The 115,343-nt window shown below is 58.2% G+C and carries 104 protein-coding genes, 1 tRNA gene and 1 pseudogene (2 of these 106 only partly in view); 46 read left to right on the forward strand and 60 right to left on the reverse strand.

Annotated features, from left to right (window positions below; translation table 11 throughout):
* The 4 genes from HU743_RS05890 to HU743_RS05905 form a co-directional block, all read right to left on the reverse strand.
* On the reverse strand, positions 1–294 hold the 5' portion of the coding sequence (locus tag HU743_RS05890) for a molecular chaperone (protein ID WP_186647550.1). It extends 450 nt beyond the left edge of the window; only the first 294 of its 744 coding nucleotides appear in the window; the start codon lies at positions 292–294; the stop codon falls past the left edge of the window.
* A gap of 44 nt (positions 295–338) precedes the next feature.
* Positions 339–1,553 carry a hypothetical protein gene (locus HU743_RS05895; RefSeq protein WP_186647552.1) on the reverse strand — a complete coding sequence of 405 codons (1,215 nt, stop codon included), beginning with the start codon at positions 1,551–1,553 and terminating at the stop codon, positions 339–341.
* 4 nt (positions 1,554–1,557) lie between these two features.
* A complete protein-coding gene (locus tag HU743_RS05900; RefSeq protein WP_186647554.1) occupies positions 1,558–4,080 on the reverse strand; it encodes a CS1-pili formation C-terminal domain-containing protein in 2,523 nt (840 codons plus the stop codon).
* A gap of 109 nt (positions 4,081–4,189) precedes the next feature.
* Positions 4,190–4,675, reverse strand: a complete 486-nt coding sequence (locus HU743_RS05905) for a CS1 type fimbrial major subunit (protein ID WP_186552379.1) — start codon at positions 4,673–4,675, stop codon at positions 4,190–4,192.
* A gap of 497 nt (positions 4,676–5,172) precedes the next feature.
* Here HU743_RS05905 and HU743_RS05910 point away from each other — a divergent pair, with 497 nt between their 5' ends.
* On the forward strand, positions 5,173–5,757 hold the full coding sequence (locus HU743_RS05910) for a PadR family transcriptional regulator (RefSeq protein ID WP_186647556.1): 585 nt from the start codon (positions 5,173–5,175) through the stop codon (positions 5,755–5,757).
* Entirely contained in the window at positions 5,754–6,539 is a 786-nt protein-coding gene (locus HU743_RS05915) for a siderophore-interacting protein (protein WP_186647558.1), read from the forward strand. Before HU743_RS05910 ends, HU743_RS05915 begins: the two co-directional genes overlap by 4 nt.
* Positions 6,540–6,632: 93 nt before the next feature.
* On the opposite strand, the gene HU743_RS05920 is transcribed toward HU743_RS05915, so the two are convergent.
* Complete coding sequence (locus tag HU743_RS05920) at positions 6,633–7,265, reverse strand: Pr6Pr family membrane protein (protein ID WP_186647560.1); 633 nt, start codon at positions 7,263–7,265, stop codon at positions 6,633–6,635.
* A 1-nt stretch (position 7,266) separates the two neighbouring features.
* On the reverse strand, positions 7,267–7,497 hold the full coding sequence (locus tag HU743_RS05925) for a VF530 family protein (RefSeq protein ID WP_186623668.1): 231 nt from the start codon (positions 7,495–7,497) through the stop codon (positions 7,267–7,269).
* Between the two features lie 334 nt (positions 7,498–7,831).
* Here HU743_RS05925 and HU743_RS05930 point away from each other — a divergent pair, with 334 nt between their 5' ends.
* The 10 genes and pseudogenes from HU743_RS05930 to cmoB all read left to right on the forward strand — a co-directional run bounded on the left by HU743_RS05930 (position 7,832) and on the right by cmoB (position 20,321).
* Positions 7,832–9,193 carry a carbohydrate porin gene (locus HU743_RS05930; RefSeq protein WP_186647562.1) on the forward strand — a complete coding sequence of 454 codons (1,362 nt, stop codon included), beginning with the start codon at positions 7,832–7,834 and terminating at the stop codon, positions 9,191–9,193.
* Positions 9,194–9,416: 223 nt separating this feature from the next.
* Entirely contained in the window at positions 9,417–11,828 is a 2,412-nt protein-coding gene (locus HU743_RS05935) for a glucose/quinate/shikimate family membrane-bound PQQ-dependent dehydrogenase (protein ID WP_186647564.1), read from the forward strand.
* A gap of 324 nt (positions 11,829–12,152) precedes the next feature.
* Complete coding sequence (locus tag HU743_RS05940) at positions 12,153–12,605, forward strand: hypothetical protein (protein ID WP_186647566.1); 453 nt, start codon at positions 12,153–12,155, stop codon at positions 12,603–12,605.
* Positions 12,606–12,958: 353 nt separating this feature from the next.
* Positions 12,959–13,333: a DUF6124 family protein gene (locus HU743_RS05945; RefSeq protein ID WP_186647568.1), complete on the forward strand. Its 375-nt coding sequence runs from the start codon at positions 12,959–12,961 to the stop codon at positions 13,331–13,333.
* A gap of 738 nt (positions 13,334–14,071) precedes the next feature.
* A complete protein-coding gene (gene lon, locus HU743_RS05950; RefSeq protein WP_238351697.1) occupies positions 14,072–16,486 on the forward strand; it encodes an endopeptidase La in 2,415 nt (804 codons plus the stop codon).
* Positions 16,487–17,149: 663 nt separating this feature from the next.
* Positions 17,150–17,542, forward strand: a complete 393-nt coding sequence (locus HU743_RS05955) for a protease inhibitor I42 family protein (protein WP_186647569.1) — start codon at positions 17,150–17,152, stop codon at positions 17,540–17,542.
* 26 nt (positions 17,543–17,568) lie between these two features.
* Positions 17,569–17,806: pseudogene (locus tag HU743_RS05960) on the forward strand (lysoplasmalogenase family protein); the annotation flags it as partial.
* A gap of 175 nt (positions 17,807–17,981) precedes the next feature.
* Positions 17,982–18,476, forward strand: a complete 495-nt coding sequence (locus HU743_RS05965) for a hypothetical protein (protein ID WP_186647571.1) — start codon at positions 17,982–17,984, stop codon at positions 18,474–18,476.
* Positions 18,477–18,588: 112 nt separating this feature from the next.
* Positions 18,589–19,368 (forward strand): carboxy-S-adenosyl-L-methionine synthase CmoA, encoded by a 780-nt coding sequence (gene cmoA / locus HU743_RS05970; RefSeq protein WP_186647572.1) that lies wholly within the window; start codon positions 18,589–18,591, stop codon positions 19,366–19,368.
* Positions 19,365–20,321, forward strand: a complete 957-nt coding sequence (cmoB, locus tag HU743_RS05975) for a tRNA 5-methoxyuridine(34)/uridine 5-oxyacetic acid(34) synthase CmoB (RefSeq protein ID WP_186647574.1) — start codon at positions 19,365–19,367, stop codon at positions 20,319–20,321. The genes cmoA and cmoB overlap by 4 nt, the downstream gene beginning before the upstream one ends.
* A 255-nt stretch (positions 20,322–20,576) precedes the next feature.
* On the opposite strand, the gene tadA is transcribed toward cmoB, so the two are convergent.
* The 7 genes from tadA to treP all read right to left on the reverse strand — a co-directional run bounded on the left by tadA (position 20,577) and on the right by treP (position 29,885).
* On the reverse strand, positions 20,577–21,074 hold the full coding sequence (gene tadA, locus HU743_RS05980; protein WP_186647576.1) for a tRNA adenosine(34) deaminase TadA: 498 nt from the start codon (positions 21,072–21,074) through the stop codon (positions 20,577–20,579).
* Positions 21,074–22,450 (reverse strand): multicopper oxidase family protein, encoded by a 1,377-nt coding sequence (locus HU743_RS05985; RefSeq protein WP_186619892.1) that lies wholly within the window; start codon positions 22,448–22,450, stop codon positions 21,074–21,076. Before HU743_RS05985 ends, tadA begins: the two co-directional genes overlap by 1 nt.
* Before the next feature lie 117 nt (positions 22,451–22,567).
* Positions 22,568–22,858 carry a PTS transporter subunit EIIB gene (locus HU743_RS05990; RefSeq protein WP_186619890.1) on the reverse strand — a complete coding sequence of 97 codons (291 nt, stop codon included), beginning with the start codon at positions 22,856–22,858 and terminating at the stop codon, positions 22,568–22,570.
* A 2-nt stretch (positions 22,859–22,860) separates the two neighbouring features.
* Positions 22,861–25,383 carry a phosphoenolpyruvate--protein phosphotransferase gene (gene ptsP / locus HU743_RS05995; RefSeq protein WP_186647578.1) on the reverse strand — a complete coding sequence of 841 codons (2,523 nt, stop codon included), beginning with the start codon at positions 25,381–25,383 and terminating at the stop codon, positions 22,861–22,863.
* Positions 25,384–25,445: 62 nt separating this feature from the next.
* Complete coding sequence (locus tag HU743_RS06000) at positions 25,446–26,669, reverse strand: carbohydrate porin (protein WP_186647580.1); 1,224 nt, start codon at positions 26,667–26,669, stop codon at positions 25,446–25,448.
* Positions 26,670–26,773: 104 nt separating this feature from the next.
* Positions 26,774–28,420: an alpha,alpha-phosphotrehalase gene (gene treC / locus HU743_RS06005; RefSeq protein WP_186647582.1), complete on the reverse strand. Its 1,647-nt coding sequence runs from the start codon at positions 28,418–28,420 to the stop codon at positions 26,774–26,776.
* 22 nt (positions 28,421–28,442) lie between these two features.
* Positions 28,443–29,885, reverse strand: a complete 1,443-nt coding sequence (gene treP / locus HU743_RS06010; RefSeq protein ID WP_186647584.1) for a PTS system trehalose-specific EIIBC component — start codon at positions 29,883–29,885, stop codon at positions 28,443–28,445.
* 235 nt (positions 29,886–30,120) lie between these two features.
* Here treP and treR point away from each other — a divergent pair, with 235 nt between their 5' ends.
* Together treR and HU743_RS06020 are read left to right on the forward strand one after the other, a co-directional pair.
* Entirely contained in the window at positions 30,121–30,825 is a 705-nt protein-coding gene (treR, locus tag HU743_RS06015) for a trehalose operon repressor (protein ID WP_186647586.1), read from the forward strand.
* Positions 30,826–30,926: 101 nt separating this feature from the next.
* Entirely contained in the window at positions 30,927–34,013 is a 3,087-nt protein-coding gene (locus HU743_RS06020; protein ID WP_186647588.1) for a membrane-targeted effector domain-containing toxin, read from the forward strand.
* An 88-nt stretch (positions 34,014–34,101) separates the two neighbouring features.
* Here HU743_RS06020 and guaA read toward each other — a convergent pair whose 3' ends face one another.
* From guaA to HU743_RS06040, 4 genes are all read right to left on the reverse strand, one after another.
* Positions 34,102–35,679, reverse strand: coding sequence for a glutamine-hydrolyzing GMP synthase (gene guaA, locus HU743_RS06025; RefSeq protein WP_186647589.1), 1,578 nt, complete (start codon positions 35,677–35,679; stop codon positions 34,102–34,104).
* A 125-nt stretch (positions 35,680–35,804) separates the two neighbouring features.
* Complete coding sequence (gene guaB / locus HU743_RS06030) at positions 35,805–37,274, reverse strand: IMP dehydrogenase (protein ID WP_186530299.1); 1,470 nt, start codon at positions 37,272–37,274, stop codon at positions 35,805–35,807.
* A 105-nt stretch (positions 37,275–37,379) separates the two neighbouring features.
* Entirely contained in the window at positions 37,380–37,928 is a 549-nt protein-coding gene (locus HU743_RS06035) for a sugar ABC transporter ATPase (RefSeq protein WP_186619880.1), read from the reverse strand.
* An 86-nt stretch (positions 37,929–38,014) separates the two neighbouring features.
* Positions 38,015–38,782 (reverse strand): sulfite exporter TauE/SafE family protein, encoded by a 768-nt coding sequence (locus HU743_RS06040; RefSeq protein WP_186647590.1) that lies wholly within the window; start codon positions 38,780–38,782, stop codon positions 38,015–38,017.
* A gap of 176 nt (positions 38,783–38,958) precedes the next feature.
* Here HU743_RS06040 and xseA point away from each other — a divergent pair, with 176 nt between their 5' ends.
* The 3 genes from xseA (at position 38,959) to leuA (ending at position 43,321) form a co-directional block, all read left to right on the forward strand.
* The gene (gene xseA, locus HU743_RS06045; RefSeq protein WP_186647591.1) at positions 38,959–40,338 is read left to right on the forward strand and encodes an exodeoxyribonuclease VII large subunit; all 1,380 of its coding nucleotides are present in this window, start codon (positions 38,959–38,961) and stop codon (positions 40,336–40,338) included.
* Positions 40,339–40,341: 3 nt separating this feature from the next.
* On the forward strand, positions 40,342–41,163 hold the full coding sequence (locus HU743_RS06050) for a peptidoglycan DD-metalloendopeptidase family protein (RefSeq protein WP_186647592.1): 822 nt from the start codon (positions 40,342–40,344) through the stop codon (positions 41,161–41,163).
* Between the two features lie 478 nt (positions 41,164–41,641).
* Positions 41,642–43,321: a 2-isopropylmalate synthase gene (gene leuA / locus HU743_RS06055; RefSeq protein WP_186647593.1), complete on the forward strand. Its 1,680-nt coding sequence runs from the start codon at positions 41,642–41,644 to the stop codon at positions 43,319–43,321.
* A gap of 179 nt (positions 43,322–43,500) precedes the next feature.
* Here leuA and HU743_RS06060 read toward each other — a convergent pair whose 3' ends face one another.
* The 21 genes from HU743_RS06060 to trmJ form a co-directional block, all read right to left on the reverse strand.
* Positions 43,501–44,292: an amidohydrolase gene (locus tag HU743_RS06060; RefSeq protein WP_186647594.1), complete on the reverse strand. Its 792-nt coding sequence runs from the start codon at positions 44,290–44,292 to the stop codon at positions 43,501–43,503.
* Positions 44,280–45,428 (reverse strand): pyridoxal phosphate-dependent aminotransferase, encoded by a 1,149-nt coding sequence (locus HU743_RS06065; protein WP_186647596.1) that lies wholly within the window; start codon positions 45,426–45,428, stop codon positions 44,280–44,282. The genes HU743_RS06060 and HU743_RS06065 overlap by 13 nt, the downstream gene beginning before the upstream one ends.
* Before the next feature lie 296 nt (positions 45,429–45,724).
* A complete protein-coding gene (der, locus tag HU743_RS06070) occupies positions 45,725–47,197 on the reverse strand; it encodes a ribosome biogenesis GTPase Der (RefSeq protein ID WP_186619871.1) in 1,473 nt (490 codons plus the stop codon).
* A 135-nt stretch (positions 47,198–47,332) separates the two neighbouring features.
* Complete coding sequence (gene bamB / locus HU743_RS06075; protein WP_186647598.1) at positions 47,333–48,484, reverse strand: outer membrane protein assembly factor BamB; 1,152 nt, start codon at positions 48,482–48,484, stop codon at positions 47,333–47,335.
* Entirely contained in the window at positions 48,477–49,118 is a 642-nt protein-coding gene (locus HU743_RS06080; RefSeq protein WP_186549112.1) for a tetratricopeptide repeat protein, read from the reverse strand. The genes bamB and HU743_RS06080 overlap by 8 nt, the downstream gene beginning before the upstream one ends.
* Before the next feature lie 41 nt (positions 49,119–49,159).
* The gene (hisS, locus tag HU743_RS06085; protein ID WP_186549110.1) at positions 49,160–50,449 is read right to left on the reverse strand and encodes a histidine--tRNA ligase; all 1,290 of its coding nucleotides are present in this window, start codon (positions 50,447–50,449) and stop codon (positions 49,160–49,162) included.
* Between the two features lie 22 nt (positions 50,450–50,471).
* Complete coding sequence (gene ispG / locus HU743_RS06090) at positions 50,472–51,581, reverse strand: flavodoxin-dependent (E)-4-hydroxy-3-methylbut-2-enyl-diphosphate synthase (protein WP_003185136.1); 1,110 nt, start codon at positions 51,579–51,581, stop codon at positions 50,472–50,474.
* A gap of 3 nt (positions 51,582–51,584) precedes the next feature.
* Complete coding sequence (locus HU743_RS06095) at positions 51,585–52,616, reverse strand: RodZ family helix-turn-helix domain-containing protein (RefSeq protein WP_186647599.1); 1,032 nt, start codon at positions 52,614–52,616, stop codon at positions 51,585–51,587.
* Positions 52,616–53,374: a type IV pilus biogenesis/stability protein PilW gene (pilW, locus tag HU743_RS06100; protein ID WP_186549106.1), complete on the reverse strand. Its 759-nt coding sequence runs from the start codon at positions 53,372–53,374 to the stop codon at positions 52,616–52,618. Before pilW ends, HU743_RS06095 begins: the two co-directional genes overlap by 1 nt.
* 12 nt (positions 53,375–53,386) lie before the next feature.
* Positions 53,387–54,535, reverse strand: a complete 1,149-nt coding sequence (rlmN, locus tag HU743_RS06105; RefSeq protein WP_186549103.1) for a 23S rRNA (adenine(2503)-C(2))-methyltransferase RlmN — start codon at positions 54,533–54,535, stop codon at positions 53,387–53,389.
* A 28-nt stretch (positions 54,536–54,563) separates the two neighbouring features.
* Positions 54,564–54,989, reverse strand: coding sequence for a nucleoside-diphosphate kinase (ndk, locus tag HU743_RS06110; protein ID WP_016773329.1), 426 nt, complete (start codon positions 54,987–54,989; stop codon positions 54,564–54,566).
* A gap of 87 nt (positions 54,990–55,076) precedes the next feature.
* A complete protein-coding gene (iscX, locus tag HU743_RS06115) occupies positions 55,077–55,277 on the reverse strand; it encodes a Fe-S cluster assembly protein IscX (protein WP_186549101.1) in 201 nt (66 codons plus the stop codon).
* A gap of 14 nt (positions 55,278–55,291) precedes the next feature.
* The gene (gene fdx, locus HU743_RS06120; protein ID WP_186647601.1) at positions 55,292–55,633 is read right to left on the reverse strand and encodes an ISC system 2Fe-2S type ferredoxin; all 342 of its coding nucleotides are present in this window, start codon (positions 55,631–55,633) and stop codon (positions 55,292–55,294) included.
* Positions 55,633–57,498: a Fe-S protein assembly chaperone HscA gene (gene hscA / locus HU743_RS06125; RefSeq protein WP_024014218.1), complete on the reverse strand. Its 1,866-nt coding sequence runs from the start codon at positions 57,496–57,498 to the stop codon at positions 55,633–55,635. Before hscA ends, fdx begins: the two co-directional genes overlap by 1 nt.
* 51 nt (positions 57,499–57,549) lie before the next feature.
* On the reverse strand, positions 57,550–58,071 hold the full coding sequence (gene hscB / locus HU743_RS06130; RefSeq protein ID WP_186619860.1) for a co-chaperone HscB: 522 nt from the start codon (positions 58,069–58,071) through the stop codon (positions 57,550–57,552).
* A gap of 8 nt (positions 58,072–58,079) precedes the next feature.
* Positions 58,080–58,403, reverse strand: coding sequence for an iron-sulfur cluster assembly protein IscA (iscA, locus tag HU743_RS06135; protein ID WP_186549099.1), 324 nt, complete (start codon positions 58,401–58,403; stop codon positions 58,080–58,082).
* A gap of 23 nt (positions 58,404–58,426) precedes the next feature.
* Positions 58,427–58,813 (reverse strand): Fe-S cluster assembly scaffold IscU, encoded by a 387-nt coding sequence (gene iscU, locus HU743_RS06140; RefSeq protein WP_003227907.1) that lies wholly within the window; start codon positions 58,811–58,813, stop codon positions 58,427–58,429.
* 101 nt (positions 58,814–58,914) lie between these two features.
* Entirely contained in the window at positions 58,915–60,129 is a 1,215-nt protein-coding gene (locus HU743_RS06145; protein ID WP_186549097.1) for an IscS subfamily cysteine desulfurase, read from the reverse strand.
* A 50-nt stretch (positions 60,130–60,179) separates the two neighbouring features.
* A complete protein-coding gene (iscR, locus tag HU743_RS06150) occupies positions 60,180–60,671 on the reverse strand; it encodes a Fe-S cluster assembly transcriptional regulator IscR (RefSeq protein WP_186530338.1) in 492 nt (163 codons plus the stop codon).
* 239 nt (positions 60,672–60,910) lie between these two features.
* Positions 60,911–61,687 (reverse strand): serine O-acetyltransferase, encoded by a 777-nt coding sequence (gene cysE / locus HU743_RS06155; RefSeq protein WP_186549095.1) that lies wholly within the window; start codon positions 61,685–61,687, stop codon positions 60,911–60,913.
* Positions 61,688–61,690: 3 nt separating this feature from the next.
* Positions 61,691–62,461, reverse strand: a complete 771-nt coding sequence (trmJ, locus tag HU743_RS06160) for a tRNA (cytosine(32)/uridine(32)-2'-O)-methyltransferase TrmJ (protein WP_186647604.1) — start codon at positions 62,459–62,461, stop codon at positions 61,691–61,693.
* A gap of 145 nt (positions 62,462–62,606) precedes the next feature.
* On the opposite strand from trmJ, the gene suhB reads away from it, so the two are divergent.
* Entirely contained in the window at positions 62,607–63,425 is an 819-nt protein-coding gene (gene suhB / locus HU743_RS06165) for an inositol-phosphate phosphatase (RefSeq protein WP_016773320.1), read from the forward strand.
* Positions 63,426–63,672: 247 nt separating this feature from the next.
* Here the strand turns inward: suhB and HU743_RS06170 are convergent, their stop codons facing one another.
* The 6 genes from HU743_RS06170 to queA all read right to left on the reverse strand — a co-directional run bounded on the left by HU743_RS06170 (position 63,673) and on the right by queA (position 69,777).
* On the reverse strand, positions 63,673–64,221 hold the full coding sequence (locus tag HU743_RS06170) for a glycine zipper 2TM domain-containing protein (RefSeq protein WP_186647605.1): 549 nt from the start codon (positions 64,219–64,221) through the stop codon (positions 63,673–63,675).
* 121 nt (positions 64,222–64,342) lie between these two features.
* Positions 64,343–65,257, reverse strand: a complete 915-nt coding sequence (secF, locus tag HU743_RS06175) for a protein translocase subunit SecF (protein WP_186647606.1) — start codon at positions 65,255–65,257, stop codon at positions 64,343–64,345.
* 9 nt (positions 65,258–65,266) lie between these two features.
* Positions 65,267–67,135: a protein translocase subunit SecD gene (gene secD / locus HU743_RS06180; protein ID WP_186647607.1), complete on the reverse strand. Its 1,869-nt coding sequence runs from the start codon at positions 67,133–67,135 to the stop codon at positions 65,267–65,269.
* Positions 67,136–67,200: 65 nt separating this feature from the next.
* On the reverse strand, positions 67,201–67,539 hold the full coding sequence (gene yajC / locus HU743_RS06185; protein ID WP_016773317.1) for a preprotein translocase subunit YajC: 339 nt from the start codon (positions 67,537–67,539) through the stop codon (positions 67,201–67,203).
* A 43-nt stretch (positions 67,540–67,582) separates the two neighbouring features.
* A complete protein-coding gene (tgt, locus tag HU743_RS06190; RefSeq protein ID WP_160768392.1) occupies positions 67,583–68,698 on the reverse strand; it encodes a tRNA guanosine(34) transglycosylase Tgt in 1,116 nt (371 codons plus the stop codon).
* 14 nt (positions 68,699–68,712) lie between these two features.
* Entirely contained in the window at positions 68,713–69,777 is a 1,065-nt protein-coding gene (gene queA / locus HU743_RS06195) for a tRNA preQ1(34) S-adenosylmethionine ribosyltransferase-isomerase QueA (protein WP_186647608.1), read from the reverse strand.
* A gap of 108 nt (positions 69,778–69,885) precedes the next feature.
* On the opposite strand from queA, the gene HU743_RS06200 reads away from it, so the two are divergent.
* The 12 genes from HU743_RS06200 to HU743_RS06255 all read left to right on the forward strand — a co-directional run bounded on the left by HU743_RS06200 (position 69,886) and on the right by HU743_RS06255 (position 80,048).
* Positions 69,886–69,970, forward strand: a tRNA-Leu gene (locus HU743_RS06200).
* A gap of 164 nt (positions 69,971–70,134) precedes the next feature.
* A complete protein-coding gene (locus HU743_RS06205) occupies positions 70,135–71,376 on the forward strand; it encodes a tyrosine-type recombinase/integrase (RefSeq protein ID WP_186647609.1) in 1,242 nt (413 codons plus the stop codon).
* Between the two features lie 535 nt (positions 71,377–71,911).
* On the forward strand, positions 71,912–72,163 hold the full coding sequence (locus HU743_RS06210; protein WP_186647610.1) for a helix-turn-helix domain-containing protein: 252 nt from the start codon (positions 71,912–71,914) through the stop codon (positions 72,161–72,163).
* 95 nt (positions 72,164–72,258) lie between these two features.
* Positions 72,259–72,513 (forward strand): AlpA family phage regulatory protein, encoded by a 255-nt coding sequence (locus HU743_RS27125; protein ID WP_346656506.1) that lies wholly within the window; start codon positions 72,259–72,261, stop codon positions 72,511–72,513.
* Positions 72,510–72,815: a hypothetical protein gene (locus HU743_RS06220; RefSeq protein WP_186647611.1), complete on the forward strand. Its 306-nt coding sequence runs from the start codon at positions 72,510–72,512 to the stop codon at positions 72,813–72,815. Before HU743_RS27125 ends, HU743_RS06220 begins: the two co-directional genes overlap by 4 nt.
* A 376-nt stretch (positions 72,816–73,191) precedes the next feature.
* Positions 73,192–73,350, forward strand: coding sequence for a hypothetical protein (locus HU743_RS06225; protein ID WP_177431405.1), 159 nt, complete (start codon positions 73,192–73,194; stop codon positions 73,348–73,350).
* Entirely contained in the window at positions 73,347–73,631 is a 285-nt protein-coding gene (locus HU743_RS06230; RefSeq protein WP_038362940.1) for a hypothetical protein, read from the forward strand. Before HU743_RS06225 ends, HU743_RS06230 begins: the two co-directional genes overlap by 4 nt.
* On the forward strand, positions 73,628–73,900 hold the full coding sequence (locus tag HU743_RS06235; RefSeq protein WP_186647613.1) for a DUF3077 domain-containing protein: 273 nt from the start codon (positions 73,628–73,630) through the stop codon (positions 73,898–73,900). The genes HU743_RS06230 and HU743_RS06235 overlap by 4 nt, the downstream gene beginning before the upstream one ends.
* Positions 73,897–76,803 (forward strand): DUF927 domain-containing protein, encoded by a 2,907-nt coding sequence (locus HU743_RS06240; protein ID WP_186647614.1) that lies wholly within the window; start codon positions 73,897–73,899, stop codon positions 76,801–76,803. Before HU743_RS06235 ends, HU743_RS06240 begins: the two co-directional genes overlap by 4 nt.
* 89 nt (positions 76,804–76,892) lie before the next feature.
* Positions 76,893–77,756 carry a hypothetical protein gene (locus HU743_RS06245; RefSeq protein ID WP_238351698.1) on the forward strand — a complete coding sequence of 288 codons (864 nt, stop codon included), beginning with the start codon at positions 76,893–76,895 and terminating at the stop codon, positions 77,754–77,756.
* 306 nt (positions 77,757–78,062) lie between these two features.
* A complete protein-coding gene (locus tag HU743_RS06250) occupies positions 78,063–78,428 on the forward strand; it encodes a histone-like nucleoid-structuring protein, MvaT/MvaU family (protein ID WP_186647616.1) in 366 nt (121 codons plus the stop codon).
* A gap of 648 nt (positions 78,429–79,076) precedes the next feature.
* Positions 79,077–80,048 (forward strand): hypothetical protein, encoded by a 972-nt coding sequence (locus tag HU743_RS06255; RefSeq protein WP_238351699.1) that lies wholly within the window; start codon positions 79,077–79,079, stop codon positions 80,046–80,048.
* A gap of 311 nt (positions 80,049–80,359) precedes the next feature.
* Here HU743_RS06255 and HU743_RS06260 read toward each other — a convergent pair whose 3' ends face one another.
* The 3 genes from HU743_RS06260 to HU743_RS06270 all read right to left on the reverse strand — a co-directional run bounded on the left by HU743_RS06260 (position 80,360) and on the right by HU743_RS06270 (position 87,269).
* Complete coding sequence (locus HU743_RS06260; RefSeq protein WP_186647620.1) at positions 80,360–83,104, reverse strand: ATP-binding protein; 2,745 nt, start codon at positions 83,102–83,104, stop codon at positions 80,360–80,362.
* Positions 83,105–83,836: 732 nt separating this feature from the next.
* Positions 83,837–85,132 (reverse strand): antiviral reverse transcriptase Drt2, encoded by a 1,296-nt coding sequence (gene drt2, locus HU743_RS06265; RefSeq protein WP_186647622.1) that lies wholly within the window; start codon positions 85,130–85,132, stop codon positions 83,837–83,839.
* A gap of 1,876 nt (positions 85,133–87,008) precedes the next feature.
* Positions 87,009–87,269, reverse strand: coding sequence for a DUF6429 family protein (locus HU743_RS06270; protein ID WP_186647624.1), 261 nt, complete (start codon positions 87,267–87,269; stop codon positions 87,009–87,011).
* 231 nt (positions 87,270–87,500) lie between these two features.
* Here HU743_RS06270 and HU743_RS06275 point away from each other — a divergent pair, with 231 nt between their 5' ends.
* Positions 87,501–87,830 carry a hypothetical protein gene (locus tag HU743_RS06275; protein ID WP_186619834.1) on the forward strand — a complete coding sequence of 110 codons (330 nt, stop codon included), beginning with the start codon at positions 87,501–87,503 and terminating at the stop codon, positions 87,828–87,830.
* Between the two features lie 18 nt (positions 87,831–87,848).
* On the opposite strand, the gene HU743_RS06280 is transcribed toward HU743_RS06275, so the two are convergent.
* Both HU743_RS06280 and HU743_RS06285 read right to left on the reverse strand, forming a co-directional pair.
* On the reverse strand, positions 87,849–88,217 hold the full coding sequence (locus tag HU743_RS06280) for a PH domain-containing protein (RefSeq protein WP_090286060.1): 369 nt from the start codon (positions 88,215–88,217) through the stop codon (positions 87,849–87,851).
* Positions 88,218–88,251: 34 nt separating this feature from the next.
* Positions 88,252–89,007 (reverse strand): hypothetical protein, encoded by a 756-nt coding sequence (locus HU743_RS06285; RefSeq protein ID WP_186647626.1) that lies wholly within the window; start codon positions 89,005–89,007, stop codon positions 88,252–88,254.
* Positions 89,008–89,234: 227 nt separating this feature from the next.
* Here HU743_RS06285 and HU743_RS06290 point away from each other — a divergent pair, with 227 nt between their 5' ends.
* The 3 genes from HU743_RS06290 to HU743_RS06300 all read left to right on the forward strand — a co-directional run bounded on the left by HU743_RS06290 (position 89,235) and on the right by HU743_RS06300 (position 92,301).
* Entirely contained in the window at positions 89,235–89,954 is a 720-nt protein-coding gene (locus HU743_RS06290) for a hypothetical protein (protein ID WP_186647628.1), read from the forward strand.
* Positions 89,955–90,023: 69 nt separating this feature from the next.
* Positions 90,024–91,943: an alkaline phosphatase D family protein gene (locus HU743_RS06295; RefSeq protein ID WP_186647630.1), complete on the forward strand. Its 1,920-nt coding sequence runs from the start codon at positions 90,024–90,026 to the stop codon at positions 91,941–91,943.
* 166 nt (positions 91,944–92,109) lie between these two features.
* Positions 92,110–92,301: a type II toxin-antitoxin system Phd/YefM family antitoxin gene (locus HU743_RS06300; RefSeq protein WP_186647632.1), complete on the forward strand. Its 192-nt coding sequence runs from the start codon at positions 92,110–92,112 to the stop codon at positions 92,299–92,301.
* Here the strand turns inward: HU743_RS06300 and HU743_RS06305 are convergent, their stop codons facing one another.
* Positions 92,302–93,483 carry an aspartate aminotransferase family protein gene (locus tag HU743_RS06305; RefSeq protein ID WP_186647634.1) on the reverse strand — a complete coding sequence of 394 codons (1,182 nt, stop codon included), beginning with the start codon at positions 93,481–93,483 and terminating at the stop codon, positions 92,302–92,304.
* A gap of 102 nt (positions 93,484–93,585) precedes the next feature.
* Here HU743_RS06305 and HU743_RS06310 point away from each other — a divergent pair, with 102 nt between their 5' ends.
* A complete protein-coding gene (locus tag HU743_RS06310; RefSeq protein ID WP_186647635.1) occupies positions 93,586–94,539 on the forward strand; it encodes a LysR family transcriptional regulator in 954 nt (317 codons plus the stop codon).
* 7 nt (positions 94,540–94,546) lie between these two features.
* Positions 94,547–94,957 (forward strand): GNAT family N-acetyltransferase, encoded by a 411-nt coding sequence (locus HU743_RS06315; RefSeq protein ID WP_186647637.1) that lies wholly within the window; start codon positions 94,547–94,549, stop codon positions 94,955–94,957.
* Here the strand turns inward: HU743_RS06315 and HU743_RS06320 are convergent.
* A complete protein-coding gene (locus HU743_RS06320; protein ID WP_186647639.1) occupies positions 94,947–95,795 on the reverse strand; it encodes an exonuclease domain-containing protein in 849 nt (282 codons plus the stop codon). The two genes, HU743_RS06315 and HU743_RS06320, sit on opposite strands and share 11 nt — an antisense overlap.
* A gap of 106 nt (positions 95,796–95,901) precedes the next feature.
* Between HU743_RS06320 and HU743_RS06325 the strand changes: the two genes are divergently transcribed.
* Complete coding sequence (locus tag HU743_RS06325; protein WP_186647641.1) at positions 95,902–96,705, forward strand: HNH endonuclease; 804 nt, start codon at positions 95,902–95,904, stop codon at positions 96,703–96,705.
* 324 nt (positions 96,706–97,029) lie between these two features.
* Complete coding sequence (locus HU743_RS06330; protein WP_016773307.1) at positions 97,030–97,731, forward strand: hypothetical protein; 702 nt, start codon at positions 97,030–97,032, stop codon at positions 97,729–97,731.
* Positions 97,732–97,803: 72 nt separating this feature from the next.
* On the opposite strand, the gene HU743_RS06335 is transcribed toward HU743_RS06330, so the two are convergent.
* The gene (locus tag HU743_RS06335) at positions 97,804–98,295 is read right to left on the reverse strand and encodes a RidA family protein (protein WP_186647643.1); all 492 of its coding nucleotides are present in this window, start codon (positions 98,293–98,295) and stop codon (positions 97,804–97,806) included.
* A gap of 340 nt (positions 98,296–98,635) precedes the next feature.
* On the opposite strand from HU743_RS06335, the gene HU743_RS06340 reads away from it, so the two are divergent.
* The gene (locus HU743_RS06340) at positions 98,636–99,820 is read left to right on the forward strand and encodes an AAA family ATPase (protein WP_186647645.1); all 1,185 of its coding nucleotides are present in this window, start codon (positions 98,636–98,638) and stop codon (positions 99,818–99,820) included.
* 145 nt (positions 99,821–99,965) lie between these two features.
* On the opposite strand, the gene cyoE is transcribed toward HU743_RS06340, so the two are convergent.
* From cyoE to hmpA, 7 genes are all read right to left on the reverse strand, one after another.
* The gene (gene cyoE / locus HU743_RS06345; protein WP_186530385.1) at positions 99,966–100,853 is read right to left on the reverse strand and encodes a heme o synthase; all 888 of its coding nucleotides are present in this window, start codon (positions 100,851–100,853) and stop codon (positions 99,966–99,968) included.
* Positions 100,854–100,863: 10 nt separating this feature from the next.
* Positions 100,864–101,199, reverse strand: coding sequence for a cytochrome o ubiquinol oxidase subunit IV (gene cyoD / locus HU743_RS06350; protein WP_011335842.1), 336 nt, complete (start codon positions 101,197–101,199; stop codon positions 100,864–100,866).
* A complete protein-coding gene (gene cyoC / locus HU743_RS06355) occupies positions 101,199–101,822 on the reverse strand; it encodes a cytochrome o ubiquinol oxidase subunit III (RefSeq protein WP_090286077.1) in 624 nt (207 codons plus the stop codon). Before cyoC ends, cyoD begins: the two co-directional genes overlap by 1 nt.
* 3 nt (positions 101,823–101,825) lie before the next feature.
* Entirely contained in the window at positions 101,826–103,856 is a 2,031-nt protein-coding gene (cyoB, locus tag HU743_RS06360) for a cytochrome o ubiquinol oxidase subunit I (RefSeq protein ID WP_186549050.1), read from the reverse strand.
* Between the two features lie 3 nt (positions 103,857–103,859).
* Positions 103,860–104,801: a ubiquinol oxidase subunit II gene (cyoA, locus tag HU743_RS06365; RefSeq protein ID WP_024014231.1), complete on the reverse strand. Its 942-nt coding sequence runs from the start codon at positions 104,799–104,801 to the stop codon at positions 103,860–103,862.
* An 827-nt stretch (positions 104,802–105,628) separates the two neighbouring features.
* Entirely contained in the window at positions 105,629–106,138 is a 510-nt protein-coding gene (locus HU743_RS06370) for a disulfide bond formation protein B (protein WP_186647647.1), read from the reverse strand.
* A 253-nt stretch (positions 106,139–106,391) separates the two neighbouring features.
* Positions 106,392–107,573, reverse strand: a complete 1,182-nt coding sequence (gene hmpA, locus HU743_RS06375) for an NO-inducible flavohemoprotein (RefSeq protein WP_186647649.1) — start codon at positions 107,571–107,573, stop codon at positions 106,392–106,394.
* Between the two features lie 163 nt (positions 107,574–107,736).
* On the opposite strand from hmpA, the gene norR reads away from it, so the two are divergent.
* From norR to HU743_RS06400, 5 genes are all read left to right on the forward strand, one after another.
* Entirely contained in the window at positions 107,737–109,290 is a 1,554-nt protein-coding gene (norR, locus tag HU743_RS06380; RefSeq protein WP_186647651.1) for a nitric oxide reductase transcriptional regulator NorR, read from the forward strand.
* A gap of 331 nt (positions 109,291–109,621) precedes the next feature.
* A complete protein-coding gene (locus tag HU743_RS06385) occupies positions 109,622–110,524 on the forward strand; it encodes a chemotaxis protein (RefSeq protein ID WP_133338371.1) in 903 nt (300 codons plus the stop codon).
* A 27-nt stretch (positions 110,525–110,551) separates the two neighbouring features.
* Entirely contained in the window at positions 110,552–111,010 is a 459-nt protein-coding gene (locus HU743_RS06390) for a GNAT family N-acetyltransferase (RefSeq protein WP_186647676.1), read from the forward strand.
* A gap of 150 nt (positions 111,011–111,160) precedes the next feature.
* Entirely contained in the window at positions 111,161–111,487 is a 327-nt protein-coding gene (locus tag HU743_RS06395) for a hypothetical protein (protein WP_186647653.1), read from the forward strand.
* Between the two features lie 83 nt (positions 111,488–111,570).
* On the forward strand, positions 111,571–112,320 hold the full coding sequence (locus tag HU743_RS06400) for a YkgJ family cysteine cluster protein (protein WP_186647654.1): 750 nt from the start codon (positions 111,571–111,573) through the stop codon (positions 112,318–112,320).
* Positions 112,321–112,455: 135 nt separating this feature from the next.
* Here the strand turns inward: HU743_RS06400 and HU743_RS06405 are convergent, their stop codons facing one another.
* On the reverse strand, positions 112,456–112,695 hold the full coding sequence (locus HU743_RS06405) for a hypothetical protein (protein WP_186549037.1): 240 nt from the start codon (positions 112,693–112,695) through the stop codon (positions 112,456–112,458).
* 735 nt (positions 112,696–113,430) lie between these two features.
* Between HU743_RS06405 and HU743_RS06410 the strand changes: the two genes are divergently transcribed.
* Positions 113,431–114,591 carry an efflux RND transporter periplasmic adaptor subunit gene (locus tag HU743_RS06410; RefSeq protein WP_186647655.1) on the forward strand — a complete coding sequence of 387 codons (1,161 nt, stop codon included), beginning with the start codon at positions 113,431–113,433 and terminating at the stop codon, positions 114,589–114,591.
* Positions 114,588–115,343, forward strand: the 5' portion of a protein-coding gene (locus HU743_RS06415; RefSeq protein ID WP_186647656.1) for a multidrug efflux RND transporter permease subunit. The gene runs 2,346 nt beyond the window's last position; the window shows 756 of its 3,102 coding nt (coding positions 1–756); its start codon is at positions 114,588–114,590; its stop codon lies beyond the right edge, outside the window. Before HU743_RS06410 ends, HU743_RS06415 begins: the two co-directional genes overlap by 4 nt.

Below are 115,343 nucleotides of genomic sequence, written 5' to 3' on the forward strand. Positions count from 1 at the left end.
GCCCTTGGCCGGCACGATCAGCCGCGCCGGACTGGCCATCACGCCGTTGCGCGAAGCGCCGTCGGCGGCGGTCTCCACCGGAACTTCCTTGGGCTGACCGTCGGCGTCGTAGATGATCTCCAGCACGTTGACCTTGACGAACGCGGTGGCGTCACCGCTATTGAATACGCGCTTGAGGTAGGTGCTTTTATCAGCGTCCAGATAGTCGTACACGGTGCCGACATTGATCTGCGGACCGGCCTGCGCGGGCAGACAAAACACACTGAGCAGGCCCAGCAAAAAAACACGGTTCATCGTTTTCGACTCCACAAGTATTGAAAAGGGCCAGCCGGGAACGCTCACGCTTCCGAGTCCCAGATAATGGTGATATTGCCGCGCAGCTTGTCGTTCATGCCGGGTTTGAGCAGAAAGTTGATAGCAAACGGCGTCATGTAGAAGTTCAGCGAACCGACCTTGCGATCAACGTACAGTCCGGGCTGGAATGGCCCCACCCAGCTGTTGTATTGCAATGGCATCCGGGTGACGTTGTAGCCACCCGAGCCGGTAATGCCCGGCGGTAAGGTGATGGCCACCTGAATGTCGGTCGTGTTGCCCTTGGGGCTGTTCAGCCGGCAGGTGTTGCCCCCAGGGGAATTGCACAGCAACATGACCTTGAAGCGCGACGACGCCGACAGATAGAACGGCTGGTCGCGAAAAATCTCGGTCGGTTTTTTCCCGCTCTCGATCCATGGCGCCCACCCGCCTGCGGGTTCCAGCGAAACTCTATTGCCACCTGGTGGCAGCTCGACTTTCAGGGTGTGCTGCACATCCAGCACGAAGTCCAGGGTGAGGTTGCTGTCATCGGGCGTGAACGATGACCCGAAAGTGAAATCGCCGGCGGGACCGAGGGTGTAATTGATCGACCCGGTGTAGAGTCCGGAAGACATCCCCAGCGGATTAGGGGTGCGCAGTTCATACGCAAAATCCATTGTGTTGAACGTCATCTGCGGAATGGTGAATCGCGCCACCTTGGTGCAGTCTGCCTCAACCGGTGCTTTCCAGAAAAAACGATAGGTTTGGCTGCCGTAGAAACCGACTCCGCTATACCGGCACGGAGCGGGCGCATAGACCCAACTGCTACCCTCCCATAACGCCTGATGCGCGGTGAGATTGTTGGTCTCTCCCGTCAGCTCGGCGGCGGTATGACTGAGGATGAAATTGGACCCGATGCCCGTAATGCGCACCTCGACCACTTCGGTTTCCTGGGTGTCGGCATTGGTAACCGTCAATTGCCGCCAGTTTGCAGGCACCCTGATCGGGATGGCATCCCCCGGCTGCAAGGGAGCCTGGGATGACATCAGAACCGGCAACTGAATGCTGAACATGCTGTTTTGCTCACATTCCCCAGGAAACGACGCGCAATAGCCACTGTTCGGTGTCTTGTTGACGAATACATTTTTGCTCGGTTGGGACGGATCCGGCTGGAACAACGCTCGGATTTCCTGGGTCGCCGCCTCGGCTCTGGGCATCGCCAGCGCCAGGCACACCCCAAGGACTGTCGTGGACAATTTCATCGACTTAACCCGCCTTCTGTTCAGTGGAGGTCACTTCGGCCAGGGTGTCTGCCGTGCAGCGCAAATCGCCGATCATCAACACGTTGTTTTCACGCCGATGGCTGTCGGCGTCGAGGCGGAACTGACACAGCAACTGATTGCCCTGGCGCACTTCCAGGGTCGGCGAGCCGGCGTTCATTTCCATCGAGAAGAATCCGTCGACCTCAGTCACGCCGCGGCTGGCATGGTTGATCACGTGGTGGCCCTTGAGCGGCAGCCCTTGTGCATCGACCAGACGCCCGAGCACCGTCAGGGTTTTCATCACGCGAACCTTGCGATACTCCACCCCGCCCTTGTTCAGGTGATAACGCGTACGTGCCGGTTCGATGGTCGCGGCCGGGACGTTATTGCCCTCGAAATCGAAGCTCACCGAGCTGTTCTGATACGCGGTGATCGGAATGAAATTGCGCCCCGGTTTCAACGCCGCACTGCCGCCGCTGTAATCGTCGGCACGCAGCAGGATGTTGTCGATGTCCGACTCGACATCGACAATCATTCCCGCGCCGCGCACCTCGCTCTGGCTGGTCATGAGCATCTGCTCGCCGCCGATCACCAGCGTGCTGTCGAGGTTGAGGCCACCGGTGAAATTGCCGTTGTAGGACGATCGCTGGACAAAGCCATCGCCACCGACGGTGTCGGTGCGGAAGTTCGCCAGGCTGGACATGCCCACGCCATAGGTGTCGGTGAGCGCGGTGACCGACACGTTCTGCAGCACGTGGTCTTTGAAATCCCTGCGCCAGCCGAGCGAAGCATTGTTGTCGCGCGCGCCGTCACGCGCCGTACGCGAACCGATACTGCCGGTGATCTGCTGGCCAGGTGCGCCGAGCGCCAGGTTGACGCTCAGGTCGACCCCGCGATTGCGCGCATCGCCGCTGCTGTAGCTGCCCGGCCGATCAAAGATCGACAAGCGCCAGCTGGCATCGCTGCCGAACAGCTCGGTGCGCTGGGTCCAGCCCATGTCGACACCGAAGCCCTCGACATTGCCCTCACTGTGCGACACCCGAGCGTTGATTGAACTCTTGCTGTTGACCCGGTGGTTGAGCGCCAGCGACGAATTGCTGGTCTGGCCGATAAACACATTGCGCGGCCGTACCCGGGTGCCATCGGGCAGGGTGTCGTAGGTGTCCGTGGTGTCGAGCCAGCTGCGGTTGTGGCTGATCACGATGCTGCCGGCGCCGTAGTTGTACAAGCTTTGCAGGTCGAGCCCGGTGCCGTAGTCCTCGGTCTTGTAGACGTTGGCGTACAGGCTGATGTGGTTGGCCAGCGTCCAGTCGATGGACGTGCCGTATTGCAGTTTTTCGCGGATCTGCCGCGCCGACATCCCGAGAATCACCCGCGGATGCAGCAGGTAATTGATCGCCGCGCCCGCAGTCGGACTGCCACTGGATTGCGTGTCCCAGTTGCTCAGCAACTTGCTTTCTTCGCCGGCGAACACGTTGTAGCGCCAGCGGTCATCGAGGTTGCGCCAGTTGTTGGGCTTGTACACCAACTCCTGGGTGGTGGAGGTGATCTGGCCGTCTTCGATCAGGCGCACTTCCACTTCATAAATACCGCCCGGCAAGGGACGGGTGTCGAGGGTCTGCAAACCGGCCGGCACTGACTGGGTATTGATCAGCAGGCCATCGCGCCAGATTTCTACTGAACCCTGGCGGTTGGCCGTGACGTAGATCGGGTACACGCTGGGCATCGGCGAGTTGATGGCCAGACTGTCGGAGCTGCCGTACATGATGCCCACGGCGGTATCGGGGCTGGTGCCGAACGTACGCGGTTGGCGCGTCAGCCCTTCGGAATTGGGGGTGAAATAGCCCAGACGGAAAAAACTGCCTTGCAGTTCGCGCTGGGTGTGAAGTTCGTGTACTGCGTGGTAAAGCTTGTCATCCGGGCCGCCGAGGCGCGCCACTTGCAGATTCAGCGTCTGGCTCCAGTTGCCGAGGCTGCCGGTAGCCTCCAGGCCGAAGCGCCCGCCCAGATCCTGTTCCTGGCCGCCGTTGAGGTTGAGCTGGTTACGCACCATCAGGCCACTGCTGCCGCCGTTGGGCTGCTCGTAATAGCGCTTGGCCGAAACGTCGCGCTCGGCGTTTTCGGTGAGGATCGACACCGTCGAGTTTTCCAGGTTGTAGTGCACCGCCAGTAACTGCTCGGGGCAAGCGCTGCTGCACGCCCCCAACGGTACGCCGGGCTTGAGCACACTCGCCCATTTTTCCCGCTCGGAGGGGCCAAAGCGGTTTTCGCTGGTGTCGGTAAATTCGAGCAGGGTGATGCGATCATCGCGCGACAGCACCACCATGGCCTCGCCCAATGGCTGGTGATCGAGTTCGACTCGAACCGCCAGCGGCACATCAAAGAAATGCTCCTCGAAATCCGCCGGCAAGCCCTTGGCCTGCGCCAGCAGACTGCGGGGCGTGGTGCCGGCGGAATTGGAAGCCACGGCTGCGCTGGCACAAAACAACAGCGCAAGCGCAGCCGCGATGGGTGTCATCGGGAACATGAACTCTTACTCTGATTACGAAGGTTGGAAGTCCGACGGGGCAGACATTGCTGTCTGCCCCAATCGGTAAACGCTGACTACCGTCAGGGTTGAAGGCCGAATGGGCCGATCAAGGCCCAGCCGGAGGAACGGCGTCGAAAGTCATCGCAACCACACCGGTGTAATCGCCCGGAGTGAAAGTGTTACCAACGGCGCTGATTTTCAGCGGCGCACGGTAGTTCACGTCGGATTCAGCCTCACCGACGATTTCCTGTGGCGTCAGGGTCAGAACCTTGTTGTTGATCGCCACTTGCAGATCGATGCTGCTCGAACCGGAGATCAACTTCGGCACGCTGTCGAGGCTGGCGTGAACCGAACCGCTGTTGTTGCGCACGTCAAAGAAACCGGTCACGTCACGCATCTTGCCGGTCGCCGGCTGATAGCTCATGTCCTGGTCTTTGTTGACCAGATCAGGGTCGGTTGGAACGATATAGAAACCATTGGTCGGCACGTGAGCGACGAGGCTGATGGAGTGCGCAGCTTCACCGGCGGCGAACGCGCCAGTGGAAGCCATGGCCAGTGCCAGAGGAGCAGCGATTGCGAGTTTCTTGAACATCGGTCAGTACCTGTTTCTGTCTATAAGGGAGTTCATTCAAAGTTCCAACCGACCGTATCTCTAGTTGAGACAAATCAATTCGAACCTTCAACGCCGGGGCATCATCGACTGTTAGCTCTGGAATGTAAGCAGGCAACTTCCGACAACCGCGTAGCCAAACCTCCTTTGATCCCGCCAGAAAAAAGACTGAAAAACAGAGACTTGCAAAAGTAACTGTAAGTTATCCCCTACATACAGTTATCCGGAAAAAACCATGCAGCAACTTTAATCAACAGGCATGCCAACTTAGCACTGTTTAGAATACAAGCTCTACGACAACTAGAGCGTTGACTTTAGCTCTCGGGTTACGCCGCGGAATTATTGACTCGGAAAATAAATTATTGCGTTCAAGCTGGCCAACCGCTCGTCCGGCGCGTTCGGATCAGAGGAAAAAGGCCTTGCGCGAGCTTTAAGATATATCTTAAGTTGTATCTAAACACGACGAGAGAAAGCGAAAAATGAGAGACCCTCATTCCCCCCACCGCGAACACGGTGATGGCCGCGACGGCTTCGAGAAACGCCCCGGCCGCGAACGCGGCGAACGCGGCGGACGCGGTCCACGAGTGTTCGCCCCCGGTGATCTGAAACTGCTGCTGTTGGCGCTGATCGCCGAACAGCCGTGTCACGGCTACGACCTGATCCGCCAGATCGAAGGCATGTTCGATGGCGCCTACAGCCCGAGCCCCGGCGTGATCTACCCGACCCTGACCTTTCTGGAAGAAAGCGACCTGATTGCCGGCGACGCCGAGGGTGGCAAAAAACGCTACCGCGTTACCGACGCCGGTCGTTTGTCGTTAAGCGAACAAGCCGTGGCGCTCGACGGCGTGCGCATGCGCATCGAGGTCAGCAAGCGCTCGCTGCGTGGCCACGACCGCCCGCCGGAAATCCATGAAGCGGTGCATAACCTGCGCCATGCCCTGCAGATGCATCACGGGCGCTGGAGCGCGGCAGAAATCCTGCGTGTACGCGATCTGCTCAACGACACCGCCAAAGCCATCGTCGACGGCCCTGCCGTTCAACCTGCCCCGGAGAAAGCCGAATGACTGCAGTCGATAGCCAAACCATTCACCGCGTGATGCACGAGATCAAACGACGCAAACTGGAAGTGTTGCGCGTCACCGACCTGACCCCGCGCATGCGCCGCATCACCCTCGGCGGGCCGGAACTGGCCGGGTTTATCAGTCTGGGCACGGACGATCACGTCAAACTGCTGTTCCCGCAGAACGCCGTGCAGGCAGCGGCGCTGGAGACCTTGGTACTCGGCGCTGGCAAGGACAACGGGCCGTTGCCCGAGATGCGCGACTATACGCCGCGTCGTTATGATCTGGAAAAAATGGAGCTGGAGATTGATTTTGTCCTGCACGGTGACGGACCTGCCTCGACCTGGGCCGAACAGGCGCAGCCCGGACAGTTTCTGCACATCGGCGGCCCGCGCGGATCGATGATCGTGCCGGACATTTTCGACAGCTATCTGTTGATCGGCGACGAAACCGCCTTGCCCGCCATCGCCCGCCGCCTCGAAGGTCTGGCGGCAAATCGCAAGGCGCTGGTAGTGATCGAAGTGGAAAACGGCGCCGAGCAGCAAAAGCTGGACAGTGCCGCGCAGGTCAACGTGATTTGGGTGCTGCGCGAAGGTGGTCAGGACAACCTGCTGACCACCGTCAGCCAGTTGCAAGTGCCCAAGGGCAATCTGTATGCCTGGGTGGCAACCGAGACCAGGGTTTCGCGGCAGATTCGCCGTGTGCTGATCGATGAGCATGGGCTGGATGAACAGTTCATCAAGGCTGTCGGTTACTGGCGCGCCGAGGGCTCTGACGAAGAGTAATGCTCCACCTGTAGGAGTGAGCCTGCTCGCGATAGCGCTCTATCAGTTGATGCAACTGTGAATGACAGACCGCTATCGCGAGCAGGCTCACTCCTACAATGATTTTCGGCGATCCAGACCTATCACCAGCAGGCCCACCAGCACAAACCCCACCAATATCCCCCCGGCATTCGCCAGCACCTGTGGATAACCCAACACCGCCACATCAATGAACGGATACGCATACGCGCCAAGCAAATGCCCGCGCAGCAAGGCGTAGACGAAATACAGCAATGGATAAATCAGCCACACCGGCAAGTGCCACAGGCGCAACGTGCCTTTGGGGACGCACCACCACCAATAGCCCAGAAACAGCAACGGCATGACGTCGTGGAGCAATTCATCAGAGACAAACTGCCAACCTTCGGGGTGCCATAAATGCCGCAGCAGCAGGCTGTAGGCCAGTCCAACCACTGTGATGCTCACGGCAATTCCACTGCTCACCCAAGGCTTTAGAAACCAGCGCCGCACGGCGGATTCGCGATCAGTCACGGCACAGGTCAGCACCGTCGCCACCAGCGTGTTGGTCAATATGGTGAAGTAGCTGAAGAAGCTCACCAGCCCGCCCAGCAGGCTGGCGCCGACGCTCAATCGTGCAAAGAAAATCAGGTACAGCTGAATCGTCAGTCCTGCCCAGCCCAACACGGCCAGGCAGGTGATCAAGCGTCGCCGCCTCGCGCTGTCCATGTCAGAGCGGTCGTTTGGTGCGCATCAGCTTCACGTACAGACGCTCGACTTTCTCCCGTGCCCACGGGGTTTTACGCAGAAAGGTCAGGCTCGACTTGATGCTCGGATCGCTCTTGAAGCAACGGATGTCGATACGCTCGGCCAGCCCCGACCACTCATAGTGAGTCACCAGTGCGTTGAGGATCTGTTCGAGGGTTACGCCATGCAGCGGATCGGGGGTGTGGTCGTTCATGCCAGGCCTTTGGGCGAAGTGGAAGTGCTTGAAGCCGCGCACCTTAGCCGAGGGGCTGATCGGGTGGAAGCGCTTCCTTCAAATGTAGGTCAAGGTCAAAAGATCGCAGCGTTCCGCAGCTCCTACAGGTTGTACGCAATACAAGGTAGGAGCTGCCGAAGGCTGCGATCTTTTCGCACTGTTACCAAATCCGAAAGGATGCATGTTTATAAAAGGCCTTTGTCTTTTTGTAACAGATCATTATCCTGCCGCCCTTCTGCTTAAACGCTTCACTGCCTGCGTCATATTGAAGCGCCGCAATCGCACCCGAAAAACACCAAAAAAAGACTTATTCATGCCCGATTTTTCCTTCTCCCGAGACAGCGCTACCTCACTTCTGCGCACCCTGGCCGGCTGCACCGCTCTGGGCCTCGCCACCTGCACCCAAGCCGCTCCGGCCTTCGACAGTGAATCACCGTGGATGCTCGGTGACTGGAACGGCACGCGCACAGAACTTTCGGAAAAAGGCTACGACTTCAAGCTCGATTACACCGGCGAAATGGGTAGCAACCTGCACGGCGGCTATGACCACGACCGCACCGCGCGCTACAGCGATCAGTTCGGCCTCGGCACGCATCTTGACCTGCAAAAAATTCTCGGCTGGGACGACGCCGAGTTTCAACTGACCCTCACCAAACGCAGCGGCAACAACATCAGCAACGACCGCATCAACGACCCGCGCGTCGGCGGCTTCACCTCGGCGCAGGAAGTCTGGGGCCGTGGCCAGACCACGCGCCTGACGCAAATGTGGTACCAGCAGAAATTCCTCGACCAGAAGCTCGACATCAAGGTTGGCCGTTTCGGCGAAGGCGAGGATTTCAACAGCTTCCCCTGCGACTTTCAGAACCTGGCCTTCTGCGGTTCGCAGGTCGGTAACTGGGTCGGCGGCATCTGGTACAACTGGCCGGTCAGCCAATGGGCGCTGCGGGTCAAATACCACCTGACGCCGGAGCTGTACGCGCAGGTCGGCGCCTATGAGCAGAATCCGTCGAACCTGGATCGCGGCAACGGTTTCAAACTCAGCGGCAGCGGCACTCAAGGCGCAATCCTGCCGATCGAGCTGGTGTGGACGCCGAAGCTCAACGGCCTGCCAGGCGAATACCGCGCCGGCTACTACTACAGCAACGCCAAGGCCTCTGACGTTTATAAAGACCAGAACGGCCAGCCGGCGGCCCTCAGCGGCGAAGCCTACCGCAGCGCGTCGAGCAAGCATGGCGTGTGGCTGGGCGTGCAGCAGCAGATCACCAGCGTCGCCAGCGACAACTCGCGTGGCTTGAGCCTGTTCGCCAACGCGACGATGCACGACAAGAAAACCAACGCCATCGACAACTACGTGCAGGCCGGCCTGACCTACAAAGGCCCGTTTGATGCCCGCGCCAAGGACGACATCGGCTTCGCCCTCGCCCGCGTGCACGTCAACCCGGCCTATCGCAAAAACGCCGAAATGAGCAACCGCGCCAATGCCGTCTACGACTACGACGATCCGTCCTTCCTGCCACCGCAGGACACCGAATACAGCGCCGAGCTGTATTACGGCGTGCACGTGACGAACTGGCTGACCGTACGCCCGAACCTGCAATACATCCGCCACCCCGGTGGCGTGAACGACGTCGACGACGCCCTGATTGGCGGAATCAAGATCCAGTCGTCGTTCTAAAACACGCTACAAGGCCCTGTGGGAGCTGGCTTGCCAGCGATAGCAATCTGTCTGGCGATTTTAGTGTTGGATGTGCAATCGCCATCGCTGGCAAGCCAGCTCCCACAGGAATCCATGAAATTCGTTAGCCGAACAAGTTTTTCAACTGAACCATGCCCACGCCAAATCGTCATCTAAAGTGACTACAGCGCGGGACTACATAAACGTCACGGAGAATCACACTATGAGCACCGAAAGTGCTTCGAGTCGGGGCCGTCTGCTACCGGGCCTGCTCGGCATCCTGCTGTTACTGATGGGCCTGGCCATGCTGGCCGGGGGAATCAAGCTGAGCACGCTCGGCGGTTCGCTGTACTACCTGCTGGCCGGTATCGGCATTGCCCTGACCGGCATTCTGCTGCTGATGCGCCGACGCGCGGCGCTGGGCCTGTACGCCATCGTACTGTTTGCCAGCACCGTGTGGGCGTTGTGGGAAGTCGGTCTGGACTGGTGGCAACTGGTGCCGCGTCTGGCGCTGTGGTTTGTCCTCGGCTTCGTGATGCTCTTGCCATGGTTCCGTCGTCCGCTGCTGCTCAACGGCCCGGCGAAAATCGGCACCGGCGGTCTGACCGTCGCGGTGATCCTGGCCGGTGTGACCGCGTTGGCCAGCCTGTTCACCCACCCGGGCGAAACCTTCGGCGAACTGGGCCGCGACACCGCAGACATGACCAGCACCGCACCGGCCATGCCGGATGGCGACTGGCAGGCTTACGGTCGCACCGAATTCGGTGACCGCTACTCGCCGCTCAAGCAGATCACCCCGCAAAACGTCGGCAAGCTGCAAGAAGCCTGGCGCATCCAGACCGGCGACCTGCCGACCGCGGATGACCCGGTCGAGCTGACCAACGAAAACACCCCGCTCAAAGCCAACGGCATGGTTTACGCCTGCACCGCGCACAGCAAAGTGCTGGCACTGGACCCGGACACCGGCAAGGAAATCTGGCGCTTCGACCCGCAGATCAAGAGCCCGGTCGGCTTCAAAGGCTTTGCCCACATGACCTGCCGTGGCGTGTCGTACTACGACGAAGCGGCTTACGCCAAGTCTGAAAACGCCGGCTCTGCGGTGATTTCCGAAGCTGGCAAAGCCGTTGCTCAGGCCTGCCCGCGTCGTCTGTACCTGCCCACCGCTGATGCCCGCCTGATCGCCCTGAATGCCGACACCGGCAAAATCTGCGAAGGCTTCGGCAACAACGGCGTGGTCGACCTGACTCAGGGCATCGGCCCGTTCACCGCCGGCGGCTACTACTCCACTTCGCCCGCGGCGATTACCCGTGATCTGGTGATCATGGGCGGTCACGTCACCGACAACGAATCGACCAACGAGCCATCGGGCGTGATCCGCGCTTTCGACGTGCGCGACGGACACCTGGTCTGGAACTGGGACAGCGACAAGCCAGACGCCACCGAGCCTCTGGCCCCGGGCGAAACCTACAGCCGCAACTCGGCGAACATGTGGTCGCTGGCCAGTGTCGACGAAAAACTCGGCATGGTTTACCTGCCACTGGGCAACCAGACCCCGGACCAGTGGGGCGGCAACCGCACCCCGGGCGCCGAGAAATTCAGCGCAGGTATCGTCGCGCTGGACCTGGCCACCGGTAAAGTGCGCTGGAACTACCAGTTCACCCACCACGACCTGTGGGACATGGACGTCGGCAGCCAGCCAACCCTGCTCGACATGAAAACCGCCGACGGCGTGAAACCTGCGCTGATCGCTCCGACCAAGCAGGGCAGCCTCTACGTCCTCGACCGTCGTGACGGCACGCCGATCATCCCGATCAAGGAAATCCCGGTTCCGCAAGGCGCCGTGAAAGGCGACCACACCGCCCCGACCCAGGCCCGTTCGGACCTCAACCTGCTGGCCCCGGAACTGACCGAAAAAGCCATGTGGGGCGCCAGCCCGTTCGACCAGATGCTGTGCCGCATCCAGTTCAAGGAACTGCGTTATGAGGGCCAGTACACCCCGCCATCGGAACAGGGCAGCCTGATCTATCCGGGCAACGTCGGCGTGTTCAACTGGGGTGGCGTCTCGGTCGACCCGGTTCGCCAGATGCTGTTCACCAGCCCGAACTACATGGCCTTCGTGTCGAAAATGGTGCCGCGCGCCGAAGTCGCCGCCGACAGCAAGCGCGAAAGCGAAACCGCTGGCGTGCAGCCCAACACAGGCGCGCCATACGCGGTGATCATGCATCCGTTCATGTCGCCTCTCGGCGTACCGTGCCAGGCCCCGGCCTGGGGCTACGTCGCCGGCATCGACCTGACCACCGGCAAAGTCGTGTGGAAACGCAAGAACGGCACCAGCCGCGACAGCTCGCCGATCCCGATCGGCTTCACCCTCGGTGTGCCGAGCATGGGCGGCTCGATCGTCACCGCCGGCGGCGTCGGCTTCCTCAGCGGCACCCTCGACCAGTACCTGCGCGCCTATGACGTGAATACCGGCAAAGAGCTGTGGAAATCGCGTCTGCCAGCAGGTGGCCAGGCAACTCCGATGACCTACACCGGCAAGGACGGCAAGCAATACGTGCTGCTCGTTGTCGGCGGCCACGGCTCGCTGGGCACCAAGATGGGTGACTACATCATTGCGTACAAACTGCCGGAATAAGCGTTAGCTGCTGGTAATGAAAAGGCGATGTCCCGCAGGGGGCATCGCCTTTTTTTGTGAGCCTGATTTTCAGGCAGAACTCAAACCCTGTGGGAGCGAGCTTGCTCGCGAAAGCGTCGGAACATCCAATATTGAGCGGGACTGACACAGCGCCTTCGCGAGCAGGGCCACCCATACCCTGATCAACCCTGCCCCCGCTATAACCCATATCAACGGGTTTCATCGCGAACAAGTATAAAAGCCTGTCAGATATGACAGTTCACCGCTTTGAGCGCCCCCCGCAGACTTCCAGGTCTCAAGACATCAATCACAAGGAACCACGCAATGACAAATCCAAACGCATCCCCGGCAGTCTGGGTAAGAGGTACGCTTAACGTTGCTGTAAAAGGCATCATTGGCGGCACGCCGGTCGATCTGGCAAGCTTTCTGACGAGCAGAATTTCGGCATCTTTCAACCCGCTTGGCGATTACAGTTTCACTTTCGAAGATAACCACGGTTCATCGAGCGAACGAAAACTCTCTATCTCGCTTCGCACCCTGCTGGATCCGTCAATCTCTGGCTACTTAGAATATGTTGTTACCGAACGGGGTGCCCAGCCTTATGACTACGAAGTGACATCCTGTTCCAGCATTGCTGTAACTCAGCTCAATCCCAGCCTGTATCGCTACTCCCTCGATAACTTTCAACTTTCCGGCAAGGCACGCCACGGTGATGAAACGCGTGAACTCACCGGCGGCGGATGGTTTCTTGTCCAAGAGCTGACTTACCCCATTTAGCAAGCAGGCCAGGTTCAGTCATTGGGTTATTTCGGACTGTGGGAAAGGTGCTTGTCCTACAGATCTGGTGGTTGCGCGGAGTTTTCCGACAGGTCGCGTCGGTTGTGCTTGGGAAATGCGCTGGATAGGCTCGTAGGGTCGCTGCCAATTCAGCGACCGGGCGTCGCGGCCCGGGTTATGAGGCATAATCGCCGCCACTCAACAGCTGCTTGCAGTTATTCATGGTGGCTGTACGCGGGATACCTTCGGGTATGCCGAATGCCTCAGGTCGGTCCGCGAACCTGCGTACAGCTGCCACCCTCAGATTGCGTCGCGGCAATTTTGAGAAGTGGCCCCTAACCTGAGGCGTCACCATGTCCAAACCCACACCCAATCCCCCCGAAACCGAAAGCACCTCCCCGTATCAATCCCCCGAATCCAAAAAACTCCACGAAGCCGCCGAGCGCGCGCTGGACCACTACCTGAAGCCACCCGCCAGCCCTGACAAATCCCACAAACCCAGCACCATGTTCCAGGTCACCCCGGATCAGGACAACGAAAGCCTGCTGGCCCACGCGTGCGAATCCCTCGCGTCGGCGAGTGTGATGGCCAGTGACATTGCGGCCTATGTGGACAGCCCTCAGCGGCATACCATTCTGGCAATCCAGCAAGTAATCATGCTGGCCGAACTGGCTGTCAATCGCGTGCTGGACAACTACGAAATCCCCCAATCCCCGACACACAGCTAAATCCCTGCTCGCGAAGGCGTCGGCACATTCAGTCGTTATGGTGCCTGATACACCGCATTCGCGAGCAGGCTCACTCCTACAATGAAACCGAGTGCGTCCGGTAGACATTGGTCGGCTGCCAGGCCGCCATCGCTGGCAAGCCAGACTCCCACAGAGAATGAGTACAACCGATAGACATCGGTCGGCTGTCAGGCCACCTTCGCGAGCAGGCTCACTCCCACAGAAAAGCCAAAGCAGCGCAGCTGCCCGCGGCGAAGCCGCCCCACTCAACAATGAGCGCAAGCTCGAGTACCGCTCTTGATCTTGATCCACGGGCGACTTCGGAAGGCTGAGCGGAGGGATTGATCCGGGCGTGGGAGCGCAGCGACCGTTTGGCGCAGCCAGACACAGCGGAAGGAGGTGCAGCGAAGCAAACCGGAAACGCTGCGCCCGGATCGATCCCGCAGCGAAGGAACCCGAGCCTGCGAGGGCCGAACGCAGGAGCAAGCCTTTTCGGTTACCTTTTCGGCGTCTGGAAAAGGTGACTCGCCGTAAGGGCGAAACCGCCAGCCGCAACACCCAAAAAAACGGATATTCACCCAAAACCCCAAGAACCTGGCCGGCCCAAAGGCCGCCAAGGTCAGCCAAAGTCAAAAACTGTCCAAACCCTGAACACACAAGCAGAAACACAGGCCCCCCATTGAAACCACCCCACCCCTGCCCCATCTAAGACCCCATACCCCATTGCGCAGGTGCCCCATGACCGACCAGCAAGATCGCCCGGACAACCACGACGACTACGAAACCGATAACATCGAACACACCTCCTCCGGCACCGGCCTGGCGCTGCCCGGGCAAAACCTGCCGGACAAGGTCTACATCATCCCGATCCACAACCGCCCGTTCTTCCCGGCGCAGGTCCTGCCGGTCATCGTCAACGAAGAACCATGGGCCGAAACCCTCGAACTGGTCAGCAAATCCGAACACCACTCCCTGGCCCTGTTCTTCATGGACACCCCCCAGGAAGACCCGCGCCACTTCGACACCGGCGCCCTCCCCGAATACGGCACGCTGGTCAAGGTCCACCACGCCAGCCGCGAGAACGGCAAACTGCAGTTCGTTGCCCAAGGCCTGAGCCGTGTACGCATCAAAACCTGGCTCAAGCACCACCGCCCACCGTATCTGGTCGAAGTCGAATACCCGCACCAGCCCACCGAGCCTACCGACGAGGTCAAGGCCTACGGCATGGCGCTGATCAACGCGATCAAGGAACTGTTGCCGCTCAACCCGCTGTACAGCGAAGAGCTGAAGAACTACCTCAACCGCTTCAGCCCCAACGATCCATCGCCGCTGACCGATTTTGCCGCCGCGCTGACCTCGGCCACCGGCCCCGAGTTGCAGGAAGTGCTCGACTGCGTGCCGATGCTCAAGCGCATGGAAAAAGTCCTGCCGATGCTGCGCAAGGAAGTCGAAGTCGCGCGCCTGCAGAAAGAGATTTCGGCCGAAGTTAACCGCAAGATCGGCGAGCATCAGCGCGAATTCTTCCTCAAGGAACAACTCAAGGTCATCCAGCAGGAACTCGGCCTGACCAAGGACGACCGCAGCGCCGACCTCGAACAGTTCCAGCAGCGTCTGGAAGGCAAAGTGCTGCCGGCGCAGGTGCAGAAACGCCTCGAAGAAGAAACCCACAAACTGTCGATTCTCGAAACCGGCTCGCCGGAATACGCGGTCACGCGCAATTATCTGGACTGGGCCACCTCGGTGCCGTGGGGCGTCTATGGCGAGGACAAACTCGACCTCAAGCACGCGCGCAAAATCCTCGACAAGCACCACGCAGGCCTGGACGACATCAAGGATCGCATCCTCGAATTCCTCGCCGTCGGTGCCTATAAAGGCGAAATCAGCGGCTCGATCGTGCTGCTGGTCGGACCGCCAGGCGTGGGCAAGACCAGCGTCGGCAAATCCATCGCCGAATCCCTCGGCCGACCGTTCTACCGTTTCAGCCTCGGCGGCATGCGCGACGAAGCCGAGATCAAGGGCCACCGCCGCACCTACATCGGCGCGCAGCCGGGCAAACTGGTGCAGGCGTTGAAAGACGTCGAAGTGATGAACCCGGTGATCATGCTCGACGAGATCGACAAGATGGGCCAGAGCTATCAGGGCGACCCGGCCTCGGCACTGCTGGAAACCCTCGATCCGGAACAGAACGTCGAATTCCTCGACCACTACCTCGACCTGCGCATGGACCTGTCAAAAGTCCTCTTCGTCTGCACCGCCAACACCCTCGATTCGATCCCAGGACCGTTGCTCGACCGCATGGAAGTGATTCGTCTGTCGGGCTATATCACCGAAGAAAAAGTCGCCATCGCCAAGCGTCACCTGTGGCCGAAATTGCTCGAAAAGGCCGGCGTGTCCAAGGGCAGCCTGAGCATCAGCGACACCGCGCTCAAAGCCTTGATCGACGGTTACGCCCGTGAAGCCGGGGTGCGCCAGCTGGAAAAGCAGATGGGCAAACTGGTGCGCAAAGCGGTGATGAAACTGATCGACGACCCGAAAGCAGTGATCAAGCTCGGGCCGAAAGACCTTGAAGCCTCGCTGGGCCACCCGGTGTTCCGCAACGAACAGGTGCTGTCCGGCACTGGCGTGATTACCGGCCTGGCCTGGACCAGCATGGGCGGCGCGACGTTACCGATCGAAGCCACCCGCATTCACACGCTCAACCGTGGGTTCAAGCTCACCGGGCAATTGGGCGATGTGATGAAAGAGTCTGCGGAAATCGCCTACAGCTACGTCAGTTCGCATCTGAAGCAGTTCGGCGGTGATGCAAAATTCTTCGACGAAGCCTTCGTCCACCTGCACGTACCGGAAGGCGCGACACCGAAGGACGGTCCGAGCGCCGGCGTGACCATGGCCAGTGCGTTGCTCTCGCTCGCACGCAATCAACCGCCGAAGAAAGGCGTGGCGATGACTGGCGAACTGACGCTGACGGGGCATGTGCTGCCGATTGGCGGGGTGCGCGAGAAAGTGATCGCGGCGCGGCGACAGAAGATTTTCGAGCTGATTCTGCCGGAGCCGAACCGGGGTAACTTCGAGGAATTGCCGGATTATCTGAAGGAAGGGATTACCGTGCACTTCGCGAAGAAGTTTGCGGATGTGGCGAAAATCTTGTTCTAACCCGATGCAAACAGGGCAGCGCCTCTTGGCAATGCCCTGTTATCTCTATAACCAGATGCGAAAAAGCCTATCGCAAAAAACAATAAAAACCTGTCAAGTCTACCAGTAGCGCCTCGTCAGACCGCCCCTCAAACTTCCCTCTCGAAGCGACTCATTGAGGGAACTCATTATGCCAAGGCGATCACGTCTTCCCGGTTATTTCAGAGCAACTAAAAAGGGTGTACTGCTCTTCGAGGTCGACCGCATAGCGACAACGCACGGCCAGTCCATAACCATCGAAGGTTCTAAAGAAGGGGGGTTTCCAAATCAACACATAATCCGCCTTACCATTGACTCGTTAACGCCTAACGGTGATCACGTATTCGAGATAGGTAAGTATTTACAACAAGTGTTCTACCTCAACATAGGTGGAACCCAGTACGCCCAGCGGGGAACTTTCACTTCCTACCTGGACATCCCTAACAGGAAATATCAAATCAACTGTGATCTTGATTTTCCTGGCCATACTGATCCTATAAAGATCGAACTCGCCGTTAGCGGATAGGCGCCCTCCGACCAGGTGAAACGAGACCGCGTAGCCTCAGCCTGCGCGGGCTTGGTCACATTCTGTCTCATCTTCAGTTATGCTCGCCGTTCGTCGATACCGCCGGAGCTGCTGATCTTATGCCCCCCACTCGCCTGTTTCTCCCCCTCGCCCTTTCCTTGCTGGCCGCCTGCGCCACGCAACCGAAACACAACGTGACCGTGGAAAAACAAAGCGAATGCCCCGTGCGGCTCAGCACCGGGCAAAACCTGATCATTACGCTGCCGAGCAACCCGACCACCGGCTACCGCTGGGCGATTCAGGATTCGGCGGGCGGCGTGTTGCGCGCGCTCAGTCCCGAGGTTTACAGCAATCCGGAAGATGCCGGCGTGGTCGGTGCGGCGGGCGTTTCGACCTGGCGCTTCCAGGCCTTCGCGGCCGGCACCGGGCGTTTGCGCCTGACCTCGCAACAACCGTGGGCGCCGGAAGTGCTGCCGGTGGAAACCTTTGACTGCGCCATTTCGGTGAACTGATCGTAGGCTGGCTGATTCTGGCGTTGATGGGGGCGGTCGCGTTTCTCTACGGTGTCAGTACCCATGCGGCCTTGCTCTGCCTGTTGGTCAAACCCCTGCCGGCGTTGGCGCTGCTCGGCTGGCTGCATGATGCGCCACCCGGCGAATATCGGGGCTGAATCAGTCTGGTTCTGATTTTTTCGTTGCCTGGGTGATGTGCTGCTGGCATGGCCGGGCGACCTGTTTGTATTAAGCCTCGGCGCGTTTCTGGTCGCGCATCTGGCATTGCAGCCGCGGCATTCACCAGCCATGACAATCCCCGCCAGACATCATACTGCCACTAAAATTATTTCGAAAAGTTATAAAAAACTGTCAACTATGACAGTACCCCTCACGTGTGGCTCTCCCTACTATTATCTGGCGTTACTCAACCAACCATGTAAATACAAGGAAGAATCCAATGAGTTTTTTCAAAGGTAAAAATCCAGTCACTGCCAACGCTGTAGACCCCTATATTACTGTTAGTGCAGAAACAATCGCCACGGTGTCTGGCAGGGTGCGATTCGAGAGCCAGATTGTCGCGTACGAAACAGATCCCGACAGCAATACAATCGCGCTGGTAACTCGTGCGAATGCGTCGGACTATTCACGAGGAAGTAAAAAAGGCCTGGTCCTTGTATTCGACAAGAACATTAAACCCGGCGCCTATTCCGTCACCGATTCCAACTTTCCTTTCGATGATGTTTATTACTTTGAAACGGGTACTACCCCCGGTTTTGTCCAATCGTACAATTACCGCGCCAAAAGCGGAAACTTCAAGGTAGAAGTCGTTGAGGTGACAGCCGAGAAACTGCATTACAAAATAGATTTTGATTTCAAAGGTGTCGATCTCCGTAATCAGGAACTCACCATTGCCGGCAAATCCTCTTACCTCGTACTAGTGCAGTCCGAGTAACCCGCGAGCGCTAATGGAAGGCCAGGCTTACCCTCCGAGCCTGGCCCTACAATCTTCGACCCTTCCACGCTTTATCAGACAACCCAAGCATCTACGTCCCACTTTGGCTAAAATGCCGGCCTTTTCCACCGACACCGCCGGAACCGCCGTGAGCAAAGAACCCGATCGCCTTTTCGCCCAGCCCTTGGCCCAAGTGCCTGACTTCGCCTTCAACGAAGACGTGGTGCGGGTGTTCCCGGACATGATCAAGCGCTCGGTGCCGGGTTACCCGACCATCGTCGAAAACCTCGGCGTGCTCGCCGCGCAATTCGCCCAGCCGAACAGCATGCTCTATGATCTCGGCTCGTCGCTGGGTGCAGTGACCCAGGCCCTACGCCGCCATGTGCGCACCGACGGGTGTCGGGTGATTGCTGTGGATAACTCGGCGGCGATGGTCGAACGCTGCCGCGAATACCTCAACGGTCAGGATTCGATGTTTCAGGAATTGCTGCCGGTTGAAGTGGTTGAGGGCGATATCCTCGCATTGGAGTTCCAGCCATCCTCGGTAGTGGCGCTGAACTTCACCCTGCAGTTCATCGCCCCGGATCAGCGCACCGCGTTGCTCTCGCGCATTCGCCAATCGTTGTTGCCCGGCGGCGCGCTGATTCTTTCGGAGAAACTGCGTTTCAACGATGCCGAAGAGCACGCGCTGCTGACCGACCTGCACGTGGCGTTCAAACGCGCCAACGGCTACAGCGAACTGGAAATCGCCCAGAAGCGCAGCGCCATCGAAAACGTCATGAAGCCCGACAGCCTCGAAGAACACCGCGAACGCCTGCTGGCCGCCGGGTTCTCGAAAGTCGTGCCGTGGTTCCAGTGTCTTAACTTTGCCTCGTTGATTGCCTTGCCATGATTGATCTGTCCCCCCTCGCCCGCCGTCTGGCCGGTACACCGCTGGCCGAATGGGCCAACACTTTGCAGGCACAACTCGACCAGAAAATGGAGAAAGGCCACGGCGATCTGGAGCGCTGGCAGAGTGCGCTGGATGCCTTGCCGAAGATTCAGCCAAGCGAAATCGACTTGCTCAACGGCCTGAAGCTCGACACCGATTGCGACGACGAGACGCGCGCGCAGATGCGCACCGCGCTGATGGGCCTGTCACCGTGGCGCAAGGGACCGTTCGATCTGTTCGGCGTGCATGTCGACACCGAGTGGCGCTCGGACTGGAAATGGTCGCGGGTCGCCCCGCATCTGGACCTCAAAGGCAAGCGCATCCTCGATGTCGGTTGCGGCAATGGCTATTACATGTGGCGCATGCTCGGTGCCGGCGCCGACAGCGTGATTGGTGTTGACCCGAACTGGCTGTTCTTCTGCCAGTTCCAGGCGGTGCAACGCTATCTGTCCGAGCCAAACGCCTGGCATCTGCCGTTCCCGTTCGAAGACCTGCCGCCGAACCTTGAAGGCTTCGACACGGTGTTTTCCATGGGCGTGTTCTATCACCGTCGCTCACCGATCGAGCATTTGCTGGCGCTCAAGGATTGCCTGGTCAAGGGCGGCGAACTGGTGCTGGAAACCCTGGTGGTCGAAGGCGACAAGCATCAAGTGCTGGTGCCGGAAGATCGCTACGCACAAATGCGCAACGTGTGGTTCCTGCCGTCGGTGCCGGCGCTGGAGTTGTGGCTGCGCCGGGCCGGGTTCACCGAGATTCGTTGCGTGGATGTCAGCACCACGACGGTGGAGGAACAACGCGGCACCGAGTGGATGAAGTATCAGTCGCTGAGTGATTTTCTTGATCCTGAGGATCACAGCAAAACCATTGAAGGACTGCCGGCGCCGATGCGGGCAGTGATCGTCGCCAAGAAATAACCCAATCTCCCGAACAATGGAGATCCCCTGGTGGGAGCGGGCTTGCTCGCGAAAGCGATGTCTCAGTCACTATCCATTCTGAATGTACCGACGCTTTCGCGAGCAAGCCCGCTCCCACATTCAAGCGCATTACTACCGTTGAAATGCGGCCCTGTGTAGGAGTGAGCCTGCTCGCGAAGGCGGTGTGTCAGTCACCACCGATGTTGAAATTGCTGACGCTTTCGCGAGCAGGCTCACTCCTACCGGGGGCGGTGTTTATTTAGCGGGTTTCGCTCGGCGGGCGCGGAAGAACTCGGTCAACACCGCGCCACATTCTTCAGCCAGCACCCCGCCCTCATACAGCACCCGGTGATTCAAAAAGCCCTGGGTAAAAAACTGACCCTGACTCTGCACAATCCCGGCCTTCGGCTCCAGCGCGCCGTACACCACTCGCGCCACTCGCGAATGCACGATCAGTCCGGCGCACATGCTGCACGGTTCCAGCGTCACATACAGGGTGCTGCCCGGCAGGCGATAGTTATCCACTGCCTGCGCGGCGGCGCGGATCGCGACCATTTCGGCGTGGGCACTCGGGTCGCTGGTGCTGATCGGGCAGTTAAAACCGCGACCAATGATGGCGCCGTCCTGCACCAGCACCGCGCCCACCGGCACTTCGCCAAGCGCAGCGCCCTGTTCGGCGAGGATCAGGGCTTCGCGCATGAAGTCGCGGTCGCGGCTGCGGTCGATGATCGCCGCCGGGCGAATCTGGCGCATCACTTCACCTCGATCGCGGCCATCAGGCCGGTTTCCATGTGGTCGATGACATGGCAGTGGAACATCCATACCCCCGGGTTATCCGCCACCAGCGCCACTTGCGCGCGCTCGTTCTTGCCCAGCAGATAGGTGTCGGTGAAGTACGGAACGACCTTGTGCCGGTTCGACGCAATCACCTTGAAGCTCATGCCGTGCAGGTGGATCGGGTGCTGGTACTGCGTCATGTTCTTCAGTTCGAAAATGTAACTCTGGCCGAGCTTGAGGCTGGCGATCGGTCGATCGGCGCAGGTCTTGTCGGTGATGTCCCAGGCCTTGCCGTTGATCTGCCACAGACTCGGCGGCTTGCCGTTTTCGGTGTTCACCGACACCGAGCCGACCCATTCGAAATTGAAGTTGAGTTTCTCCGCATTGGCCAGATCCGGCTCGGCCACCGGGTTGGCCGGCAGGGCTTTCGGCCAGTCAGTCGGCGCATCGGTGTTGGTGACTGAACGCAGCGTGCCCAGACGCACTGGGCCGTTGCGCAGCGACAGTTCTTCACCGGCCGCCGGTGCCTTGATCGCCAGACAAATACGCATGCCGGGGCCGAGCCAGTATTCCTTACCCAGCGGGCGCGGCTCGACCGGGTTGCCGTCCAGCGCGTAGATCTTCGCTTCGACGCCGGGAATGTTGATGCGGTAGGTCAGTGTGTTATCAAGATTGAGCAAACGCACCCGAGTGATCTGCCCGGCCGGCAGATCGATCACCGGCAACGGCACGCCATTGATTGTCGACAGACGCCCGGCGGTACCGCCACGGGCCGCTTCGCGCGGGATGCTGAATTCTACGAACTGACCTTGCTCATCGACGTGCCAGTTCTTCAGGCTCAGGGTCTTCTCGTACTTGAAACCGGTCGGCTCGCGCTCCTCGATGATCAGCGGCCCGACCAGGCCACGGCCGAGTTCCTCGCTGCTGCTGACGTGCGGGTGATACCAGTAGCTGCCGGCATCCGGCACGCGAAACTTGTAATCGAAATACTCGCCCGGCAGCACCGGCAGTTGCGAGACGTAGGGCACGCCGTCCATTTCCAGCGGCAGGCGGATGCCGTGCCAGTGAATCGTCGTCGCCACCGGCAGGTGATTGATGAAACGCACCCGCAGCCATTCGCCCTGACGTACGCGCAGCTCGGTGCCCGGCGCCGACGGACCGAACGCCCAGGCTTGGGTCTTGTGGCCCGGCACCAGCTCCACATCCAGCGGCGCGGCGATCAGCTCATAGTCGTGACCGGCCTCGGCGTCGGCCATTTTGCCCAGCCAGTACCGCGATGCGCCCCCCGCGCCAACGCCAACGACAACAAGACCGGCCAGGCCACCGAGGATTTGGCGACGGGTAAAGGACATGAACTCAACTACCTCACGTATCAGCGACAGGCCCCGGGGGGCCCGTAAAAGGCGAATACGATACACCCGCAGTTGAGAAACAGTAAGGGCGACCTGGGGCCGCACGCCTGCTTTGGCCTATTCCCGCAGGCCGGTAATCAGGTGCAAAACGCCGCCCGCAAGCGCCATGACCCCGGCGACACCGGCAAGGCTCAATGCCTCACGATCAACGCAGGCGACGTCTGCCAGCTCCACCCGTACCCGCGTCAGCGCCACCGCCTGCTGCGACTTGAGGTTATCCACACCGCCCAATGCCGCGACGATTTCAGCACTCAAGCCGACGACCGGCTCCGTCGGCGTTTTCGGCTCGTCTGCCACCAGATCCGGCGTCAGCGCTTTCCAGAATGCCTGCTGCAACTTATCGAACATCATCAGTTCTCCAGAATCGGTGTGGTGTCGGCAATCGCTTCGCTGTGCAGGCGTAATGCCTCGCGCACCTGCTCGGCACTTTCCAGGTCGAGTACCTGCCGGGCGATGGTTTGACACTCGGGCAGATTCAGCTCGCGCACGGTTGATTTGATCGCTGGAATCAACGGCACGCTCACCGACAGTTCATCCACACCCAAGCCCAACAGCAGCGGCACCGCCAGACGCTCGGAAGCCATGGCGCCGCAGACCCCGACCCATTTGCCGTGGGCATGTGCCGCTTGCACGGTCGTGGCAATCAGGCGCAGCACCGCGGGATGGTAGCTGTCCGCCTGACTGGCCAGGCGCGGATGATCGCGATCCATGGCCAAGGTGTATTGCGTCAGATCGTTGGTGCCGATGGAGAAAAAGTCGACATGCGGGGCAAACCGATCGGCCATCAGCGCCGCCGCTGGCACTTCGATCATGACCCCCAGTTTCGGCATTTCAGCCAGGCCCAGCGCCTGCGCTTCTTGCTCGAGCATCTGCCGCGCCAGCCGCAGCTCCGACAGCTGCGTGACCATCGGCAGCATGATGTGCAAGCGCGTCAGCTGACTGCAGGCCAGCACCGCACGCAATTGCTCACGCAACAGTTGCGGGCGCTCCAGACACAGACGTATACCGCGCAAGCCGAGGAAGGGATTGCTCTCTGCGTCCATCGGCACATAGGCCAATGGCTTGTCGCCGCCGACGTCGAGGGTGCGCACCACCAGATTGTGCGACGGACCGACGCTGCGAGCGATGGCACTGTAGGTGGACACTTGCTCGTCATGGCTGGGCGCCTGATGGCGGTCCAGGTAGAGAAACTCCGAACGCAACAGCCCGACGCCGCCCGCGCCAAGGTCCATGGCCTGGGCGGTTTCGCTCAGCGACGCCACGTTGGCGGTCACCTCGATGTGCTGCCCGTCGCGGGTGCACGCGGCGAGCGTTGCCTGCGCCAGTTCATGCTGATGGCGTTGGCGTTGCCGTTCATGCCGGGCGCGCAACTGATCAATGGACTCCGCGTTCGGGTTGAGCTGCAACTCGCCCTTGTCTGCGTCCAGCAGCACCTGGGTGCCGTCGGCCAGTGCGAGCATCTGCACCGGCATCGCGCAAATTGCCGGCAAGCCACAGGCCCGCGCAAGAATCGCCACGTGGCTGGTGGCACCGCCGCCGACCGTGGCAAATCCCAGCACTTTATCTGTGTTCAGCCCGGCGGTCTGTGACGGGGTCAATTGATCGGCAATCAGGATGGCGTCGTCCGGCAACACCAGCGTCTGTTCGCGCACACCCAGAAGCAATTTCAAGACTCGCTGGCCGCCGTCGACCAGATCCGCCGCCCGCTCGGCCAACAAAGCACTGCCCAGCGACCGGAACATCGCCGCTGTCGCTTCGGTGCTGGTGTTCCAGGCAAACGCCGCGCTTTTGCCCTCATCGATCAGGGCCTGGGCTTGATCCAGAAGGCTGGGGTCCGCCAATAACTCCTGATGCGCCTTGAAGATTTCGGCCTGCGCTTCACCACTGGCCGTGTCGCACAGGTGCTGCAAAGCCATGTCGGCCTCCACCAGGGCATCGGTCAGCCGCGCCAGTTCAACGGCGGGCTCGGCACCGAACTCGTTGACGGTGAGCGTCGGCTCCACGATCTGCACCACCTGCCCCAACGCCGAACCGGGCGAAGCACACACCCCACGCAGCACATTGGGCAGTTCCGGTTCGCTGGTTGCGACCGGCACCGGCACGTTTTCGCCGCAGCCTTCGGCCAGCAGCCGGGTCAGCGTGTCGAGGGCGGCTTCGGCATCCTCCCCCTGCGCGCTCACCTGCACGCTGTCGCCGGGGCCAGTCTGCAACGCCATGATCGCCACCAGCGACTTGGCATTGGCTTGCGCCTGCAACCGGTGCAGATGGATCGTCGCCGTAAAGCGCTTGGCCGCCTGGGCGAGCACCGCCGCCGGTCGCGCATGCAGTCCATTGGGGTTGGGCAGGCTGATCGGTGGGGAGAACAGCGCCTCACCTTTTGGCATGTCCGGCGTCACGCTGGCCGTTCCGGCGCTGCCGACACTCAGCACTGGCTGGCCGCTTTGCACTACCCCTGTCGTCCCGACCAGCGAAGTAAACGGTTCACCACTGACCACCAGCATCAGGGTCAGCAGACTGCGTGCATGCAGGGCAATGTAATCGGCATCGAAGTCGATCAGCGCCTGCCCGGCCTCGACCCGCTGGCCCGCTTCGACGCGCGGAGTGAAACCCGCGCCGGCGAGGTTCACCGTGTCCAGGCCGATGTGCATCAGCACCTGCACACCTTCATCACTGGTCACGGTAACGGCGTGCCCGCTGGCCTGTATGTCGCTCACAACCCCGGCCAGCGGAGCACACAGCGTCGACGAGGTTGGATCGATGCACAGCCCATCGCCGATCACCCGACCGGCGAACACCGGATCGGGCACCTGATCCAGCGCCATCAGCACGCCGGACAACGGCGCCAGCAGTTGCAATTGTTGGGGTACGGCCATGACATCACCTGCTTGTTCGTTCTTTGAAGGGCCGACGGTGCGCGAAACACCGTCGGCATCGCTTACTTCCACCAGTATTCGACCTGCAAGCCGATGTTGGAGCCGTGCCGCGCGCGACCGAAGGCACCGGTGTCGGACAACGCCGAACCTTTGGCCAGTTGGTTGGCCGCACGCTTGGCGGCTTCGTTCCAGCTCGCATAGGTGTAATACAGCCGCACCTCGGGGCGGGCCCAGAATTCCGGGCCTTTGGGTGACCAGGTCGGGGCGAACGTGAACTTGCTCAGTTTGCGCGTGCCTCCCGGCGCGTCGACCTGATCATGGCCCAGTTCGCTCACCAGTTTGAACTGCTCGGTCAGCGCATAGGTCGGGCGCACGCCCAGGGAGATCCAGTTCTGGTCGGCACCGTCCGCACGAATGTCTTTCTGATACACCGCCGCGACCTGTCCACCGAAACGCGGTGTCAGCTGCCAGTCGAAAAACTCGACGATGCGATAACTTTTGTTGCGGTCGTCGAGCATCACGTCGCCGGTGTAGCCCAGCCCGGTGCCGGGGCCTTCACCGTATTGCAAAGCCAGTTTGTTCTTGCCGCCGAGAAAATCCTGCTGCACATGTTGCGTGGTAATGGCCCAGCCGCGGTGCGCATCGCGGCGGTCGGGCTTGTCGATGTAACTCAGGCCGAACTCCAGTTCGCCGCCCGGGTTGCTGTTGAAACCGCCAACGTTGAAGTCATGCCGGTTGATGTAATCCTTCTGATAAAGATTGTCCTTGCGCGAGAAGGCGTAACTGTATTTCAGGCCGTCGATCAGCACGTCTTCGATACCACCGCCGGTGGCGCTCTGGTTCCAGTAGTAAAAATCGGAAATATGGATGTCGTTACGTTTGTAGTAGCGGCGTCCGGCCCACAGCGAGCCGCCGTTGAGCGCGGGCATGGCCGACCATTGCGCGTAAGCCTGCGGCAAGCGAATCGAGCCGTTGTCCTCCTTGAACGTCAGGCTGCGGTCGTAGCGGTTATACAGCGACGCCATGCCGTCGACGCTTAACACCGAGCCATCGTCGAGGGTATACAGGTCCTGGCGCAGCTCCAGTTCGCCGTATTGCTCGCATTCATTGCCCAAGCGGTATTTGGTTTGCGCACCGGGTAGCTGGAAACACGATTGGCCGCTGCTGTTGAGCGACGTACCGACCCCGCTGCGCAAGTAGCCGCCGAACTCCAGTGCGTGCGAAGAAGTGGGTATTGCCAGACAAAAACCGGCAACGACCAGGCTGTGATTTATTGTTGTTTTCATATGCCACCCGTTGTTTTTATTGTGTGGTTGCAGGAATTCGGCGCGCAAAAGTCCCCCGCGCAGTGTTCTGCGTGTTTAAAAAAGGTTGTTTTTTCAGTTATCGATCAGGGATCGGTCAGGTGCACCACGAACGATTCATAAGGTCGCAAGCGCAGATGTCGCGTGCGCAGCGGGCAGTCCGGGTAGTTGCTGATCAACAGTCGCTGCGCCTGCGTTTCGTCGATCACCGGCGGTAACTCGACGTCACACGGGCCGCCATAAAAGTTGTTCACCACCAACAGGCGTTCGCCCTCCCCCTCGCGCAGGTATGCCCAGATTTGTGGATGCTCGGGCAGCAACTGGCGATAGACGCCGTCGCAGATCAGCGCTTCGCTGCGGCGCAAGGCGATCAGCCGTCGATAGTGATGCAGTACCGAGTCCGGGTCGTGCAGCTGATGCGCGACGTTGATCTGCGCGGCATTGGCCGGCACGCCGATCCACGGTTCGCCGCGACTGAAACCGGCGTTGTGGCCGGCGTGCCAGTGCATCGGCGTACGCCCGTTGTCGCGGGACTTCTGCATGATCGCCGCCATGTTGTCGACGTCGTTGATCCCCGCTTCACGCTTGAGGCGAAAGATATTCAGGGTCTCGACGTCGCGATACTGCTCGATGCTCTCGAACCCCGGATTGGTCATGCCCAGCTCCTCGCCCTGATACACAAACGGCGTGCCCTGCAAAAAGTGCAGCGCGGTGCCGAGCATCTTCGCCGAGAGCTCGCGGTATTCGCCGTCATGGCCGAATCGCGAGACCACCCGCGGCTGGTCGTGGTTACACCAGAACAACGCATTCCAGCCGCCGTCCGTCTGCATGCCGGTCTGCCAGTCCGAGAGGATCTGCTTGAGCTGAAGGAAATCGAAGTCAGCGCGGACCCACTTCTGCAGGTTCGGATAATCGACCTTCAAATGATGGAAATTGAAAGTCATCGACAGCTCTTTCGATCGCGGGTTCGAGTAGCGGATACAGTGCTCGAGACGCGTCGAGGACATCTCGCCGACGTTGATCAGGTCATGACCTTCGAAGACCTCGCGGTGCATCTGCTGAAGATAGGCATGCACATTCGGCCCGTCGGTGTAGAAACGCCGACCGTCGCTGTCGTCCTCGGGGAAGTCGGCAGGTTTGGAGATCAGGTTGATCACATCCAGACGAAAGCCGCCGACGCCCTTGTCGCGCCAGAAGCGCATCATCTTGAACACTTCGTCCCTGACCTTCGGGTTGTCCCAATTGAGGTCAGCCTGGGTGTGGTCGAACAGGTGCAGATAATATTGCCCGGTCTGCGCTTCGTACTCCCAGGCCGAACCGCCGAACTTGGATTCCCAGTTGTTCGGCTGATCGCGCCAGATATAGAAGTCACGGTAAGGGTTATCGAGGCTGCTGCGCGCCTGCTGGAACCAGACGTGTTCGATCGAAGTGTGATTGACCACGATATCGAGCATCAGCTTGATGCCGCGCTTGCCCGCTTCGGCAATCAGCAATTCACAATCGGCCATGCTGCCGTAGCTCGGATCGACGGCGTAGTAGTCGCTGATGTCGTAACCGTTGTCCCGTTGCGGCGAACGCAAAAACGGCGTGATCCACAAATAATCGACTCCCAGCCATTGCAGGTAATCGAGCTTGGCGACGATACCGAGCAGATCGCCGGTCGCGTTGCCGGCGTGGCTGTGGAAGCTTTTCGGGTAGATCTGGTAGATCACCGAACGTTGCCAGTCTTGCATGACGCAATTCCTTGGTTGGATTTCAGGCGACCCGGTAGCCCGGCCGGACAATCTTCATGCTCAGCACGCAGGTCAGGGCAAACGGAACCAGCATGGCGATCAGCATCCCGATGACAAACATCGGAATGAACTGCGGAATGATCGAGATAAATCCGGGCAGGCCGCCAACGCCGATGGCCGAGGCCTGGATCTTGTTCAGCGACAGGAACATGCAGCCCAGCGCCGAGCCGGCCAGCGCGGCGTAGAACGGAAACTTGTAGCGCAGATTGACGCCGAACATCGCCGGCTCGGTGATACCGAAATAGGCGGAAATCGCCGAGGTCGACGCCATGCTTTTATCCCGCGCGTTGCGCGTCATCCAGAACACCGCCAGCGCGGCACTGCCCTGGGCGAGGTTGGACATGACGATCATCGGCCAGATGAAGGTGCCGCCCTGGGTCGAGATCAGTTGCAGATCGACCGCGAGGAACATGTGGTGCATGCCGGTGATCACCAGCGGCGCATACAGCAGGCCGAAAATCGCCCCGCCTACCAGGGGTGCCAGATCGAACAGCATCACCAGCCCTTCAGTGATGAAGATACCGATATGCCGGGTTACCGGGCCGATGATCGCCAGCGCCAGCACGCCGGTAACAACGATGGTAGTGATCGGCACCACCAGCAATTGCACCGCATTGGGCACTCGCGCCCGCAGCCATTTTTCGATCGTGCTCATCACATAGGCCGCCAGCAGGATCGGCAGAATCTGCCCCTGATAGCCGACCTTTTCCACCTGGAACAGGCCGAGGATGTCGAAGTACGGCAGTTGTTGCCCGTCGAGACCGGCCACAGCCTTGCCGTAGTTCCAGGCGTTGAGCAGGTCCGGGTGCACCAGCATCAGGCCGAGGACAATGCCGAGGATTTCGCTGCCGCCGAAACGCTTGGCCGCCGACCAGCCCACCAGCGCCGGCAGAAACACGAACGAAGTGTTGGCCATCAGATTGATCAGGCTCCACAGCCCGTCGAGATTCGGGTAGGCATCCAGCAGGGTTTGCCCCTCGATGAACATGCCCTTGGCGCCGAGCAGGTTGTTGATGCCCATCAACAGGCCGGCGATGATCAGCGCCGGCAGAATCGGCATGAACACGTCGGAAAACACCCGCACCAGACGCTGCATGGCGTTTATCTTCTCGGCGCTTTTCTGTTTAACGTCCGCAATGGTCGAAGCGGCCAGACCGGTCTGTTTACGCAATTCGGCGTAGACCTTTTCCACTTCCCCCGGCCCGATCACCACCTGATACAGCCCGCCGGTGAAGAACGAGCCCTTGACCAGATCAATCACGTTGAGCGCGGCAGCGTCGACCAGCGCGGGGTTCTTCAGCGCCAGGCGCAACCGCGTCACGCAATGGGCAGCCTGTTCGAGGTTGTCGCTGCCACCGAGGCTTTTCAGCAGCTCCCGGGCAATGTTGGGGTAATCGTGGCTCATGCTCGTTCTTCCGTCGTGGATTGTTGTTATTGGCAGCACGCAGAAGCGAAAAATACTCGTCTGTACGAGTTTATGCAACAACTCGTCTGTACGAGTTTGTGTTTGCCGATAAACGTCGGATCAGCGACGATTTTTCCTACTTTGACCTAAGATGATTTCCGTCATTCACATGGACAAACCCCTACCCTGCCCTTAAGGTTCGACGTTTGAGTAGTGCCAGCAAAGAGCCCACCCAATGAGCAAATACAACCAGATCTACAGCGATTTGCTTGCCAGCATCACCACTGAACGCCTGGAACGCGGCGCACGGCTGCCTTCGGAAACCGAACTGATGGGCACTTATCAGGCCAGCCGTGGCACCGTGCGCAAAGCCATCGAGTTGCTGCAGGAACGCGGTTTCGCCCAGAAAATTCACGGCAAAGGCGCGTTCGTGCTGTCGACCAATCCGATCGAATTCCAGCTCGGCGGCATCGTCAGCTTCCAGGAGACCTACCCGCGCCTGGGCAACGATGTCAGCACCGAAGTGGTCGAGATGTGCCAGGTCCCGCTGGACGGTGCGCTGCTCGACCACATCCATGCCGAACCCGGCAGCCCGATCACCCGCATCAAGCGCGTGCGGCGCATCGATGGCAAACGGGTCATCCTCGACATCAACCATTTTGTCAGCGCCGTGATTCCCGACCTGACTGCAGACATCGCCGCACACTCGATCTACGCCCACATCGAACAAACCCTGCAACTGCAGATCGCCTACGCCCAGCGCACCATCGAAGCGGTGCCGTGCAGCAAGGACGACCAACAGCATCTGGACCTCGACGGGCAGAGCCATGTCATCGTGGTCAGCAACCAGACCTTCCTGCAGGACGGCCGGCAATTCGAGTACACCGAATCGCGGCATACGCTGGATAAATTTTATTTTTCGGATGTGGCGCGGCGCTGACCCCCGCACATTTCGACCGGCCATCTGCGGTACATAGTTAACGCACCCTCGGCGGGTGAATCGGACATGCTCAGGCTTCATTTCTCAAGGATGGAGAAAGCATGAACGTCACCGCACCGCGCCCCTTGCCCAACGCAACCGACAAAGCCGCCCTCGAGGCAATTGCTGCTTCGGTCGTGCAGGCCTGCCCCGGCCTGCACGATGCAGCGCAGCAAGTCGCCCGCCAGTTACTGCAAGACCAAGGCTTGCCCGAACACGACCCGGACCGTGTTTACTTTCACCGTTTCAAGACTGCCCAAAGCAGCACCCGGTCGTTTACCGGCTGGGAACACAGCCTTGAAAAGCCCTACGAATCGACGACTCTCACGCAACTGGTGATTCATCGCTTTCGTGCCACCGACCAGGACAACGCCGACCTTCTGGACTTGTATGGCGGCTTCTACAGCGAAGGGCCGGACGCCGAAAACTTCAGCGAGCGCAACGAGGTGCGCCTGCATGGCAGTGAAGTATTAAAGGCGTTCTGGAGCCTCGATTTCAGCGCTCATTACCGCGATGAACTGAGTTCTTTCTGGGACAGCCACGCCGATAACTTCCGCACCTTGGCCAAGTGCAATTTCCTCATCCAGGCAGTACAGGCGCTGGAACGTGAACGCATCAGCCACAGCGACTTTCAATGGCTGACCGGTTCTGTGATCGGCAAGCTGAGCTGGCCCGTCACCCTGAACATGCTGCAGACCGCCCACACGACAACAGGCGACGTCCGTGCCTTCGATGTTGACGGCTCTGTGGCAACTCAAGTGCTACGCATCGTCGCCCCCGACGGCCGGCAGATCCTGTATGTGCCAGGCGCCACCGAAGCGTTCGTCGTCAAGGCGACGCCTTCAGCGTTGCACTGGTGGGTGCTCGAACAGATGAACGACGCAACCCGCCGAGGATCCTTCCTGAACCATTTCTCCCTCGCTGATCGTCAACAACTGACCGAGAACCTGACCGTTCTGATGAATCGGCTGGTCAGCACTTGGGGGCGTGCCGATCATCATCTGATCAATCGGAAAAACCTTGTGCTTGCCGGCGATGCGTTCACCTGGCTGCGCGATAGCACCCGCCTCGCGATGTTCGCTGAAGCCGACCTGACCCTGACGTCCAACGCCGATCTGCGCAAGAAACTCTGGATCGGTTACCTGAGCGCAGGCCTCAAGGTTTTTGGTCCGATGGCCGTCATCGGCTGGCCGGTGGCGCTGCCGGTGATTGGCGCGACAGTTGCCAGCATGGGCCTGAATATCGACCAGGCGGAAAATGGCAAGAGCGAGGCGGAGCGCAAGTCGGGCGTGCTGGGCGCAGTGGTAAGTGGTATCAACCTGTTGTTTAACCTTCCGTTGCTCGCTGGAACTGGCCCGATGCTGGAAGTGGGGGCGCAGGTTGAAGCGGCCGAAGCCGCGGAAATGGCCGAGATGAGCGACGCGCTGAATACGTCCGGCACCACGGTTGAGCAGGCACAAATCCGCGCGCCGGAAGACCTCGACACACCTTTGCCGATCGTCGAACAAACCCCGCCCGCACCGGCAACGAGCGAAACACCGGCGCCTGTGCCCGAACGCTACCAATGCAACGAGCTGCTTGATGGCACGGCACCCGGTGAAGAAGCCGGAAAATTCGCCGGCATCTACCGTCTCGACAGCGATCCGCCCTACGCCATCCTGATGAATGACACACCGTATTACGTGCGCTGGTTCGCCGATTCAAGCGGTGCTGGCGACTGGGCTATTGTCGACCCGGCAAGGCCCAACCAACTCGTTCACGCATTGCCGGTTCGCCTTAATGGCGAAGGTTTGTGGGAGCGCATGCCTGCACTGGGCCTCAAGGGCGGCGGTCAATGCGTCGGCAAGCCGTGCGCGCCAGACATCGAACTCGACACCCTTGAGCTCGTCCCGCCCGAAGTCGAAGCCCCATCGGCGGAACCATCGTCATCCACGGAACTGCGTCCGCCACGGGTCGTGCGGTCTTCCTACGACGTCGATCCAACGGTGCGCCGATCACTCAAAGCCTGGGCGATGAATCTGGAGCAAACCCATGTTGTCATGCAGCCCGACGGCGCTGGCGGTATGGATATGGAAGATCCGTTTGAGTCCTATGCGGCTGATAAGCGTCAGCTACTGCAAACCTCGGCCATAAAGTTTTTCCAGAACATGCCCAGAACGATCGAACCGGAGCGCCCGGCCCTACCGGATGTCAGCCGGTTGATGTCAAATGCCGAGCTTGTCGATCAGGTCTATGAGGCCGCCTCAGGGCTGGTGATCGGGCAAACCCTCGATCGCATCGCCAGCCTGCGCTGGCTGATCGAAAGCATGCCGTCACTCGCGCGGCACGCAAAAACGCTTTACATGCGCGGCTTGCTCAGCGACTTCGCGCAGGTGGAACTGAATCGCTATTTCACCAGTGGCGAAATGTCCGAAGACCTTGAGGAGTACCTGCGCAGCCTGGGCACCGATCCTGAAGGACGTTTCACGCCATTGGAACTGGTCAGAACCGCCAAGGCGAACGGGATCAGGGTGCAGGCCATCGATTGCGCAGCCAGTTACAAAATGAAGACGCCCCTGCCCCCGACCGATGAGCAAATCATCGGCACCTACCTGGCCAGCGACATCATGACCGGCGACGCCCTGCTCAATGCGCCGCAAAAATGGATCGTACTGACCGATGCACAAAACACCAATGCGTTCCGGGGTGTGCCGGGACTCAGCGAAATCAAACGAGGGATCGGCCTGCGAATCGAGGAAGCGGGACTTGGTGAGGATCTGGGCATCGAGGCCGACCCGGGCATCGAAGTACCTCAAGGCACCTCTACCGGTGGCACAGTCCGTCAGGGCGGTCCGGACCTGCTACGTGCCGATTTGCGTCTGCGGGTACCAGCACATCAGGTGAACTGGACCGAGCAGTCGCTGGAAAACCTGCTGCACCGACGCGGCATGTACCTGTTCAAGAAAACCGGCGACAGCTACACCCTTGTGCACCGCAGCAAGCAAGGCATGATCCAGCGCACCCCGGTGACGCAATTGAGCGGCGGCCGAGTGTCTCTTCACCGACCGTCCTGGCCACGGGTGAATAACATCGTCTTTAGCAGCCTGAAGGATTTGTCTAACCGCTTGTCCGAGACCGGACTGACGCTGCAGAGCCGGCTTCCTGACTGAGCCAAATCGCAATAAAAAAGGCCGCGTGAAACAGAGTTTCACGCGGCCTTTGTGTGCCTGCATTCACGCCATCAGGACGTGTGCGGGATCACTCCCACTCAATCGTCGCCGGCGGCTTGCTCGACACGTCGTAGGTAACGCGCGAGATGCCTTCGATTTCGTTGATGATGCGGCCGGACACGGTTTCCAGCAGTTCGTAAGGCAGGTGCGCCCAACGTGCGGTCATGAAGTCGATAGTCTCTACGGCACGCAGGGCCACAACCCAGGCGTAACGACGGCCATCACCGACCACGCCCACCGATTTGACTGGCTGGAACACCACGAACGCCTGGCTGACCTTGTGGTACCAGTCGGCCTTGCGCAGCTCTTCGATGAAGATGTGGTCGGCACGACGCAGCAGGTCGGCGTATTCCTTTTTCACTTCACCGAGGATGCGCACGCCCAGGCCCGGGCCCGGGAACGGGTGACGGTAGACCATGTCGTACGGCAGGCCCAGTTCCAGGCCGAGACGACGGACTTCGTCCTTGAACAGTTCGCGCAGTGGCTCGACCAGTTTCAGGTTCATTTCTTCCGGCAGGCCGCCCACGTTGTGGTGCGACTTGATCACGTGGGCCTTGCCGCTTTTCGCGCCAGCCGATTCGATCACGTCCGGGTAGATGGTGCCTTGCGCCAGGTACTTGATGTTTTCCAGTTTGTTGGACTGGGCATCGAATACGTCGATGAAGGTGCGGCCGATGATCTTGCGCTTCTTCTCCGGATCGGCTTCGCCGGCCAGGTTGTTGAGAAACTGCTCTTCAGCGTTGGCGCGGATCACCTTGACGCCCATGTTTTCGGCGAACATGGCCATCACTTGCTCGCCTTCGTGCAGACGCAGCAGGCCGTTGTCGACGAAGACGCAGGTCAGTTGGTCGCCGATGGCTTTGTGCAGCAGGGCCGCCACAACGGAGGAGTCAACGCCGCCGGACAGACCCAGCAGGACGTTGTCGGTGCCAACCTGGGCACGGATGTTGGCGATGGCGTCTTCAGCGATCTTCGACGGCGTCCACAGGGCTTCACAGCCACAGATGTCGAGAACGAAGCGCGACAGGATGCGACCGCCCTGCTTGGTGTGGGTCACTTCCGGGTGAAACTGCACGCCGTAGTAAGCACGCTCGTCGTTGAACATACCGGCGATCGGGCAGCTCGGGGTGCTGGCGAGGATATGGAAGTCTTCCGGCATTTTGGTGACTTTGTCACCGTGGCTCATCCATACGTCGAGACCGAACAGGCCGTCGGCGTCGATATGGTCTTCGATGCCGTCGAGCAGGCGGCTGTTGCCGACCACGTCAACGCGGGCATAGCCGAACTCGCGCAATTCGGAACCTTCAACCTTGCCGCCCAGTTGCTCGGCCATGGTCTGCATGCCGTAGCAGATACCAAAGACCGGAACGCCCAGGTCGAATACCGCTTGCGGGCAGCGCGGGCTGTTGGCTTCGTGCACGGACTCCGGGCCACCGGCGAGGATGACGCCTTTAGGGGCGAATTCGCGGATCGCATCTTCGTCCATGTCGAACGGGTGCAGTTCGCAGTACACGCCGATCTCGCGCACGCGGCGGGCAATCAGTTGGGTGTATTGCGAGCCGAAGTCGAGGATCAGGATGCGGTGAGCGTGAATGTCGAGGGCCATGAAAGAAACTCTGAAAAGCAGTTGCAAGCTTCAAGCTGCAAGCTGCAAGTAATCGGAAGCCGAGCGGCCCTGCACTGATGCAGCACCGCTTGCAGCTTGTAACTTGTGGCTTAGAGCTGTCGGCGTCAGCCGACCCGGTAGTTTGGCGCTTCCTTGGTGATCTGCACGTCGTGTACGTGGGATTCGGCCATGCCGGCGCCGGTGATCCGCACGAACTCAGGCTTGGTGCGCATTTCTTCGATGTCGGCGCTGCCGGTGTAACCCATCGAGGAACGCAGACCGCCCATCAACTGGTGGATGATCGCACTCAGGGTGCCTTTGTATGGCACGCGGCCTTCGATGCCTTCCGGAACCAGTTTCTCGGCACCGGCCGAGGAATCCTGGAAGTAGCGGTCGGACGAGCCCTGGGCCTGGGACATGGCACCCAGCGAACCCATGCCGCGATACGCCTTGTACGAACGGCCCTGGAACAGCTCGATCTCACCCGGCGCTTCTTCGGTACCGGCGAACATCGAGCCCATCATCACGCAGGACGCACCGGCCACGATGGCCTTGGACAGGTCACCGGAGAAACGGATACCGCCGTCGGCGATCAACGGCACGCCGGTGCCTTCAAGGGCGGCGGCGACGTTGGCGATGGCACTGATTTGCGGCACGCCGACACCGGCGACGATACGGGTGGTGCAGATCGAGCCCGGGCCGATACCGACTTTGACTGCGTCGGCGCCCGCTTCGGCCAGAGCCTTGGCGGCGGCGCCGGTGGCGATGTTGCCGCCGATCACCTGCACTTCAGGGAAGTTTTCTTTGACCCAGCGTACGCGGTCGATCACGCCTTTGGAGTGACCGTGCGCGGTGTCGACCACCACCACGTCCACGCCGGCATTGACCAATGCGGTCACGCGGTCGCCGGTATCTTTACCGGTGCCGACCGCAGCGCCGACGCGCAGACGACCTTGATCGTCCTTGCTGGCCAGCGGGTAGGCTTTGGCTTTTTCGATGTCGTTGACGGTCATCATGCCCTTGAGGGCGAATTTGTCGTCGACGATCAGCACGCGCTCGATGCGGTGCTTGTGCAGCAGTTCGCGCACGTCGTTCTTGTCGGCGCCTTCCTTGACCGTGACCAGACGCTCTTTAGGCGTCATCACTTCGCGGACAGTGGCTTCCAGACGGTTTTCGAAACGTACGTCGCGGGAAGTGACGATGCCGACCAGGTCGCCATCGTGCAGCACCGGAACGCCGGAAATATTGTGCAGACGGGTCAGTTCGAACAGATCACGCACCGTGGCATCGGCCTCGATGGTGATGGGATCCTTGACCACACCGGCTTCGAACTTCTTGACCTTGCGCACTTCGGCAGCTTGCTGCTCGATGGTCATGTTCTTGTGGATAATGCCGATGCCACCTTCCTGAGCCATGGCGATTGCCAGACGGGCCTCAGTCACGGTGTCCATTGCAGCAGAAACCAGAGGAATATTCAGTTCGATGCCACGGGTAAGACGGGTCTTGAGACTGACTTCGTTAGGAAGCACCTCGGAATAACCGGGCACTAGGAGAATGTCGTCGAATGTCAGAGCTTCTTGGCTGATACGCAGCATCGCGGGGGCTCCCGAGCGGGAAAATGGAAGCGCGCCATTATAGTCAGACACCCCCTGCTGTTCAATGTAAAACTCAGCTTAATTGATGTACGGAAAAGCCCGGCCCTACAGCTCCACCTTGACCCACGAGACAGGTTGATCGAGCCAGTCGGCGAACTCGTCGATAAAGCTCTGCTTGAACCCCGCCTCCAGCCAATTATTGAAGATAAAGCCGAGGTTGGAAAACGCGCATTCCTGCAAGAACAGGAAACCGTTGATGTCGTCTTCATGTCCGCATTCGGGGCAGGTGAAATTGTCGGTGCGCCCCGGCATCCACTCTTCGAGACTTTCAAACAAGGCTTCGCCGACTTCGCGACGACACTCGGCGCAACCCGCTTCTTCGAGAAAACCCTTCGCCGGGGTATAGATGCAGCGCTTGGTGACGATCTCCAGGCCATTGATCGGCTCGCCGAACGGCAGCGCTTCAGGATGCAGGACCACGGCACGGGCGCCATCGGCGATCGCATGGGCCATGCGGTTGCCGGTGCGACCGCAGGTGGTCAACTGTTCCTCAATGATGTTCTTGCGCACCAGCCAGCGCACGATCGCCCGCGCCCGGGGTTCGTGGACCGGCAGGGTGGAGATTTTCGGGACGATGATGCTTTGCGTGTTCATGGTGAAGCCTGCTGAAAATACCCGTATACCCCCTGTAGGCCTACAAGGGAATGGCGGCCGGCAGCTTAATCCCTGAAGAAATCCGGTCAAGTACTGAAATAGCGCACGATCAACGCAATCCCGCTGGCCAGCACCAGCCACGTCACCAGACGCACAAACGCCTCGCGCGACAATTTCATGGTCAGCCGCCGACCAATCCACAAGCCCAGTGCCATGGCCGGCAACAGACACAGCGCCAACATCAACAAGGGTAGCTCGGCGTAGACGCCGGCAATGACGAACAGGCTCAATCGCACCACCGTGCTGCAACTGATCAAGGCACTTTGCGTGGCCCGCGCCGCTTCCTTCGGCAGACGGCTGTTCAGATAGATCGCATAAAGAAAGCCGCCACTGCCAAACAACGCGCCGAACAAACCGCCCACGGTGCCCATCGGCACTGCCCACGCAGCGGACAACTGCGCCGGTCGCGCTTTGACCCACAGGCTGTAAACCGCATAGGCGCTGATAAACAGCCCCATCAACAACAGCAGCAGATCGGATTTCAGATTGAGCAGAAAGATCACCCCCAACGTGCAGCCGACCGCCATGCACGGCAATAGCCTGAGCAATTCGGGCTTGGCGACGTCGCGCCGTGATGGCAACAGATTGCCGAACGCCGCAACGAAATCCAGCAGTACCAGCAGCGGCACGATTTTCGACAACGGCATGAACAGAATCAGAATCGGCCCCGCGACCAGCGCCGTGCCGAAACCGGCGATGCCGAACACGATGTAGGCCATTGCGATAGCCAATCCGACCACTGCCCAGCCACCAGCCCCCCACGACCACGCCCCCAACAGCTCCATCACACTCATCTGTCCGCATCCTTTAAGACTGGGCTGACTGTAACATCCCCTGTAGGAGTGAGCCTGCTCGCGATAGCGGTGGGTCAGACACATCAATGTTTGCTGACCCACCGCTATCGCGAGCAGGCTCACTCCCACGGGGGATCGGTGGTGATCCGACGGCAAATGCCTTTAAACTGCGCCCCATGATTAAAGATCCCTTTGCAAGACTTGGCCTGGACCGTGAAGTCCTGACCGTCAGCCAGCTCAACGGCCGCGCGCGGGTGTTGCTCGAAGACGTGTTCAGCAACATCTGGGTCGAAGGCGAAATCTCCAACCTCGCCCGCCCGGCGTCCGGCCACATTTACTTCACCCTCAAGGACAGCGGCGCGCAGGTGCGTTGCGCGCTGTTCCGGCAGAACGCCGCGCGGGTGCGCCAGGCGTTGAAGGACGGTCTGGCGGTCAAGGTGCGCGGCAAGGTTTCGCTGTTCGAAGGCCGCGGCGACTATCAGCTGATTCTCGACACCGTGGAGCCGGCCGGTGACGGTGCGCTGCGTCTGGCCTTCGATGCGCTGAAGGAAAAGCTCAGCGCCGAGGGCCTGTTCAGTGCCGAACGCAAAGTGCCGCTGCCGGCCCATCCGCAACGCATCGGCATCATCAGTTCGCCGACCGGCGCTGTGATTCGCGACATCATCAGCGTATTCCGCCGCCGCGCGCCGCAGGTGCAACTGACGTTGATTCCGACCGCCGTGCAGGGCCGCGAGGCCATCGCGCAAATCGTCCGCGCCTTGAAAATGGCTGACGCCCGCGGCTTCGATGCGTTGATCCTCGCCCGCGGCGGCGGCTCGCTGGAAGACCTCTGGTGCTTCAACGAAGAAGCCGTGGCCCGCGCGGTCGATGCCTGCGTGACGCCGATTGTCAGCGCGGTCGGCCATGAAACCGACGTGTCGATCAGCGACTTTGTGGCCGACGTGCGCGCACCGACGCCCTCGGCGGCGGCCGAATTGCTTGCCCCGGATTCCAGCCACCTGATCCGTCAGGTTGAAAGCCTGCATCGCCGCCTGGTCATGCGCATGCGTGATCGCTTGATGCGCGATCGCCTGCGTCTGGAAGGCATGGCGCGACGCCTGCGACATCCCGGCGAACGTCTGCGCCAGCAAGCGCAACGCCTGGATGATCTGGACATGCGCATGCGCCGGGCTTTCGAGCGCAGCCTCAACACCCGTCGCGAACGCTTGATCCGTCTGGAAACCCGCCTGGCCGGGCAACACCCGGGGCGGCAACTGGCGATGCTCCGCCAGCGCCTCGAAAGCCTCGCCGACCGCTTGCCCCGAGCCATGCGCGAAGGTCTGAAAAACCGTCGTCAGCAATTGCACAGCCAGATGCAGACGCTGCACGTAGTCAGCCCGCTGGCGACTCTCGGTCGTGGTTACAGCATCTTGCTCGACGAGCGCGGCCATGCGATCCGCAACGCCGCCCAGACCCACACCGGCCAGCGCCTGAAAGCCAAACTGGGCGAAGGCGAACTGCAAGTGCGCGTCGAGGACAATCACCTGACGCCCGTCACCCTCTCTTTACTGGACTGATCCATGCCGCGTTTTCTCGCACCACTGCTTGCGCTCTGTTTGTCTTTCAACGCCCACGCCGACAGTTACATCACCCGACTGCTGAACAAGCCGGTGCCCGGCGGTGTTGCGGTGGTCGATCTGGGCACGGCGGCGCAGGCCCCGAAGGCGACTTATCAGGGCAGACCGGTACTGGTGGTGAAAGAGCAGAACAACTGGCTGGCGATCGTCGGCGTCCCTTTGACAGTCAAACCGGGCGCCCAGCAAATCAATAGCGCTGGCCGCACGCTGCCGTTCACCGTCGGCAGCAAGAAATACCCGGAACAGCACATCACCCTGAAGAACAAACAACAGGTCAATCCAGACGCCAACAACCTCAAGCGCATCGAGGGTGAACTGGCCGAGCAGATCAAGGCTTACCGCAGTTTCAGCCCGAACACGCCGAGCAACCTGCTGCTGGACAAACCGGTCAACGGCCCGCTGTCGAGCAAGTTCGGTGTACGTCGTTTCTTCAATGGCGAAGAGCGCAATCCCCATGCCGGGCTTGATTTCGCGGTACCGGCCGGGACGCCAATCAAGACGCCGGCGGCGGGCAAAGTGATTCTGATCGGCAACTACTTCTTCAATGGCAACACTGTGTTTGTTGACCATGGCCAAGGCTTTATCAGCATGTTCTGCCATATGTCGAAGATCGACGTGAAGAACGGCCAGCAACTGGCCCGAGGCGCGGTGGTGGGCAGGGTTGGCGCCACAGGGCGGGCGACCGGGCCGCATATGCACTGGAACGTCAGCCTGAATGATGCGCGGGTGGATCCGGCGATATTCATTGGTGCGTTCCAACCATAATCGTTGTGTCGAGGCTGCTGGCCTCTTCGCGGGCAAGCCCGCTCCCACAGTGTCCGTGTCGTACACAAATTTTATGTACACCCGACTAACCTGTGGGAGCGGGCTTGCCCGCGAAGGCGTCCTGACCAACACCACAAGGCCCCATGACACACCGCCCGCTCAATTGCGCCCCAATCAAACCCCACGCAAAAATAACGACAATCCCCGCCATCAAGCACAATAAAATCGCGCAAAAAACCGCTTTTCGGGTATTCCTCTCAATTTTTTTCGACTGCTTGCCATCCTTCCCCCTCAAGGTTAGGGTTGAAGCCATGAAAACCTCTCACACCCTCATTCAGCTTCGCCAGCACCGCAGCCTGTGCCTCGTCAGTGCACGACTGCCAGGCTGAATCGCTGCGCCTCGTCCCACGCTTTTCCAAGAACATACGTTCAACCGGCAGGCCGCCTCTTTTCGGCCCAGACAACAAGGAATTTCCCGATGAGCATGCTCAAAGACCCGTCTTCGAAATACCGCGCGTTTCCCGTCATCAACCTGCCGGACCGCACCTGGCCGTCGAAAACCATCGACGCCGCGCCGATCTGGTGCAGCTCCGACCTGCGTGACGGCAACCAGTCGCTGATCGAGCCGATGGACGCGGCGAAGAAGCTGCGCTTCTGGAAAACCCTGGTGCAGGTGGGCGTGAAAGAAATCGAGGCGTCGTTCCCGGCCGCTTCGCAAACCGATTTTGACTTCGTGCGTACCCTGATCGAAGAAGGCCACATCCCGGACGACACTACCATTCAGGTGCTGACCCAGGGCCGCGAAGATTTGATCGAGCGCACCTTCGAATCCCTGCGCGGGGCGAAGAAAGCCATCGTGCACCTGTACAACGCCACCTCGCCTTCTTTCCGTCGCATCGTCTTCAACCAGGACAAGGACGGCATCAAGGCCATCGCGGTCAATGCGGCCAAGCTGTTCGTCAAGTACGCAGCCATGCAGCCAGAAACCGAGTGGACCTTCGAATACTCGCCGGAAACCTTCAGCGCCACCGAGCTGGAATTCGCCAAGGAAGTCTGTGACGCCGTGATCGAGGTGTGGAACCCGACACCTGAACACAAGATGATCCTCAATCTGCCGGCCACCGTTGAATGCGCAACGCCGAACGTTTACGCCGACCAGATCGAGTGGTTCGGTCGTAACATCAACCGCCGTGACAGCGTGATCATCAGCCTGCACACCCACAACGACCGTGGCACTGGCGTGGCCGCCACCGAGCTGGGCCTGATGGCCGGCGCCGACCGTGTCGAAGGCTGCCTGTTCGGCAACGGCGAGCGTACCGGTAACGTCGACCTCGTCACCGTCGCGCTGAACATGTACACCCAGGGCGTCAACCCTGAGCTGGACTTCTCCGACATCGATGGCGTGCGCAAAGTCGTCGAAGAGTGCAACCAGATCCAGGTGCATCCGCGTCACCCGTACGTTGGCGATCTGGTGCACACCGCGTTCTCCGGCTCGCACCAGGACGCGATCCGCAAAGGTTTCGCCCAGCAGAAACCGGACACCCTGTGGGAAGTGCCGTACCTGCCGATCGACCCAGCCGACATCGGCCGCAGCTACGAGGCAGTGATCCGCGTCAACAGCCAGTCGGGCAAGGGCGGCATCGCTTATTTGCTGGAGCAGGAATACGGCATCAGCTTGCCGCGTCGCATGCAGATCGAATTCAGCCAGGTCGTGCAGCGTGAAACCGATCGCCTGGGCCTGGAGATGACCGCCAAGCAGATTCACTCGCTGTTGATCAGTGAATATCTGCAAGCCAACACCCCGTACGCGCTGGTCAGCCATCGCCTGCAGGAAGAGAACGGCAACAGCGCCGTCGAAGTGGAAGTGGCCAGCCAGGGTCAGGGCGAAACCAACCTGCACTGGCGCGGCAAGGGCAACGGCGCGCTGGAAGCACTGGTCGCCGGCCTGCCGATTCCAGTGGAGATCATGGACTACAACGAACATGCGATCGGCGCGGGCACCAACGCCAAAGCGGCGGCGTACATCGAGCTGCGTGTGAATGGTGAGCGTGCGGTGCACGGCGTGGGCATCGATGAAAATATCACCACGGCGAGTTTCAAGGCGCTGTTCAGCGCACTGAACCGCTCGCTGAGCCAGCCTGAGGCGAAAGCGGCGTAATCGATCGCAGAAATGCGAAAGGCCCCGGAGTGTGAGCTCCGGGGCCTTTCTTTTTGCCTGACGTTTTTGTGCCGTATTCACCGGCCCCTTCGCGAGCAGGCTCGCTCCCACAATTTGGAATGCGTGCCCCTGTGGGAGCGAGCCTGCTCGCGAAGGGGCCAGCGCAGGCGATGAAAGGCTTAAGTGAATTCGAAAGTATCGGCATCCAGATTCGCCGGAAAGCGCTCACGGTAAGCCGCCAACGGCGCCGCCTCCAGCACCACCTTGAACACGCCATCCGCCTCCCCCGCCGCCAGCAAGGTCTCGCCCTGAAAGTCCAGGACCTGGCTGTCACCGGTGTAAGCGAAACCCTTTCCATCGCTGCCGATGCGATTTACCGCCGCCACGTAGCAGAGATTTTCAATCGCTCGTGCCGGCAACAGACGATTCCAGTGCAAGCGCCGTGCGCCCGGCCAGTTGGCGGTGTACAGCAGCAGATCGGTGTCCTGCGCATCGCGGCTCCACACCGGGAAGCGCAGGTCGTAGCAGATCAACGGACGAATCCGCCAGCCCTTGAGTTCGAACTGCACCTGACGCTCGCCGGGGGTGTAGTGGTTGTGTTCGCCGGCCATGCGGAACAGGTGACGCTTGTCGTAGTGCAGCACTTCACCGTCCGGCCGTGCCCACAGCAAGCGGTTGCGATGGCTACCGTCGGCCGCCTGAATGATCACGCTGCCGGTGATCACTGCGTCGAACTTCGCCGCCTGCGCCCGCAGCCATTTGCTGGTCGGACCGTTTTCGGCTTCGGCGAGGGTTTCCGATTCCATGGAAAAGCCGGTGGTGAACATCTCTGGCAGAACAATCAGGTCGGCGCCACGGGCCTGCTCCAGCAACAGCTCGAAATGCTCAAGGTTGGCTTGGCGGTCATGCCAGGCCAGGCTGGTCTGGATCAGCGCCAGGGTCAGATCGGGCAACGCACTCAGATCACGCATAGTTTCGCCGCCGCTTCACGCAGCGTCTCCTCGCGTTTGGCAAAGCACAGGCGCACCAGGCGCTGGCCTTGCGGTGGATTCTGGTAAAACACCGACACCGGAATGCTCGCCACGCCGTGTTCACGGGTCATCCACATGGCCATGTCGACATCATTCAGATCAGGACGGATCCGCGAATAATCGACTAACTGGAAATAGGTGCCGGCGACGCGGGTGAAGCTGAACCGCGAAGGCGCCAGCAGATCGCAGAACAGATCGCGCTTGGCCTGATAGAAATCCGGCAGTTCTTCGACGTGTTCGGGGTGCTCGGCCATGTAATCGGCCAGCGCGTATTGCAGTGGTGTGACGCCACAGAAACTCACGTACTGATGCACCTTGCGCAACTCGGCGGTCAGCGCTAGCGGTGCGACGACGTAGCCGGTTTTCCAGCCGGTGACGTGGTAAGTCTTGCCGAACGAACTGACCACGAACGCGCGCTGATACAGTTCTTCATGGGCCAGCACGCTGACATGCGCCACACCGTCGAAGACCAGGTGTTCGTAAACTTCGTCGCTGATCACATAGATGTCGCGATCACGGATCAACGCCGCCAGTTGATCCAGCTCGGCGCGGCTGATCAGCGCACCGCTCGGGTTGTGCGGGGTGTTGAGGATGATCATCCGCGTGCGCGGGGTGAGCGCAGCGCTGAGTTGATCGAAATCGATAGAGAAATCCTGCAGCCCCAGTTGCACATGCACACAACGGCCGCCGGCCAATTCCACCGCGGGTTCGTAGCTGTCATAGGCCGGATCGAAGACGATGACTTCGTCACCGCTGTGGATAACCGCCTGAATCGCACAAAAAATCGCCTGGGTCGCGCCCGGCGTCACCGTCACTTCATGGTCGGCATCGACATTCACGCCATAGCTGCGCGCGATCTTGGCGGCAATCTGCTGACGCAACGCCGGCAAGCCGGTCATCGGCGAATACTGGTTGTGGCCGCTGGCGATGTGCCGACCCACCGCGTCGCGCAACGATTGCGGACCATCGAAATCAGGAAAACCCTGGGACAGGTTGATCGCGCCGGTCTGCGCGGCGAGCTGAGACATCTGCGTGAAAATAGTGATGCCGACATTCGGCAGCTTGCTGGTGATCATCGGGGGTTCTCTGCTCAACACCCGGCTCTGACGACGGCGCGGGAGAGCCCGAGGATAGCCCATCCGGCGTCCATAAAAAAAGGGCGCCAGACGGCGCCCTTCTTCTTTGCAATCACACCGAACCCTGTGGCGAGGGAGCTTGTCGAATCGTCGCACCGTCCCGCTCGGCTGCGCAGCAGTCGCAAAGCAACCCCATGCGTTCTGTCTGAACGATTACGGTTGCAGGTTTCGGGATCGCTCCGCGATCCAGCGGGAGCAAGCTCCCTCGCCACAAAAGCCCCACACCAATCAGTGAATCACTTCTTGTCGCGGCGCTTCTTGCTGGCTTTCTTGTTGTGCGACATCAAGCGACGCTTCTTGTTGACCTGGCGGTCGGTCAGCGTGTTCTTGTTGCCTTCGTACGGGTTCTCGCCGCCCTTGAACTCGATGCGGATCGGCGTACCGACCAGCTTCAGCACACGACGGTAAGTGTTCTCCAGATAGCGCACATACGACTTCGGCACTTTCTCGATCTGGTTACCGTGGATCACGATGATCGGCGGGTTAGCGCCACCCAGGTGAGCGTAACGCAGCTTGATCCGGCGATTGTTGACCATCGGTGGCGCGTGCTCGCCGACCGCATCTTCCAGAATCTGGGTCAGGCGGTTGGTCGGCCAGCGGGTGACTGCCGACTTGAAGGAGTTCTGCACCGAGGCGTAGAGGTTGCCCACGCCCGTACCGTGCAGTGCCGAGATAAAGTGGATGTCAGCGTAGTCAACGAAGAACAGGCGACGTTGCAGCTCGACCTTGACGAAGTCGCGCTCGCTCGGCGTCATGCCATCCCACTTGTTGATGGCGATAACCAGTGCACGACCGGATTCGATCGCGAAGCCCAGGAGGTTGAGGTCGTGATCGACCACACCTTCGCGGGCGTCCATGACGAAGATCACCACGTTGGCGTCTTTGATCGCCTGCAGGGTTTTGACCACGGAGAACTTTTCGACTTCTTCGTGGATCTTGCCGCGCTTGCGCACACCGGCGGTGTCGATCAGGGTGTACTTTTCTTCGTTGCGTTCGAACGGGATGTAGATACTGTCGCGGGTGGTGCCGGGCTGGTCATAAACAATTACCCGGTCTTCACCGAGCATGCGGTTGACCAGGGTCGACTTGCCGACGTTCGGACGGCCGATGATGGCGATCTTGATCCCGTCTTTTTCGCTCGGGCCAGGAATGCGCTTGGCTTCCTCGCCTTCGGCAACGACCTCTTCCTCTTCACCTTCAGCCAGCTCGTCATCATCGCGCGGGAAATCGCCAAGGGCGGCTTCCAGCAATTGCGTGATGCCACGGCCATGGGCACCAGCGATCGGGATCGCGTGACCCATGCCCAGCGGGGCGAATTCGGCGCGGGCCATTTCCGGGTCGATGTTGTCGACCTTGTTGGCAACCACGTGGGAACGCTTGTTACGTTTGCGCAAATGCTCGGCGATCATCTGGTCGGCAGCGGTAAAGCCGGCCTTGGCATCTACCAGAAACAGCACCACATCGGCTTCTTCGATGGCCAGCAGCGACTGCTCGGCCATTTTTTCGTCCATACCATGCTCGTCACCGGAGATACCGCCGGTGTCGATCAGAATGTAGGAACGCCCTTGCCACTTGGCCTCACCGTACTGGCGATCACGGGTCAGACCGGACAAGTCGCCGACAATGGCGTCGCGAGTCCGAGTCAGGCGGTTGAACAAGGTGGACTTGCCGACGTTCGGTCGGCCCACCAGGGCGATTACGGGAACCATGCGGCTCTCCACTGCGTTATTTCAGAAAATACAAAAGCCGCTGCGAGGCAGCGGCTGGTGCTCGGGGCAACACCCGGGGGCGCTGCAAACCCTGCTGATGCAGGGCCGCTTGGGGATCAACCCCAAGCATAGTTGTTACTTGATGGTCAGGGCTTCCAGTTTGCCGCTGTTGCCATACACATAAATCGTGTCGCCCACCACCAGCGGACGGGCACGCAGGCCGTCGCTGTCGATGCGCTCGCGGCCGACGAAACGACCGTCGACCTGACTCAGCAGGTGCAGATAACCTTCCAGGTCACCCACAGCTACGTAGCTGGAGAACACTTCCGGAGCCGACAGTTGACGGCGGGCCAACGCATCGTTGCTCCACAGCGCGGTGGTGGAACGCTCGTCAACACCTTCAACGGTGCCCGAGGACAGGCTCACGTAGACGCTGCCGAAACCCTGAGCAATACCGGCGTAGCTCGAGGCATCGCGCTGCCAGAGTTGACGACCGCTTTCCACGTCCAGCGCCGCGACGCGGCCCTGATAGCTGGCAACGTACAGAGTGCCACCGGACAGCAGCAGGCCGCCGTCGATGTCGACCACGCGCTCCAGTTCCGAACGGCCCTGCGGAATGGCGATGCGCTGTTCCCACACCGGCACACCGTTGGAGATGTCCAGCGCGACCACTTTACCGGTCGACAGGCCGGCCAGCGCGAGGCGGTTGGTGACCACCGGCGCACTGGTGCCACGCAGGGTCAGTACCGCCGGGGTGCTGTCATACACCCAGCGCTGGTTGCCGGTGGCCGCATCCAGACCGATCAGACGATCGTCCTGGGTCTGCACCACCACCACGTCGCCGTTGTTGGCTGGCGGCGCGAGGACTTCACTGTTGACGCGGGCACGCCACTTCTCTTCACCGTTGCTGGTGTCCAGAGCGACGACTTCGCCACGCAGCGTACCGATCAGTACGAGGCCGTAACCAACGCCCACGGCGCCGGAGACAGGCAGTTCCAGATCCTGGTCCCACTTCACGTCGCCGTTGCTGCGATCCATGGCCATCACCACGCCCGTCACATCGGCCGCGTAGATGGTGTCACCGTCGATCGCCGGCACCAGCATGTTGTAGGTTTCGCCCTGACCGTCACCGATCGAACGACTCCACTGCTTCTGCAGAACGACTTCTTCTTTGAAGTCGGTCAGTTCGGCCGGTGGCAATTCTTTCTTGCTGTTGCTGCTGCAACCCGCGGCCAGAAGGGCCAGAGCCAGCAATGCTGCATGCTTCCAACGGATCACGTCACGCATCCCCTTTGGCCAGGTCGTCGAGCTTGATTTGAAGGCCACCGACCGCCGCTTCATCCGACAGTGCTGCCTTGGCTTTTTGATACGCCTTGTTCGCGTCATCGGTCCGGCCCAAGCGCACCAGCAGGTCGCCCTTGAGTTCTTCGCGAGTGGCGAGGAACGCCTGGTCGGCGTCGCCATCGAGCAGTTTCAGGGCGTCTTCGGCCTTGTCCTGCGCGCCGAGTACCTGCGCCAGACGCTGACGGGCAATTTCGCCCAGCGCCGGGTTGGCCGGTTTGTCGACGATGGCTTTGAGTTCGGTCGCCGCGTCGTCCAGCTTGCCACTGTCGACCGCCACTTTCGCGACGAACAGGCTGCCGTACTGCGCATAGGCAGTGCCGCCGAATTCGCTGTTGAGCTTGCCGGCCAGATCCGCAACGCGGGCGGCATCAGGCTTGCCGTCAGGCGTCAGTGTGGTTTCCAGCAGTTGCTGATAGAGCACCGAAGCGCCTTGCGACTGGTTGCCCTGATATTTGTGATAAGCCTGCCAGCCGAACACGATGACCAGCGCCAACAGGCCGCCGGTGACCAGAGGTTTGCCGTTGCGTGTCCACCAGTCCTTCAAATCCGCCAACTGTTCGTCTTCGGTACTCGACACCCCAATACTCCTTAATCGCTAAATCGGCTGTTAAGACAGCTTCAACCCTGCACGACGCAGGTGGCCAGGTGAGCGGCGAGCGCATCCCAGGCAATGCTTTGTTGTTCGCCCTGGCCACGCAGGGGTTTGAAACCTACCACTTGCCCGGCCATTTCGTCGTCACCGAGGATCAGCGCGTACAGCGCACCGCTCTTGTCGGCCTTCTTGAACTGACTCTTGAAGCTGCCAGCGCCGGCATTGACTTGCAGGCGCAGGTTTGGAAGTTGGTCGCGAACCCGTTCGGCCAGCGCCAGACCGGCCAGTTCGGCCTCTTCACCGAAGGCGCAGAGGTAAACGTCGACCTGACGGGAAATTTCCGCCGGGATCTGCTCCAGGGTTTCGAGCATCAAGACCAGACGTTCGATGCCCATGGCGAAACCCACGCCCGGGGTCGGCTTGCCGCCCATCTGCTCGACCAGACCGTCGTAACGGCCGCCCGCGCAGACGGTGCCCTGGGCGCCGAGCTTGTCGGTGACCCATTCGAATACGGTTTTGCTGTAGTAATCGAGGCCGCGCACCAGTTTCGGGTTGAGTACGTAAGGAATGCCAACGGCATCCAGACGCGCCTTCAAACCTTCGAAGTGGGCACGGGACTCGTCGTCCAGGTAGTCGGCCATTTTCGGCGCATCGACCAGCACGGCCTGGGTGTCGGCATTTTTCGTGTCGAGCACACGCAGCGGGTTGGTCTTCAGGCGACGTTGACTGTCTTCGTCGAGCTTGTCGTGGTGCGCCGAGAGGTACTCGACCAGCGCTTCACGATAACGGCCGCGGGACTCGCTGGTGCCGAGGCTGTTGAGTTCGAGCTTGACCGCATCACGGATACCCAGCTCGCCCCACAGGCGCCAGGTCATGATGATCAGCTCGGCGTCGATGTCCGGACCGTCGAGGTTGAACACTTCCAGACCGATCTGGTGAAACTGGCGATAACGGCCTTTCTGCGGACGCTCGTGGCGGAACATCGGGCCGATGTACCAGAGTTTCTGCACCTGGCCACCACCGGTAATACCGTGTTCAAGCACGGCACGCACGCACGCCGCGGTGCCTTCCGGACGCAGGGTCAGGGAGTCACCGTTGCGGTCTTCGAACGTGTACATCTCTTTTTCGACGATATCGGTCACTTCACCGATCGAGCGCTTGAACAGCTCGGTGAACTCGACGATCGGCATGCGGATCTGCTTGTAACCGTAGTTATCCAGCAGACGCGCGACAGTGCTCTCGAAATAACGCCACAGCGGGGTCTGTTCGGGCAGGATGTCGTTCATGCCACGAATGGCTTGCAGAGACTTGCTCACAAAGATTCCTTAATTCGTTCGATCAGCCACGCGCGATAACCGCAGCGTCAGCTTCGACCTTTTCGGCCGCTTTCTGGCGGATCAGCCTTTCCAGCTCGTCCACCAGATTGTCATTCGTCAGTTTCTGCGACGGCTTGCCGTCGATGTAAATCAGGTTTGGCGTGCCGCCGGTCAAGCCGATATGGGCTTCCTTGGCCTCGCCGGGGCCGTTGACCACGCAACCGATCACCGCGACATCCAGCGGCACCAGCAGGTCTTCAAGGCGCCCTTCCAGCTCGTTCATGGTTTTCACCACATCAAAGTTCTGCCGCGAGCAGCTCGGGCAGGCAATGAAATTGATGCCACGGGAACGCAGATGCAAAGACTTGAGAATGTCGTAACCGACTTTCACTTCCTCGACCGGGTCAGCCGCCAGCGAGATGCGGATAGTATCGCCAATCCCTTCGGCGAGCAGCATACCTAGGCCCACGGCGGATTTCACTGTGCCCGAACGCAAACCACCGGCTTCGGTGATACCCAGGTGCAGCGGCTGGACGATTTCCTTGGCCAGCAGGCGGTAGGCTTCGACGGCCATGAATACGTCGGAGGCCTTTACGCTGACCTTGAAGTCCTGGAAATTCAGGCGTTCGAGGTGCTCGACGTGACGCAAGGCGGATTCGACCAGCGCGGCCGGGGTTGGCTCGCCGTATTTTTTTTGCAGGTCTTTTTCCAGCGAGCCGGCGTTGACGCCGATGCGGATCGGGATGCCACGGTCGCGGGCGGCATCGACCACGGCACGCACGCGGTCTTCACGACCGATGTTGCCCGGGTTGATGCGCAGGCAATCCACACCGAGTTCGGCGACACGCAGGGCGATCCGGTAATCGAAGTGGATGTCGGCAACCAGCGGCACCTTGACCAGTTGCTTGATCTTGCCGAACGCCTCGGCGGCGTCCATGTCCGGCACCGAGACACGCACGATGTCGACGCCGGCGGCTTCCAGACGGTTGATCTGCGCAACGGTGGCGGCCACGTCATTGGTGTCGCTGTTGGTCATGCTCTGCACAGCGATCGGCGCATCGCCGCCCACCGGTACGTTACCGACCCAGATCTTGCGCGATTCGCGACGTTTGATTGGAGATTCGCCGTGCATGACTTATTGACCCAACTTCAGGCGAGCAGTCTCGCCACTGGTGAACGGAGCGACATCGACCGCCTGGCCGTTGTAGCTGACCTGTGCGCCACGGGCATAGCCCAGGCGAACGGCGAAAGGCGGCTTGCCGGCAACGGACAGGCTGTCGCCTTTACGCTTGAGACCACTGAACAGGACTTTACCGCTGCCATCGGTGACTTGCGTCCAGCAGTCGGCGACAAATTGCACCGCAACCTGGCCCTGGCCGGCGACCGGCGCCGCGGCAGGCGCGGGAGCCACCGGGGCGGTCACGGCGGGCGCAGGCGCGTTCGGCACCGCAGGCGCCGGGGCGGCAGGCGTCGCAGGTGCGGCGACAACAGGAGCGGCTGGGGTTGCGGCTGGAGCAGACGGTGCGGCCGGTGCAGGCGTCGCGGCGCCGGTTGCCGGTGCGGCAGGCTCGGCGCCCGTCGATTCGGCGCTGGTTTCCGACTGCGGCAGCGCGAGAGCGGTGGAGCCGTCGGCCTGATTCTCGGCGACGGCCTGGTCTTCCGGCTCGTCAATCGGATGAATCTGGGTGGTGCCGTCCGCGCCTTCGACTTCGACGTGTTCAGGCGCCAGCGTCGTCAGGTCCTTGCTTCTCAGCGACGTCTGATCCTGCCACCAGACGAAACCGCCGCCGATGACCGCCACCAGCAGCAGAAGGCTGACAATGCGCAAAATGGTGTGCGAAACCCGCACCGGCTCTTCGATGCGGCCGAGAGCATGAACGTTGCTGCCCTGGGAATCGGTGCCGGTGGACTGGTCGAATTGCTGAACCAGAACGGTCTGGTCCATGCCGAGCAATTTGGCATAGGCGCGAATGTAACCGCGAGCGAAGGTATGCCCCGGCAGCTTGTCGAACGCGCCGGTTTCAAGATTGCTCAGGGAGGTCACGGTGAGGTTGAGCTTGAGGGCCACTTCGGCCAGCGACCAGCCATTGCTTTCGCGGGCCTGGCGCAGAGTCTCACCGGGGTTAACGCGATTCGCTGCTACAACTTCGGGATGCGCCGCTTTCATCATTGCTCCGACAGGTATTGCTGATATTCCGGCGTACCGGGATAGAGTCGTTTTAATTGCAGGCCGTAACTGGCGGCCTTGTCGCGATCTTCAAACACTTTTGCCAGCCGAACGCCGAGCAACAGGCTACGTGCATTTTGTTCGGTCAGCTGGCTGAAACGGTCGTAATAGTCACGCGCGGGCACATAATGCCTGTCTTCGAACGACAACTCAGCCATTTCCAGCAATGCGCGCGGTTGTTGGCGATTAAGACGCAGGGCTTTTTCCAGCTGTTGCTGTGCCAGATCACGCTGGCCAAGCTTGGCGGCGGTCATGCCGAGGTTTTCGAACACCCGTGAACGCTCAGGATACAGGGTATCGGCGGCCGCTTGTTCAAAACGCTCGTAGGCTTCCTTGTAGCGCTGCTGTTCGTAGAGAAAACTGCCGTAGTTGTTGAGGATGCGCGCATCGGCGGGACGTGAGGACAAGGCCTTGCGAAAGTGCTCGTCGGCCAGTGCAGGCTCCATTTCGGCCTGAAACACCAGGCCCAGGGCCGCATTGGCGTCCGGGTCCGAACTGTCCAGATCGAGCGCCTTCTTCAACGGCACCTTGGCCCGCTCGGTCATGCCCTGCTGCAGGTATCCCAGCCCCAGCTGCACGTAGGCGGCCCGCGCTTCATCGCGGCCCTTGCTGGTCTTCATCGGGTTGTAGTCACCCGACAGGACACAACCAGCACACAGGCTGGCCAGCAGCAACAGCAGCGCAAAGCGCAGGGACATAGAGATCCTCTCTTAGTTAGTGTTCGCGGCGTTCTGTGCCAGATCGCTGTCGGCGCTCAACTCGCGCACGGCGATATAACGTTCGCTGCGACGGGTGCGATCCAGCACCTGCCCTACCAATTGACCACATGCGGCGTCGATGTCTTCACCACGGGTGGTGCGGACAGTGACGTTGAAACCGGCCTGATGCAACTGATCCTGGAAACGACGGATCGCGTTGTTGCTTGGCCGCTCGTACCCGGAATGCGGGAACGGGTTGAACGGAATCAGGTTGATCTTGCATGGAATGTTCTTCAACAGCTCGATCATTTCAACGGCGTGTTCAACCTTGTCGTTGATGTCCTTGAGCAAGGTGTACTCGATGGTCAGCACACGTTTTTCGCCAAGGGCGGACATGTAGCGCTGGCACGACTCGAGCAGCATCTTAAGCGGATATTTCTTGTTGATCGGCACCAATTGGTTACGCAATGCGTCATTCGGTGCGTGCAGGGACAACGCCAGGGATACGTCGATGTGCTTGGCCAGCTCATCGATCATCGGCACCACGCCCGAGGTGGACAGGGTCACGCGGCGCTTGGAAATCCCGTAGCCGAGGTCATCCATCATCAGATGCATGGCGGCGACGACATTGTCGAAGTTCAGCAACGGCTCGCCCATGCCCATCATCACCACGTTGGTGATGGCGCGGTCGACGGTGGCCGGGACGCTGCCGAAAGATTTGTTGGCAATCCACACCTGACCGATGACTTCGGCGGCGGTGAGGTTGCTGTTGAAGCCTTGCTTGCCGGTGGAGCAGAAACTGCAATCCAGGGCACAGCCTGCCTGGGACGAAACGCACAACGTGCCGCGTTTGCCCTGGGGAATGTACACGGTCTCGACGCAGCTGCCGGACGCCACGCGCACCACCCATTTACGGGTGCCGTCGCTGGAGATGTCCTCGCTGACCACTTCCGGACCACGCACTTCAGCAATAGCCTTGAGCTTGTCGCGCAAGGCCTTGCTGACGTTCGTCATGGCGTCGAAGTCATCGACGCCAAAGTGGTGAATCCATTTCATTACCTGACCGGCACGGAAACGCTTCTCCCCGATTGAGTCGAAGAATTTTTCCATTTCCGGCTGGGTCAGACCCAGCAGGTTTGTTTTAACAGTCGATGTCGTCATGGATTCACCTTCACTCTTTAAGCAATGCTTAGCGAGTGGTTACTTCAGTAGCTGCGAAGAAGTAAGCGATTTCGCGAGCGGCAGCAGCTTCGGAGTCCGAACCGTGAACGGCGTTGGCGTCGATCGATTCAGCGAAGTCAGCGCGGATGGTGCCTGGAGCAGCTTCTTTAGGGTTGGTAGCGCCCATCAGCTCACGGTTGCGAGCGATAGCGTTTTCGCCTTCCAGAACCTGAACGACAACCGGGCCGGAAGTCATGAAAGCAACCAGGTCACCGAAGAAACCGCGCTCGCTGTGCTCAGCGTAGAAGCCTTCGGCTTCGGCTTTGGACAGTTGCTTCAGTTTCGAAGCTACAACGCGCAGGCCAGCGTCTTCGAAGCGAGTGGTGATCTTGCCGATCACGTTTTTAGCAACGGCGTCAGGCTTGATGATGGAGAAAGTACGTTGAACAGCCATGGTGTAACTCCAGAAACGGTAATTTGCGAAAAATTAAACCCGCGAATTATACGCGGGTTCTTGGGTATTGCCTAACCTGCGAGACGATCAGTCCAATTCTGCGGCCCAAAGCTCCTGAACCGCTTCGAGCACCTTCTCGCCGACACGGCCAGAAGTGCTATCGAAGTCTGGCAGTTCAAGAATCATCTGCTGCAGACGGACGAAACCTACCGAGTACGGATCGAGCCCCGCGTGGGCCTCGGCCAGCTCTTCGGCAATGCGTTGAACATCATTCCAACCGTAGCTCATGACAGTCTTACCAGTCAGTGCGGCGCTTCGGCCGCATGGTTAAGCGAATATTTCGGAATCTCGACGGTGAGGTCTTCTTCACCGACGATGGCCTGACAGGCCAGACGCGATTGCGGCTCAAGACCCCAGGCCCGATCAAGGAAGTCCTCTTCCAGCTCGTCAGCTTCTTCCAGCGAGTCGAAACCCTCGCGGATGATGCAGTGGCAGGTGGTGCAGGCGCAGACGCCGCCGCAGGCACTTTCCATCTCGATGTGGTGTTCGTGGGCCAGTTCGAGAATCGATGTGCCGGGCGCAGCCTCGACCACCATGCCTTCAGGGCAGAACTTCTCGTGGGGCAGAAAAATGACCTGCGGCATCAGATATCCTCGATTTCATTCAGGTTGCGCCCCGACAGAGCGGCTTTCACCGTCAAATCCATGCGGCGGGCGGCAAAAGCATCGGTCACTTGCGACAGACGTTTGGTCTGCTGCTCGATGGCGTAACCATCGGTACCTTTCATCAGTTCGGCCAGTTCCTGCATTTGCAGTTCAATGACCATGCGCTCTTCGGCGTCGAGCAAACGCTCGCCATCGGCATCCAGAGCACCCTGCACGGCTTCGAGCAGGCGCTGGGCATCGACTTGCTGCTCGCGCAGTACGCGGGCGACCTTATCGTCATTGGCGTGCTGGAACGAATCCTTGAGCATTTTAGCGATTTCGCCGTCGGTCAGACCGTAGGACGGCTTGACCTGTATGCTCGCTTCAACGCCCGAGCCCAACTCACGGGCAGACACGCTGAGCAGACCGTCGGCATCAACCTGGAAGGTCACGCGGATTTTCGCTGCACCGGCCACCATCGCCGGGATGCCGCGCAATTCGAAGCGTGCCAGGGAGCGGCAGTCGCTGATCAGCTCGCGCTCGCCCTGCAAGACGTGGATGGCCATGGCCGACTGGCCGTCTTTATAGGTGGTGAAGTCCTGGGCGCGAGCGACGGGGATGGTGGTGTTGCGCGGAATCACCTTCTCCATCAGGCCGCCCATGGTTTCCAGCCCAAGGGACAGCGGGATCACGTCGAGCAGCAGCAATTCGCCACCGTCGCGCTTGTTGCCGGCCAGGGTATCAGCCTGGATCGCGGCCCCAATGGCCACCACTTGATCCGGGTCGATTTCCGTCAATGGCTGACGACCGAAGGCTTCGGCAACCGCTTCGCGAACGCGTGGCACACGGGTCGAACCGCCGACCATGACCACGGCGTGGACGTCTTCCAGCTCAATGCCGGAATCACGCACGGCGCGGCGGCAGGCTTTCAGGCTGCGCGCGACCATCGGCTCGATCAGCGCATCGAAGGCTTCACGGGTCAGTTGCGCTTTCCAGTCGCCGTAAGCCACTTCAACGCTGGCCGCATCGGTCAGGGCTTCTTTGGCCGCGCAAGCGGTTTGCAGCAGATTGCGTTGTGCACCTGGGTCGAGATCGGCGGACAGGCCGGCGCTCTCGATGATCCAGCCGGCAATCGCGTGGTCGAAGTCATCGCCGCCCAGCGCGCTGTCGCCACCAGTGGCCAGAACTTCAAACACGCCGCCAGTCAGACGCAGAATCGAAATATCGAAAGTGCCGCCGCCCAAATCGTAGATTGCCACCAGACCTTCGGCGTGCTGATCCAGACCGTAAGCCACGGCTGCGGCGGTCGGCTCGTTGAGCAGACGCAATACGTTCAAACCGGCGAGTTTGGCCGCGTCTTTGGTGGCTTGGCGCTGAGCATCGTCAAAATAGGCAGGAACGGTGATTACCGCGCCAACCAGTTCGCCACCCAAAGTCGCTTCAGCACGCTGACGCAGGACCTTGAGGATATCGGCGGAGACTTCGACCGGGCTTTTCGGGCCTTGCACAGTGTCGATGAACGGCATGTGCGATTCGCCACCAACGAAGCGATACGGCAATTGTTCGCCCAGTTGCTTGACGTCGGACAGACCACGACCCATCAAGCGCTTGACCGACAGCACGGTGTTCAGAGGATCGGAGGCTGCGGCCAGCTTGGCCGACTCGCCGACTTCAACGCGGTCGGCGTGATAACGCACGGCGGACGGCAGGATGACCTGCCCGTTGGCGTCGGCCAGCGGCTCGGACAGACCACTGCGCAGCGCAGCGACCAGCGAATTGGTAGTACCCAAGTCGATCCCCACAGCCAGACGGCGCTGGTGCGGTTGAGGACTTTGGCCGGGTTCGGCGATCTGCAGTAGAGCCATGGTGATCAGGTCTTATCTGTCTGTCAGGCGTGCAATCAGGGCAGCACTGGGTTAATCGTCGAGGCGCTCTTCTAGCTGGCGCACTTCGTAGGTGAGCTTGTCGAGGAATTGCATGCGCCGCATCAGGCGTTCGGCCTGCTCGCGTTGTGCCGCATCATCCCAACAGGCTGCGAAGCTTTCGTTGAGTTGTTCCTGAGCTGCTTTCAAGCGACGCTTGAACACCGCGACACCTTCGAGGTCGGCACTGTCCTGCAGATCTTCGAGTTCTTCGCGCCATTGCATCTGCTGCAGAAGAAACTCGGGATCATGGACCGTGACTTCCATCGGCACTTCATGTCCGCTGATTTTCAGCAGATAGCGTGCACGCTGGGCCGGGCTCTTTAGCGTCTGATAGGCGTCGTTGAGCCGCGCCGATTGCTCGAGCGCCGAGCGCTGCTCACGCTCGGAAGCGTCGGCAAAGCGGTCAGGATGAACGCCGCGCGCCAACTCACGATAGCGCGTGGCCAACTGCTCGAGATCCAGGCGGAAGCTCGGTTGCAGCTCGAATAAAGCGAAATGACAAGGAATACCCACGACCAGCCTCAGATGTTGAAGCTTTCGCCGCAGCCACATTCACCGCGCACGTTGGGGTTGTTGAACTTGAAGCCTTCGTTCAACCCTTCCTTGACGAAATCGAGCTCGGTGCCGTCCAGGTAGGCCAGGCTTTTCGGGTCGATGATCACTTTCTGACCATGACTTTCAAACACCTGATCCTCTTCACCCACTTCGTCGACGAATTCCAGTACATAGGCGAGACCGGAACAGCCCGTGGTGCGAACACCCAGGCGGATACCCTCGCCCTTACCGCGCCCTGCTAAAGAACGCTGAATATGCTGAGCAGCCGCTTCTGTCATCTGGATAGCCATGGAAACTCCTTACCTAACGCGGATCAGATCAAGCCTTTCTTCTGCTTGTAATCGCGAACAGCCGCCTTGATAGCGTCTTCAGCGAGTACCGAGCAGTGGATTTTCACTGGCGGCAGGGCCAGTTCTTCGGCCAGCTGAGTGTTCTTGATGGTTTCGGCTTCGTCCAGGGTCTTGCCCTTCATCCACTCGGTGGCGAGGGAGCTGGAGGCGATTGCCGAACCGCAACCGTAGGTCTTGAACTTGGCGTCTTCGATAACGCCCTGATCGTTGACCTTGATCTGCAGACGCATCACGTCGCCGCACGCCGGCGCGCCGACCATGCCGGTGCCGACATCAGGATCTTCCGCGTTCATCTTGCCGACGTTGCGCGGGTTTTCGTAGTGGTCGATGACCTTTTCGCTGTAAGCCATGATTCTCAATCCTCACTCATCAGGGCCGCTCTTGAGGCCCTGCAACTGCGCTGCGTAAATCGCCGCGTCGCTACAGGGTCTGTATCCGGCGGCTTCTATAGTTAGTGTGCCGCCCACTCGATCTTCGAGATATCGACGCCGTCTTTGTACATGTCCCACAGCGGCGACAAAGCGCGCAGCTTGGTAACGGCCTCGCAGACTTTCTGCGCGGCGTAGTCGATTTCTTCTTCGGTGGTGAAACGGCCGAAGGTGAAGCGGATCGAGCTGTGTGCCAGTTCGTCGTTGCGGCCCAGGGCGCGCAGTACGTACGAAGGCTCCAGCGACGCCGAAGTGCAGGCCGAACCGGACGATACCGCCAGATCCTTGAGCGCCATGATCAGCGACTCGCCTTCAACGTAGTTGAAGCTCAGGTTCAGGTTGTGCGGAACGCGGGCGGTCAGGCTGCCGTTGACGTACAGCTCTTCCAGGTGCTCGACCTGCTTGTAGAAGCGGTCGCTCAAGGCTTTGATGCGCACGTTCTCGGCGGCCATGTCTTCTTTGGCCACGCGGAACGCTTCGCCCATGCCGACGATCTGGTGGGTCGCCAGGGTACCGGAACGCATGCCGCGCTCGTGACCGCCGCCGTGCATGGTCGCTTCGATGCGCACACGCGGTTTACGGCTGACGTACAGCGCGCCGATGCCTTTAGGGCCATAAGTCTTGTGGGCGGAAAACGACATCATGTCGACTTTCAGTTTCTGCAGATCGATCTCGACCTTGCCAGTGGACTGAGCGGCGTCGACGTGGAACAGCACGCCTTTGGCGCGCAGCATCTCGCCGATGGCGGCGATGTCGTTGACGGTGCCGATTTCGTTGTTGACGTGCATCACCGACACCAGAATGGTGTCTTCGCGCAGTGCCGCGTCGATCATTGCAGGGGTGATCAGACCGTCTTCGGTAGGCTCGAGGTAGGTCACTTCGAAACCTTCACGCTCCAGCTGGCGCATGGTGTCGAGGACAGCCTTGTGCTCAATCTTGCTGGTGATCAGGTGCTTGCCCTTGGAGGCATAGAAATGTGCCGCGCCCTTGATAGCCAGGTTGTCGGACTCGGTCGCACCGGAGGTCCAGACGATTTCGCGCGGGTCGGCATTGACCAGATCGGCCACCTGACGGCGAGCGTTTTCGACGGACTCTTCAGCCTTCCAGCCGAACACGTGGGAACGGGACGCCGGGTTACCGAAGTTTCCGTCGACCAGCAGGCATTCACTCATTTTCTGCGCAACACGCGGATCAACCGGGGTGGTTGCAGAGTAATCAAGGTAAATCGGCAATTTCATGGACTATCTCCTAAATCAGGGCTGGCGTGCCGCGGGTAGCTCTTCGGCTGTCATTCGACGGCGGACGCTTCAATCTTGTCCAGGCGTGGCGCCTTGCTGCTGCAACGGCGCTGGTCCTGACGCTGGGCCACTTCTTGTACCTCACGGCGAGTCACAAGGTCGGCCAAGCTGATACCGCTCAGAAATTCGTGAATCTGCAGGCTCAAGTCGCACCACAGATGATGGGTCAGGCAGGTGTCACCGGAATGGCAATCGCCCTGGCCCTGGCACTTGGTCGCATCGACCGATTCGTTCACCGCATCGATCACCTGGGCGACCTGAATGCCCTGCATCTCGCGGGACAATTGGTAGCCACCACCCGGACCGCGAACGCTGGAAACCAGGTTGCTGCGGCGCAGCTTGGCGAACAGCTGTTCGAGGTAGGACAGGGAGATGCCTTGGCGCTCGGAGATATCGGCCAGAGACACCGGCCCGTGCTGCGCGTGCAACGCCAGGTCAAGCATGGCGGTCACGGCGTATCGGCCTTTTGTAGTCAGTCGCATGGACAGTTACCACGGAGTTCGGAATGGGCGGGAGTATGCAATTCCCGAGCATTTAAGTCAACTATAAGACCTAGTGCTTTAGTCGGGTTTACCCGCAAAAGAGCGCGCGCACTATAGCAAAGACGGGTTGCGGACAGCCAGTGATACCGAGCCATCGTTCATCGCGAGCAGGCTCACTCCTACATTTGAAATACGCTCCCCTGTAGGAGTGAGCCTGCTCGCGATAGCAACGGCTCGGTTTAACTGGCCTGACTCTGATCCTTGCCCTTCACACTGGCGAAGTCTTCTTCGCGCAGCTCAGGCAGATCTTTCGCACAGTAATTGCTGCCCAGATCTTTCAGCGCGCCGCACATCCCTTCCAACCGACCGTCCACCGCTTGCAGGTGATCGAGCAACTGGCCGATGGCGCGGGCCACCGGATCGGGCATGTCTTCACTGACACCGTAGGCATCGAAACCAATCTTTTCCGCCATGGCCTTGCGCTTGGCGTCCTGCTCTTCATCGGTCTTGACGATGATCCGCCCCGGAATCCCCACCACGGTGGCGCCCGGCGGCACTTCTTTGGTCACTACGGCGTTGGAGCCGACCTTGGCGCCGGCACCCACCGTGAATGGCCCCAACACCTTGGCACCAGCACCGACTACCACGCCATCACCCAGCGTCGGATGGCGCTTGCCTTTGTTCCAACTGGTGCCACCCAGAGTCACGCCTTGATAGATAGTCACGTCGTCGCCGATCTCGGCGGTCTCGCCAATGACAATGCCCATGCCGTGATCGATGAAGAAACGCCGCCCGACTTTCGCACCGGGATGGATCTCGATCCCGGTCAGCCAGCGACCGAAGTTCGACACCAGTCGCGCCAACCATTTCAGCTCGTTGCGCCAGAGCATGCCGGCCAGACGATGAATCCAGATTGCATGCATGCCGGGATAGCAGGTCAGGACTTCAAAAGCGTTACGCGCCGCCGGGTCTCGATGGAATACGCTCTGGATATCTTCACGCAAACGCTCAAACATCATTTAGTCCTTCCGCTTCAGAAGCTCGCCACGGGCCGCTTTTTGGGTTTCCGTGAGGATGCCACGCAAAATATTCATTTCCGCCCGGCTGACCGAGCTGCGTCCGTACAACCGGCGCAGGCGCGCCATCAAGTGTCGCGGTTTCTCCGGATCGAGGAATTCGATGGCGACCAGCGTCTGCTCCAGATGCTCATAGAATCGCTCCAGCTCATCCATGGTCGCCAGCTCGGCACTTTTCACCGAAGCCACTTCTTCTTTCTCGACCTTGCTCGGCTGACCTTGTGCCGCCAGCCAGGCCATGCGCACTTCATAACTCAACACCTGCACCGCCGCCCCAAGATTCAGCGAACTGAACGTCGGGTCAGATGGGATGTGTACGTGAAAGTGACATCGCTGCAGCTCTTCGTTGGTCAGACCAGAATCTTCGCGGCCGAACACCAGGGCAATTTCTGCGCCCTGCCCGGCTTCCTCGACCACTTTGCTGCCGCATTCGCGCGGATCGAGCAGCGGCCAGGGAATACGCCGGTCACGGGCGCTGGTGCCAAGCACCAGATTGCAGCCGACCAGGGCATCTTCCAAGGTGGCGACGACTTGCGCGCTTTCAAGGATATCCCCCGCACCGGAGGCGCGGGCATCGGCCTCGTGGTGCGGGAAGAGCCGCGGTTCGACCAGCACCAGTCGCGACAGACCCATGTTTTTCATGGCGCGCGCGGCCCCGCCGATGTTGCCGGGGTGACTGGTGTTGACCAGGACGACACGAATGTTCTGCAGCAAGGGAGGCGCTCTCGGACACAGGAAAGGGGGGCAAATCTTACAGAACAGCCTACCGTTAAGCTATGAAAGCGAACAGCGTCCTTCACCTGAAGAAAAGTTCTGATAGAATGCGCGGCTTTCTTTAACAACCTTAGGTGACACATCCATGCAGCCCATGCTGAATATCGCGCTGCGCGCCGCCCGCAGCGCCAGTGAACTGATCTTCCGCTCCATCGAGCGCCTGGATACCATCAAGGTCGACGAAAAAGACGCCAAGGATTATGTATCCGAGGTCGATCGCGCCGCTGAACAGAAAATCATCGATGCCCTGCGCAAGGCTTACCCGAATCACTCGATCCAGGGTGAAGAGACCGGCCTGCACGCCGGCACCGGCATCGAAGGCGAAGAGTACCTGTGGATCATCGATCCACTGGACGGCACTACCAACTTCCTGCGCGGCATTCCTCACTTCGCCGTCAGCATCGCCTGCAAATACCGTGGTCGCCTGGAACACGCTGTGGTTCTGGATCCGGTTCGCCAGGAAGAATTCACCGCCAGCCGTGGTCGCGGCGCTCAACTGAACGGTCGCCGCCTGCGCGTCAGCGGTCGCACCAGCCTCGACGGCGCCCTGCTCGGCACTGGCTTCCCGTTCCGTGACGACCAGATGGACAACCTCGACAACTACCTGGGCATGTTCCGCGCCCTGGTTGGCCAGACTGCCGGCATCCGCCGCGCCGGTTCGGCGAGCCTGGACCTGGCTTATGTAGCTGCCGGTCGTTTCGATGCGTTCTGGGAATCGGGCCTGTCCGAGTGGGACATGGCGGCAGGCGCTCTGCTGATTCAGGAAGCCGGCGGCTTGGTGAGCGACTTCACCGGCGGCCACGACTTCCTGGAAAAAGGCCACATCGTTGCCGGCAACACCAAATGCTTCAAGGCAGTCCTGACGGCGATCCAGCCGCACCTGCCAGCTTCGCTGAAGCGCTAAGCTTTTCGCGGAACCACAAAAGCACCTTTCGGGGTGCTTTTTTTATGCCTGCAATTTGCCTGAACACACCACAAACCCAATGTAGGAGTGAGCCTGCTCGCGATAGCGGTGTTTCAGCCACCACTTGTTTTGAATGATAAATAGCTATCGCGAGCAGGCTCACTCCTACAAGGGGATTGCGGTGTTGCTTGAATCGCGAGCACAAAAAAAGCACCCCGCGGGGTGCTTCTTGTAAAACAGTCGGTCGTTACTGACCCGGTTCGTTCTGCGACAGGACCAGCTTGCCTTCCTTGTCGACCGGAATCTGGTTGCCCGGATCGCGATCCATCCGCACTTTGCCTTCCTTGCCATCGATCGAGTAACGCACGTCATAACCGACGACCTTGTCGCTGATGTCATTGACCGTGTTGCAGCGGGTTTGCGTGGTGGTGTAGGTGTCACGCTCCTGCATGCCCTCCTGCACCTTGTTACCGGCGTAACCGCCACCGACCGCACCGGCTACCGTGGCAATTTTCTTGCCGGTGCCGCCGCCGATCTGATTGCCCAGCAGACCGCCTGCCAGTGCACCGACCACCGTACCGGCGATCTGATGCTGATCCTTCACAGGCGCCTGACGAGTGACCGTCACGTCCTTGCACACTTCACGTGGAGTCTTGATCTGTGTCTTGACCGGTTCCACGGCCAGTACCTGCGCATACTCAGGGCCGCTTTTAACCAGGCTGTAGGTGGCAACAGCACCCCCGGCAGTCACACCGACAGCACCCAATACCGCACCAACCAGCATCGACTTGTTCACATGAACCTCCTGACCATCACATACGGGACAAGCCCGCGCTTCTCCCAGCCTTGGAGCATAAAAAAAGGCGCGAGTTCAACTCGCGCCTTTCTTGGGCTGACAGCCGGGAAAACGATCGCCGTTATGGACGGTCGTCGACTTCCTTTTCGTTGTTGGCCGGAGGAATCAGATCCTCGGTGGTCAGGTTCAGCCAGATCAGCACCACGTTGGCGATGTAGATCGACGAGTAGGTACCCGCCAGTACACCGATGAACAGCGCGATGGAGAAGCCGAACAGGTTGTCACCGCCGAAGAACAACAGCGCCGCGATCGCCAGCAGGGTGGAGATCGATGTCGCCATGGTGCGCAGCAGGGTCTGGGTGGTCGAGATGTTGATGTTCTCGATCAGCGTCGCCTTGCGCAGTACACGAAAGTTCTCACGCACCCGGTCGAACACGACGATGGTGTCGTTCAGCGAGTAACCGATGATCGCCAGGACCGCCGCCAGCACCGTCAGGTCGAAGGTGATCTGGAAGAACGACAGAATACCGATGGTCACGATCACGTCGTGAATCAGCGAAACAATGGCGCCGACCGCAAATTTCCACTGAAAGCGGAAGGCCAGGTAGATCAGGATGCCGCCGAGCGCCAGCAACATGCCGAGGCCGCCCTGGTCGCGCAGCTCTTCGCCAACCTGCGGGCCGACGAACTCGACGCGCTTGACGGTCGCCGGGTTGTCGCCGCCGACTTTCAGCAGCGCCTCCGCTACCTGATGACCCAACTGCGGATCTTCGCCCGGCATACGCACCAGCAGATCGGTGGTCGCACCGAAGTTCTGCACGACGGCGTCGTGGTAGCCGGAAGTCGCCAGTTGCTCGCGCACCTTGGTGACATCCGCCGGACGCTCGTAGGTCAGCTCGATGAGCGTACCGCCGGTGAAGTCCAGGCCCCAGTTCATGCCCTTGGTGGCGACGCTGAACAAGGCCAGCAATGTCAGAAAAACCGTGACGCCGAACGCGAAGTTGCGAACGCCCATGAAGTTGATTGTACGTAACATGGCAGCCCCTTAAATCCACAACTTCTTGAAGTCACGTCCGCCAAAGATCAGGTTGACCATTGCGCGGGTCACCATGATGGCCGTGAACATCGAGGTAAAGATCCCGAGGGACATGGTCACTGCGAAGCCCTTCACCGGGCCGGTGCCCATGGCGAAGAGAATGCCGCCGACCAACAGCGTGGTCAGGTTGGCGTCGAGAATCGCAGTGAATGCCCGGCCGAAGCCTTCGTTGATTGCCCGCTGCACAGTCATGCCAGCGGCGATCTCTTCACGAATCCGCGAGAAGATCAGTACGTTGGCGTCGACGGCCATGCCCATGGTCAACACGATACCGGCGATACCCGGCAGGGTCAGCGTGGCGCCGAGCAGCGACATCAAGGCCAGCAGCAGCACCATGTTCACCGCCAGCGCGACGGTGGCGATGACGCCGAAGAAGCGGTAGATGGCGATGATGAACAGCGACACGAACAGCATGCCCCACAGCGACGCATCGATACCTTTGGTGATGTTGTCAGCACCCAGGCTCGGGCCGATGGTGCGCTCTTCAGCGAAGTACATCGGTGCGGCCAGACCACCGGCACGCAGCAGCAGCGCCAGCTCAGACGACTCGCCTTGGCCGTTCAGGCCGGTGATGCGGAATTGCGCACCCAGCGGCGACTGAATGGTCGCCAGGCTGATGATTTTCTTCTCTTCCTTGAACGTCTGCACCGCGACGTCTTTCTCGACGCCGTTGACCATTTGTTTGGTGTAAGTGGTGACCGGACGCTGCTCGATGAAGATCACCGCCATGCTGCGACCGACGTTGGAACGGGTCGCGCGGCTCATCAACTCGCCACCGTGGCCATCCAGACGGATGTTCACTTCAGGCGTGCCGTGCTCGCCGAAACCGGCCTTGGCGTCAGTGACCTGGTCACCGGTGATGATCAGACCACGTTCGATCTGCGCCGCAGGACGGTTGCCTTCACGGAATTCGAACGATTCGGAAGTGGCTTTCGAAGCGCCCGGCTCTGCAGCCAGTCGGAACTCGAGGTTGGCCGTCTTGCCGAGGATACGCTTGGCTTCGGCCGTGTCCTGCACGCCCGGCAGCTCAACCACAATGCGGTTGGCGCCCTGACGCTGAACGATCGGTTCGGCAACACCCAGCTCGTTGACGCGGTTACGTACCGTGGTCAAGTTCTGCTTGATGGAGTATTCACGGATTTCCGCCAGCTTGGCCGGGGTCATCGCCAGACGCAGCACCGGTTGACCGTTGAGGTCGGCCGGAACAATGTCGAAATCGTTGAAGTTCTTGCGGATCAGCGCACGGGCCTGTTCGCGGGAGTCTTCATCGCTGAAGCCCAACTGAATGGCACCGCCCAGTTGCGGCAGGCTGCGATAGCGCAGCTTCTCTTTGCGCAGCAGGCTCTTGACGTCGCCTTCGTAGACTTTCAGGCGAGCATCGAGGGCTTTGTCCATGTCCACTTCAAGCAGGAAGTGCACACCACCGGACAAGTCCAGACCCAGCTTCATCGGGTGCGCACCCAGATTGCGCAGCCATTGCGGAGTGGTTTGCGCCAGGTTCAGCGCGACGACGTAGTCATCACCCAATGCCTTGCGCACAACATCTTTGGCCGGCAGTTGGTCTTCAGCCTTGCTCAGACGGATCAGCCCGCCCTTGCCGTTGGCCGCCAGCGTCGCAGCCTTGACGTTGATGCCGGATTCCTTGAGCGCCGTGCTCACACGATCCAGATCAGCCTGATTGACTTGCAGCGCAGTGCTTGCACCGCTGACCTGGATGGCCGGGTCATCAGGATAAAGATTGGGAGCGGAATAAATCAGACCGACCGCCAGCACCGCCAGGATCAGAATGTATTTCCACAGAGGGTATTTGTTCAGCATCACGCCGCCCGTTATGAACGCGGGGCGCCTTGCGCGCCCCGTCGATTGAGTAGAAGTTGTTGCTCTTAGATCGCTTTCAGCGTGCCTTTTGGCAGCGTGGCGGCGATGGCGCCTTTCTGGAACTTCATTTCAACGGTGTCGGACACTTCCAGCACCACGAAGTCATCGGCAACCTTGGTGATCTTGCCGGCGATGCCGCCAGTGGTCACAACTTCGTCACCCTTTTGCAGGCTGCTCAGCAGGTTCTTCTGCTCTTTGGCGCGCTTGGCCTGTGGACGCCAGATCATCAGGTAGAAGATGACCAGGAAGCCGACCAGGAAAATCCACTCGAAGCCGCCGCCCATTGGGCTTGCAGCAGCCGGTGCAGCTGCGTCAGCCATGGCGTTAGAGATAAAAAAGCTCATTTAGCACTCCAGTTGCAAATGTTGAATCTTGGGGTCAGAAAACTCAGTCCAAAGGCGGGACGGGAAGTCCGCGTTTGGCGTAAAAGGCATCGACAAAGGCGGCCAATGTACCCTGTTGAATAGCCTCGCGCAAACCAGCCATCAGCACCTGATAATGGCGCAAGTTATGGATGGTATTGAGCATGCTGCCGAGCATTTCGCCGCACTTGTCCAAGTGATGCAGATAAGCACGCGAGAAGTTCTGGCAGGTATAGCAATCGCAGGTCGGATCCAGCGGCGATTCATCATGGCGATGAAACGCGTTACGGATCTTCAGCACACCGGTATCGATGAACAGATGCCCATTGCGGGCATTACGGGTTGGCATCACGCAATCGAACATGTCCACCCCGCGGCGCACACCCTCAACCAGATCTTCCGGTTTGCCAACGCCCATAAGGTAACGAGGTTTGTCAGCCGGCATCTGGCCCGGCAGATAATCCAGTACCTTGATCATTTCATGCTTCGGTTCGCCCACCGACAGACCGCCGATGGCGAGGCCGTCGAAGCCGATCTTGTCGAGGCCTTCGAGCGAGCGCATGCGCAGATTTTCATGCATGCCGCCCTGAACGATGCCGAACAGCGCCGCGGTGTTGTCGCCATGGGCATTCTTCGAACGCTGGGCCCAGCGCAACGACAGCTCCATCGACACGCGCGCGACGTCTTCGTCAGCCGGGTACGGCGTGCACTCGTCGAAGATCATCACGATGTCGGAGCCTAAATCGCGCTGCACCTGCATCGACTCTTCCGGGCCCATGAACACTTTGGCGCCGTCGACCGGAGAAGCGAAGGTCACACCTTCCTCCTTGATCTTGCGCATCGCGCCGAGGCTGAACACCTGGAAGCCGCCGGAGTCGGTAAGAATCGGGCCTTTCCACTGCATGAAATCGTGCAGGTCGCCGTGCTCCTTGATCACCTGAGTGCCAGGACGCAGCCACAGGTGGAAGGTGTTGCCCAGAATGATCTCCGCGCCAGTGGCGACGATGTCACGCGGCAACATGCCCTTGACCGTGCCGTAGGTGCCAACCGGCATGAACGCCGGGGTCTCGACGGTGCCACGGGGGAACGTCAGGCGACCACGGCGGGCCTTGCCATCGGTGGCCAGGAGCTCAAAGGACATTCGACATTCGCGACTCATTGTGTTTCCTCTGGGCCTGATTGTTCAGGGGCAGTTGGAGCGGGATTGCGGGTGATGAACATCGCATCACCGTAGCTGAAAAAGCGGTAACCGTTATCGACGGCGGCCTTGTAGGCGGCCATTGTTTCCGGATAACCGGCAAACGCGGAAACCAGCATCAACAGCGTGGATTCCGGCAAATGGAAATTGGTCACCAGGGCATCAACCACATGAAACGGTCGGCCCGGGTAGATAAAGATGTCGGTGTCGCCACTGAACGGCTTGAGCACACCATCGCGCGCCGCACTCTCCAGCGAACGCACACTGGTCGTGCCCACAGCAATCACCCGACCGCCCCGCGCACGGCACGCGGCAACGGCGTCGACCACGTCCTGGCCGACTTCCAGCCACTCGCTGTGCATGTGGTGATCTTCGATCTTCTCGACACGCACCGGCTGGAACGTCCCCGCGCCGACGTGCAGCGTAACGAATGCAGTCTCGACGCCCTTGGCGGCAATCGCCTGCATCAACGGCTCATCGAAATGCAGCCCCGCCGTCGGCGCCGCCACCGCCCCCAGACGCTGGGCGTACACGGTCTGATAACGCTCGCGATCCGCGCCTTCATCCGGGCGGTCTATATAAGGAGGCAACGGCATGTGCCCGACGCGGTCGAGCAGCGGCAACACTTCCTCGGCAAAACCCAGCTCGAACAACGCATCGTGACGCGCGAGCATCTCGGCTTCGCCACCGCCATCGATAAGGATCTTCGAACCCGGCTTCGGCGACTTGCTGGAACGCACATGAGCCAGCACGCGGTGCGCATCGAGCACGCGTTCGACGAGAATTTCCAGCTTGCCGCCGGACGCTTTCTGCCCGAACAGCCGCGCCGGAATCACCCGGGTATTGTTGAACACCATCAAATCGCCCGAGCGCAAATGCTCAAGCAAATCAGTGAACTGACGGTGTGCCAGGGCGCCGCTCGGCCCATCAAGGGTCAGCAGGCGACTACCGCGACGCTCGGCCAACGGGTGGCGGGCGATCAGCGAATCAGGAAGCTCGAAAGTAAAGTCAGCAACGCGCATGATGGGGTTCGTCTAGCAGGGCCGGAAAGTCTAGCGGAAATATCGAAAATTGACCATGAAACGTGATTGACCAACGGTAATCACCTCTCTATACTTCGCCGCCATTGAGCCCTGATGGCGGAATTGGTAGACGCGGCGGATTCAAAATCCGTTTTCGAAAGGAGTGGGAGTTCGAGTCTCCCTCGGGGCACCACATAGCAGTATCTGAGAGTCTCTACCAGTCTCTCAGACCCAAAAAAACCGGCCACTTGGCCGGTTTTTTTGTGCCTGGCTGTTTACCCCTGTCTCCCCCTATCCGTTGTATCCCTGTATCCCTCCTTGTATCCTGAGGAAATTACCTAACTTTGGGATACAAGGATGAAGCGCGCAGACATCAAGCGCCGCCCTCTCGCTGACACGACACTCGCGGGGCTGGAGCCGGAATCAAAGGAATACCGCGAGCTGGACGGAAACGGCCTCTACTTCAGGGTAAAACCTGATGGCGGGAAGTCCTGGCAACTTCGCTACAAACGATCGGCGGGCAACTGGGCATGGATGGGGCTCGGGGGTTACCCTGAAGTAAGTGGTGCGCTGGCACGAGACAAAGCTGCTGATTTACGTAAAGTAGTGAGCAGTGGTGTAGATCCCCTTGAACAGAAGCGCTCTGCTAAGGCTGCGATTGTTTTAGCCAAGACACGGACTTTTCGAGCAGCTGCCGATGCTTGGCTCAAGGCTAAGGAGGAGAAGGGGCTAGCGCCCTCCACCCTCAACAAAATACGTACATATCTCGATAAAGACATTCTTCCCGCGCTCGGCGACAAGCCACTGGACGAAATTACTCGTACCGATTGCGCAGAACTTCAAGCATCCATCGAAGCAAGAGACGCTCACAACGTTGCGGAAAAATGCCGCACCTGGATCAATCAGATTTTTGGTCGAGCCATTGGCCTAGGCCTGACTGAGAACGATCCCGGAAGCCGTCTTCGAGACATTGCCGCCCAAGCACCGAAGACTCAGCAGCACCCTCATTTACTGGAGCATGAGCTAGGTGACTTTTTAATCGCTCTCCAGAACACGCCAAGCAGGCTGACGGCTCGAACTGCTGCGTGGCTCTGCCTTTGGACAGCGTCTAGGCCGGGTATGGTTCGCTTAGCCGAATGGAAAGAGTTCGACCTTCACAAAGCTATTTGGACAACACCTGCCGCGAAAATGAAAATGCGCAGGGATTTCGTATGCCCATTACCTAAGCAAGCGATATCAGCTTTGAAAGAGCTTCACAGCCTCACTGGGCGCAGTCGATGGTTATTCCCCGGAGTCGGCGCGAAGAATCCAACTATCAGTGAAAACACTATCAACAAAGTGTTCGCAACGGTCGGCTACAAAGGGAGGCTCGTGGGTCACGGCACACGCCATACTGCTAGCACACTGCTCAGGGAGCACGGCTGGCCAAAGGAGCATGTCGAAGCTCAACTAGCTCATAAGGAAGAGGGCATTTCTGGCATTTACAATAAAGCTCAATACTTCGAGCATCGGGTAAAGATGATGCAGTGGTACGCGGATTACCTAGATCAGTTGGCAGCAGGAAATGTCATTCACGGACATTTCGGCGAGGCGGTCTGAGCGCAGACTTCCAACCCCTTCGTAAATCCATGTAACGCGTGTAACTCGTGTAACGACCTCGACCAAACGCCCAAATTCATTGGCTCTCCCGTGAGTTACACGCTTGAACGGAATCGCGTACACCCGGTGTAACGATGCCTAACCGTGTAACGCCGGATAGCAGTACTTCACTGATAGGCACATGTGGCTGGGACTTGGATATCTTTCGCTGGAGACGACAGAAAGCATGGGGCGGGGGGTTGAATTTCGGAATTTGAGGAACTGCGAAGCAAGCGTCTAGAGTCTGCAATAAAGTAACACTTATGTAAAAAGTTGTAAAAAGCGCGTTTTGCTTTTCATTTTTTCTACTGTATAGAAAACCAGTGGGACATGGTGGGACGGCCCGGCAAAAAATGAAAACTTTGTAGCGAACGTGCTGACTTTACTTGCCACTAAACGGAACACTGCTTCGAAGTAGACGAAAAATAAAGCTTTCAAAAATTAATTATTAGTTTACATAGCTGGGGCCTGTAAGAACTACGACAGGTAACCTGCTATGACTATCCACGACGCCGCAACCCCATGTGCAACCATCCAGCCTGCTACAGAGCTCCTCACCACTGATCAAGTAGCGAGCGCCTTGGGCTTGTCCAGCCGAACACTCGCTGCATGGCGCAGCTCACGCACTCATTCACTACCCTATGTCAAAACCGGTTCACGGGTGCGTTATCGCTCTGGGGACGTCGCGGCCTGGCTTGAAAGCCGGGTTTGCTCTACCGCTGCCAATGCGGGAGGACGAACCGAGTGACCTCTTCCATTCCAGTCAAGAAAACCACGAAGCGCTCTGCATCCGCCACGTCGATCACTGACCAACGTGACAGCGCCAACTCGCCACAATCACAAATCAACGCTTTTGATTGGGATCTGTCCCGGTACGACCCCGCTGCCACGTTGATCCGTATCAATCAAGTCATGGCCCTTACTGGCATCGGCCGCGCAACCGTTTACAAGCTTATGAACCAGTCCGAGAGCGGATTCCCACAGGCAGTGAAACTCACCAATAGCAACGCACGCGGCGCGCCGGTGGCGTGGGTTTTAGCCGAGGTTTTGAATTGGAATCGTGCACTCATCGCGGCCCGTAAAGAGGTGGCCGCATGAAATCCAAGATCGCGAGCAACGCGGTGATGCATCCGTTTTCGGTGTTGCGCCGAATCGGTTTCTCTTCCCAAACCATGCAGCGTTTTGAACGCTTTCGCAGCCGAGAAGAAAAAAAGGGGCGAGTGGTCAGCATCCTCAGATGGGCCGACGGCACCTGGTGCATTCTCGCTCTCCGCTGCGAAAAAATTGGATTTGTGGTCGTCGATGAAGGCCAGCAGATCGATGCCTACGAAGACGCCAAATCCTTAATCGACGGCGACTTCCTGCCCCTGCTCTCCCTGCGCTGGGAAGCTCACGCCTGAAACGAAAACGCCCCCGGGGGCGATCCGGAGGCGTTGAGGTCAATCTACATGCCAGAACAATTTATGCCGCACCAGAACAAACCGCAAGCCACCAGCGCAGTTGCACTTTCGAAAAACGCACGTTACTCTCTGGCCGTCGCTGCAAATTCAGCGACCGACCTTGGCGGGTCGAACGATTTCAGGCGCAACAGCGCCATATACTCAATTGCAGGCGCTTTTTTTGTGCCCGCGATTACGCGTTATGGCGAGTTGCGCAGGAGCACCTTCGGGTGCGCCGGGTTCCTGAATCACCGGTCCGCCAATCTTGCGCAATTCGCCACCCATTCCTGCTTGGCGGCAGGCTGTGGTGGCTCCTCTGATTCGGGAGCTACATCTAATGATCACTATCGATCCGTCCAAAATTCGCGCCGCTGCACACCGTGCAATGGCTCTCGCCGCTTTACACGCCAACTCCAGCCTCGCTACACGTCTGTCCCGTTACAACGCTCACATGGCCAAAGCCCGCGCACTCGAAACCGCAGGCGGTGCCCAATGAATAACGCCCTGAGTTTCTCTCTGCCTGAAGACCTGCTTTGCGTGAATCCGACCGCAGAAGCAGGTGTGCCCATCGACGCTATTACCTGCGCGATTGACCGTGCCGATTCAGTGCTGACATTGCTCGAGGATCACTTTGAAAATGAATCCTCGCGCCTCGCCAATCACGTTATCGCGGCCGTCCTTTGGGATGTACGCGGCACCCTCGGTCTGATCAAAACACTGGCCATGCACGGCGATAACACGTCGACGCCTGCCATGCAGAAAGGCGGTGCTCTATGACCGCTTCCACCACGCTCGGCCACGCCACTTTTACTCGCGTGAATGCCACCGATTTAAAGTTATTTCGGGTCAATGCCGGTGTCCCGGTCGAGGATGCACTGGAGATGGTTTCTCTTCTCCAGCATCACGCTAACCAGCTCAACTTCGACGCTGCCATGAGCGACAGCGGCGAGCGTTTCAGTTGGCCTGCCCTGTACCTTGGCGAGATGGCCAAAGCGCTGATCGATGACATCAACGACGCGCTGTTTCTGCCGAGGGCTGACACATGAGCCAGCGCCCGAACATCACCACAAAACGTCCAAGCTTTGCCGACGTGAAAATCGCCGCGCTGAAAGACATTGATCGTGTCCTGTCGCACTGGCTGCCCAACGGCAAGCGTGTAGACGGCGGCAAGGAATATACCGCTCCGAATCCAACCCGCAGCGACAAGCGTGCCGGTTCGCTGAAGATCAATTTAAGCAAGGGCACTTGGGCCGACTTTGCCACCGGAGACAAAGGCGGAGATCTCATCGATCTGGTGCGCTATTTGGAAGGCGGCTCTGACGTCGAGGCTTGCAACAAGCTGGCCGACTTATTGGACGTTGCGCCCGGTGCTGCCCAGACGAAAGCTGCACCGAGCAAGCCCAAAGCAACGACGTGGAATGCTATTCAGCCGATCCCGACCGAGGCCATGAACAAGTGCCCAACCAAACATCGCAATCATGGTGTGCCGTCCAAGGTTTGGGTCTATCGCGACGCAAAGGGTCAGCCTCTCATGGCGCTCTACCGCTTCGACCTCGGCCCCGATGAAGACGGCAAGCCGAAGAAGGTCTTCGCGCCACTGACGTGGTGCCAGCGCGCCGATGGCCAATCCACACAATGGCGCTGGCAGGGTCTGCCAGATCCGCGTCCCTTGCTTCGCCTTGATGAACTGGCTCAGCGCAGTGACGCACCGGTGATTCTGTGCGAAGGCGAGAAAGCTGCCGATGCCGCCGCCGAACTGCTGCCCAACCACGTCGCCACCTGCTGGCCGAACGGTTCCAACTCTTGGCACAAAGCCGACCTGGCACCCCTCAAAGGTCGGGACGTGTGGTTGTGGCCGGACAACGACGACAGCGGCAAAGGCTGCATGAGAGTCGTTGCCGAGAAGCTGCACGAAATCGGCGCTGCCTCGGTCCGACTCATCGCATTGGATGTGTTCAAACGCAAGCCGATGAGAAAGAATGAACGTGCCGCGTTTGCCAAAGGTGGGCAATGGAACGACGGCGACGATGCCGCCGATGCAATCGCCAAAGGCTGGACCGTCGACCACTTCGTCGAGCTGGAAAGCAGTGGTGAACTGTTCGCGGCGATCGAGGAAAAAGCGGTTGTCGCACACGTTGAACCAGAACCCGAGCAGAAGCCTAAAGCAGCGCCCAAACGCCCAACCAAATCGAAAAACGACCTAATGCCGGGAGGCTTTCGCCTGACGTCCGAAGGCGTGTTTTACGCCGGTGACGACGGCGAGGCGCGTCCGGTATGTTCGCCTCTGGCGATCCTCGCCCGGACGCGTGATGACAAGGGCCAGAACTGGGGTCTGCTGGTCGAGTTCGACGATCCAGACGGCACCAAAAAACGCTGGAACATTCCGGCACGCACAATGACTGGCGACTTCGGAAAGGACGTACTTGGGCCGCTGGTAGACATGGGCCTGCGCCTCGCCGGTAGCCGCTCGGGACGCAACGCACGCAATGACTTGCAGAGTTATCTCGGTGGGTTTGACAGCGCCGAACGGGCACGACTGGTAACCCGCTTGGGATGGCACGACAACGCCTTTTTGTTGCCCGAGCAGCAGGTTGGGACGCACAGCGAGCACCTGCATTTCTATGAAGCCGGCGCACAGCTTCCACCGATCAGCGAATCAGGCACGCTCGAGCAATGGCAACAGCAGATCGGCGCATTGTGCATCGGCAATCATCGCCTAGCATTTGTCGTCGGCGTGGCCTTTGCCGGTCCCCTGCTGCACATGCTCGGCAATGAGTCGGGCGGCTTCCACCTGTACGGCGACAGCTCCGGCGGCAAGACCACTCATCTGCAAGTTGCCGCCTCGATCTACGGCGGACCGCGCTTGGTGCGTTCGTGGCGCTCGACCGACAACGCGCTGGAATCTATCGCTGCCGCGCATTCAGACGGCCTATTGGTGCTGGATGAAATCGGCATGTGCGATCCACGCATCATTGGAGAAACGGTCTACATGCTCGGCAATGGCACCGGGAAGGCTCGCGCCAATGACCGAGGCCAAGCAGGCCGACAGGTACAAGAGTGGCGCCTGCTGTTCCTCTCCACAGGCGAGAAGACCTTGGCCCAGCACATGGCCGAAGCCAACAAGGAACTGAAAGCGGGCATGGAGGTGCGCATGCTCGCCGTTCCGGCCGATGCCAGCAAAGGCCTCGGCATGTTCGACACGCTCAACGGTTTCGAGGATGCAGCTGCGCTTTCCGATGCGCTCAAAGCGCGCGTAGCGAAATACTACGGCACCCCGCTCACTGCATTTCTGACGGCGCTGTGCGAGCCCGGCAAACGCCACGGCTGGGCGGTCATCCTGCGCCGCACGCTGGAAGGCTTCGTCGCTAAATCGCTTCCTGTATCCGCTAGTGGGCAGGCGCACCGTGCTGCCGCTCGCTTCGGTCTAGCGGCAGCCGCAGGCGAGCTGGCCACCGCGATGGGTATCACCGGCTGGCCGGACGGGACCGCCACCACAGCCGCTCGCGTGTGTCTCAACGCATGGATGAACGAGCGCGGCGGTGCAGGCAACTTCGAGGGCGATGCAATCTTGGCGCGGCTACGCCAGGTCATCGAGCGATTCGGTGAAAGTCGCTTCACACGCTGGGAATCGGCGGCGGCAAAAATCGATGAACACGGCCCACGCACCATAGACCGGCTCGGCTTTCGCAAGACGCTTGAACATGGCCTCGGAGACTCTCTGCATACCACCAACACCTATTACGTGCTGACCGAGGCTTGGCGCTCGGAGATCTTCCGGGGCATGAACCTTACCGCAGTAAACAAGGAACTCTTGCAACGCGGTGTTCTGGAGCCGAGCAGCGACGGCAAGGCATCAAGTCTGGTGCGATTGCCCGGCTTAGGCCAACAGCGCTGCTACATCGTGAAAGCAATTCCGGGAACGGATGACAGCGAGGCTCGGGCTGCCTGAGGGCATCTCAGCTGATCGAGGTAACGCCGGCTCACTCCCGGCCTCGCCAGCCAAACCAATGAAATCAAAACTCATCAAGGACCACGAATATGAAAATGAATGAATTGAAAAGGCAACGAGCCACTCTTATCGCTGAGCGCGAAACCATCGAAAACAGTATTCCCGTTCTGGAGGCCGAGTGGCGTAACGCCCCCAGCAACTACAGCCCAAACGGCAACATGATAGGAAGCCCTGAAGGGCGTGAAGCAATGGAGCGGCTATCGTCCGCCAACAGCCGCTTGCGAGCTATTCCATACGAGCTTGAACGCACTGAAACAAAGATCGCGTATTTGGAACGCATGGAGCAGGTAGAGGAGATCAAATCGCGGTCGATCCAAACCATGTCCGAAACTGCTGCTGAGCTCGAAGCGTTGGAACGGACACAGTCGCACTTGAATGAGCGTCTTCTGACGATTCAGACAGATGCTGAGCAATCCCTGGAAAAAGCACAGCAAGCAGAACGAGATGCTGCAAGTCTGTATGCCAGAAGTCTCGCCAGTGGCGACAGCGAAGGCGAAAAAGCTGCCAACGGCGAAATTCAGAAGGCAGCCAAGCAACTCGCAACCACAGATGAGCACGTAAGAAGGCAGGAGCTCATCCTCGTGGCTTTACAGGCGGAACTTGACTCCCTTGCAACGCAAATCTCAAACGCCAAGCAACGAGCAGACGACGCCAAAAATGCGGCTCTGAGCGCAGTAGGGCTTACGTTAGACGAAGAGTGGAATGCCGTTACAGATCAACTCATAGCTATAGGCGCACGGATAATTGCCGTGAGCTACCAAAAGGGGGGCTCGGGATACGGTTTCTCCAAGCTGGATGTGCCTCGATTCGGCCCTTTTCTTTCGGACCTTAGTAACTCAGAACTGTCCGCTGCCGCCCGTGACATTTCATTGGAAGATCTGCTGGCAGCGTGAATCCGAAATAGCCCGCCGATGCGGGCCATTTAGAATCGCATGGATGAAAAAATCATGACCACTCCAATACAAAGCAGCGCTAGCTGGACTGACACTTTGAAAGCGCGCAGAAGTCATTTGACCGCCCTGATGAAGGTCGTGGATATCAAAACCGGAAAGACCTCTAAGGTCCAGACACTAACGGTTAACTTGATCAAGAACGAAATGAGCCTCATCGAAAGCCAGTTAAAAGGTCGAAAGTAACCTGAACTCTATGCTGTAATGCTATTCAGGTAGATACCTTCAAAACTATATCAGGAAGCACTAATGTCAAAACTTGCCGAATACCGTCAGCTGGAAAAACACTTGGCCGAACAGCTTCAGGCGCTGGAAGCTCTGAAGAGCGACGGTGCACTGAAAAAAGAAATCGAATTTGAAACCAAGCTTCGTGAACTGCTCTCCCAGTACGGTTTCAGCCTCAAGCACATCGTCAATCTACTAGACCCACAGAGCAGCGCACGCGGCAAAGCGCCTGTTCAGGCGCCAGGCACGCGTAAACCTCGCGAGTTGAAAACGTATAAAAACCCTCACACTGGCGAAGTGGTCGAAACCAAAGGCGGTAATCACAAGATACTAAAAGAGTGGAAAACCCAACACGGTTCCGAAGTGGTTGAAAGCTGGTTGAAAAAGTAAGATCGCTTTACCTGAAAAAGGGCCCAAATGGGCCCTTTTTGTCATTTTAGTAGTCCTGATTTACCTACAGACTCACCGTCCTCTTGGAAAGCAGCGCTATGGGGCGCCGCCGCATCATCACACCTGACGCACCACCACCGGCCACGCCACCAATGAAGCTACCGCCCTCGGTGTATTTGATATTTTAATGGGCTTCTATGTTTCCTGCTGCCCAGACTTCTTGAACCTTCTTAGGATGCCCCCCCTAAGGCCGCGTCGATCCAGCCTACGTATTTCACAACCGTTACAGCCTTGGCGACGCCCTCCGCATGACTGCATAACCTGGCGTTTGACTCGAAGCACAGTTCAGCTGATAACAGCCCTTCCCTAACGTCTTCTATCGGCCAAAAGCTGCCTCTCGTGAACAGCTTCAATCGACCGGTGCATAAATGCTGGAATCAATAAGTAAACAAGACGAAGGCAGCTCACAAGCATGGCTAAAAGTAAGAGCGAGTAGAAATAATGGCTTTGTAGGAATCTTCTGCCTAAGATCAACCATAAAGGTAAGCGGAGGAAATTATCATGAGATCATTGAGACGACACCGTGAACGCCTACCTATATTGGGTTGCTGGCCACAACCATGTGTCAAGCATGATGCCGTCTGGCATATGCTTGAGCTACAGCTGAAGCCGGACGGAGATTTTGATTGGTATCTTCGTCGCGACGACGTCGCTCATGGCGGCTATGGCTCGATTACTTATCGAGATTACGACACTGCTGTCACGGAGGCCAAATCCACAAATCTACTGCTTGAACAAGCTGTAAAGAATCTTGCCTTACCGTCCCAACAGGCCGAGTCGATGCGTTTGAAAGTGCAAAAAGCGCTGACAGCTGAAGAACGCTTGATGAGCGAGGAAAGACTCATGTTGATGGAAGCTATCAAGCTTCACGGAGCGGACCCTCGACCTCGACTGGAAGATCTAATTGTCTTGAATGGTAATGATGTCCTAAGAGCAGAGCTTCATAGATGCCTACTACAATATCCATATGTTCAGCTGGTTTTCTTGGCGCAGTACGGCATGCTTCTTGAGTGCGAAGGAAATTTCACTTGGCGCGGCATTGGAGCTAATAGTCACAAGGTGGCCCTATACGCTTACCGCGAGAAAATCGCGAGAGGCTTTGGGATGAGTGGTACTGGCCACTGGGGCCAGACTAAAGCTGCAATTCGGGATGCACTTCTTCCTCGTGCAAATAAACTACTACAACTTGCGAGCGTGAAACTATTGCTCGCAGATGCTTTGCATCGAGGGCAGCAGGTTTTGATCGTGGGTAGCTTTGTGTTTTGGTATGAGAGTGGCAATGTCCCGCAGTGGGTAGTGAAGCAGGTAGGTGCTCCAGGTAAGTCGGAGACTGGAGAAGCGATGTGGCTTGAGGGTACGATTTTATCCAAGAACCATGGCCGAATCGTTGTGCTGCCTTATATCAAAGAGAACGGGGAGCAAGTGCAGGGACATACTAAAAATGCACCTCACGATGGTAAAGCTCTGCCGCGTCACCGGAATGACTACGTCGAACTTCCATTTGAGGTTCTGAAAGGGGATCTAATGTACAGTCTATTCGGTGAATTGAAGTACGAATAATAAATTTTTCAGGAAAAATGATGCGAAGGTGACCATTAATAAATCAAGAATATGTCGCTATTGGCCGAAAGCGGTCTGCCCGAGTGTCAGCTCCTGGCCAAGCGGACAGCCCATTCGGTCAGTGAAATCAGCGAGCTTGGCATCAAATATTTTTTGATTGATCACTTACCGACTCGTAACCGATATGTATTTGGTGACAAAAAATTCTCTCTAAAGATCAGATTAATTTTATTTAGGGAAAAAACCACTATTGGCTTGATAGGAGTGCGATGCGCATTAATGATAATGCGCATCGCAATTTTTTTAAAAAACTAGTGGGATTCTACAATATAGACATCACTTACTTCAGTCGTTCGCCCGGTGGTAGAGGTTCTATCAGGTAAAACAGCGAGTTTGTCCCCTATTCCTATATTGATCCACTCGCTCCAACCACCATTCCTCAGTTGATCGTGTCGAAGGAAGTACTCTTCACCGCTATCGTCAACCGAGAAAATATAGGTGGTTTGACCATTGCGCCCTCTCGGCGTGCCACTTACAGAAGTCAGTGTCAATCCTCTTGACTCCACATCACCTAAATCGAGGCCTTCCACATCTTTACGCTGGAATATTCGCGACCAAAACTTCCCTTTAAAGGGGTTGGGGGAAACATCTAACTTTGCAAGTCTTTCGACCAACGACAATACAGCGTCGTCAGTAGCGTAATTGACTTGCTCGGCAGTATTTGCAAGGTGTGAATCGATAAAATTAAGTGCAGTATTGGCAAATTCTGAAGACGATGTGTAAGTCTTGCTATTCAAACAGTACGTTATTTCGCTGAAGAGGTTTTTGGCTTGAACACATGCCGGCTTGATATACCCATCCTTGGTGAATACATCATCAAGTATCTTCATTGCGCTAGTAAGATACTTCATAGTAAGTACAGGATCAGTGTTTACTATAGCTTCAGCCTTTCGCTTCCAAGCAGAAGCTCTGTACGAACCGATTAAGCCTCTATAGGTTACAGATTCCTTCCACTGCTTGGTGTAATCCAATATATCGTCATATTTATGATCGTAAAGTAGCGACAGATAGAAGCCGTTAACCACAAAGAATGCAATACTCGTATCGCCATCTTTTTCTTTATCCCAACCCTCTTGAGTCAGCGCCATATATACTTCATGCGCTGATTCATACGACCCGCATTTATGCAACAGCATCGCCATACAGACCCTATTGCTTGGATCTTGCGGGTTTTGCTCTTGAGCTTTCTTATATCTCAACATGGCTAACTCATTTGCTTTTAGCGCTTCGAGTATGCGGCCATAGCCTCTGTTGAATACGCTAATATGATCATAAAGATGCTCAGACTCTTTGAATAGTTTATGGAGTCCGACGGCTTTGTCATTTCGTATTTGCAGTTTGCGAGAAGACTTATTGAGTTCGACAAGTAGAATCTTAAGATTTGCGTTAATTTCTTTGGGGATATACTCCCAATGATACTCGGGGATACTTTGATTAATTTGGTTTGCTTCAATTTGCTTGGAGAGCGTAATCCTTCTAGTGATTTGCGCTTGTATTTCAGCGCGCACGAGGATATTCCTAGTATTCACGAGGACAAGCTCACGAATAGAGTCGCTTAGCGTATAGACCTCACCACTGTCAGTAGTTTTCCTAGCTATCAGACTAGTGTTGCTAAGCTCTGAGATCCCTTGGGCAACTTCTTCAGTTGATAGAGAAAGTATTTCACATAATGTATTTCGGTCGGAATCTATAGCGACAAATAAAGCCTCCAATATTTTTACTGACTCCTGAGTAAGATTGTCGATCAAGTTCGTAAAAGAAAAGCTAGCAATCTCTTTATTCGCCACATTAATGGAGCTAGGTATTTCTTTGCCAGAAACATACAAATCAATAGTTAATCGTATAGCTAGCGGATTATAGTGGCATTTTTTCGCCAGCTCAGTCAGCGTAGCTTCATCAAGCAAATCTCCACCTCTTCGGTTGATATAGCTTCGGGCCAAATGCACTGCTGACTTGGGTTTGAGGGGTTCCAGCGAAGTGATGCTAGCATTATTGATAGTTACTCGACTTGTTACTAACAAACGCCACGCTGCAGGCAGACTATTATTGAAATCGTGAAACTCTGACTGCGAGTCAATAAGAAGTGTTTCGAGATTATCTACAAATACTAATACCCTTTCCTTTTCTTTGTCTTTGCAAAGACTTTCAAAGCTATCATACCTCTGTTCATAAATACGCTCAGCTTCGGTCCTAATCAAAGCCTTTAGCTCATCCAGTGTCTCAATCGAATTTAACTTGACAACCCCATTAGAAGTAAGCCTCTCTGTTTTAAGAGTCGCGTACAAGCAGCTATCAAAATACTCTTTGGTTTCAGGTAATTTGACCTGAGAAGAAAGCAAGTCAAGTACAAGCGCAGTTTTACCAATACCGCCAGGCGCTACTATCGCGATATTGTTGATCCGAGGATTTTTAATCAATGCAAGCAGTTCGCTCGCTTCTTTTTGACGTCCAACCAAGCCAGTGATTGCATGCTCAAAATTTTCTGGTAGATTATTGGGAACCTCCCAGATTATTTTTTTAACCCAGTCTTCAGGAGGATCAATTATCCTACCTTCTTCAGCAGATGCTAAAGACTTCTTAACTTGATGCATACCGAGAATATCTATAATTGGATCAGATGCGAGCGCCGCCACCCTATACCAATAAGTATCTATAAATTGTCGATTTGGATGAGATACTATATTCCTGATATCGTAAATTTCATATATTATAAAATATTGTCGCAACCTTTCAATATACTTATTTGCAGAGGTATCTTTAGTTATTTCAAGTAAGATTTGAAAAAGCTCATCGAGATAGGTTGCTTCAATTACATCTCTCGGCTTTGTTGTATCTAAACTTCGATCTTTTTCCTGCTCTCTTCGAGCTATATACTTTATTATCTCTTCAGGAAAATTTTCCGTTTGGATTTCCGTATCCAAAATGAAGTTCCCAAGCGATGTTTCAAGGTCATGCAACACCATTGTAGCTTTTCGTTTGTTATAATTAGTATCCACTAACTAAGTCCTTTTATAAAAGTACGTTATCTCTCGTCTAGAAATACGAGGCCATTCTGGCATATTGCCATCATTTTTTTTTTGCTCAACCCAACGACGAGTAAAGTTAAGTGCGCGCTTACTAAAATCAGAAATTTCTTGCCACGCTAGTGATTGAAATTTCGCGCAGAAACGTGGTTAGTAATCAGGCATTTGAAACCTGTCGCGTTCAAAGGAACGCTTTAGATCGGCCCTTGGCGAACGCTGCCCCTCTTGAAGGGCGACAGCTGGGCCATTCACCTGACGCGAAGGGAAGAGCGCTGGGAGAATAAAGCGTTTCGCTAGGTTGCCCCCAGCATACCCATCTCACGCTGGGTACATCTGCCTTAACTGTCTTTTCCAAACGCTGGATTGAAGGGCGATCAAATAATTTATTTGATGCTACTCGGTCGATTGTCAGCTTCCCATCTGATTGCTCCAATGCTCCTTCGTCTCTGAAACAGCCTGCATACACACCGGTACGAACATTAAGCTGCTCGAGGCTCGTTTCGAACTTCGCTAATTCCGTACTCATGGAATGGCAGCTTTTGGGGGATAGCTGTCTGTCCCCAACGACCGCTATTGGTCGAACTGTGCCATTCGTAGAGGGCAGAAAACGGACAGAAGCGGACGTTTTTTGGCGATGTGTATCGACCCGATAGAAGTCAGGTGCTATATCGACTCTCTTACCAATCTCGGAATCATACAAGCTTTTCATTGACCACTTGATCTAGCATCAGCCAACAACTTGTTTAGCTTTCTCCAATGGGAACGCAGTTGTTTCCTAATTGACTGAGAATCCATAATATTCGCAGCCCTGAATCCATATGAAATAAAGTTCCTGCGCCCAAGGTAACTATAGCCTTTATAAATAGTCTGAAGGAAAAGCTCTCTCGGAGGCTCCCCCCTTCCAGCCCGAAGTTCGTTGCAACGATCCATTGCCTTCTTACTTACCCAGATACGCTTACGAAGCTTTTTATAGTATCTCGTTATAGAGGATGAGCGAATATGCTCACGTTGCCCATCAAACGAAAAACCAAGGTAATGCACCGGTTTATCAGAGCGAAGTTTACCTGCAGCGTCAAACGCAAATTGTCTAATTTCCGTTTTCTTCTCTTGCAAATTCAACCCCAGCTTTCTAATTTCATCATTCACATACTCATAAATCTCATCTTCCTTTTCCGAATCACATATGACGAGTATGTCGTCGCAATAGCGATAGAATACTGACTCTGTCAAAGACAACTTTGAAAGCAAAGCGAGATCAAACTCTAACATATAGATGTTGGACAGGAGCGCACTTATTGGAGATCCTTGCGGAATGCCTCGTGAATCGGGGTTGGTAGCAAGAAGCCCTCCGCCCCTTATATCATCACGAAATCGCTTGGCCGAGCAGAGACGCTTATCTTCAACTCGTGGATTATGGATAGACACTCCAAGCTTGTTATAGAGGGCGATCTTATCGACGCGCGTGCTCTTCGTGATCGACTTGAAAACCGCAAAATGGTCAGCTGGAAGTTGCTCGGCTCCTAGCAACTTCGCCCAAGCTGCCTTCAATCGTGAGTGATCAAGACGATCAAAGAATTTTTCAACGTCGAATGCAAGAACGCAGCACTCTCCCTTAGCTTTGATCTCACAGAACGCATCGTGTGCAAAATGAATATTGCTTTTTCCGTCAATGGAACGAAAAGCCAGCACCGACGTATTCAAACCACGCCGCACTAACTCCTTTTCATACAGTTGACTTAAGAGGAAGCAGTAATAAGCATATATATGTGAGTCCAAGTGAGCCGAGTAACTGATTGGCCTAGGCTTGGGGTTCTTGATGAATACGCCACGATCATTATCTAACCGATACTTCAGAACCACTGATGTGTAGGTAATAAAAGGATAAAATGAATGAGCTGCGACTTTCTGCGGAGATGAAACATAATCCAGTGCAGCTTTCTGACCAACAGGACGATCAAAGTGAAGATACTTTCTAGGCTTGTACCATAGCAATTCGTCCATGCTCACACCTTGATAAGCCAACCGGTGGGACTAGGATGGCGGCAATCCCTAAACCGCCCCACCGGCTAAACTTAATGCTCTAAACATTATCCATCTTTTCAGACTAGGCCGCGTATTGCTAGAGTTGACGTATAGTGTCAGTATCACGATTACATCTGGAGGTTCTCAATGAAGAGATTCCGTATGCTGTTGTTCGCCATGTGTGTCCCGCTGATAAATAATCATGGGTGGCTTGACAACTTGTGATCCACCTCGGGGCCTAATGCCACAAGCATACTGAATCTAGCACAGGGAATGTGATCACGCCTAGGGAGCGAATCATATTTTTCACCCCTAGCCCCGCTCCAAAAAAACCAACCCGCCTTCCAAATATTTTCGTTTTACACCAAAAAATTCAAATTCGGCGCACTCAGGTGTTTATGCCTGAGGTGTTTAGCTGTGTGCAACTGGTGTCGTCGTGAATCCAATGTTCGAATTGCCCTAATTTCCTGGACTCATCCGAACGTTTTCTTCTGGCCGAAAGCAGTCTTTTGCGACTGCCTGCAAATTGCTGACACAACTGACGGCCTGAGCCAATGATTACCGACGGCTAACCATTAGTAACGGGCGCTCAACCAGTTAGAGCGCCCTGTCTTCATCTGAAACTGTTACACGACTTGACTCAGTTACACGCTGGAAAATCGGTGTGCCAGATCGGTGTAACTCCGAAAAATATCAATAAACACAATAGCTTATCTATTTTCGTTACACCAGTTACACGAGTTACACCGCAGTTTGAACAGATACGAGCCCCGCTCCCCGGTAGCACCAATCCCTCCAGCGAAATTCAGGTGCATCCCGCACGGTCTACCGTGGGCCCCTGAGCTTTTCATTGAGGCACGGGGTCGGAAACCCGCAGGACCTTGTTAGCAGACAGGAGCCCAGCTTAGTGAACTGGTGAACCGGGTGAACCCGCAGTCCACCAGTGCAATTGCACAAAGTGTTGAGACGTCGCCGGGGGACCCTGAGCAATTCTCAAAGGCACGGGGCACAAAACCCGTGCGATCTTGGTAGTGGCTGATTTTTTTACATTGTTTGACAGGTTGACTCGGTTGACGATCGGAGGTGTCCATAATCATCAACACAAAAGGGTATCGTTACTGATGCGGTAATGATGCCCTTTTTTCAGCGGAATTCTTTCGATTTCAATGACTGAAATTTCAGTAACTTTGAAATCCTTCTACTAACGCAGTCCCGCGGGTTTCCGACCCCGTGTCCTTCAGATAGTCCCAGGGTCCCCGGCGGCTTTCTGGCGTCTGATTGCTTTCTGCCATCCTGCGGCTAATCTCCATCCCTGCTAGCCATCGCGGTTTCCGCCCGTACGGCACACATGGTTAGAACTCTTGAGTCATTACCGATCCGACACACGGAAGCGAGGACTAGCAAATGCCATCATTTATCGTGAATAGAAACGTTCAAGCAAATGGCGACTACGAAGTGCACAACACGACGACTGGCTGTCGGTTCATGCCATTGCCTGCCAATCAGGCATCACTGGGAAATCACCTGTCGTGCACTGGTGCTGTGAGCGCCGCTCGAGTGGCAAACCCGAACCTACGGATTAATGGTTGTTACTACTGCTGCAATCCTTGCCACACCAGTTAGGTTCTCGACTACCGAAAGGGCATTTATGCCTAGATCTGGGATTGTGCAATCATAGGGCTAAGCAAGCTGTATCCCCACGTGTATCCCGAACCGTGAAATCTGGCTGTAGGCCACGGATTACATGGAAGACTCCAGTCTCCCTCGGGCACCAACATAGAGAAAAAGGTCTTGCGAAAGCAGGGCCTTTTTTTCGTCTGGAAGAAAGTGTTTTTTGCCGTGCGGGCTTTCCAGGTCAGCTCTCAGAGTCTGATGCCTTTCCCGCCTCCGCCTTAACTCCAAACATCCGCTCAGCTATCTCCCGCCCCCGCTCCAGCCCTTCTTCCGTCAGCCAGATCGACTTGTTCCTGTTAACCGGATCACTGATCAAACCCTGCTCGTGCAAGCGGTTCATGATTTCGAAGTCATACCCTTTCCAGGCATTGCCGCTGGCGGAGCTGCAAGCTGCCAAGAGGGCAAGGACGGCGTCGTCAATCAGTTTTGTGTCGTATTCCATGATGGTCTCCGCTGATGTTCAGGCCTTTGTCATCAAAGCGCCGTATCAAAGTGGATGTCAATGCTGCGCCAGCGGCTGTGAGTGTAGATCCCGCAACCACGCAAGCTGACCGATTGCTCGTTGCCCTGAATGCATTCACCGCCCGTATAATCGCGCTCGTACGGCAGACCTCCACCGGTCTTCCGTAAGTGCATTGGTTCCAAGTCCTCCACTTCACACGACAAGACACCCATGGAAACCTCACTGGAAACCGTCGCCCTTTTCTCGCTCAAACTCGCCTATGAAGAAGAGGGCCTGAGCCCGATCCTGCGCGATGACATGGTCATGGGCGACTACCAGAAGGACGTGTTCGAGTTGTTGGTCAAACGCGGCGATGTCCAGACCATTCAGTTCAAGCTGAACCAATGCCTGAACCTGGCGATGGATGCGCTGGGCGGGGTCGAGAAGCCGTTGGGGCGGGAGTTGCACAAGTTGTCGGCGGAGTTTGGTCAGGCGCGCTCGCTGGAGCAACTGGGTCAGCCGCTACTCGCGCTGAAGGGGTATTTGCGCGACATTCTTTGAGTGCCGCGCGGTGGGTTCTTAGAGTAGATAGCTGGAAATGTACTTCGAGATTTCCACCATCGAGGTCTTGCCGGTGAATTCGAATTTCACTTTCCCCAGCGACGAGAAGTAGATCTCCAGTTCCGAATCCAGATCGAACGTGCCTGAGGTTTCTACCGAGTAGGCGACGATGTTCTTGTAGGGCAGCGAGGTGAAATCCTTTTTGCTGCCGGTGATGCCCTGGACGTTGACGGCGATGATGCGTTTGTTGGTGAACACCACGCCGTCGCGCATGGCTTTGTAGGCGTCGATGACTTGTTCTCCTTCCAGTAGCAGTGCGGTTACACGCTCGGCGTACTCATCGTTCTGCTTGAGTTTGAAGAAGCCTTTGTTGTTGAAGTCGATCATCTGTCCGTCCTCTGGCTGAATAAAAACCTGCGGATTACTTGCGCATTTTGACGACGCGGATGTCGAGCGGAAACCCGCCCGGCCCGGTCAGTTTTTTCCACCCCACGTACTGGAAAATAGCGTCGCGATCGATGGTCTCGCCTTGCTCCACCGTGTCTGCGCCCAGCACCGCGACCTCCTTATAGACTGCGCAGCTCCCCTCATCGGGATGGGCGGTGTAGATCACGTAGGGTTTGACGTATCGCACGGCGCGAAAATGTCGGCCGCATCCCCAATCGACCGTGATCATCAGTGTCTTCAGATACGCTTCGCCATCCGTTTCCGAATCCTCGGCGAGCTCTTTGAGCTTGCCGAGTCCGCCGACGTCGCTAAAGCCGAGAGCGCGAGCGCGCTGGTATTCCGGTGACTTTACGTGCTCGGCCTGAGCCTCGAAGTATCGCTGTTGAATCTCTTTGTCCTGGACGTCATGTTCCCTGTTCCAGATTTCGGTCGCTTGAGCAATGACGTTTTCGCAACGGGCATAATCGGGAGAGTCGAGGCTTGCCTGAGCGAGTTGATCGCGATGGACGAAAACAGTGCGGTTCAAGCTATCGATTCGGATCATCGCGTCCCTGGCAGTCATGGCCCCGTTTTGAACCTTGTTCAACGCGTCCTGATAATTGTGACAATCGGAGAGGTAGCCCTTCCAGGCGACTTCGGGAGTTTCTTCCCAGTAGGCAAAAGCCGGGGTGGTAAGGGCAGAGAAGATGATCGCGCAAATCAGACGCGAGACTGACGAGAACGTGTGCATGTGTAGTCCGTTACGCAGGTGAAGAAAGTGGCGCGACGCTACTATTTTGCTATCGTGCCGTCCACTCATTGCCGCCGGGATGGTCACGTTGATGTTTCTGGCAGCGAATTATTTTCCGCAACCGTAACCGGACGACGCGTCCGTTTTGCTATCTTGCCGCGCATCGTCGGCGCTCATTGTTCATCTAGCATCGCGCCTGGATTGTTGAAAGGTAAGGAAAGGATCAAATGGAGTTTCTGCGTTTTCTGGCGTTCGTCGCTGTCTGGGGTTTCATGTGGCGCTGGGTGGTGAAGAACCGCGGTAGCTGGAATATTTTCTACGGCAATATCGTTGGCGCGGCAGGTGGTTTCATTGTGGGTCTGGTGGTGCTGTCGATCACGCTGTCGCTGTTTCCCTCCGCCTATAAAGACGAGCTGCCCGAGAGCGCTGTGGCGCAAAACGTCGAGCCGACTTCTCTGCTGCCTGAAAGCGAATCGAGCGCCGCTCAACTTGCTGTCGCGCCGACTTTTTCGCCTATCGAGCCTGATAATCAACCGTCGCCTCCCGAGTCAGCCCTGCTACCGAATTACGCCAGCCGTGCGCCGAAGTCGATCACGGAGCAAACCGTGCTGGAGCAAAGTGATGCCGAGGGTCGCAAAGCGCTTACCGCGCTGAGTAAAAAGCTCGGCCACGATGCGGACAGCGACAAGTCGATGCTCGCCTATGTCATGTGCAGCCCGCTGGTTACCAGCACTTTGCGCTTCCCGGCCTCGGCGCGTTTCGCTGACAGCCAGTTGCTGACTACCAGGCGCTTCAAGGATCAGGTCTACAGCTTCAGCAACAGCGTGACCGCGCGCAACATGAATGGCGACGATGTCACCTACCGTTTCGACTGCTCGGTGCAGGAGCAAGCGTCGTCAGGCGAGTGGCGATTGTTGGCGTTGAATCTGCAGAAAACCTCGACTTAAGCCTCGCTTAAGCGTTCCGGGCGCCGGCTGCGTTATCATCGCCGGCTGTGCGCCCTGAGCTTGAAGCGGATGTCCCGAACACTTGATGACTTGACCCCATTGCCCGCCATTGTCGCCGGCCCGCTGCTGCGGCGACTGGAGCCGACGCGCGTGGTGCTGTGGCTGGTGGGCACGCGTGAATTGTCGCTGACCTTGCGCCTGCAAGGTGTAGGAGATATTCCGCTCGATGCGCAGAATTGCACGGTCATTCCCGTAGGACGTCATGCGCTCGTGCATTTGATCGACGTTCAACTGGAAAGCGCCCTGCCCTGCGACACTCTTATCGACTACGACCTGCTGATCGACGGCAGCATCGGCATCGCGGAATGGGCGCCGCATCTGCTTTACGCCGGCGCCACCTCAGCCAACCTTGTGGTGCGTTCGCGGATCGATCAACTGCTGCACGGCTCCTGCCGCAAGCCGCATCACCCGGCCACCGATGGTTTGCTCTGCGTCGATCAACTGTTGGCCGATGAAACCGACGCGCAACAACGTCCGGCGCTGTTGATGATGAGCGGCGATCAGGTCTACGCCGACGATGTCGCCGGGCCGATGTTGCGGGCGATTCATGCCTTGATCGAGCGTCTCGGTCTGTTCGACGAGCACCTTGAGGGTGCCGTGGTCAGCGACAGCGCCAAGCTCTACGAACACCCGGCCAGTTACTACCACCGTGCGGATTTGTTACCGGCGCTGGAAAGCAACGAGACTTTGCGCGAGCGATTTTTCGGCGGCGCGCGTAAGCCGATTTTCACCAGCAGCAGCGCCGACAACCACTTGGTGACGTTCGCCGAAGTCATGGCGATGTACATGCTGGTCTGGTCGCCGACACCCTGGTCGCTAATCAACCCGACCGCGCCGGTGCTGACACCCGAACGCCTGAAGCGTTACACCCTCGAACAGACGCGCATCGATGCTTTCAAGGCTGGCCTTGGCAACGTCGCGCGGGCACTGGCGCATCTGCCGAGCCTGATGATTTTCGACGATCACGACATCACCGATGACTGGAATCTGTCCGCCCAGTGGGAAGAAACGGCCTACGGCCATCCGTTCTCCAAACGCATCATCGGCAATGCGCTGATTGCTTATTTGTTGTGTCAGGGCTGGGGCAATAACCCGGATGCTTTCAAGGATGTATTGGCGCAGACCGCGCAGCTGAGCGCCAGCGGTGACGACGGCTATCTGGACATGCCGGTGCAGGACGAGCTGACTGATCAGTTGCTGCGCTTTCAGCAGTGGCATTTCGTGCTGCCGAGCAGTCCGGCATTGGTGGTGATTGACACGCGCACCCGGCGCTGGCGCAGCGAAATGGCCCTCAAGCAACCGTCGGGCCTGCTCGACTGGGAAGCCTTGAGCGAATTGCAGCAGGAATTGCTCGATCACCCGTCGGCGATCATTGTTTCCCCGGCGCCGATCTTTGGTGTGAAGCTGATTGAAACCGTGCAAAAGGTGTTCAGCTGGTGCGGTTATCCACTGCTGGTCGACGCGGAAAACTGGATGGCCCATCGCGGCGCCGCGCAGGTAATCCTGAACATTTTCCGACACTCGCGTACACCCGGGAACTACGTGGTGCTGTCAGGCGATGTGCACTATTCCTTCGTCTACGAAGTCCTGATCCGACACCGCAAGGCCGGCCCGCGAATCTGGCAGATCACCAGCAGCGGCATCAAGAATGAGTTTCCACCGACGCTGCTGGAATGGTTCGACCGCCTCAACCGCTGGCTCTACTCACCGCGTTCACCGTTGAACTGGTTCACCAAGCGCCGGCTGATGCGCATCGTGCCGTACACCCCGGAACATGCCGAGGCCGGGGAACGGCTGTGGAATTCGGCGGGGATTGGTCAGGTGTTTTTCAATGAACAGGGGCAGCCGAGCGAGATTGTCCAGCACAACTCGAATGGAGCGTTAAAGACGAGGATGCTGGCGCCGGAGCTGGGGGATGAGCGGGATTGATGCCACGTTCCGGGCATAGGTGGGGTGCCTGACAACGGGCACTCCACCTGCTGACAATTACAGCTGATAAGGATTACATGTCTCTCGGAAACGTCTCCGAAGTGCTTGAGTGATACTGGGCGCAATCACAGTCGACCTCACTGTGTACCAACCGCAGACCTACATCATGCAAACCACCACCTTCAGCAAAGCCAAAACCCGCCTGACAACATCGATGGACCAAGTAACCAATGATCGCGAACCGTTGCTGATTACCAGGCGCAGCGCCGAACCGGTTGTGATGATAGGTCTGGCTGATTATGAGTCACTTTTGCAGGCGGCCAACTCGCTGCACTTACCAGACACTCCGCAGCAGTGATTACACAGATGGGGCTGACGACAACGCCCGCCCAACCCCTCTGACAATCATCCCCACCTCCCGCTCATCAATGGTCAACGGTGGCAGCAACCGTATCGTCTTGCCCCGAGTCACATTAATCAGCAAGCCATGATCCCGCGCCGCAATCAGCGTCAGGTCGCGTACCGGTTGTTTCAGCTCGACGCCGATCATCAATCCCTGCCCACGAGTCGCCAGCACATTCGGATTGTCCGCCAGTTCCGCGCGCAGGCGTTCCAACAGCCGCTCGCCCTGTACCCGCGCATTCTCCAGCAGACCTTGTTCTTCAATGATATCCAGCACCGTGCAACCGACCCGGCAAGCCAGTGGGTTACCGCCGAAAGTGCTGCCGTGGCTGCCTGGGGTGAACAGATCCGCCGCGTGGCCGCGTGCCAGACAGGCGCCGATCGGCACGCCGTTGCCCAGGCCTTTGGCCAGGGTCATGACATCGGGAATGATGCCTTCGTGTTGAAAGGCAAACCACCGCCCGGTGCGGCCAATGCCGGTCTGAATTTCGTCGAGCATCAGCAGCCACGCGTGGCGATTGCACAGTTCACGCAAGGCTTTGAGGTAGCCGGGCGGTGCGATTTGTACGCCGCTTTCGCCCTGGATCGGTTCGACCAGAATCGCCACGATGCGCGCCCCGTGTTTGCGCTGTACTTGCTCCAGCGCCGCGAGATCGCCGAACGGCACTTTGACGAAATCCCCCGGCAAGTCACTGAAACCCAGGCGCACCGCCGGGCCATCACTGGCGGATAAAGTGCCGAGGGTGCGGCCATGAAAAGCGTTGGCCATGACCACCACCAGCGGCTGTTCGATGCCTTTGCGCCAGCCGCACAGACGCGCCAGTTTCAGTGCCGTCTCGTTCGCTTCGGCGCCGGAATTGTTGAAGAACGCCCGCTGCATGCCCGACAACGCCGTCAGCCGTTTGGCCAGTTGTTGCTGCCAGTCGATGCTGTACAGATTTGAGGTGTGCAGCAGCAATCCCGCCTGCTCGCTGATCGCCGAAACAATGCGCGGATGCGAGTGGCCGACGTTGGTCACGGCAACACCGGCCACCGCATCCAGATATTCACGCCCCGCCTGATCCCACAGGCGCGTGCCCAGGCCTTTGGTAAAACTCAGGGCCAGGGGTTGGTAGGTGTTCATCAGGGCGGCGGTCATGACGCGAAACTCCAGTGCAGGTCGGTGTGTTTGCAGTATGGTTAGCCACCTGAGCTGGATAAACTCACAAAAACTTCAATCATTTAAAAGCTGAGCTTGATAATGGACCTGTTCCAGTCGATGGGCGTCTACGTCAAAGTGGTCGAAACCGGGAGCATGACGGCAGCCGCCTCGGAGTGCGAAATGTCGACAACGATGGTCGGAAATCACCTGCGCGCGCTGGAGCAACGGCTCGGCGTACAACTGTTGCAACGCACCACCCGCCGCCAGCGGCTGACCGAATTCGGCAGCGTCTATTATCAACGTTGTCTGGAAGTGCTTGGCTTGGTGGCCGACTCCGAACGCCTTGCCGAACAAGCGCTGGACGAGCCGCGCGGCTTGCTGCGTATTGCCGCGCCACTGACCTTTGGCGTCGAACGACTGACCCCGGCCCTCAGCGAATATGCCTTGCTGTATCCGCAAGTGAAACTGGACGTGGTGTTGACCAACCGCCGCCCGGATCTGCTGGAGAACGGCCTCGATGTCGCGTTCCGGTTGGGCAATTTCGACCAATCCAACCTGATCGCCCGGCCCTTGATCGACTACACCCTGACGGTCTGCGCCTCCCCGCAGTACATCGCGCGACGCGGCATGCCGCACACGCCACAGGACTTGCAGCAACACGATTGTCTGTCCTTCGCCTACCCTGCCGGCGACGATTGGCAATCGGTGGAAAAACGCTGGCGCCTCAGCGGCCCGGAAGGCGAAGTCCTCGTCGACGTGAGTGGGCCGATGCTGATCAACAGCTCTGCCGGCTTGCACCAGGCAGCGCGCAATGGCATGGGGATCATGATGTTGCCCGACGCGCTGGTGGAACAGGATCTGCGCGACGGCAAACTGGTCAAGGTCATGGCGGATTACCAACCACCGAGCCGGCCGATGCACCTGCTGTATGCGCAGGATCGCTATCGACTGCCGAAGCTGAGACGGTTTGTCGAGTTTGCGATGCGCACATGGGGCAAGCCTGACGTCGGTCCGGCTGTAACACTGCTTGATGGATCACAGAAAAGGACTTGAACACCCCATGAACGACACTCTCACCGTACGCGACTTGCATCCCAGCGAAATAGAGTCAGCGAGGCTGTTTCTCGGCCAGCGTGGATGGGGCCATCGCATTGGTGATGCCAACACTTTCGCTCTTTTGATTCAAAACTCGCAACGCACGGCTATTGCCATGCTGGGCGAGCAGATTGTTGGTTTCGCGCGTGGCATTACCGACGAATTGTCCAACGGTTACCTGTCGATAGTGGTTGTCGATGGCCAGCAGCGGCGCAAGGGAGTCGGCCGCGCATTGGTCAAGCACGTCATGGGCGACAACCCGGATATCACTTGGGTACTACGCGCTGGACGCGAGGGTGCTGAAGCGTTTTTTGCCAGTCTGGGTTTTGAGACGTCAGTGATTGCCATGGAGCGTCCGCGCCGACCTACTGAGTGAAGTGTCCCACCAAGGCAATAAAATCACTTTCTTTCAGGAGTCGTATTTTTTGACCCTTCAAGATGAGCAACTCTGCTTTCAAATGTTTCGCGCTTTTTTCTTTGCCCGCCAAGCGAGCTAAATCCTGATCTCCGACGACGAGAAGCGTGGTCTTTTGCGTAACCCCGCTACCCACCGCACATCCCTGACCAAGCGCCATCGCCTCAGCCTCTGCTCGAGTCAGACTCATACCTCCTGTAAAGCAAATAACCTCCCCTATCAGAATGCCATCTAGGTTCTGTGTTGCTTCAATCGCAATGTGCAGCGGTTGGCGTATACGCTGGACCCAATCAGAAATACTAATACCAGTGACCTGCACCGCTGCAAGAAGGATGTAACCCGCCGCTTTAGCATCTTCAAGCGCATCGTGGTGTTTGAAAGAGTACCCAATGTGCGCTGCCACGCTAGCCAAGCCGTAGCCCCTCTTTGAGAACTGATGCCAGCTTCTGCGGGCAACTTTCGCCGAATCCAGCCAGTTAATGTCAATCCTCGGTAGGTTGTATTTACTGAAGGCTCGATCCAGCGAGATTCGATCAAAGTGCGTATGACATACACAAACAACTCCTTCCAAATAACCAGTCAGCTGCTCGACAATATCGACAAACTTAGGTGCGCCCTTAACGTCGATTTCATCGATGCCATGAATACCGATGTTGATTTCGCTGAAGTAATCTTCTGGGTCAACCAGCGTTTGCCATTGGCTTATGAGCGCGCCGTTCTCGAAAAAAGCAATACCGATCTGACATATTGAGGCCATATCCGAATTAGCCGTTTCTACATCTATAGCCACAAAATGCATGAGAAGATCTCCCTATCGTGCGCCCAACGTACGCTGGGCGAATACTCCAAACAAGGCCAATATGCCATCATGCGAACTCAAAAGTAAAAACACAGGGAGTGACCAGATGAAGATCAACCAAGAAGAACGCGCGGCACGGGCATGGCCGATTTTGATAAAGCATGCGATTCAGGGGACCACACTTACTTACGGTGAGCTGGGGGAGCTGCTCGGTATCCATCACCGAGCATGTCGATACGTATTGCTGGAAATTCAAGCGTACTGCCTGGAAAATGAATTCCCGCCCTTGACGATGGTTGTAGTGAACAGTAGTACGAGGACTCCCGGGCAAGGTTGCGTCGTAAATGACCCTCGTCTGATTGCGCAGCAAAAGTCAGAGGTTCAAGTATTTCCTTGGACTGCTCAGGAGAATCCATTCGGATACGCGGCGATGGGCTTTACAGGGGAGCAACTAGCCAATGAGCTTTTGCAAGGTCCCTCCAGCGCCGGGGAGATCTACGCAATGGTGAAGGTAAGAGGAAAAATTCAACGTCTATTTAGAACCGCCCTCCTCAAAGCATATGGATACCAGTGCGCGATAACCGATACGACTTTTACACCAGTCCTGGAGGCGTGCCACATATTGCCTTGGAGCCAAAGCACCGAAGCGGAAAGGCTCGACGTCAGAAACGGCATTTTAATGAACTGCAATCATCACAGGCTATTTGATCGCGGACTCATCACTTTTGGCTTGGATTTAAAGCTGATTTACTTCGACATGAAGCAAGAAGACGGACCCTACACAGAAAGTGATCATTATCTTTCGACTCGGCTTCACGGACGTTCAGTTAACTTGCCCAGCCCACTCCATCTCGCTCCCGGATCGGAATATTTGAAAAGAAGTCACAAGTGGTATGGATGGGAGTTGTAAAGCCTCAACCCCGAAGGCCAGGCAATGTATGTTGCCTGGCGTCATTCATGTCTATCCGCAGCCCCCCTCACTCGAATTACACCTGCTCACCGCTATGCGAAACGATGGCTACGCAACGCACTTCATTTCCTTTCCGTTGCCACTTCATCCGCACAGCTCTCAGCCTGCGGGCAGGCTCACTGAGTCTGGCATGACCGGAAAATAAATCCGTACCACCAGACCGTTGCTCCGTGACAACGCCGCCCCGCTCCCCTAAATTAGTCGGCCTGAAAAAGACCTCGTGCTTTCTCGTCTCAACCCAAGTTAAAAAGTAGTGAAATTTCAATGTCCGATTTCAACACCGCTGAATCCGTAGTCACCCAGTCGTCCAAAGCGGAATACGAAAACTCCATCAATCTTTCACAACACCTGCCACAAGCCAAAATCATCAGCGAGATGGTCCTGGACGCGTTCCAGTCGACCCGCGAAAGCGACCAGATCCGCGAGCTGCGTGCGGCGATCCGCCAGGCGCATGACAGCTTTGATGACGATAAGGCGTACGAGCTGATGGGCGAACTCAAGCGTCTGAAAGACGCAGAGGCAGCGGACATCGCCGCGCTGGAGGATCTGAGCAGCAAGTTCTCGATCGGCCGCATTCTGTCCAGCTTCAAGGACGATCCGGCGTTTCAGGAAATCGTTTATGGTCTGGCGCTGAAAGTGCTGAACCAGACCCATCAGGCGATCAGCAATCCGAGCGGCGGCAAGAGCAAGGCTGCAAAGAAGAAAGAAGTCGAAATCTTCACTATCAGCAAGGACGGCGCCAGCGTAACCCTGCCAATGCGCACCCCGCGTTCGCGTCTGAACGTCGACCGTGAGGCGCTGGAATTTCTGGGCTTCACCTTCGTGGGCGAAGGCGATGAAGCCGAGCTGGAAAGCGAAACCTTCGTCGATAACGCCGGCACGGAACAGGCTGTGAACCGCAAGAACATCATCACCGCGCTGCAACAGCAGACCGCGTTTGACGGGTACAGCATCGCGGCGCAGTAATTTGACGAGCGCTTCACGAAAAAGCCCCGCTGAATGATCAGGCGGGGCTTTTTGTTTGGGCCGCGGACGACCTCAAGCCGATGGATGTAACGCCGCAATCATGTCCACTTCAATCGCCGCATTCTTCGGCAACTGATACACCCCAATGGTCGTGCGGGTATGCCACCCGGCGTCCCCCAGTACATGACTGAACACATCCGAAGCGCCATTGGCCACTTCGCTCAGGCCAACGAAATCTGCGGTCGATTTCACATACACCGTGACCCGCAACAACGCACGGATCTTGTCCAGTGAGCCCACCGCATCGACGATCAGCGCCAGACACCGCATTGCACTGATGCTCGCGGCGGCTTGCGCGTCCTTGAGACTCAACTCCAGCCCTACCCGGCCTGGGTACAGAATCTTGCCATTGACCCGCGGCACCATGCCGCTGATGTACAGCTCATCGTGATGACGAATCAGCGGCGCGTAATTGCCGCCGACGGTGTTCTCGCCATAGATGTCGTAGCTCAGTTCTTCGGCCAGGGCGATAAAGCGCTCATCGCAGGTCATCCGTTCGGTCATTGCGCCCAGCCTTTTGAGTTTAGCCAATTGTTTAGCCAGTCGTAGCCCGCATCAGGATCGCGGACGTGCAGATGACATATCTGGATCCAAATTTAGGTCTTTTACCTGCACTGAGCAACCAGCCTATACAGAGGCCGGTTTTAAAACACTTCGGCTCTCCCGCCACACTAAAGCCAGTCGAGCGGGCACATCGCTACGATTGTCTCCATCCGACAGCAAACCTAGTGTCATAGGGAAACGAACCAAGCAATCAGCCTTGGTGCTAAGTACTTTAGCTACTTATTTGCGGTTATAGCGATTTATCACTATAAGTATGAATATTTCCATATGAGATCAAGCTGTGGACAAGAATACCAACCCCTTCAACCCCGGAGCAGGTGTTTCCCCACCGGAGTTAGCGGGGCGATCGGAAGTACTGGAAACGGCAGATACTGCATTGGCGCGCACGAAGCGCGGCAAGCACGCCAAATCCTTGATGATATTAGGCTTACGCGGTGTCGGAAAAACGGTACTCCTGAATCAGATCAAAGACCGGGCTTTAGCATTGGGTTATCTCGCCGAAATGCAGGAGGCTCACGATGGAGCTGAGTTGAAACAGCTTCTGATTCCGGTATTACGCCGCGTGCTATTGCGTTTGGACCGAGCGCAGAGCACGGTCGAGGCGGTCAAAAGAGGGATACGCATACTTCGTAGCTTTATCGGCAATATCACTATTGCAGCGGGTGGGGCCGAAGTTACGCTTGGCGGAGACTCCGAAGCTGGCTATGCCGACAGTGGCAATCTGGAAGATGATCTGCGTGACGTCCTGATAGCAACAGCGGAGGCGGCAAGGGACGCAGGGACACCCGTCGCCATTTTGATTGATGAATTACAGTATCTTTCCAAAGACGAGCTGGGCGCGCTTATCCGCGGCATCCACGCAGTTAATCAGGCTGCTCTGCCTCTGATCCTTTTTGGTGCGGGTCTCCCGCAGCTTGCGGGGCAAGCGGGCGATGCCAGAAGTTATGCTGAGCGACTATTCGAGTTTCCTCGTCTGGGCGCTCTATTAGAGATAGATGCCTGGAAAGCCTTACGTGATCCTGTTGAAGAAGAAGGCGCGAGCATCTCTGACGGCGCATTGCGCGAGATTTTTGAAAAAACCCACGGCTATCCCTATTTTTTGCAGGAGTGGGGCTATACCGCTTGGAACATTGCCAAAGAACAGTCCATAACCGAGGCAGATGCGCAGGCAGCGACAGAGGAAAGCATCCGTAAACTTGACGAGTCTTTTTTCAGGGTCCGCTTTGATCGCACCACGCCGGCTGAAAGGGAATACATGCGTTGTCTTGCCGAGTTGGGAGAAGGACCACAACGCTCTGCCGATGTAGCTAAAGCGCTGGGGCGAAACGCTACGAGCCTGGGCCCGGTACGCGATAGCCTGATCAAAAAGGGCATGATCTACAGTCCGGAATATGCACTCATAGCATTCACCGTTCCGCTGTTTGATGAGTTCATGAGGCGGGTGACTGTCTCACCACCTGCATAAATGTGGGATTAGCTTACACACCCATCAAGCCACCGCGACAAGCTGCTGGACCAAGAAGCAAGCAAATCGGCACGTCCTAAAGCCAGCCAACAAAAAACCCCGCACATCTCTCAATGTGCGGGGTTTTTCTTGAAGCCTGCGAACCTTACGGCGCGTACGTCAGCAGCAGCTCGCCCGGCACCTTGAAGTCCAGGGACATCATGACGCTCAGCGCTGTGATGGTGAAGATCGAGAACACGAACAGCTTGCGTGCCCAGACCGTGTCATCCACTGCCTTGTAGCCAGTCCAGGCCATGTACAGCCAGTACATGCCCATGGCGGCGGCGACGGCGAGGTAGCTCATGCCGGCGTAGCCGCTGAAGGTCAGCATCAAGGTCGCCACGAGGAACGCCAGGATGTAGAGCAGGATGTGCTTCTTGGCCACTTGAATGCCGCGCTTCACTGGCAACACCGGAATCGATGCGGCCAGGTAATCGTTGAAGCGGAAAATCGCGATGGCGTAGGAATGCGGCATCTGCCACAGGCTGAACATCACCAGCAGCGTCAGTGCAGCCATGTCGAAGCTGTTGGTCACGGCAACGTAACCGATCACTGGCGGCATGGCGCCCGACAGACTGCCCACCAGCGTGCCGTGAACCGACTTGCGCTTGAGGTACAGGCTGTAGAAGCCGACGTAGATCACGAAGCCGATGATTGCGAACAGCGCGGCCAACGGGTTGGCCACCTTGTACAACAACGCAACGCCGAGAACACCCAGAATGGTCGCGTAAACCAGGGCCAGTTTCAGGGAGATCAGACCCTGTACCAGCACACGGTTCTTGGTGCGTTCCATCTTCAGGTCGATGTCGCGGTCGATGCAGTTGTTGAACACGCAACCGGAGGCCACGACCAGGGAAGTACCGATCATGGCGGCCAGAAACACCGCCAGATCGACATGCCCTTTCGAGGCCAGGAAAAACCCGCCTGCCACAGAAAGCACGTTACCGAAAATGATCCCCGGTTTGGTGATTTGGATAAAGTGCTTGAGCGACATCGGGTCTACCTCACTTCGCCATCATGTACGTGTGGATGCTGAACATGATCCACAGCGACAGGCCAACCAGCAGCACGATCACAATCGCCGTGAAGACGAACGCGATCACGTTGTTACGCTGAGCAATGGAACGGTCCAGGTGCAGGAAGTAATACAGGTGAACGATCACCTGGATCACTGCGAACAGCAGAACGATCGCCAGCGTGGTGGACTTCGGCAGGGTCGGGTACATCACCAGGCCGAACGGGATCACAGTCAGGATCACCGACAGGATGAAGCCGATGGCGTACGACTTTACGCTGCCGTGGCCAGCATCGTGGCTGTCATGGGAGTGTGCATTAGCCATTACAGGGTCCCCATCAGGTAAACAACGGTGAATACGCAGATCCACACCACGTCCAGAAAGTGCCAGAACAGGCTCAGGCAGCTCAGACGGGTCTTGTTGGTCGCCGTCAGGCCATGCTTGTTGACCTGGTACATCATGACGCCCATCCAGATCAGACCGGCCGAAACGTGCAGACCGTGAGTACCGACCAGGGTGAAGAACGCCGACAGGAAGCCCGAACGGCTAGGACCGAAACCCTCGGAGATCAGCAGGTGGAACTCGTTGATCTCCATGGCGATGAAGCCCGCGCCGAGCAGGAAGGTCATGAACAACCAGCCCAGGACCGCCTGCTTCTTGCCTTTGTACAACGCCAGCATGGCGAAGCCGTAGGTGATCGAACTGAACAACAGCAGAGCGGTTTCGCCCAGCACGTAAGGCAGTTCGAAGATGTCGTGGCCCGACGGGCCACCGGCAACGTTGTTTACCAGTACTGCGTACACCGCGAAGATCGACGCAAACAGAATGCAGTCGGTCATCAGGTAGAGCCAGAAACCGTATACGGTCATCTCGCCCGAGTCGTGGTGATGGTCATCGTGCCCATGGTCACCATGGGCGTGTCCAACATTGGTCACTAAGTTCGACATGGTTTAAGCCTGTTCCAACGAGGTTTCAACACGGGTGGCATTGGCCGGGATTTTCCCTGCCGCGACCAGACGCTTGTGCTGCTCGGCTTCGATACGCTCGATCGTTTCAACCGGAACCATATAGCCCTGGTCGTCACGTGCAGCGTGGATCACGAAGTAAACGACGGTGCCCACCAGGCTCGCGATTGCCAGCCACCAGATGTGCCAGATCATCGCGAAACCGAAGACGGTCAACAGCGCGCCCATCACCACGCCTGTGGCGGTGTTGTTCGGCATGTGGATCGGCTCGTACTTGGCCGGACGCTGGTACGCGGTACCGTTTTCCTTGGCTTCGGTGAACGGGTCGATGCAATCGGCCTTAGGCAGCACAGCGAAGTTGTAGAACGGTGGTGGCGACGAGGTCGACCATTCCAGGGTGTGTGCATTCCACGGGTCGCCGTGTTCGCACATGTTCTCTGGCTTGTTGCGGTCACGCACACTGACGTACAGCTGGATCAGCTGGCAGGCGATACCGACAGCGATCATCACCGCACCGAACATGGCAACGTACAGGTACGGTACCCACTCAGGGTTGGTGGTGGCGTTCAGACGACGGGTCATGCCCATGAAGCCCAGTGCGTAGAGCGGCATGAACGCGACGAAGAAGCCCGAGATCCAGAACCAGAACGCTGCTTTGCCCCAGCCTTCGTGCAGCTTGAAGCCGAACGCTTTCGGGAAGTAGAACGCAAAGCCTGCGATGTAACCGAATACCGCACCGCCGATGATCACGTTGTGGAAGTGCGCGATCACGAACAGGCTGTTGTGCAGCACGAAGTCAGCACCCGGGATGGCCAGCAGTACGCCGGTCATGCCGCCGATGGCGAAGGTCACCATGAAGCCCAGGGTCCACAGCACCTGGCTGGTGAAACGCAGACGGCCCTGGTAGATGGTGAACAGCCAGTTGAACAGTTTCACACCCGTCGGGATGGAAATCAGCATCGTCGCCAGACCGAAGAAGGCGTTGACGCTTGCACCCGAACCCATGGTGAAGAAGTGGTGCAGCCATACCATGAAGCCCAGCACCGAGATCGCGCCCGAGGCGTAGATCATCGAGTGGTGGCCGAACAGTTTCTTGCCGGTGAAGGCCGAGATCACTTCCGAGAAGATGCCGAAGGCCGGCAGGATCAGGATGTAAACCTCAGGGTGGCCCCACGCCCAGAACAGGTTGACGTACATCATCGGATTGCCACCAAGTTCATTGGTGAAAATGTGGAAATCCATGTAACGGTCAAGGGTCAGCAGTGCCAGGGTCGCGGTCAGGATCGGGAACGAAGCCACGATCAGAACGTTTGCCCAGGTGCAAGTCCAGGTGAAGATCGGCATGTCCATCAGCTTCATGCCAGGGGTACGCATTTTCAGCACGGTGGCGAGGAAGTTGACCCCCGTCAGCGTTGTACCCAACCCGGATAGTTGTAGCGCCCAGATGTAGTAGTCCATCCCCACGCCAGGGCTGTATTGCAGACCCGACAGCGGTGGATAGGCAACCCAGCCGGTCTTGGCGAATTCGCCGACGCCCAGGGACAGGTTGATCAGCACAACGCCGGACACCAGCAGCCAGAAGCTCAGGGAGTTGAGGAACGGGAATGCCACGTCACGCGCGCCGATCTGCAGCGGCACTGCAAGGTTCATCAGGCCGGTGAAGAATGGCATCGCCATGAAGATGATCATGATCACACCGTGTGCGGTGAAGATCTGGTCATAGTGTTCAGGTGGCAGGTAGCCAGGCGAACCCTCGGTGGCCATGGCCAACTGAGTACGCATCATGATCGCGTCGGCAAAACCGCGCAGCAGCATGACCATGGCGACGATGATGTACATCACGCCGATTTTCTTGTGGTCGACCGAAGTCAGCCACTCGGTCCACAGGTACGTCCACTTCTTGAAGTAAGTGATCGCAGCGAACAGCGCCAGACCACCGAGGGCGATCATGGCGATGGTCACCATCACGATCGGCTCGTGGAATGGGACTGCTTCCCAACTTAATTTACCAAACATCGTTTACTCCTCTGCCCCGGCAGCTGAATGCGAACCCGCGTCAATATCCGTGGCCGCCACTTCTTTCTCTTTCTTCTCGTGCTTCAGCGGCTTGCCCGGCTTCATACCTTCGTACTTGTCGACGATGATCTGGAACTGGTTCGGCGTGACCGACGAGTAGAGCTCGACTGGGTTGTTCTGGCTCGGTTTGGCAAGGGCCGCGTATTCAGCTTGATCAAGCTGTTTAGGTGACTTCTTGACTTCACTTACCCAGGCGTCGAAATCTTCCTGAGTGGTGGAGATAGCCTTGAATTTCATACCGGTGAAACCGGCGCCGCTGTAGTTGGCGGAGATACCGTCCATTTCAGCGTTGCGGTCGGCGATCAGGTGCAGCTTGGTCTGCATGCCCGCCATCGCGTAGATCTGGCCGCCCAGACCCGGGATGAAGAACGAGTTCATCACAGCGTCAGAGGTGATCTTGAAGTTGATCGGGGTGTGCGCCGGGAACACGATCTTGTTGACCGTGGCAATGCCTTGTTCCGGGTAGATGAACAGCCACTTCCAGTCCAGCGCGACAACTTCGATGGTCACAGGCTTGACGTCAGACTCGATCGGACGATACGGGTCCAGCTCGTGAGTAGAGATGTAAGTGATGTAGCCCAGGGCGATGATGATCAGCACCGGGATGGTCCATACGGCCACTTCGATCTTGGTCGAGTGCGACCACTTCGGCGTGTAGACAGCGTTCTTGTTCGAAGCGCGGTACTTCCAGGCAAACAGGAAGGTCATGACGATGACCGGCACGACGACCAACAGCATCAGCAGCGTGGCGGTGATGATCAGGTTGCGCTGTTCCAGGCCGACCTGGCCCGTTGGATTGAGCAAGGTCATGTTGCAGCCTCCCAGCAACAACGTGCCGAGCAGCGGCACTAGGCCTAGTAATCTGGGGTACCTGTTTTTACTCATCTCACGACCTCTAAAGCAGCTTGCGCAATGCAGTTGGGTTTTGATCGCCAACACTTCACCCTGCCAAGGGTTGGCATTTTCTTTGGATTGAATAAGGGCCGCCCGTCGCGCGTCACACGCTCGACAAAACCTTGGGACAGCGTTCAGTTCTTATTCGAATTCGTGGTCAAAGGCCTTGTTACAGACCAATTCCATTTGGTGCGGAAAGTTGGAAAGGCACCGACACCTGGGTGTCTTGAAAGCCTCGCGGCTCGCTCGACACCCGACCTCCTGATCAGTTCCTTAATAAAGGCTGAACAGTGCCGGGAATTCAGTGCGGGCGATTGTAGATAGGTAGCGCCCTATACACCATGTCTTATCCCGAAATAATTTTTATCACTCAGAGCAACAATCCCTCGCCATTTTTGCAAAAGTCGCCCATGTTATCGAAATCGTTTCTCAACAAAAACGTCAAAATTTGTAGGTGTAACCGCCTCAAATCAGACAGCTCCGCAACCCTGCTACGACTGCATGATCGGCGCAAAGCCCGATGATCCAAGGGTTTTGGCCTGTTGCCCGAGGCTGTTAAAACTGCCTGATCCGGGACATGCGTCCTAAAGCCCGAAAACGTCGAAACTGGCCAATGTTTTTATGTAACAGGCGAGCAATCGAGCGCTTCGCCAGCCCCTGCGACAGCTCGCGTGTGACAACATGTCGCACACTTGCCGCACACTTCATTGCCGTTCGTCACGGCGCTTTCACCAACGCTCTGAAATGCAAAACGCCTCGATTTTCATCACGGAAAATCGGGGCGTTTTGTTTATCGGCACCTCTGCTGAAAAGTTGACTCAGCGCAGCGCTTTTCGATTACGCGAGGTCAGCAGCGGCACCAGAACCACCACCAGCACAAACGCCACCAGCGCCCATTGCGCCAGCGACAGGCCGAGGATCGGCGGGTACGGCGTCGAGCAGAAACCGTCGACCTGAAAACCCAGCGGGAAGACTTTCGCCAGTGGCAGATCATCAACAATCGGCTGCAGCACATCGACGCCGCAACTGACCGCCGGATAGAACTGGGTGTACACGTGGTGCCCGGCGACACCGGCCCCGGCAATCGCGCAGATCACCACCAGCGTTTCGAACACGGTGATGCTGCGACGGCTGCGCATCGCCGCACCGATGAACGCGAACACGGCGATCAGCAGCAACGCATAACGCTGCAGAATGCACAGCGGGCACGGAGCTTCGCCAAGCACGATCTGCATGTACAGCGCGCCACCGATCAGCGCCAGGCAGATAATCCCCAGCAACACCAGATAACGCCGCTCACGGCCCAATCGAATCGTTTCCTCGCTCATTGCCTTTCCCTTGTTTGTCCATGGTTCAGCCGGCCGGCGGCTGAAATTGTCGCAAGTCTACACCGGGGCAATAAACGATAGAGCGGTTAAGGAATGATTAACCTCGCATAGGCGACAGGATCGGAATTGGCGTCGAGCCCTTCGCGAGCAAGCCCGCTCCCACATTTGACCGCGCCTTACACAAGACTTGTGCTCGACGCCGATCCACTGTGGGAGCGGGCTTGCTCGCGAATGCAGGCGCCTCGGTCTCAGATCATTCCAAAGCAGCGGCCGGCCCAAAGAACTCGTAACGGCTTTGCTGTTCCGGCACGCCCAGCGCTTTCAGGTGCCGCTTGATCGCGCCCATAAAGCCTTTCGGCCCAAGGAAGTACGCATCGACATCACGCTGCGCCGGCAGCCACTCGCGGAGCTGTTCCTGACTGAGCAAACCGACGCTGTCCGCCGCCGGGCTCGCGCCATCGTCTTCGGCGTAGCAATAAAAGCGCTTGAGCTGTGGATGACGCGCCGCCAGCCCATCGACCCAATCACGGAACGCGTGAACGCTGCCGTTGCGCGCGCAGTGGATAAAGTGCACCGGGCGCTCGGTTGCCAGCGCCGCTTCGAGCATCGCCAGAGTCGGAGTGATGCCGACGCCACCGCTGATCAGCACCAGCGGTTTGTCACTGGCGGCCAGGGTGAATTCGCCCGACGGCGGGAACAGTTGGATGCTGTCTTCCACATGCAGTTGATCATGCAGGTAATTCGATGCGCGGCCACCCGGCTCGCGCTTGACGCTGATCCGGTATTGACCGTTGTTCGCCAGCGCCGACAACGAATAGTTGCGGCGGATTTCTTCGCCGTCGAGGATCAGTTTCATGCCGATGTACTGACCCGGTTCAGCCGCGAGAATCGGGCCTTTGTCCGCCGGCTCGAAGTAGAACGAGGTGATTTCAGCGCTTTCCTGCACTTTGGCCGCGACGATGAATTCCCGCGCACCGCGCCAGCCGCCGACGGCCTGTTCTTTCTGGTCATAAATGGCGCTTTCCGCACCGATCAGGATGTCGGCCAGTTGCCCGTACGCCGCGCCCCAGGCGCTCATCACTTCGGGTGTGGCGATCTCGTCGCCAAGTACTTCGCAAATGGCTCGGAGCAGGCAGGCGCCGACAATCGGATAATGCTCTGGCAGGATCTGCAGGGCCACGTGCTTGTTGATGATCTTCGCCACCAGATCGCCCAACTGGTCGAGCTGATCAATGTGACGGGCGTACATCAAGACGCCGTTGGCCAACGCCCGTGGCTGGTCGCCACTGGCCTGGTGAGCCTGGTTGAACAGAGGGCGCACTTCGGGGTACTCGGACAGCATCATCCGGTAGAAATGAGTGATCAACGCCTCACCGCCGCTTTCGAGCAGAGGCACGGTGGATTTGATGATGGCACGATCCTGAACGCTAAGCATAAGGTGACTCCTGCGCTTTCTTGAAAAGTTGCTTTAGCGGTATCAGGTTTCGTGCCAACTAAATAATCGTTATAGATCAACAGCTTAAACATTGAGTAGTCATATCGACTCGATACGCCGTATAGTCATCTCGACTACATCGTGTCTTTTTGACTAGCAGCCTATGATCGCCAAATCGTTACTCACCACCCTGCTGCCCCTGGTCGCCGACCTGTCCCGCGAACTGCCCGAGGGCGAGCGCTACCGCCGTCTGCTGGAAGCCATGCGCGCGCTGTTGCCCTGCGATGCGGCGGCGTTATTGCGTCTGGATGGCGAATCCCTGGTGCCGCTGGCGGTCGACGGCTTAAGCACCGACACCCTGGGCCGGCGCTTCAAGGTCAGCGAGCACCCGCGTTTCGAGATTCTTCTGGCCGGCGCCGGGCCGACGCGTTTCGCCGCCGACAGCGACTTGCCCGACCCTTATGACGGCCTGGTCGAGGGGCTCGACGAGCACCTTGAAGTGCACGACTGCCTCGGCTGTCCTTTATTTGTCGATGAAAAGCTGTGGGGCCTGATCACTCTCGATGCGCTGGACCCGGAGCGTTTCGAACCGATCGAACTCGATGCTTTGCAAGCCTTCGCCAGCCTCGCCGCGGCCACGGTCAACGCCGCCGAGCGCATCGAGCGTCTGGCGATTCGCGCCGAAGACGAGCATCAACGCGCCGAGGTTTATCGCCAGGCCAGCGGCCAGCAGCACCGCGAGATGATCGGCCAAAGCAAGGCGCACAAACACCTGATCGAAGAAATCAATTTGGTCGGTGGCAGCGACTTGACCGTGTTGATCACCGGTGAAACGGGCGTCGGCAAAGAACTCGTCGCCCAAGCCATCCATGCCGCCTCGCCGCGCGCCAACCAGCCGATCATCAGCCTCAACTGCGCCGCCCTGCCCGACACGCTGGTAGAAAGCGAATTGTTCGGCCATGTGCGCGGCGCCTTCACCGGTGCCACCAGCGACCGCCGCGGCAAGTTCGAACTGGCCAATGGCGGCACCTTGTTTCTCGATGAAGTCGGCGAATTGTCGCTGACCGTGCAGGCCAAATTGCTCCGTGTGCTGCAAAGCGGCCAGTTGCAGCGACTGGGCTCGGACAAGGAACATCAGGTCGATGTGCGCCTGATTGCGGCAACCAACCGCGATCTGGCCGAAGAGGTGCGCAGCGGGCGTTACCGTGCCGACTTCTATCACCGTTTGAGCGTGTACCCGCTGCGAGTGCCGGCGCTGCGCGATCGCGGGCGCGATGTCTTGTTGCTCAGCGGTTTTTTCCTTGAACAGAACCGCTCGCGCATGGGCCTCAACAGCCTGCGCCTGACCGCCGACGCCCAGGAGGCGCTGCTCGCCTACGCATGGCCGGGCAATGTACGCGAACTGGAACACCTGATCGGGCGCAGTGCATTGAAGGCGCTGGGCAATTGCAAAGTGCGACCGAAGATTCTCAGCTTGAGCGCGACAGATCTGGATTTGCCGCGTGAGGTTGTGGATAACTCACCCGCGCCAGCAGTTGACTTGTATGCGGAGCCGCTGCCAATCGGCGATTTGCGCAGTGCCACTGAGCAATATCAGCGCCAATTGATCAATGCAGCCCTTGAGCGTAATCAGAATAATTGGGCCAGTGCGGCGCGAGAGTTGGGGCTCGACAGAGCCAACCTAGGCCGGATGGCTAAACGTCTGGGCATGAAATAACCGCAGAACCTGTGGCGAGGAAGCTTGCTCCTGTGGCGAGGGAGCTTGCTCCCGCTCGGCTGCGCAGCAGTCGTAAATCCAACTGTCTCGGTCAACCTGACACACCGAGACGGATAGATTCGGGAGTGCTACGCACTCCAGCGGGAGCAAGCTCCCTCGCCACAAGGTTATGCTCACAGGCCAGACTGCCGGTGCTGCCACAGGCTGCGATGTTTTGATCGACAGTTGCCCAATGGCCCTAAAGCCTGCCCCCGACAAGTCGATAACCCGGCATCAATGGTTTCTGGCGATTTCCATCCTCGCCCATCACCTTTTTCCACAGAAGGTTCTTATGTCCTCCACCAAAGCCCGCGCAGATTCACTTTCGCTTCTGCTGTTTACCTTGCGCAGCGGCAAGCTGATGGCGATCAACCTGCTGAAAGTCAGTGAAATCATCCCCTGCCCGCCGCTGACCAAGCTGCCGGAGTCGCACCCGCATGTTAAAGGCATCGCCTCCCTGCGCGGTGCATCGTTGTCGGTGATCGACCTGAGCCGCGCCATCGGCGAGCGCCCGCTGGAAGACCCGAACGGCGGCTGCCTGATCGTTACCGACGTCAGCCGTTCCAAGCAGGGCCTGCATGTGCAGGCGGTGAGCAAGATCGTCCATTGCCTGACCACCGACATCAAGCCGCCGCCCTTCGGCTCCGGCGGCTCGCGCGCTTACATCACTGGCGTGACCTCGGTAGACGGCACACTGGTGCAAGTGCTGGATATCGAAAAAGTCATCCACAGCATCGCCCCGGCGCAGATCGAAATGGCCCCGACCGACCTGTCCATGGAAGATGCCGAAGTCCTCGGCAATGCGCGGATTCTGGTGGTCGATGACAGCCAGGTGGCGCTGCAGCAATCGGTGCACACCCTGCGCAACCTCGGCCTGCAATGCCACACCGCGCGCAGCGCCAAGGAAGCCATCGACTGCCTGCTCGACCTGCAAGGCACCGCGCAGCAGATCAACCTGATTGTCTCTGACATCGAAATGTCCGAGATGGACGGCTACGCCTTCACCCGCACCCTGCGTGAAACCCCGGATTTCGCCCATTTGTACGTGCTGCTGCACACCTCGCTCGACAGCGCGATGAACAGCGAAAAAGCCCGGCTGGCCGGGGCCAACGCCGTGCTGACCAAGTTCTCCTCGCCGGAATTGACCCAACGATTGATCGAAGCGGCCAAGCACGTTGCGGCGAACGGTCACTGAGTCTTGGCCGAGACGTTTTGCTTTCTGATGCGCCGCGACCTGGATGCAGGCGTGCCGGATGCGCAATGGCCGTCAGGTATCGAATTGTCCGTTTACTGCGCTGAACTGGCGCCAGCGGTGCATCACTTGATGCAACTCGGGCAGCGTGACGGTGGCGGTCGCGTGCCGCCGCTGAACGATTGGCAGCAGCGGTTTCTCAGCGACCCTGAATACGATCCGGCGTTGTGTTTCGTTGCATGCGATGCCGGGGGCGTCGTTGGTGTAGCGCAGTGCTGGACCAGTTCGTATATCAAGAATCTGGTGGTGCATCCGCGCTGGCAGGGCCGCGGGCTTGGACGGGGGTTGCTGCTGCATGCCTTCAAGGTGTTCGAACAACGGCGCGAAGGGTTTGTTGATTTGAGAGTGCTGGAGGACAACCTGCGGGCGCAGCGGTTGTATGAAAGTGTCGGGATGTACGTGATTCGACGGGAGATGGTCGCAGAATGATCCCGCGTCATCGCGAGCAGGCTCACTCCTACATTTGAAATGCGTTCCAACTGTAGGAGTGAGCCTGCTCGCGATGACGCCGGTACAGGCAACTTCCAACCCTCAGGCATACTCCAACCCTGGCCACTCACGACCAAGGATGCCCTTACCATGAAAGCCATCACCCTGGCCCTGCTCGCCCTCACCGCCCTCGCCCCCCAGGCCCATGCCTCCAGCCCAGACGCCTGGGCCGCGTACGACAAAACCGTGCTCGCCAGCTGCACCAAGGCCAGCAACCTGAAAAACGTCAAACCGGTCGGCACACCCGCACAATTCGACGACCGCGTTGGCTACACCGCCGTGCTGTTGCAAGGCCAGTACCCGCAGAAACACATGAAAGGCCAGCAAGGCAGCGAACTGTGCCTGTACAACAAACAGTCAAAAACCGCCTTCGTTACCGAATGGGACTCGATCCGCCCAACCGCGAAAACCCGTTGAGTGGCGCATAACTTGCTTCGATCCGCGTCTGTGCGGTGGTTTTCCGCCACCGTTTCATACCTTGATTGAAGACAGATCGCTCAATGAATACGACGTTTTCCTGCGTAGGCTGCGGCAAGTGCTGCACCGACCACCATGTCCCGCTGACCTTGACCGAAGCCCGTATGTGGGCTGCGGATGGCGGTCAGGTGATCGTCCTGGTCGAGGCGTTTCTCGGCAATGGCCTGGGCTTGCCGGCGCAGCAACGCGAACATGCCGAACGCCGTTCGGTGGTGGTGCGCAGCGGGGTCACGGATGCGCATGTGGCAATCACCTTCGCAGCCTACAACGTCGGCCCCTGCCGGAATCTTGACGACGACAAACGCTGCCGGATCTATGCACGGCGCCCCTTGGTGTGCCGGATTTACCCGGCGGAAATCAATCCGCACATCCCGCTCAACCCCGCAGCCAAGGATTGCCCGCCCGAGTCCTGGGAACAGGGGCCGGCGTTGATCGTTGGCGGCGAGCTGGTCGATCAGGAACTGCTGACGCTGATCCAGCGCTCACGGCAGGCGGACCGGGATGACATTCAGCTCAAGGATGCGATCTGTGCAAGGCTGGGGATTCGTACCACGGCGCTCAAGGGTGACGGGTTTACCGCGTACTTGCCGAACATGGATGCGTTTGCAGCGGTGATTGATCAAGTGACCGCGCAGCCGCTGATGCCTGAACAGAGCGACTGGCTGTTTCATTTATCCGGCGATGATGTAGCGGGGCAAGTGCTGGCCGCGGGTGGGCAGGTGGTGACTGAGCCGGCGCAGACGTATGCGTTTATTTCGTTGCGGGCGGCTTGATCTGACATTCGTGGTGTAGCGGCTGCCGCCTTCGCGAGCAAGCCCGCTCCCACATTAGATCTGTGCCGAACACTAGACCTGTGGGAGCGAGCCTGCTCGCGAAGGGGCCAGCAAAGACACGGTCACTTGCGAATATCAGCGCTTACCCATCGACCGACGCGTCCCCGGCGGTGCCATCCCCGGGGTCTTGGTGTGACCGTTCTTCGCACCATTCTTGTACCACGGCTGATTCGAGCCTTTCGCCGACGCCAGCTCGCCCGGCTTGAAGGGGAACTTGAACGCGGGGATATCGGCTTTGGTTTCGCTGGCGTCAGCCACTTCAGCCGGGACGTCGCTCACAGCGTCGTCAACCGACGGTTGGGTCGGGGAAGTCATAAAAGCTCCGGGAACAAAAAGTCGGCCCGATCAGTGAGCCGCAAAGGCGCGCAGTATACCTGTGCGCCATGGCTCGGCGCCTGGAGATTTGCAGCGCACGCCGAACGGCTTGCAGACCAGCAAATCCTTTTCTGGGAACGATCGGTCCCTTTTGGGGACCGTTTAACAAAACTGACCGGTAGAGATGTGTTGCCCAATCACTCGCCTTCGCGAGCAGGCTCGCTCCCACAGAAAAGCAGAAGCAAGATCAAAAGATCGCAGCCTTCGACAGCTCCTGCATGGAGCCCGCGGCGCAGCCGCCCCTCTCAAAACAATGAGCGCAAGCTCGAGTACCGCTCTTGATCTTGATCTTGATCCACAGGCGACATCGGAAGGCTGAGTGGAGGGTTGATCCGGGGGCGGGAGCGCAGCGACCGTTTGGCGCAGCCAAACACAGCGAGAGGAGGTGCAGCGAAGCAAACCGGAGGCGCTGCCCCCCGTATCGATCCCGCAGCGAAGGAACCCCGAGCCCCAGCGAGCGGGCCGAACGTAGGAGCAAGCGTTTTTTGCTTACTTTTTTTGGCGCTTGTAAAAAAGTGAGTCGCCGGAAGGGCGAAACCCTAAGCCGCCGTTACCGCAGCAACGGATATATACACACCGAAACTGACAGCGCTGACAGCCAGCCGTCACCCTCCCGACCCCCAAACCCGTTTATAACTAGCCAATCTGCCCAAACTCCAGACTTCGGCGCCGCGCATGTCCATTCAGAAAAACAAAATCCTGCTCGCCACTTTCCTGATCCTGCTGGCCGCCGCCGGCCTGTGGTACGCGCTCAAACCCGCCCCGGCCAAACTGGCCAGTCCGACCGCCATCCCGGTGCGGGTAGTGACGGTCAGCGCCAAAGACGTCGCCCGCTACACCAGCGGCATCGGCTCGGTGCTTTCGCTGCATAGCGTTGTGGTGCGTCCACAGATCGACGGCATTCTCACCAAAATCCTCGTCAAAGAAGGCCAACTCGTCAAAGCAGGCGACCTGCTCGCCACCATCGACGACCGCTCGATCCGCGCCAGCCTCGATCAGGCCCGCGCGCAACTGGGCGAAAGCCAGGCGCAACTGCAAGTTGCCCTGCTCAACCTCAAGCGTTACAAGCTGCTCAGCGTCGACGACGGCGTTTCGAAGCAGACCTACGACCAGCAACAAGCGCTGGTCAATCAACTCAAGGCCACGGCTCAAGGTAATCAGGCCGCCATCGACGCCGCTCAAGTGCAACTGTCCTACACGCAGATTCGCTCCCCGGTCACCGGGCGCGTCGGCATTCGTACCGTTGATGAGGGCAATTTCCTGCGCATGACCGACACCCTGGGCCTGTTTACCGTGACCCAGATTGACCCGATTGCCGTCGAGTTTTCCCTGCCGCAGCAAATGCTGCCGACCCTGCAAGGCTTGCTCAACGACCCACAGAAAGCGCCGGTCAAGGCTTACATCGGCGCTGACACGGACGGCGAAACCGCCAACTTGCTCGGCGAGGGTCATCTGACCCTGATCGACAACCAGATCAACGCCAACACCGGCACCCTTCGCGCCAAGGCCGAATTCGCCAACGCCAGCCAAAAGCTCTGGCCCGGTTTGCTGGTGACGGTAAAGATTCAGACGGCTGTGGATAAAGATGCGCTGGTCGTTCCGCCCACCGTCGTACAACGCGGCCTCGACCAACACTTCGTTTACCGCGTGAACGGCGACAAGGTTGAAGCCGTACCGGTGCAGATGGTTTATCAGGGCAGCGGCCAGGACATCATCAAGGGCGTCAACGCCGGTGACGTGCTGGTCACTGACGGCCAGTCGCGGCTCAAACCGGGTTCGACTGTGCAAGTCATGACCGAGCCGCCGCAAGTGGTGCAGGCGGAGCCGAAGCCATGACCTCGCACAAGGGCATTTCGACATGGTGCATCGATCACCCGGTGGCGACGATCCTGCTGACGATTGCCTTGGTGCTGGTCGGGGCGATTGCCTTCCCGCGCCTGCCGATTGCCCCGCTGCCGGAAGCGGAATTTCCGACGATTCAGGTCTCGGCGCAGTTGCCCGGTGCCAGCCCCGACACCATGGCCTCGTCGGTGGCCACGCCACTGGAGGTGCAATTCAGCGCCATCCCCGGCATGACGCAGATGACCTCGAGCAGTGCTTTGGGCTCAACCCTGCTGACCCTGCAGTTCACCCTCGACAAAAGCATCGACACCGCCGCCCAAGAAGTGCAGGCAGCGATCAATACCGCCGCCGGCAAATTGCCCAAGGACATGCCGACGTTGCCGACCTGGAAGAAGGTCAACCCGGCCGACAGTCCGGTGCTGATCCTCAGCGTCAGCTCGACACAGATGCCCGGCACCGAACTCAGTGACCTGGTGGAAACCCTGCTCGCCCGTCAGATCAGTCAGATCGACGGCGTAGGCCAAATCAACATCACCGGTCAGCAACGTCCGGCGATTCGGGTGCAGGCGTCGGCGGACAAACTCGCCGCGATTGGACTGACCCTCGCCGACATCAGACTGGCGATCCAGCGAACCAGCCTCAACCTGGCGAAAGGTGCGCTGTACGGCGAATCGAGCATTTCCACGCTGTCGACCAACGACCAGTTGTTCCACCCCGAGGACTACAGCCAACTCATCGTTTCCTAC

The organism is Pseudomonas sp. SWRI99 (genome assembly GCF_014270125.1).
Lineage (GTDB): Bacteria > Pseudomonadota > Gammaproteobacteria > Pseudomonadales > Pseudomonadaceae > Aquipseudomonas > Aquipseudomonas hamedanensis.

Excerpts from the sequence above, each read along its gene's own strand:
- HU743_RS05895 (WP_186647552.1), bottom strand. The coding sequence starts at position 1,553 with ATGAAATTGTCCACGACAGTCCTTGGGGTGTGCCTGGCGCTGGCGATG.
- HU743_RS05900 (WP_186647554.1), bottom strand. The coding sequence starts at position 4,080 with ATGTTCCCGATGACACCCATCGCGGCTGCGCTTGCGCTGTTGTTTTGT.
- HU743_RS05905 (WP_186552379.1), bottom strand. The coding sequence starts at position 4,675 with ATGTTCAAGAAACTCGCAATCGCTGCTCCTCTGGCACTGGCCATGGCT.
- HU743_RS05910 (WP_186647556.1), top strand. The coding sequence starts at position 5,173 with ATGAGAGACCCTCATTCCCCCCACCGCGAACACGGTGATGGCCGCGAC.
- HU743_RS05915 (WP_186647558.1), top strand. The coding sequence starts at position 5,754 with ATGACTGCAGTCGATAGCCAAACCATTCACCGCGTGATGCACGAGATC.
- HU743_RS05920 (WP_186647560.1), bottom strand. The coding sequence starts at position 7,265 with ATGGACAGCGCGAGGCGGCGACGCTTGATCACCTGCCTGGCCGTGTTG.
- HU743_RS05925 (WP_186623668.1), bottom strand. The coding sequence starts at position 7,497 with ATGAACGACCACACCCCCGATCCGCTGCATGGCGTAACCCTCGAACAG.
- HU743_RS05930 (WP_186647562.1), top strand. The coding sequence starts at position 7,832 with ATGCCCGATTTTTCCTTCTCCCGAGACAGCGCTACCTCACTTCTGCGC.
- HU743_RS05935 (WP_186647564.1), top strand. The coding sequence starts at position 9,417 with ATGAGCACCGAAAGTGCTTCGAGTCGGGGCCGTCTGCTACCGGGCCTG.
- HU743_RS05940 (WP_186647566.1), top strand. The coding sequence starts at position 12,153 with ATGACAAATCCAAACGCATCCCCGGCAGTCTGGGTAAGAGGTACGCTT.
- HU743_RS05945 (WP_186647568.1), top strand. The coding sequence starts at position 12,959 with ATGTCCAAACCCACACCCAATCCCCCCGAAACCGAAAGCACCTCCCCG.
- lon (WP_238351697.1), top strand. The coding sequence starts at position 14,072 with ATGACCGACCAGCAAGATCGCCCGGACAACCACGACGACTACGAAACC.
- HU743_RS05955 (WP_186647569.1), top strand. The coding sequence starts at position 17,150 with ATGCCCCCCACTCGCCTGTTTCTCCCCCTCGCCCTTTCCTTGCTGGCC.
- HU743_RS05965 (WP_186647571.1), top strand. The coding sequence starts at position 17,982 with ATGAGTTTTTTCAAAGGTAAAAATCCAGTCACTGCCAACGCTGTAGAC.
- cmoA (WP_186647572.1), top strand. The coding sequence starts at position 18,589 with ATGCCGGCCTTTTCCACCGACACCGCCGGAACCGCCGTGAGCAAAGAA.
- cmoB (WP_186647574.1), top strand. The coding sequence starts at position 19,365 with ATGATTGATCTGTCCCCCCTCGCCCGCCGTCTGGCCGGTACACCGCTG.
- tadA (WP_186647576.1), bottom strand. The coding sequence starts at position 21,074 with ATGCGCCAGATTCGCCCGGCGGCGATCATCGACCGCAGCCGCGACCGC.
- HU743_RS05985 (WP_186619892.1), bottom strand. The coding sequence starts at position 22,450 with ATGTCCTTTACCCGTCGCCAAATCCTCGGTGGCCTGGCCGGTCTTGTT.
- HU743_RS05990 (WP_186619890.1), bottom strand. The coding sequence starts at position 22,858 with ATGTTCGATAAGTTGCAGCAGGCATTCTGGAAAGCGCTGACGCCGGAT.
- ptsP (WP_186647578.1), bottom strand. The coding sequence starts at position 25,383 with ATGGCCGTACCCCAACAATTGCAACTGCTGGCGCCGTTGTCCGGCGTG.
- HU743_RS06000 (WP_186647580.1), bottom strand. The coding sequence starts at position 26,669 with ATGAAAACAACAATAAATCACAGCCTGGTCGTTGCCGGTTTTTGTCTG.
- treC (WP_186647582.1), bottom strand. The coding sequence starts at position 28,420 with ATGCAAGACTGGCAACGTTCGGTGATCTACCAGATCTACCCGAAAAGC.
- treP (WP_186647584.1), bottom strand. The coding sequence starts at position 29,885 with ATGAGCCACGATTACCCCAACATTGCCCGGGAGCTGCTGAAAAGCCTC.
- treR (WP_186647586.1), top strand. The coding sequence starts at position 30,121 with ATGAGCAAATACAACCAGATCTACAGCGATTTGCTTGCCAGCATCACC.
- HU743_RS06020 (WP_186647588.1), top strand. The coding sequence starts at position 30,927 with ATGAACGTCACCGCACCGCGCCCCTTGCCCAACGCAACCGACAAAGCC.
- guaA (WP_186647589.1), bottom strand. The coding sequence starts at position 35,679 with ATGGCCCTCGACATTCACGCTCACCGCATCCTGATCCTCGACTTCGGC.
- guaB (WP_186530299.1), bottom strand. The coding sequence starts at position 37,274 with ATGCTGCGTATCAGCCAAGAAGCTCTGACATTCGACGACATTCTCCTA.
- HU743_RS06035 (WP_186619880.1), bottom strand. The coding sequence starts at position 37,928 with ATGAACACGCAAAGCATCATCGTCCCGAAAATCTCCACCCTGCCGGTC.
- HU743_RS06040 (WP_186647590.1), bottom strand. The coding sequence starts at position 38,782 with ATGAGTGTGATGGAGCTGTTGGGGGCGTGGTCGTGGGGGGCTGGTGGC.
- xseA (WP_186647591.1), top strand. The coding sequence starts at position 38,959 with ATGATTAAAGATCCCTTTGCAAGACTTGGCCTGGACCGTGAAGTCCTG.
- HU743_RS06050 (WP_186647592.1), top strand. The coding sequence starts at position 40,342 with ATGCCGCGTTTTCTCGCACCACTGCTTGCGCTCTGTTTGTCTTTCAAC.
- leuA (WP_186647593.1), top strand. The coding sequence starts at position 41,642 with ATGAGCATGCTCAAAGACCCGTCTTCGAAATACCGCGCGTTTCCCGTC.
- HU743_RS06060 (WP_186647594.1), bottom strand. The coding sequence starts at position 44,292 with ATGCGTGATCTGAGTGCGTTGCCCGATCTGACCCTGGCGCTGATCCAG.
- HU743_RS06065 (WP_186647596.1), bottom strand. The coding sequence starts at position 45,428 with ATGATCACCAGCAAGCTGCCGAATGTCGGCATCACTATTTTCACGCAG.
- der (WP_186619871.1), bottom strand. The coding sequence starts at position 47,197 with ATGGTTCCCGTAATCGCCCTGGTGGGCCGACCGAACGTCGGCAAGTCC.
- bamB (WP_186647598.1), bottom strand. The coding sequence starts at position 48,484 with ATGCGTGACGTGATCCGTTGGAAGCATGCAGCATTGCTGGCTCTGGCC.
- ispG (WP_003185136.1), bottom strand. The coding sequence starts at position 51,581 with ATGCACGGCGAATCTCCAATCAAACGTCGCGAATCGCGCAAGATCTGG.
- HU743_RS06095 (WP_186647599.1), bottom strand. The coding sequence starts at position 52,616 with ATGAAAGCGGCGCATCCCGAAGTTGTAGCAGCGAATCGCGTTAACCCC.
- pilW (WP_186549106.1), bottom strand. The coding sequence starts at position 53,374 with ATGTCCCTGCGCTTTGCGCTGCTGTTGCTGCTGGCCAGCCTGTGTGCT.
- rlmN (WP_186549103.1), bottom strand. The coding sequence starts at position 54,535 with ATGACGACATCGACTGTTAAAACAAACCTGCTGGGTCTGACCCAGCCG.
- ndk (WP_016773329.1), bottom strand. The coding sequence starts at position 54,989 with ATGGCTGTTCAACGTACTTTCTCCATCATCAAGCCTGACGCCGTTGCT.
- iscX (WP_186549101.1), bottom strand. The coding sequence starts at position 55,277 with ATGAGCTACGGTTGGAATGATGTTCAACGCATTGCCGAAGAGCTGGCC.
- fdx (WP_186647601.1), bottom strand. The coding sequence starts at position 55,633 with ATGCCGCAGGTCATTTTTCTGCCCCACGAGAAGTTCTGCCCTGAAGGC.
- hscA (WP_024014218.1), bottom strand. The coding sequence starts at position 57,498 with ATGGCTCTACTGCAGATCGCCGAACCCGGCCAAAGTCCTCAACCGCAC.
- iscA (WP_186549099.1), bottom strand. The coding sequence starts at position 58,403 with ATGGCTATCCAGATGACAGAAGCGGCTGCTCAGCATATTCAGCGTTCT.
- iscU (WP_003227907.1), bottom strand. The coding sequence starts at position 58,813 with ATGGCTTACAGCGAAAAGGTCATCGACCACTACGAAAACCCGCGCAAC.
- HU743_RS06145 (WP_186549097.1), bottom strand. The coding sequence starts at position 60,129 with ATGAAATTGCCGATTTACCTTGATTACTCTGCAACCACCCCGGTTGAT.
- iscR (WP_186530338.1), bottom strand. The coding sequence starts at position 60,671 with ATGCGACTGACTACAAAAGGCCGATACGCCGTGACCGCCATGCTTGAC.
- cysE (WP_186549095.1), bottom strand. The coding sequence starts at position 61,687 with ATGTTTGAGCGTTTGCGTGAAGATATCCAGAGCGTATTCCATCGAGAC.
- suhB (WP_016773320.1), top strand. The coding sequence starts at position 62,607 with ATGCAGCCCATGCTGAATATCGCGCTGCGCGCCGCCCGCAGCGCCAGT.
- secF (WP_186647606.1), bottom strand. The coding sequence starts at position 65,257 with ATGTTACGTACAATCAACTTCATGGGCGTTCGCAACTTCGCGTTCGGC.
- secD (WP_186647607.1), bottom strand. The coding sequence starts at position 67,135 with ATGCTGAACAAATACCCTCTGTGGAAATACATTCTGATCCTGGCGGTG.
- yajC (WP_016773317.1), bottom strand. The coding sequence starts at position 67,539 with ATGAGCTTTTTTATCTCTAACGCCATGGCTGACGCAGCTGCACCGGCT.
- tgt (WP_160768392.1), bottom strand. The coding sequence starts at position 68,698 with ATGTCCTTTGAGCTCCTGGCCACCGATGGCAAGGCCCGCCGTGGTCGC.
- queA (WP_186647608.1), bottom strand. The coding sequence starts at position 69,777 with ATGCGCGTTGCTGACTTTACTTTCGAGCTTCCTGATTCGCTGATCGCC.
- HU743_RS06205 (WP_186647609.1), top strand. The coding sequence starts at position 70,135 with ATGAAGCGCGCAGACATCAAGCGCCGCCCTCTCGCTGACACGACACTC.
- HU743_RS06210 (WP_186647610.1), top strand. The coding sequence starts at position 71,912 with ATGACTATCCACGACGCCGCAACCCCATGTGCAACCATCCAGCCTGCT.
- HU743_RS06220 (WP_186647611.1), top strand. The coding sequence starts at position 72,510 with ATGAAATCCAAGATCGCGAGCAACGCGGTGATGCATCCGTTTTCGGTG.
- HU743_RS06225 (WP_177431405.1), top strand. The coding sequence starts at position 73,192 with ATGATCACTATCGATCCGTCCAAAATTCGCGCCGCTGCACACCGTGCA.
- HU743_RS06230 (WP_038362940.1), top strand. The coding sequence starts at position 73,347 with ATGAATAACGCCCTGAGTTTCTCTCTGCCTGAAGACCTGCTTTGCGTG.
- HU743_RS06235 (WP_186647613.1), top strand. The coding sequence starts at position 73,628 with ATGACCGCTTCCACCACGCTCGGCCACGCCACTTTTACTCGCGTGAAT.
- HU743_RS06240 (WP_186647614.1), top strand. The coding sequence starts at position 73,897 with ATGAGCCAGCGCCCGAACATCACCACAAAACGTCCAAGCTTTGCCGAC.
- HU743_RS06245 (WP_238351698.1), top strand. The coding sequence starts at position 76,893 with ATGAAAATGAATGAATTGAAAAGGCAACGAGCCACTCTTATCGCTGAG.
- HU743_RS06250 (WP_186647616.1), top strand. The coding sequence starts at position 78,063 with ATGTCAAAACTTGCCGAATACCGTCAGCTGGAAAAACACTTGGCCGAA.
- HU743_RS06255 (WP_238351699.1), top strand. The coding sequence starts at position 79,077 with ATGCTTGAGCTACAGCTGAAGCCGGACGGAGATTTTGATTGGTATCTT.
- drt2 (WP_186647622.1), bottom strand. The coding sequence starts at position 85,132 with ATGGACGAATTGCTATGGTACAAGCCTAGAAAGTATCTTCACTTTGAT.
- HU743_RS06270 (WP_186647624.1), bottom strand. The coding sequence starts at position 87,269 with ATGGAATACGACACAAAACTGATTGACGACGCCGTCCTTGCCCTCTTG.
- HU743_RS06275 (WP_186619834.1), top strand. The coding sequence starts at position 87,501 with ATGGAAACCTCACTGGAAACCGTCGCCCTTTTCTCGCTCAAACTCGCC.
- HU743_RS06280 (WP_090286060.1), bottom strand. The coding sequence starts at position 88,217 with ATGATCGACTTCAACAACAAAGGCTTCTTCAAACTCAAGCAGAACGAT.
- HU743_RS06285 (WP_186647626.1), bottom strand. The coding sequence starts at position 89,007 with ATGCACACGTTCTCGTCAGTCTCGCGTCTGATTTGCGCGATCATCTTC.
- HU743_RS06290 (WP_186647628.1), top strand. The coding sequence starts at position 89,235 with ATGGAGTTTCTGCGTTTTCTGGCGTTCGTCGCTGTCTGGGGTTTCATG.
- HU743_RS06295 (WP_186647630.1), top strand. The coding sequence starts at position 90,024 with ATGTCCCGAACACTTGATGACTTGACCCCATTGCCCGCCATTGTCGCC.
- HU743_RS06300 (WP_186647632.1), top strand. The coding sequence starts at position 92,110 with ATGCAAACCACCACCTTCAGCAAAGCCAAAACCCGCCTGACAACATCG.
- HU743_RS06305 (WP_186647634.1), bottom strand. The coding sequence starts at position 93,483 with ATGACCGCCGCCCTGATGAACACCTACCAACCCCTGGCCCTGAGTTTT.
- HU743_RS06310 (WP_186647635.1), top strand. The coding sequence starts at position 93,586 with ATGGACCTGTTCCAGTCGATGGGCGTCTACGTCAAAGTGGTCGAAACC.
- HU743_RS06315 (WP_186647637.1), top strand. The coding sequence starts at position 94,547 with ATGAACGACACTCTCACCGTACGCGACTTGCATCCCAGCGAAATAGAG.
- HU743_RS06320 (WP_186647639.1), bottom strand. The coding sequence starts at position 95,795 with ATGCATTTTGTGGCTATAGATGTAGAAACGGCTAATTCGGATATGGCC.
- HU743_RS06325 (WP_186647641.1), top strand. The coding sequence starts at position 95,902 with ATGAAGATCAACCAAGAAGAACGCGCGGCACGGGCATGGCCGATTTTG.
- HU743_RS06330 (WP_016773307.1), top strand. The coding sequence starts at position 97,030 with ATGTCCGATTTCAACACCGCTGAATCCGTAGTCACCCAGTCGTCCAAA.
- HU743_RS06335 (WP_186647643.1), bottom strand. The coding sequence starts at position 98,295 with ATGACCGAACGGATGACCTGCGATGAGCGCTTTATCGCCCTGGCCGAA.
- cyoE (WP_186530385.1), bottom strand. The coding sequence starts at position 100,853 with ATGTCGCTCAAGCACTTTATCCAAATCACCAAACCGGGGATCATTTTC.
- cyoD (WP_011335842.1), bottom strand. The coding sequence starts at position 101,199 with ATGGCTAATGCACACTCCCATGACAGCCACGATGCTGGCCACGGCAGC.
- cyoC (WP_090286077.1), bottom strand. The coding sequence starts at position 101,822 with ATGTCGAACTTAGTGACCAATGTTGGACACGCCCATGGTGACCATGGG.
- cyoB (WP_186549050.1), bottom strand. The coding sequence starts at position 103,856 with ATGTTTGGTAAATTAAGTTGGGAAGCAGTCCCATTCCACGAGCCGATC.
- cyoA (WP_024014231.1), bottom strand. The coding sequence starts at position 104,801 with ATGAGTAAAAACAGGTACCCCAGATTACTAGGCCTAGTGCCGCTGCTC.
- HU743_RS06370 (WP_186647647.1), bottom strand. The coding sequence starts at position 106,138 with ATGAGCGAGGAAACGATTCGATTGGGCCGTGAGCGGCGTTATCTGGTG.
- hmpA (WP_186647649.1), bottom strand. The coding sequence starts at position 107,573 with ATGCTTAGCGTTCAGGATCGTGCCATCATCAAATCCACCGTGCCTCTG.
- norR (WP_186647651.1), top strand. The coding sequence starts at position 107,737 with ATGATCGCCAAATCGTTACTCACCACCCTGCTGCCCCTGGTCGCCGAC.
- HU743_RS06385 (WP_133338371.1), top strand. The coding sequence starts at position 109,622 with ATGTCCTCCACCAAAGCCCGCGCAGATTCACTTTCGCTTCTGCTGTTT.
- HU743_RS06390 (WP_186647676.1), top strand. The coding sequence starts at position 110,552 with ATGCGCCGCGACCTGGATGCAGGCGTGCCGGATGCGCAATGGCCGTCA.
- HU743_RS06395 (WP_186647653.1), top strand. The coding sequence starts at position 111,161 with ATGAAAGCCATCACCCTGGCCCTGCTCGCCCTCACCGCCCTCGCCCCC.
- HU743_RS06400 (WP_186647654.1), top strand. The coding sequence starts at position 111,571 with ATGAATACGACGTTTTCCTGCGTAGGCTGCGGCAAGTGCTGCACCGAC.
- HU743_RS06405 (WP_186549037.1), bottom strand. The coding sequence starts at position 112,695 with ATGACTTCCCCGACCCAACCGTCGGTTGACGACGCTGTGAGCGACGTC.
- HU743_RS06410 (WP_186647655.1), top strand. The coding sequence starts at position 113,431 with ATGTCCATTCAGAAAAACAAAATCCTGCTCGCCACTTTCCTGATCCTG.